The 115,343-nt window shown below is 69.1% G+C and carries 88 protein-coding genes, 2 pseudogenes and 1 riboswitch (1 of these 91 only partly in view); of the genes and pseudogenes, 42 read left to right on the top strand and 48 right to left on the bottom strand.

The annotated features are described in order from the left end of the window. From BU28_RS0106785 to BU28_RS0106775, 3 genes are all read right to left on the bottom strand, one after another. Positions 1-557 carry the 5' portion of a phytoene desaturase gene (locus BU28_RS0106785; RefSeq protein WP_028718804.1) on the bottom strand. It extends 925 nt beyond the left edge of the window, so the window shows 557 of its 1,482 coding nt (coding positions 1-557); it begins with the start codon at positions 555-557; its stop codon lies off the left edge, out of view. After that, entirely contained in the window at positions 554-1,699 is a 1,146-nt protein-coding gene (gene crtY, locus BU28_RS22240) for a lycopene beta-cyclase CrtY (RefSeq protein WP_036762201.1), read from the bottom strand. Before crtY ends, BU28_RS0106785 begins: the two co-directional genes overlap by 4 nt. A gap of 119 nt (positions 1,700-1,818) precedes the next feature. Then, positions 1,819-3,021 (bottom strand): glycosyltransferase, encoded by a 1,203-nt coding sequence (locus tag BU28_RS0106775; protein WP_028718803.1) that lies wholly within the window; start codon positions 3,019-3,021, stop codon positions 1,819-1,821. Positions 3,022-3,153: 132 nt separating this feature from the next. Between BU28_RS0106775 and BU28_RS0106770 the strand changes: the two genes are divergently transcribed. Together BU28_RS0106770 and proA are read left to right on the top strand one after the other, a co-directional pair. Then, positions 3,154-3,630 (top strand): DUF1236 domain-containing protein, encoded by a 477-nt coding sequence (locus BU28_RS0106770; protein WP_028718802.1) that lies wholly within the window; start codon positions 3,154-3,156, stop codon positions 3,628-3,630. 297 nt (positions 3,631-3,927) lie between these two features. Beyond that, positions 3,928-9,807, top strand: a complete 5,880-nt coding sequence (proA, locus tag BU28_RS26585; RefSeq protein WP_081791290.1) for an anti-phage protein ProA — start codon at positions 3,928-3,930, stop codon at positions 9,805-9,807. Here proA and BU28_RS0106760 read toward each other — a convergent pair. From BU28_RS0106760 to BU28_RS0106740, 5 genes are all read right to left on the bottom strand, one after another. Continuing rightward, complete coding sequence (locus BU28_RS0106760; RefSeq protein WP_028718801.1) at positions 9,779-10,042, bottom strand: WGR domain-containing protein; 264 nt, start codon at positions 10,040-10,042, stop codon at positions 9,779-9,781. The two genes, proA and BU28_RS0106760, sit on opposite strands and share 29 nt — an antisense overlap. A gap of 66 nt (positions 10,043-10,108) precedes the next feature. Beyond that, positions 10,109-10,861, bottom strand: coding sequence for an ABC transporter ATP-binding protein (locus BU28_RS0106755; RefSeq protein ID WP_028718800.1), 753 nt, complete (start codon positions 10,859-10,861; stop codon positions 10,109-10,111). Further along, positions 10,858-11,850 carry a FecCD family ABC transporter permease gene (locus BU28_RS0106750; protein ID WP_028718799.1) on the bottom strand — a complete coding sequence of 331 codons (993 nt, stop codon included), beginning with the start codon at positions 11,848-11,850 and terminating at the stop codon, positions 10,858-10,860. Before BU28_RS0106750 ends, BU28_RS0106755 begins: the two co-directional genes overlap by 4 nt. Positions 11,851-11,908: 58 nt before the next feature. Continuing rightward, complete coding sequence (locus tag BU28_RS0106745; RefSeq protein ID WP_036762198.1) at positions 11,909-13,831, bottom strand: TonB-dependent receptor plug domain-containing protein; 1,923 nt, start codon at positions 13,829-13,831, stop codon at positions 11,909-11,911. Between the two features lie 135 nt (positions 13,832-13,966). After that, positions 13,967-14,167, bottom strand: a riboswitch (cobalamin riboswitch). Positions 14,168-14,248: 81 nt separating this feature from the next. Further along, positions 14,249-14,539 (bottom strand): hypothetical protein, encoded by a 291-nt coding sequence (locus BU28_RS0106740; RefSeq protein ID WP_233145058.1) that lies wholly within the window; start codon positions 14,537-14,539, stop codon positions 14,249-14,251. 152 nt (positions 14,540-14,691) lie between these two features. On the opposite strand from BU28_RS0106740, the gene BU28_RS0106735 reads away from it, so the two are divergent. Then, positions 14,692-15,462 (top strand): SDR family NAD(P)-dependent oxidoreductase, encoded by a 771-nt coding sequence (locus BU28_RS0106735; protein WP_028718796.1) that lies wholly within the window; start codon positions 14,692-14,694, stop codon positions 15,460-15,462. A gap of 93 nt (positions 15,463-15,555) precedes the next feature. On the opposite strand, the gene BU28_RS22230 is transcribed toward BU28_RS0106735, so the two are convergent. Then, positions 15,556-16,596: an AraC family transcriptional regulator gene (locus tag BU28_RS22230; protein ID WP_036762195.1), complete on the bottom strand. Its 1,041-nt coding sequence runs from the start codon at positions 16,594-16,596 to the stop codon at positions 15,556-15,558. 171 nt (positions 16,597-16,767) lie between these two features. Between BU28_RS22230 and BU28_RS0106725 the strand changes: the two genes are divergently transcribed. Genes BU28_RS0106725 through BU28_RS0106700 form a run of 6 tightly spaced genes read left to right on the top strand, consistent with a single transcriptional unit; the run spans position 16,768 to position 24,829 of the window. Further along, on the top strand, positions 16,768-17,931 hold the full coding sequence (locus BU28_RS0106725) for an isovaleryl-CoA dehydrogenase (protein WP_028718795.1): 1,164 nt from the start codon (positions 16,768-16,770) through the stop codon (positions 17,929-17,931). Between the two features lie 3 nt (positions 17,932-17,934). After that, positions 17,935-19,542 carry a carboxyl transferase domain-containing protein gene (locus BU28_RS0106720; protein WP_028718794.1) on the top strand — a complete coding sequence of 536 codons (1,608 nt, stop codon included), beginning with the start codon at positions 17,935-17,937 and terminating at the stop codon, positions 19,540-19,542. 10 nt (positions 19,543-19,552) lie between these two features. After that, positions 19,553-21,505 (top strand): acetyl/propionyl/methylcrotonyl-CoA carboxylase subunit alpha, encoded by a 1,953-nt coding sequence (locus tag BU28_RS0106715; RefSeq protein ID WP_051577909.1) that lies wholly within the window; start codon positions 19,553-19,555, stop codon positions 21,503-21,505. Then, positions 21,498-22,358, top strand: a complete 861-nt coding sequence (locus BU28_RS0106710; RefSeq protein WP_028718792.1) for a hydroxymethylglutaryl-CoA lyase — start codon at positions 21,498-21,500, stop codon at positions 22,356-22,358. Before BU28_RS0106715 ends, BU28_RS0106710 begins: the two co-directional genes overlap by 8 nt. Next, positions 22,355-23,116 carry an enoyl-CoA hydratase-related protein gene (locus BU28_RS0106705; RefSeq protein WP_028718791.1) on the top strand — a complete coding sequence of 254 codons (762 nt, stop codon included), beginning with the start codon at positions 22,355-22,357 and terminating at the stop codon, positions 23,114-23,116. The genes BU28_RS0106710 and BU28_RS0106705 overlap by 4 nt, the downstream gene beginning before the upstream one ends. 24 nt (positions 23,117-23,140) lie before the next feature. Then, positions 23,141-24,829, top strand: coding sequence for an AMP-binding protein (locus tag BU28_RS0106700; RefSeq protein ID WP_028718790.1), 1,689 nt, complete (start codon positions 23,141-23,143; stop codon positions 24,827-24,829). On the opposite strand, the gene BU28_RS22225 is transcribed toward BU28_RS0106700, so the two are convergent. From BU28_RS22225 to BU28_RS0106670, 6 genes are all read right to left on the bottom strand, one after another. Continuing rightward, positions 24,774-25,664 (bottom strand): sugar phosphate isomerase/epimerase family protein, encoded by an 891-nt coding sequence (locus tag BU28_RS22225; protein ID WP_198945003.1) that lies wholly within the window; start codon positions 25,662-25,664, stop codon positions 24,774-24,776. The genes BU28_RS0106700 and BU28_RS22225 overlap by 56 nt on opposite strands. Further along, entirely contained in the window at positions 25,664-26,860 is a 1,197-nt protein-coding gene (locus BU28_RS0106690) for an NAD(P)/FAD-dependent oxidoreductase (RefSeq protein ID WP_028718789.1), read from the bottom strand. Before BU28_RS0106690 ends, BU28_RS22225 begins: the two co-directional genes overlap by 1 nt. Before the next feature lie 16 nt (positions 26,861-26,876). Then, complete coding sequence (locus BU28_RS0106685) at positions 26,877-27,824, bottom strand: substrate-binding domain-containing protein (RefSeq protein ID WP_028718788.1); 948 nt, start codon at positions 27,822-27,824, stop codon at positions 26,877-26,879. 99 nt (positions 27,825-27,923) lie between these two features. Beyond that, entirely contained in the window at positions 27,924-28,244 is a 321-nt protein-coding gene (locus BU28_RS0106680) for a MocE family 2Fe-2S type ferredoxin (RefSeq protein ID WP_198945002.1), read from the bottom strand. Next, positions 28,241-29,275, bottom strand: a complete 1,035-nt coding sequence (locus tag BU28_RS0106675; protein ID WP_028718786.1) for a sterol desaturase family protein — start codon at positions 29,273-29,275, stop codon at positions 28,241-28,243. Before BU28_RS0106675 ends, BU28_RS0106680 begins: the two co-directional genes overlap by 4 nt. 101 nt (positions 29,276-29,376) lie before the next feature. Next, complete coding sequence (locus BU28_RS0106670) at positions 29,377-30,378, bottom strand: LacI family DNA-binding transcriptional regulator (protein ID WP_028718785.1); 1,002 nt, start codon at positions 30,376-30,378, stop codon at positions 29,377-29,379. A gap of 144 nt (positions 30,379-30,522) precedes the next feature. Here BU28_RS0106670 and BU28_RS0106665 point away from each other — a divergent pair, with 144 nt between their 5' ends. Beyond that, positions 30,523-31,551, top strand: a complete 1,029-nt coding sequence (locus tag BU28_RS0106665; RefSeq protein WP_081791296.1) for a DNA topoisomerase IB — start codon at positions 30,523-30,525, stop codon at positions 31,549-31,551. 3 nt (positions 31,552-31,554) lie between these two features. Here BU28_RS0106665 and BU28_RS0106660 read toward each other — a convergent pair whose 3' ends face one another. Together BU28_RS0106660 and BU28_RS22220 are read right to left on the bottom strand one after the other, a co-directional pair. Next, positions 31,555-31,821, bottom strand: a complete 267-nt coding sequence (locus BU28_RS0106660) for a hypothetical protein (protein ID WP_028718783.1) — start codon at positions 31,819-31,821, stop codon at positions 31,555-31,557. Between the two features lie 72 nt (positions 31,822-31,893). Then, entirely contained in the window at positions 31,894-32,985 is a 1,092-nt protein-coding gene (locus BU28_RS22220) for a YihY/virulence factor BrkB family protein (protein ID WP_051577907.1), read from the bottom strand. Positions 32,986-33,353: 368 nt separating this feature from the next. Between BU28_RS22220 and BU28_RS22215 the strand changes: the two genes are divergently transcribed. Together BU28_RS22215 and BU28_RS0106645 are read left to right on the top strand one after the other, a co-directional pair. Further along, positions 33,354-36,638: a transporter substrate-binding domain-containing protein gene (locus BU28_RS22215; RefSeq protein ID WP_051577904.1), complete on the top strand. Its 3,285-nt coding sequence runs from the start codon at positions 33,354-33,356 to the stop codon at positions 36,636-36,638. A 37-nt stretch (positions 36,639-36,675) separates the two neighbouring features. After that, entirely contained in the window at positions 36,676-42,045 is a 5,370-nt protein-coding gene (locus BU28_RS0106645; protein WP_028718782.1) for a CHAT domain-containing protein, read from the top strand. Here BU28_RS0106645 and BU28_RS22210 read toward each other — a convergent pair. The 7 genes from BU28_RS22210 to BU28_RS0106610 form a co-directional block, all read right to left on the bottom strand. Beyond that, positions 42,042-43,412, bottom strand: a complete 1,371-nt coding sequence (locus tag BU28_RS22210; protein WP_036762193.1) for an FGGY-family carbohydrate kinase — start codon at positions 43,410-43,412, stop codon at positions 42,042-42,044. The genes BU28_RS0106645 and BU28_RS22210 overlap by 4 nt on opposite strands. After that, positions 43,409-43,723 (bottom strand): L-rhamnose mutarotase, encoded by a 315-nt coding sequence (rhaM, locus tag BU28_RS0106635; RefSeq protein ID WP_028718781.1) that lies wholly within the window; start codon positions 43,721-43,723, stop codon positions 43,409-43,411. The genes BU28_RS22210 and rhaM overlap by 4 nt, the downstream gene beginning before the upstream one ends. Continuing rightward, positions 43,723-44,721: an ABC transporter permease gene (locus BU28_RS0106630; RefSeq protein WP_028718780.1), complete on the bottom strand. Its 999-nt coding sequence runs from the start codon at positions 44,719-44,721 to the stop codon at positions 43,723-43,725. Before BU28_RS0106630 ends, rhaM begins: the two co-directional genes overlap by 1 nt. Beyond that, positions 44,718-45,689 carry an ABC transporter permease gene (locus BU28_RS0106625; protein ID WP_028718779.1) on the bottom strand — a complete coding sequence of 324 codons (972 nt, stop codon included), beginning with the start codon at positions 45,687-45,689 and terminating at the stop codon, positions 44,718-44,720. Before BU28_RS0106625 ends, BU28_RS0106630 begins: the two co-directional genes overlap by 4 nt. Further along, positions 45,686-47,224 (bottom strand): sugar ABC transporter ATP-binding protein, encoded by a 1,539-nt coding sequence (locus BU28_RS0106620; RefSeq protein WP_036762191.1) that lies wholly within the window; start codon positions 47,222-47,224, stop codon positions 45,686-45,688. The genes BU28_RS0106625 and BU28_RS0106620 overlap by 4 nt, the downstream gene beginning before the upstream one ends. Positions 47,225-47,291: 67 nt before the next feature. Next, complete coding sequence (gene rhaS, locus BU28_RS0106615) at positions 47,292-48,284, bottom strand: rhamnose ABC transporter substrate-binding protein (protein ID WP_028718777.1); 993 nt, start codon at positions 48,282-48,284, stop codon at positions 47,292-47,294. 34 nt (positions 48,285-48,318) lie between these two features. Then, on the bottom strand, positions 48,319-49,122 hold the full coding sequence (locus BU28_RS0106610) for a DeoR/GlpR family DNA-binding transcription regulator (protein ID WP_036762188.1): 804 nt from the start codon (positions 49,120-49,122) through the stop codon (positions 48,319-48,321). Between the two features lie 188 nt (positions 49,123-49,310). Between BU28_RS0106610 and BU28_RS0106605 the strand changes: the two genes are divergently transcribed. Together BU28_RS0106605 and rhaI are read left to right on the top strand one after the other, a co-directional pair. Then, positions 49,311-51,413, top strand: coding sequence for a bifunctional rhamnulose-1-phosphate aldolase/short-chain dehydrogenase (locus BU28_RS0106605; RefSeq protein WP_028718775.1), 2,103 nt, complete (start codon positions 49,311-49,313; stop codon positions 51,411-51,413). Between the two features lie 5 nt (positions 51,414-51,418). Next, complete coding sequence (rhaI, locus tag BU28_RS0106600; protein ID WP_051577902.1) at positions 51,419-52,687, top strand: L-rhamnose catabolism isomerase; 1,269 nt, start codon at positions 51,419-51,421, stop codon at positions 52,685-52,687. Here the strand turns inward: rhaI and BU28_RS0106595 are convergent. Then, positions 52,684-53,640 (bottom strand): sugar-binding transcriptional regulator, encoded by a 957-nt coding sequence (locus BU28_RS0106595; RefSeq protein WP_028718773.1) that lies wholly within the window; start codon positions 53,638-53,640, stop codon positions 52,684-52,686. The genes rhaI and BU28_RS0106595 overlap by 4 nt on opposite strands. A 223-nt stretch (positions 53,641-53,863) precedes the next feature. Between BU28_RS0106595 and BU28_RS0106590 the strand changes: the two genes are divergently transcribed. The 7 genes from BU28_RS0106590 (at position 53,864) to BU28_RS0106560 (ending at position 60,091) form a co-directional block, all read left to right on the top strand. Continuing rightward, positions 53,864-55,300: an extracellular solute-binding protein gene (locus BU28_RS0106590; RefSeq protein WP_028718772.1), complete on the top strand. Its 1,437-nt coding sequence runs from the start codon at positions 53,864-53,866 to the stop codon at positions 55,298-55,300. A gap of 73 nt (positions 55,301-55,373) precedes the next feature. After that, a complete protein-coding gene (locus BU28_RS0106585) occupies positions 55,374-56,249 on the top strand; it encodes a carbohydrate ABC transporter permease (protein ID WP_028718771.1) in 876 nt (291 codons plus the stop codon). 5 nt (positions 56,250-56,254) lie between these two features. Next, entirely contained in the window at positions 56,255-57,094 is an 840-nt protein-coding gene (locus BU28_RS0106580; RefSeq protein ID WP_028718770.1) for a carbohydrate ABC transporter permease, read from the top strand. A gap of 3 nt (positions 57,095-57,097) precedes the next feature. After that, the gene (locus BU28_RS0106575) at positions 57,098-57,286 is read left to right on the top strand and encodes a DUF2160 family membrane protein (RefSeq protein WP_028718769.1); all 189 of its coding nucleotides are present in this window, start codon (positions 57,098-57,100) and stop codon (positions 57,284-57,286) included. A gap of 3 nt (positions 57,287-57,289) precedes the next feature. Further along, positions 57,290-58,348, top strand: a complete 1,059-nt coding sequence (locus BU28_RS0106570; protein ID WP_028718768.1) for an NAD(P)-dependent alcohol dehydrogenase — start codon at positions 57,290-57,292, stop codon at positions 58,346-58,348. A 4-nt stretch (positions 58,349-58,352) separates the two neighbouring features. After that, positions 58,353-59,414 (top strand): ABC transporter ATP-binding protein, encoded by a 1,062-nt coding sequence (locus BU28_RS0106565; RefSeq protein ID WP_028718767.1) that lies wholly within the window; start codon positions 58,353-58,355, stop codon positions 59,412-59,414. Further along, positions 59,414-60,091 (top strand): HAD family hydrolase, encoded by a 678-nt coding sequence (locus BU28_RS0106560; RefSeq protein WP_036762185.1) that lies wholly within the window; start codon positions 59,414-59,416, stop codon positions 60,089-60,091. The genes BU28_RS0106565 and BU28_RS0106560 overlap by 1 nt, the downstream gene beginning before the upstream one ends. Here BU28_RS0106560 and BU28_RS0106555 read toward each other — a convergent pair. The 3 genes from BU28_RS0106555 to BU28_RS0106545 form a co-directional block, all read right to left on the bottom strand. Continuing rightward, positions 60,078-60,800: an SDR family oxidoreductase gene (locus BU28_RS0106555; RefSeq protein ID WP_036762183.1), complete on the bottom strand. Its 723-nt coding sequence runs from the start codon at positions 60,798-60,800 to the stop codon at positions 60,078-60,080. The genes BU28_RS0106560 and BU28_RS0106555 overlap by 14 nt on opposite strands. Positions 60,801-60,809: 9 nt before the next feature. Continuing rightward, the gene (locus BU28_RS0106550; protein ID WP_028718764.1) at positions 60,810-61,538 is read right to left on the bottom strand and encodes an SDR family oxidoreductase; all 729 of its coding nucleotides are present in this window, start codon (positions 61,536-61,538) and stop codon (positions 60,810-60,812) included. A 126-nt stretch (positions 61,539-61,664) separates the two neighbouring features. Further along, the gene (locus BU28_RS0106545) at positions 61,665-62,684 is read right to left on the bottom strand and encodes a replication initiation protein (RefSeq protein ID WP_028718763.1); all 1,020 of its coding nucleotides are present in this window, start codon (positions 62,682-62,684) and stop codon (positions 61,665-61,667) included. A 593-nt stretch (positions 62,685-63,277) separates the two neighbouring features. Here BU28_RS0106545 and BU28_RS0106540 point away from each other — a divergent pair. Further along, complete coding sequence (locus tag BU28_RS0106540) at positions 63,278-64,477, top strand: AAA family ATPase (protein ID WP_028718762.1); 1,200 nt, start codon at positions 63,278-63,280, stop codon at positions 64,475-64,477. Continuing rightward, positions 64,474-65,430 carry a ParB/RepB/Spo0J family partition protein gene (locus tag BU28_RS0106535; protein WP_028718761.1) on the top strand — a complete coding sequence of 319 codons (957 nt, stop codon included), beginning with the start codon at positions 64,474-64,476 and terminating at the stop codon, positions 65,428-65,430. Before BU28_RS0106540 ends, BU28_RS0106535 begins: the two co-directional genes overlap by 4 nt. Positions 65,431-65,470: 40 nt before the next feature. Here the strand turns inward: BU28_RS0106535 and BU28_RS0106530 are convergent, their stop codons facing one another. Further along, positions 65,471-66,391, bottom strand: coding sequence for a GlxA family transcriptional regulator (locus BU28_RS0106530; protein ID WP_028718760.1), 921 nt, complete (start codon positions 66,389-66,391; stop codon positions 65,471-65,473). Positions 66,392-66,487: 96 nt separating this feature from the next. On the opposite strand from BU28_RS0106530, the gene bcoG reads away from it, so the two are divergent. The 3 genes from bcoG (at position 66,488) to BU28_RS0106515 (ending at position 69,919) form a co-directional block, all read left to right on the top strand. Continuing rightward, a complete protein-coding gene (bcoG, locus tag BU28_RS0106525; protein WP_028718759.1) occupies positions 66,488-67,411 on the top strand; it encodes a 3-dehydrocarnitine:acetyl-CoA trimethylamine transferase BcoG in 924 nt (307 codons plus the stop codon). Continuing rightward, a complete protein-coding gene (locus BU28_RS0106520; RefSeq protein WP_028718758.1) occupies positions 67,408-68,838 on the top strand; it encodes a carnitine 3-dehydrogenase in 1,431 nt (476 codons plus the stop codon). The genes bcoG and BU28_RS0106520 overlap by 4 nt, the downstream gene beginning before the upstream one ends. A 112-nt stretch (positions 68,839-68,950) precedes the next feature. Beyond that, on the top strand, positions 68,951-69,919 hold the full coding sequence (locus tag BU28_RS0106515; RefSeq protein WP_028718757.1) for a GlxA family transcriptional regulator: 969 nt from the start codon (positions 68,951-68,953) through the stop codon (positions 69,917-69,919). Here the strand turns inward: BU28_RS0106515 and choX are convergent. From choX to BU28_RS26030, 5 genes are all read right to left on the bottom strand, one after another. Beyond that, the gene (gene choX, locus BU28_RS0106510; protein WP_028718756.1) at positions 69,908-70,852 is read right to left on the bottom strand and encodes a choline ABC transporter substrate-binding protein; all 945 of its coding nucleotides are present in this window, start codon (positions 70,850-70,852) and stop codon (positions 69,908-69,910) included. The genes BU28_RS0106515 and choX overlap by 12 nt on opposite strands. A gap of 113 nt (positions 70,853-70,965) precedes the next feature. Next, on the bottom strand, positions 70,966-71,937 hold the full coding sequence (locus tag BU28_RS0106505) for a c-type cytochrome (RefSeq protein WP_143809763.1): 972 nt from the start codon (positions 71,935-71,937) through the stop codon (positions 70,966-70,968). Further along, positions 71,934-72,521: an SCO family protein gene (locus BU28_RS24125; RefSeq protein ID WP_028718754.1), complete on the bottom strand. Its 588-nt coding sequence runs from the start codon at positions 72,519-72,521 to the stop codon at positions 71,934-71,936. Before BU28_RS24125 ends, BU28_RS0106505 begins: the two co-directional genes overlap by 4 nt. After that, positions 72,518-74,314 (bottom strand): hypothetical protein, encoded by a 1,797-nt coding sequence (locus tag BU28_RS0106495; RefSeq protein WP_028718753.1) that lies wholly within the window; start codon positions 74,312-74,314, stop codon positions 72,518-72,520. Before BU28_RS0106495 ends, BU28_RS24125 begins: the two co-directional genes overlap by 4 nt. After that, positions 74,315-81,469 carry a cupredoxin domain-containing protein gene (locus BU28_RS26030; protein WP_028718752.1) on the bottom strand — a complete coding sequence of 2,385 codons (7,155 nt, stop codon included), beginning with the start codon at positions 81,467-81,469 and terminating at the stop codon, positions 74,315-74,317. A gap of 169 nt (positions 81,470-81,638) precedes the next feature. Here BU28_RS26030 and BU28_RS0106485 point away from each other — a divergent pair, with 169 nt between their 5' ends. After that, positions 81,639-82,541: a S1 family peptidase gene (locus tag BU28_RS0106485; RefSeq protein ID WP_028718751.1), complete on the top strand. Its 903-nt coding sequence runs from the start codon at positions 81,639-81,641 to the stop codon at positions 82,539-82,541. Here BU28_RS0106485 and BU28_RS25280 read toward each other — a convergent pair. Then, a complete protein-coding gene (locus BU28_RS25280; RefSeq protein ID WP_155992519.1) occupies positions 82,538-82,705 on the bottom strand; it encodes a hypothetical protein in 168 nt (55 codons plus the stop codon). The genes BU28_RS0106485 and BU28_RS25280 overlap by 4 nt on opposite strands. Positions 82,706-82,935: 230 nt before the next feature. Continuing rightward, positions 82,936-83,466, bottom strand: coding sequence for a hypothetical protein (locus BU28_RS0106475; RefSeq protein WP_028718750.1), 531 nt, complete (start codon positions 83,464-83,466; stop codon positions 82,936-82,938). A 162-nt stretch (positions 83,467-83,628) separates the two neighbouring features. Here BU28_RS0106475 and ku (BU28_RS0106470) point away from each other — a divergent pair, with 162 nt between their 5' ends. Further along, complete coding sequence (gene ku, locus BU28_RS0106470; RefSeq protein ID WP_028718749.1) at positions 83,629-84,441, top strand: non-homologous end joining protein Ku; 813 nt, start codon at positions 83,629-83,631, stop codon at positions 84,439-84,441. Here the strand turns inward: ku (BU28_RS0106470) and ligD are convergent. The 10 genes from ligD to BU28_RS0106420 form a co-directional block, all read right to left on the bottom strand. Then, a complete protein-coding gene (gene ligD, locus BU28_RS0106465) occupies positions 84,438-86,945 on the bottom strand; it encodes a DNA ligase D (RefSeq protein ID WP_028718748.1) in 2,508 nt (835 codons plus the stop codon). The two genes, ku (BU28_RS0106470) and ligD, sit on opposite strands and share 4 nt — an antisense overlap. A 3-nt stretch (positions 86,946-86,948) precedes the next feature. Next, positions 86,949-87,794, bottom strand: coding sequence for a non-homologous end joining protein Ku (gene ku / locus BU28_RS0106460; protein WP_028718747.1), 846 nt, complete (start codon positions 87,792-87,794; stop codon positions 86,949-86,951). Positions 87,795-87,857: 63 nt separating this feature from the next. After that, positions 87,858-88,808, bottom strand: a complete 951-nt coding sequence (locus BU28_RS0106455; RefSeq protein WP_028718746.1) for a TIGR03885 family FMN-dependent LLM class oxidoreductase — start codon at positions 88,806-88,808, stop codon at positions 87,858-87,860. A 68-nt stretch (positions 88,809-88,876) separates the two neighbouring features. Next, complete coding sequence (locus BU28_RS0106450) at positions 88,877-89,812, bottom strand: DMT family transporter (protein WP_028718745.1); 936 nt, start codon at positions 89,810-89,812, stop codon at positions 88,877-88,879. Next, entirely contained in the window at positions 89,809-90,393 is a 585-nt protein-coding gene (locus BU28_RS0106445) for a TetR/AcrR family transcriptional regulator (protein WP_028718744.1), read from the bottom strand. Before BU28_RS0106445 ends, BU28_RS0106450 begins: the two co-directional genes overlap by 4 nt. A gap of 79 nt (positions 90,394-90,472) precedes the next feature. Beyond that, on the bottom strand, positions 90,473-91,288 hold the full coding sequence (locus tag BU28_RS0106440; protein ID WP_081791287.1) for a DUF2243 domain-containing protein: 816 nt from the start codon (positions 91,286-91,288) through the stop codon (positions 90,473-90,475). Between the two features lie 93 nt (positions 91,289-91,381). Continuing rightward, positions 91,382-92,128, bottom strand: coding sequence for a prephenate dehydrogenase (locus BU28_RS22200; protein WP_036762179.1), 747 nt, complete (start codon positions 92,126-92,128; stop codon positions 91,382-91,384). Between the two features lie 285 nt (positions 92,129-92,413). Then, positions 92,414-93,352, bottom strand: a complete 939-nt coding sequence (locus BU28_RS0106430) for a glycosyl hydrolase 53 family protein (protein ID WP_028718742.1) — start codon at positions 93,350-93,352, stop codon at positions 92,414-92,416. 87 nt (positions 93,353-93,439) lie between these two features. Continuing rightward, positions 93,440-93,769 carry a DUF3140 domain-containing protein gene (locus BU28_RS0106425; protein ID WP_028718741.1) on the bottom strand — a complete coding sequence of 110 codons (330 nt, stop codon included), beginning with the start codon at positions 93,767-93,769 and terminating at the stop codon, positions 93,440-93,442. Between the two features lie 74 nt (positions 93,770-93,843). Next, positions 93,844-94,251 carry a DUF983 domain-containing protein gene (locus BU28_RS0106420; RefSeq protein WP_028718740.1) on the bottom strand — a complete coding sequence of 136 codons (408 nt, stop codon included), beginning with the start codon at positions 94,249-94,251 and terminating at the stop codon, positions 93,844-93,846. A gap of 201 nt (positions 94,252-94,452) precedes the next feature. Between BU28_RS0106420 and BU28_RS0106415 the strand changes: the two genes are divergently transcribed. The 5 genes from BU28_RS0106415 (at position 94,453) to BU28_RS0106395 (ending at position 100,556) form a co-directional block, all read left to right on the top strand. Further along, positions 94,453-94,659, top strand: coding sequence for a hypothetical protein (locus BU28_RS0106415; RefSeq protein ID WP_028718739.1), 207 nt, complete (start codon positions 94,453-94,455; stop codon positions 94,657-94,659). Between the two features lie 1,168 nt (positions 94,660-95,827). Continuing rightward, entirely contained in the window at positions 95,828-97,378 is a 1,551-nt protein-coding gene (locus BU28_RS24120; RefSeq protein WP_051577897.1) for a calcium-binding protein, read from the top strand. A gap of 278 nt (positions 97,379-97,656) precedes the next feature. Further along, on the top strand, positions 97,657-98,091 hold the full coding sequence (locus tag BU28_RS0106405; protein WP_028718738.1) for a DUF2231 domain-containing protein: 435 nt from the start codon (positions 97,657-97,659) through the stop codon (positions 98,089-98,091). 209 nt (positions 98,092-98,300) lie between these two features. Then, a complete protein-coding gene (locus BU28_RS0106400) occupies positions 98,301-99,233 on the top strand; it encodes an IS110 family transposase (protein ID WP_028718737.1) in 933 nt (310 codons plus the stop codon). A gap of 18 nt (positions 99,234-99,251) precedes the next feature. Then, entirely contained in the window at positions 99,252-100,556 is a 1,305-nt protein-coding gene (locus tag BU28_RS0106395; protein WP_036762176.1) for a PQQ-dependent sugar dehydrogenase, read from the top strand. 34 nt (positions 100,557-100,590) lie between these two features. On the opposite strand, the gene BU28_RS0106390 is transcribed toward BU28_RS0106395, so the two are convergent. Continuing rightward, positions 100,591-101,136: a cytochrome b gene (locus tag BU28_RS0106390; protein ID WP_028718735.1), complete on the bottom strand. Its 546-nt coding sequence runs from the start codon at positions 101,134-101,136 to the stop codon at positions 100,591-100,593. Positions 101,137-101,228: 92 nt separating this feature from the next. On the opposite strand from BU28_RS0106390, the gene BU28_RS0106385 reads away from it, so the two are divergent. From BU28_RS0106385 to BU28_RS22185, 9 genes and pseudogenes are all read left to right on the top strand, one after another. Then, on the top strand, positions 101,229-101,966 hold the full coding sequence (locus BU28_RS0106385) for a CDP-alcohol phosphatidyltransferase family protein (protein WP_233145047.1): 738 nt from the start codon (positions 101,229-101,231) through the stop codon (positions 101,964-101,966). Continuing rightward, the gene (locus tag BU28_RS0106380) at positions 101,963-103,522 is read left to right on the top strand and encodes a sulfatase-like hydrolase/transferase (RefSeq protein ID WP_028718733.1); all 1,560 of its coding nucleotides are present in this window, start codon (positions 101,963-101,965) and stop codon (positions 103,520-103,522) included. Before BU28_RS0106385 ends, BU28_RS0106380 begins: the two co-directional genes overlap by 4 nt. Before the next feature lie 54 nt (positions 103,523-103,576). Next, a complete protein-coding gene (locus tag BU28_RS0106375) occupies positions 103,577-104,563 on the top strand; it encodes an ABC transporter substrate-binding protein (protein ID WP_028718732.1) in 987 nt (328 codons plus the stop codon). Beyond that, positions 104,553-105,344 carry an ABC transporter ATP-binding protein gene (locus BU28_RS0106370; RefSeq protein ID WP_028718731.1) on the top strand — a complete coding sequence of 264 codons (792 nt, stop codon included), beginning with the start codon at positions 104,553-104,555 and terminating at the stop codon, positions 105,342-105,344. The genes BU28_RS0106375 and BU28_RS0106370 overlap by 11 nt, the downstream gene beginning before the upstream one ends. Beyond that, positions 105,341-106,876: an ABC transporter permease gene (locus tag BU28_RS0106365; RefSeq protein WP_028718730.1), complete on the top strand. Its 1,536-nt coding sequence runs from the start codon at positions 105,341-105,343 to the stop codon at positions 106,874-106,876. Before BU28_RS0106370 ends, BU28_RS0106365 begins: the two co-directional genes overlap by 4 nt. Next, positions 106,873-107,919, top strand: a complete 1,047-nt coding sequence (locus BU28_RS0106360) for a glycosyltransferase family 4 protein (protein WP_028718729.1) — start codon at positions 106,873-106,875, stop codon at positions 107,917-107,919. Before BU28_RS0106365 ends, BU28_RS0106360 begins: the two co-directional genes overlap by 4 nt. A gap of 143 nt (positions 107,920-108,062) precedes the next feature. After that, the gene (locus tag BU28_RS22190) at positions 108,063-110,909 is read left to right on the top strand and encodes a PAS domain-containing protein (protein ID WP_088239228.1); all 2,847 of its coding nucleotides are present in this window, start codon (positions 108,063-108,065) and stop codon (positions 110,907-110,909) included. Between the two features lie 118 nt (positions 110,910-111,027). Next, positions 111,028-114,429, top strand: coding sequence for a hybrid sensor histidine kinase/response regulator (locus BU28_RS0106350; RefSeq protein ID WP_198944987.1), 3,402 nt, complete (start codon positions 111,028-111,030; stop codon positions 114,427-114,429). A gap of 182 nt (positions 114,430-114,611) precedes the next feature. Further along, positions 114,612-115,154 (top strand): annotated as a pseudogene (locus BU28_RS22185) (IS30 family transposase); the annotation flags it as partial. A 35-nt stretch (positions 115,155-115,189) separates the two neighbouring features. Here the strand turns inward: BU28_RS22185 and BU28_RS26235 are convergent. Beyond that, positions 115,190-115,343: pseudogene (locus BU28_RS26235) on the bottom strand (IS256 family transposase); the annotation flags it as partial.

Here is a 115,343-nt window from a genome sequence, read left to right as displayed (position 1 = left end):
TGACGCAGCCGTTCGTCGCGGATGTGGCGCGCGACCATGGCATGGACCGAGCGCCACGCCTGCAGCCGCGCCAGTTGCGGCGCCGCGCGGATCATGTCGCTGAAATGCAGGAACGGCACCGCGCCCAGCTTTTCGTATCCTTCGCGATAGACCGCGCGGGAATAGGCCAGGAAACGGCGATAGCCCGCCACGTCGCCCGGGCTGATCGCGGCGATCTGGCGCTCGATGCCGTCCTGGTCGTCGGCATAGTCAAAGACGGTGCCGTCCTCCCAGCACAGGCGATAGAAGGGATCGACCGGCAGCAGCGTCACGTCGCGGTCGATGTCGTGGCCGGTCAGGCGCCACAGCTTGCGCAGGCAGTCGGGGTCGGTGATGACCGTGGGGCCCGCGTCGAAGGTAAAGCCCGCGTCGTGATAGACATAGGCCCGCCCGCCGGGCTTGTCGCGCGCCTCGAACAGCGTGGTGGCGACGCCCGCCGCCTGCAGCCGGATCGCCAGCGCAAGCCCGCCGAAGCCCGCCCCGATGACGCCCGCGCTGCGGGTCCCGCCCGCGGTCACAGCGACGCCCCCAGCCGCTCGGGCAGGCACGGCAGCGCGCGGCGGATCGGCACCGGAGGCTTGCCCATCAGGATGCGGGCCTTGTCGGGCAGCGTGCTGCGCCCGGCATAGAACCGCTCGATCAACCCCTCGGGCAGGCGGTAGAACCGCGCCATGACCGCGCGGCGCCCCTCGGGCTCGGCCGCCAGAAACAGCATCCGGGCCAGCATCCGGTAGAACCCCTGCGCCCGTGCCAGGTCCAGCGAGTCGCGGCGCAGCGCCTGGGCCAGGGCGCGCGGGCCTTGCCGCCAGCGGTCGTGGACGATTTCGGCGCTGCGCACGGCGCAAGGCAGGCTATAGCCGGTCAGCGGGTGAAAGCGCCCCGCCCGCAGCCCGATCACGGGCAGATCCGGGTCACGGTCCCGCCAGAAGGCGGGGGCGTCGAACCGCAATGCAATGGGCAGAACGCCGGTCTCCTCGCGCAGCACCTGCGCGACGGTCCAGCCCTGCGCCGCCACATAGGCCGCGATGCCCTGGCGCAGGGTCTCGGCGCGCAGGGCGTCGGCGTCGGCGTAATGCGTCGCCTCGACCAGCAGGCGGTCGGGGGCAAAGGGCAACAGATAGAAAAAGCGATAGCCGTCCTGCTGCGGCACGGTCGCGTCCATGATGACGGGCCGCGCCAGGCCGTGCGGGGCGGCCAGCCGCAACTCCTGGCCCAGGAACTTCTGGAACCGGATCTCCAGCGCGGGATGGGGCGCAAAGCCGCGCGCGTCGAGGGCGACCCGCGCCGCGATCCGCCGCCCGCAGGCCAGGGTGACGCCGTCAGGGTCGACACGAGCGACTTCGCCCCGGACATGGGGCACGTCCGCCACCGCCTGCCCAAGGCTCTGGCTGTCAAGGCTGGCATAGCCCGCGCGCAGGCGGCGCCCGTAGCCGGGAAAGCGCACCTCCTGCCCCGGCCAGCGACAGCGCAGGGCCGGAGCCAGCCAGGCCTGCGCATCGGCCGGGATGTCGCCCGCGTGAAAGGACCAGGTGTGCGCCGCGCGGGGGTCGGGCTTGCGGTCCACCAGCACCACCCGCGCCGTGCGCCCCAGCCGCAGCGCCGTCAGGGCGGCGGACAGGCCCGCCCCGGCGATGACGATATCGGCCTGATGATCCGGCATGTCCCTCCGCGCCCTCGGGCCCTTGTCGCGCCTGCGCGCGTCCTTGCCATGCCCAACGATAGCCGGCCTTTCCCGTTCCCGGCCCTGCGCCAATTCCTTTGCTGCCGGCCGGCGAAGGGTCAGGGGGATCCCGCGACCAGCGCCTCGACCAGGGGCACCGCGCCGGCGGCGCCGGGCGCCGTGGCTGCACGGGCGGCAAAGGGGCGCAGCCGCGTGCGCGGGCCGGGGTCGGCCAGCAGCGCCGCGACCGCCTGCGCGACAGGGCGGCGGCCGCGCTGCAACGGGCCCAGCACCGACCCGAGCCCGTGGTGGCGGATGCGCGCCGCGACCCCGGGCTGGTCGTAGGCCAGCGGCAGCGCCAGCATCGGGAGGCCGGCGCCCAGGCATTCCAGCACCGTGTTCAGCCCGGCATGGGTCACGCACAGGTCGGCGCGTGCCAGGACGGCCCGCTGCGGCACGAAATCGCGCACCCAGTCGGCCGGGATCGCCGCCGCCTGCGCGCCGTCCAGGCAGCCGCCATGCGACACCAGCACCTGCGCCCCGCACTCCCGGCAGGCTCCGGCGATCCGCGCCAGCACCCCCGCGCGCCGCCCCATGATCGTCCCCAGCGAGACATAGACCAGAGGCCGGCCCGGGTCGGGGCGAATGTCGGGCGGAAAACCCTGCGCGGGGTCCGGCGGGGCGAAGGGACCAAGCTCTGCGATGCGCCAGCCCCCCGCGGGGCGGGGATAGTCAAAGCCCGGAATCATCTGCGCCAGCGTCAGGCGGGGCGACAGGCAGTCGGCCAGGCTGCGCAGGTCGCCCAGCCCCCATTCCCGGCTGATCCGGGCAACGACGCGATCCTGCGGGGCCATCAGCAGGCCCGCCACCGCCCCGGCCGCGCGCTGGCGTTTCAGCCCGCGCGCCGAAGGATCGTACGGCCAGGACAGGAAGGGAAGCGGCACGCCGGGTTCAGGGTCCATCGGCACCGCGCAGGCGACCGAGGCCAGCGGCACCCCCAGCGCCCGTGCGATCAGGCCCGAGGCGGGCTCCATCTGGTCGCCCAGCACCACGTCGACGCCCAGGGATCGCGCCATCGGCAGGCCGTCGCGGCACAGCCGTTCGGTCTGGCGTGCGCCGTGCCGGGCCAGTGCCAGCACGTTCCCCGGCGGCGGCGCCGCCGAAGGGCCGGGCAGGGTCAACGCATCAAACCCCGGCATGGGCGGGCCTCCGGGCAGGACCAGAAAACTGGCCCGGTGCCCCCGGTCCGTCCAGGCACGGGCCAGCGCCTGAAAGCCGCGCAGGTGGCTGTAAAGCGGCAGGGTGACGAACAGCGCGTGCATCCGCCCCAACCCGCGCCGCGGCACAAGGGTTGCAGCGCGGCCGATGCGGCGCGGCGCCTGTCTAAATCGGCAGGTCCGGAACCGGCGCCGCGCGCTCGGGGTTCTCTCGCCAGTTTGGAATGGAGACAAGCCATGCAGAACGCCTTCCTGTTTTCGGCCACGGCCGTCCTTCTGTCGGTGGGCGCGGCGACCGCGCAGACCACCACGGTCGTGACCCCGGGCCAGCCGGTCGTCGTCACCCAACCCCAGGTCACCCATGTCGAAACGACCGATCCCGCCACGACGGGCGGCGGCGCCATGGGCGGTGCGACCACGGGCGCCGTGGCCGGGGCCGTTGTCGGCGGCCCGGTCGGTGCGGCGGTGGGCGGCATCGCGGGCGCCATCGTCGGCGACGCGACCGAGGATGCCGTGACCCCCGAAACCCGCACCTATGTCCTGGAAAACAAGGTGCAATCCGTTACGCTGAGCGATGTCGCGGTGGGCAGTGCCCTGCCCGAGACGGTGCCGGTCCAGCCGATCCCGAATTCGCAGTATCAGTACGTCTATGTCGACGACCAGCCGGTGATCGTCGAGCCGCAGACCCGCAAGGTGCTGTACATCGTGAAATAGGCCGACGCAGGTTTCCTGCGACACGGGGCAGGTCGGGCGCAGTGCCGGCCTGCCCTTTTTCCTGGCGCTGCGTCGTCACGGAATTGAGAAAGATTAGTCATAATAGTCCCTTGCCGGCCGAATCCTCCTGCCCGATAATTGCGCGGAACCCCTTGCAGGTGTGCACCGCCTTGACCTTTCGCCTTGTCCATAAGGCCGCCCGTCACAGGGCGGCCGCTTTTGCGTCCGCCGGCGGCTTCCGCGACGGCGCCATGCCGCTGGGCCGGCCCTCTGCCTTTACGTCCGAAAGACCCGACCATGCTGGATGAAGACGCCCCCGTCACTCCGCCCGACGCCGTGGGGGTGCTGACCCTGCATGCGGTCCTGGCAGCCAAGGTGAACTTCGCCAGCGCCCAGAACGGCGTCGCCATCGTCAAGCAGCTCGGCATCGAAAATCCAGGGCCCGACCCGATAAGGGACGTGCGGCTGACGCTCTCGGCCAGTCCCGGCCTGCTGCGCGACAAGACCTGGGCCATCGACCGCATCGCCCCCGGCACCACGGTGCAGCTGGCCGATCTGGACACGCCCCTGGACACCGCCCTTCTGGGGGGCCTGGACGAGGCCGAATTCGGCCAGCTGGAATTCCGCCTGACCGCGCAGGACCTGCCCGAGACCACCTCGGCCCACCGAGTCGAGATGCTGGCCCGCGACGAATGGGGCGGTCTGGCCGAAATGGACAACATCCTGGCGGCCTTCGTGTCGCCCAACCATCCCGCCGTCGCCCAGATCCTGAAAGAGGCGTCGCGCCTGCTTGAAGCCGGGGGCTATTCCGGCGCGCTGGACGGTTATCAGTCGGGCGATCCGCTGCGTGCGTGGATGCTGGCAGGCGCCATCTGGTCGGCGGCGACGGGCCTGGGCCTGTCCTATGCGGTGCCCCCCGCCTCGTTCGAGCAGGCGGGCCAGAAGATCCGCGACCCAGGCCGCGTCCTGGCCGAGGGGCTGGCGACCTGCCTGGACAGCACGCTGCTGCTGGCCGCCGCCTTCGAGGCCGCGGGGCTGAACACCGCCGTCCTGTTTTCCCAGGGCCATGCCTGGGCCGGGGTCTGGCTGCAGCGCAAGGACTTTGGCCGCCTGGTCGAACCCGACGTGGTGGCCGTGCGCAAGGCCGCAGCGGCACGCGAATTCGTGCCGATGGAAACCACGCTGCTGACGCGCCGCCCCGCCGTGGGCTTCGAGGAGGCCGTCGATGCCGGCCGCGACCGCCTGTCCGAGGCGCGCGAGGCCGAGTTCATCCAGGCCGTGGACATCAACCGCGCCCGCGCCGCCCGCATCCGTCCGCTGGCCAGCCACCGCCCGCAGGACGAGGGGCCGGACGAGCCGGGCACCGCCACCCCCGCCGCCCTGCCCCGCCCGCTGGACCTGGGCCTCCTGCCGGGCGAGCTGGTGGACGAGACGCCCACCACCGCCATCGGCCGGATCGAGCGCTGGCAGCGCAAGCTGCTGGACCTGTCGCTGGCCAACCGGCTGCTGAACTTTCGCGAAACCCGCGGCGCGGTGCCGCTGATCTGCCCCGACATCTCGGGGACCGAGGACCGGCTGGCCCATGGCGAGGTCTTTCGCCTGCTCGCGCTCAAGGACGAACAGGCCGTGGCCGGCCGCGACCTGACCCCCGAGGACGCGCGGCGGATCGAACTGGACCTGGCCCGCGACGCCCTGTCGCGCGGCCAGATCGCGGTGCCGCTGACCGCGCGGGACATGGTCGACCGGCTGACCGAGCTTTACCGCAAGGCCCGCAGCGACCTGGCCGAGGGCGGCACCAACACGCTGTTCCTGGCCGTGGGTTTCCTGCGCTGGAAACGCCCCGGTGACGACAGCCGGACGCATCGCGCGCCCCTGCTGCTGCTGCCCGCCCGGCTGGAGCGGCGCTCGGCCCAGTCCGAGTTCCGGCTGAGCCAGCTCGAGGACGAGGTGCGCATCAACGCCACCCTGCTGGAGATGCTCAAGCGCGACTTCGAACTGCGCATCCCCGAACTCGAGGGAGAGCTGCCGCGCGACGACAGCGGGCTCGACATCGCGCGCCTGCTGGACATCCTGCGCCATAGGGTGCGCGACGTACCCGGGTTCGAGGTGGTCGAGGACTGCGCCCTGTCCACCTTTTCCTTTGCCAAATACCTGATGTGGAAAGACCTGGTGGACCGCACCGACAGCCTGCGCGAAAGCCGGCTGGTGGCCCATCTGGTCGACAGCCCGACCGAGGTGTTCGCGGGCGCGGCCGTGCCGATGCCGCACCCCCGCGACGTCGACCGCAAGCATGCGCCGGGCGACCTGCTGGCGCCCTTGCCGGCCGACAGCTCGCAGCTTGCGGCGGTGCTGGCCGCGGCCGAGGGGCGCGACTTCGTGCTGATCGGCCCGCCGGGCACCGGCAAAAGCCAGACCATCACCAACATCATCGCCGACCAGCTTGGCCGCGGCCGCACCGTGCTGTTCGTGGCCGAGAAATCGGCGGCGCTGGACGTGGTCCACCGTCGGCTGGAGCGCCACGGCCTGGGCCATGCGGTGCTGGAACTGCATTCCAGCAAGGCTGACCGCAAAAGCGTCCTGGCCCAGCTTGGCCGGTCCTGGGACCGCGCCAGCGCGGCCGATGCGCAGGACTGGGTCCGTGTGGCCGAGGATCTGCGCCTGACCCGGGACCAGCTGAACGCCTATGTCGATGCGCTGCACCGTCCCGGCACCCAGGGCTTCAGCGTCTATCAAGCGATCGGCCGGGTCGCGGGCGGCACGCCGGGCTTTGCGCTGCGCTTCGACAACAAGGACTGCCACGATCAGGCCGGATTCCAGCGCCTGCGAACCCTGGCGGCCGATCTGGGCGCGCGCCACCGCATCGTGGCGGGACTTGACCCGCAGGGGCCGCTGTCGCTGCTGGACCGGGGCGAATGGTCCTTTGGCTGGCAGGACCGATACCTGGACAGCGCCCGCGCCCTGCGGCGGGCCCGCGCCGCCGCGTCCGAGGCGGGGCAGGCGCTGGCCGCCCGCCTTGGCCTGACCGGGGCGGACGCCGCCCATCCCGACATTGCCGCGGCCCTGGTCTGGCTTGCCGCCCAGCGGCTGGACCAGCCCGCCGTCGCGCCCGAGGCGCTGGCCCTGGCCGAGGCCGGCACCGGGGCCGACACCGCCCTGGCAGCGCTGGCCGAGGCGCTGTCGCGCGCGGCCCAGGCCCGGGCGGCGCTGGCCGCCGACTACCCCGACGAAGGGCTGGCCGACATGCCGCTCGACGCGCTGGACCTGCAATGGCGCGAGGCGCAGGGCAAGTCCTGGCCCTTTGCCGGCATGGCGCAGAAAAAGCTGCGCCGGATCCTGCAAAGCTACGCCCGCTCGGGCGAGGCGGACCCGGCGCGCGACCTGCCCGCGCTGCGCCAGCTTCAGCGCGCCAGACGCGACATCGACGGGTCGGACCTGCGCGGGGTGCCGGGCTTTGCGCAGGAACGCTCAGACCCAGCCCGCATCCGGCAAGAGCTTGAGGCCGCGCAAGGCTTTCTGGATCTGGAGCGCCACCTGCGGGCGGCCGGACTGCCGGCGTCGGTCCTGGGCGCGCAGCGGGCGGAACTGGCCCGCGCCTCGGGCGGAGAGATGGCGAGCCTGCTGCGGGCGCTGCGCGACGCCGACCGCGCGGCCGAAACGGCGCGCGCGGATTTCGCCGAGCTGGGCGGCGCCCTGCCCCCGCAGGCCGAGGCGCTGCTGGCCGATCTGGAACCCCTGCAGCACCATTTCAGCGACTGGCTGAAATGGCGCGCGTGTCGCGCCGAGGCCATCGCCGCCGGGCTGGAGCCGCTGGTCCGCGCCATCGAGGACGGCGCCGCGCTTGCAGACACCGCCTGCGCCTTCGAACAGGCCTACATGGCCTGGTGGCTGCGCCTGGCGATGGACGCCGAGCCCTGCCTGCGCGGCTTTGCCCATTGGGAGCACGACGCCCTGATCCGCCGGTTCCGCGACCTGGACGACGCCCTGGCCAACCTTGCCTCGGCCGAGGTGATGCGCCGCCTGGGCAACGACCTGCCCGCGCGCGACAGCGTCCCGCGCAATTCGGAACTGGGCATCCTGCGCCAGCAACTGGGGCTGCAGCGCCCCTCGCGCGCGATCCGCAGCCTGATCGCCGACATGCCGACGACCTTTGCCCGGCTTGCGCCCTGCGTGCTGATGTCGCCCCTGTCGGTCGCGCAATACCTGCCCGCGGGCCAGGCGCAGTTCGACCTGGTCATCTTTGACGAGGCCTCGCAGATCTCGACCTGGGATGCCATCGGCGCCATCGCCCGCGGCCGGCAGGCGATCATCGTGGGCGACCCCAGGCAGTTGCCGCCCACGAACTTCTTCGGGCGCAGCGACGAGGGCGTCGAGGAGGGTGCGGCCCTGGCCGACCATGAAAGGGACATGCCCTCGATCCTGGACGAGGCGGCGGCGGCGGGCATCCCGACGCACCGCCTGAACTGGCACTATCGCAGCCGGGACGAGGCGCTGATCGCCTTTTCCAACCACTTCTACTATGACGGGGGGCTTGTCACCTTCCCCTCGCCCGGCGGCGCGGGCGACGCGGTGCGGCTGCACAGGATCGCCGGCACCTATCAGCGCAGCAAGGGTGCGACCAACCCAGACGAGGCCCGCGCCATCGCGGCCTTCATCCGCAACCGCCTGACGGGCTGGCTGGCCCTGCCCGAAGCGGCGCGCCCGACGCTGGGGGTCATCACCTTCAACGCCCAGCAGCAGGGGCTGATCCTTGACCTGCTGGACGCCGAGCGCAAGGCCGACCCGGCCCTGGAATGGTTCTTCGCCGACGAGCGCGAGGAGCCCGTGATCGTCAAGAACCTGGAAAACATCCAGGGCGACGAACGCGACGTGATGCTGTTTTCCGTCACCTTCGGCCCCGACCAGGCCGGCAAGTTCACCATGAACTTCGGTGCGATGAACAAGGACGGGGGCGAGCGGCGGCTGAACGTGGCGGTGACGCGCGCCCGGGCGGAACTGCATGTCTTCGCCTCCTTCGGCGCCGACCAGATCGACCTGGGCCGCACCCGCGCGCGGGGCGTGGCCGATCTCAAGGCCTTCCTGGACTTTGCCGAACGCGGGCCGGTGGCGCTGGCCGCACAGGACAGCGGCTCGGCCGGCCCCGCCGAGTCCCCGTTCGAGGAGGCGGTCCGCGATGCCCTGGCCGCAAAGGGCTGGCAGGTGCAGACCCAGATCGGCGTCTCGGGCTTTCGCATCGACCTGGGCGTGCGCCATCCCGACCATGCCGGCGTCTGGCTGGCCGGGGTGGAATGCGATGGGGCGCGCTATCATTCATCGGCCACGGCGCGCGACCGCGACCGCATCCGTCAGGCCGTGCTGGAGGGATTGGGCTGGTCCATCCTGCGCGTCTGGTCCACCGACTGGTTCCGCACCCCGCAGGCCACGGCAGACCGCATCGACGCCAGGCTGCACGAGATCCTGGAGGCCGACCGCGCCCGCCGGGCCGAGGCGGCGCCCGAGGTCGCGGTCGACCTGCCCGCCCAGCCCGACCTGCCAGACCTGCCAGACCTGCCCGGCACGGATGAGGGCCCGGCCGACAGCGTGCCCGGATCGGACGCAGGCCGCCCCGCGCCGCCCGCCGACGACGCGTTGCCCGCGACCGATGCCCCCCCTTTGTCCACGCCTCGGCCCGACCCCGAGCGGTTCTTCGACGCGGATTACACGGCGGACCTGCGGGCGATGATGCGGGACATCGTCGCGGCCGACGGACCCATGCCCGACGCGGCCCTGGCCCGCAGGATCGCCCAGGCGCATGGCTGGCAGCGGACGGGCGCGCGCATCCAGTCCCGCATCGCGGCGCTGCATGGCGACTTCGACCGGACCGAGGAAGCCGGGGTCCGCTTTCTGTGGACCCGCGGCGCCGTTCGCGACCGGCTGCCGTTTCGCGGTCTTGGCGAACGGGCGCTGCGCGAGGTGTCGCGGGCCGAGATCGCCGAGGTGGTGGACCGGAATGCCGACCGGATCGCCGCCGCCCCGGATCCCGACCTGGAGCTGGCGCGGCTGCTGGGCATCGCCCGGCTCAGCAAGGACGCGCGGGACTATCTGCGGGACTGCCGCGCCTGGCGCGACGAAACCACCCTGCCCCGGCCGGGCGGCACGTCCGAGGCGGGGATCAGCCCTGATAGCCTCGGCGGCGCTTGACGCGGGCCAGGCGCAACAGGGCGGTGATCGCCTCGCCCTCGTCGCGGTGGGGTTCGATCAGCATGTGGCCCCGGGTGCCGATGCGGCCCCATTCGCGGATCAGGCTGGTGCCGCCGAACAGGTCGCGCTCGACCCTCATGCGGTAATAGCGGTTCATGTTGCGTTCCGCGTCGCAGCGGCGCAACCGAAGCTGGCGGGGAAAGACCTCGGCCTGGGGATCGTCGCAGTCTGACATGAGGATGCTGCCTGTTCCGCCGGCCATCCTAGCAGCGAACCGCCCGGGACCAAGCGAAAACCGCGCTCAGGGCGCCTCGATCCGGTCCAGAAGCTGCACGGACAGGCCGTGCGGCCCATCGGCCACCTGCGCCGTCACGCCAAAGCAGCGCGCCAGGTTTGCGAGCGTCAGAACCTGGCGGGGCGGGCCGTCCGCCATGATCCGGCCCCGGTCCAGCAGCACCAGCCGCGTGCAGTGCCGCCCCGCCAGGCCCAGGTCGTGAAGCGAGGCAAGGACCGTCCTGCCCGCGTCCGCCAGGCCCCGGAACAGGCGCATGACGCCGATCTGCGCGGCGGGGTCCAGCCCGGCGGTGGGCTCGTCCGCGATCAGCAGGGGCGTTTCCTGCGCCAGCGCCCGGGCCAGCAGCACGCGCGCCTGTTCGCCCCCCGACAGCGCGGTGGCAGGGCGATGGCGCAGCGCGCCGATCGACAGCGCCTCCAGCGCACGGTCGACCGCCGCCCGATCCGCCGCCCCGGCGCTGCCCGGATGGGCGATGCGGCCCAGCGAGACCAGCGCCTCGACCGTCATCGGCCAGGCGATGTCACGCGACTGCGGCATGAAGGCGGCGGCGCGGGCCCGGTCGCGGGGCGGCAGCGCCGCCAGCGAACTGTGCCCGGTCGCCGGCAAAAGCCCCAGCGCGGCGCGCAGAAGCGTCGTCTTGCCCGCCCCGTTCGGGCCCAACAGGCCGACGAATTCGCCCGGCCGCAGCACCAGCCCGATGTCCTCGATCACCGCGCGGGGGCCGCGCCGGCAGGTCAGTCCCGACAGCACCAGCGTCATGGCGCCCGCCCCCGGGTGGCCAGCACCAGATGCAGGAAAAAGGGCGCGCCCACCAGCGCCGTCAGCACCCCAAGCTTGAGGTCGCGCCCCGGCAGGACCAGCCGCACCGCGATATCGGCGGCCAGCACCATGGCCGCGCCCCCCAGGGCCGAGGCCGCCAGCAGCCGCCCCGGCCGCGCGCCGACGGCGCGACGCAGCACATGCGGGACGACCAGGCCGACAAAGCCGATGGCGCCCGCCACCGCCGTCGCGCCCCCGACCAGCGCAGCGCTGCCCAGGACCAGGCGCAGCCGCAGCCGGCGCATGTCGATCCCCAGCGCGGCGGCCCCGTCCTCGCCCAGGGTCAGCGCGTCCAGGCCCCGGCCGCAGGGCAGGACCAGCGCCGCGCCCAGCCCAATCAGCGGCGCCGCGATCCAGACATGCAGCATCGAACGGTCCGCCAGCGAGCCCATCATCCAGAACAGGATCTCGCTGACGGCAAAGGGGTTCGGCGACAGGTTCAGCACCAGCGAGGTCGCGGCCCCCGCCAGCGCCGCAATGGCGATCCCCGCCAGGATCAGCGCCAGCGTGCCGCCGCGCGGCCCGGCCAGCACCAGCACCAGCCCGACCGACAGCATCGCGCCCGCCAGCGCCATCAGCGGCAGCGCCAGCGGAAAGGCGGCGGCGATCCCCAGGTGGATCGCCAGCACCGCCCCCAGCGCCGCCGAGGCCGAGGTGCCGATCAGCCCCGGCTCGGCCAGGGGGTTGCGCAACAGCCCCTGCATCGCCGCCCCCGACAGCCCCAGCGCCGCCCCGACCATCAGGCCAAGGGCGGCGCGGGGCAGCCGGATCTCGCGCAGGACCAGCCCCAGCATCGCGTCGCCCCGTCCGGTCAGGGCGGCGAACGAGGGGCCGATCCCCAGGGGACCGATCAGCAGCGAGGCCAGAAACAGCGCCGCAACCAGCCCGCCCAGGCCCGCCAGAAACAGGGGATAGCCGCGCCCCGTCATGACCGGGCGGCGCGGCGACGGCAGCCCAGGCCGCGGGCGGGCGTGCAGGGCCCCCCGCCTACCATCGGGCCTGCAATCCGGCATAGGCGGTGCGGCCCTGCGTGGCATAGCCCCAGACCTCGGAGTAATCGCGGTCGAACAGGTTCACCACCCGGCCCGTCAGGCGGATGTTGTCGGTCAGGTCATAGCCGGCGGCAAGGTTCACCACGGTAAAGGACGGCATCTCGCGCGTCTGGTCGTTCCAGAACTGCGTGTCGAAATTGCCCGAGACATGGCGCAGGTCGGCGGTCAGCGATCCGCGCCCGTCCAGCACGGCCAGCGTGGCCGACAGGCCCAGTTCGTGCCGGGGCCGGCGGATCTCGACCGCGCCATCGGGGTCCTTGGCGTCGAGGTAGGTATAGTTCAGCGCCAGGTCCAGGTTCCGGGTGGCATTGACGCGGGCGGCCAGTTCGACGCCTTCGCGCGGGCTTTCGCCGGGCTGGTTGACATAGGTGCCGCGCCAGTCCGGCGCCGTGCCGCCGACATAGGTGATCTCGTCCTCGAGCGTTTCGCGGAAATAGGTCAGATCGACGCTGCCGCGCCCGTCCGGCAGGGACAGTTCGACCCCGAGGTCGAAACCGCGGTTCTTTTCGGGCCGCAGATAGGGATTGCCCCGCGTATAGCCGTCATCGGCGTAAAGCTCGTAATAGGACGGGTTGACCAGCCCGGTCCCGGCCGAGGCGTGCAGCCGGAAGGGCCGGTCCGGCACCTGCCAGGACAGCGCCAGGGTCCAGCTGGTGAAATCGTCGAAGACGCGGTTGTCGTCGTGGCGAACGCCGGCCTGCAGGTTCAGTCCGTTGTCCAGGAAGCCGCGATATTCCAGCGCCAGCGAGGTCATCTCGCGGCGATAATCCGGCGCGGCGGTGGAGCTGTCCTCCTGCCGCTCGGCCAGCAGGCCCAGGATATGGGCCGCATCCTCGACCGGCCGGCCGTCCAGTCCCAGGCTGCCCCGGTACTTCAGCTTGCGCGTCTTGCCGGTGGTCCAGCCGGCGCCCTCGTTGTTCTGTTTGAAGACCGAGTCCTGATAGTCCAGCCGATGGGTCAGCCAGCCGTCCAGGCTGGCGAATTCGGCCCATAGCGCGCCCTGGCGCTCGTCGCGCTTGCCAAACAGCGCGGGGTCGTCGTTCACATAGCCTTCGGGGCCGGTGACGGGGTTGCCCCCGGCATCGACATAGCCGCCGGTCAGGACGTCGTAGGTGGCAAGCGCGTCGCTGTCGTACCGCTCCCACGACCGACGCAGGGTGGCGCCCAGGCGCAGCGCCTCGGTCGCCTGGACCCAGCCCGAAAGGCCCAGCGTCTTGCGATGGATGCCGTCCTTTTCGCCGCCGTCGCCCGACAGGTCGAAACCGTGGTCGTCGCGCGCCGACAGGTTCAGCGCCAGGCCGCCCCGCTCACCGTTGCGGCTGACATGGGCCGAGGCGGCCGCGCCGTTGCCAAGCTCGATCCCGCCGCCGTAATGCAGGCCCGGCTCGCCCCCGCGGGTGATGATGTTGATGACCCCGGCCGAGGCGTTCGAGCCGTAATAGACCGACTGCGGGCCGCGCAGCACCTCGATGCGGTCGATGTTGGCGGTTTCCAGCCCGGTCAGGACGTATTCGTCGCCGCCGCCCGCCACTTCGATCCCGTCGATCAGGATCAGGCTGTGGCTGGCCTCGGCCCCGCGGATGCGGACCTGGGTGAAGCTTGTCCCCGCGCTCGAGACCGAGACGCCGGGCACGGCGCGCAGCGCGTCCTGGACGGTCGCGATGCCGCGGGCTTCGATCTCGGCGGCGGTCAGCACGGTCGCCGCGCGGCCATAGGCGTCGGCGGCCTGGGGCGCAAAGCCGGCCGACAGGATCACGGGGTCCAGCGTCACCGCGTCCTGCGCGGAACCGGCGGCGGGCAGCAGGGCGGCGGCCGACAGGGTGGCCAGCGCGATCAGCGGGGTTCGTTTGGGGTGCATGTCCAAGGGCCTTCCGGGTGGCAGGCAGGGCCTGCCGGTTGCAGAAATGTCCTGGAACCGGGGACAGGCGGGCCCCCGCAGGACGGCTCCTCACCTCTGCGGATAGGCCGCTATCCGGGCGCGCCCCGCGGCCCGGAATGGGTGATCGCCCTGGCAGGTCTCCTGGCTTGCGGATCATCGCTCGGGCCGGCCTTCCCGGGACGGATCCCAGTGGCGTCGTCGGCCGTCGCTCTCCGCCCACAGTTGCGGGGGCAGCCCCGGATTGGCCGCAGGCGGCCCGCCGGGTTCCCTTTTCATCCGGCCTAGCGGGCCGGAACCAAAGCGCGCACCTGTTCGCGCAACTGCCCCCGGCCTGTCAAGCGCCAAGCGCAAGCCCGGGGCGGGCGGTTGCGGGACCGGGGCAAAAAGGCCCCGGTGTCAGGGCTGGCGGGACAGCCGCTCGACCGCCTCGGCGGTGCGGCGGGTGTTGTTGTAGATGCCCAGGCCCAGATAGACCATGCCGCCCATCAGAAGCAGATAGATCGCGCCCATGATCCAGGCCAGAAGCCCCTGCAGGACACCTCCCGTCGGAGACAGCATCACCACGATGCCCCCGGCGAAGACGCCGATCGCGCCCAGGACGATCACCACATTGATGATCCGTTCCATCCACAGAATGAAGAAGTCGCGCATGATCGCCCCCATGCCGTTGCCGGCCGATGCTGGCACGGGCTCCGGCGGCGCGCAACCGCAGGATGCAGCCCCGGGCCGCCGCGCCCCGTCCCTTCACCGCTATGATGCATGGCATTCCTGGTCGAACTCCTGAATGGTGTGGTTCGGCGGCCAGGATGGCGCCGGACGCAAAGAAGGGGGAAACGGCCATGTGGGAACAGATCAGGATCGGCGATCTCGACGGCAAGCGGGTGCTGGTGACGGGCGGCTCGACCGGGATCGGGGCGGCGGTGGCGGCGGCGCTGGCCGCGCAGGGCGCCCGCGTCGCGGTCCATTACAACGAAAGCGGCACGGCCGCGCAGGCGGTTCAGGCCCAGGCGCCCGGGCGCATCGTGCTGGTGCAGGGCGACATGGGCAGCGGCGGCACCGCGCAGCGCGTGGTCGATGAGGCGGCGGAGGCCCTGGGCGGGCTGGACGGGCTGATCAACAACGCGGGCGGCATGCTGGGCCGGGTGCCCACCACCGAGGCCACGCCCGAGCATTTCGACCGCGTGCTGGACCTGAACGCCAAGTCCGTCTGGCAGGCGACCGCAGCCGCCCACCCGCATCTGAAGGCGGCGGGTGGCGGCTTCGTCATCAACACGACCTCGGTCGCGGCGCGCAACGGCGGCGGAGGCGGCGCGGTGCTTTACGCCGCCGCCAAGGGCTTCGTCAGCACGCTGACGCGCGGCCAGGCCAAGGAATTCGTGGCCGACGGCATCCGGGTCAACGCCGTGGCCCCCGGCCTGATCCAGACCCCGTTCCACGACCGCTATACCTCGCCGCAGGCGATGGCCGCGCAGCGCGCCACCATCCCGATGGGCCGCGAAGGCACGGCCGAGGAATGCGTCGGCGCCTTCCTGTTCCTCGCCTCGGGGATTCTGTCGGGCTATGTAACCGGCCAGGTGATCGAGGTGAACGGCGGCCAGTTGATGCCGTAAGCCCGAGGGCGCCGTGAAACACCGTTTCTTCGGCGCCGCGCGCGCTTCATCCTGACCGCGTCGCGCCGCATGCGGACAAACAGCCGTCCGCCTTCACACCCCCGCCGCTGCCGCTGCCGGGGCGTGGCCGCGCCGGTATTCGGCGGGGCTTTGTCCCGACCAGCGGCGAAAGGCGCGGCTGAAGCTCGTTTCGTCGCGATAGCCCGCCAGATGGGCGATGCGCTTGATGGGCAGCGTCCCCCGCACCAGCAGGCCCGCCGCCCGTTCAAGCCGGGCCCGGGTTTTCAGCGCGGCAAGCGACGTGCCTTCGTCGCGCAGGTGCCGCTGCAGGCTGCGCAGCGATATGCCCAGGGACGCCGCGATGGTCTCGGCGTCGGGCTGGGCGGCAGGGGGTGCCGACGCCAGCAGCGCCGTGATCCGGTGCGACAGCAGCCGGTCCTGGCGATAGACGCGCGCCATCAGCGGGATCGGCTGGCGCAGCAGCGTGCGCAAGTCGCGGTCGTCGCGCACGACGGGCAGCTCCAGATAGGCCGCATCCATGACCAGCCCCGCCGTATCCGCGCCAAAGCGCACAGGCCCGGGAAACATCCGGCGCAGCGCCTCGGCCCAGGGCGGGGCGTCGAAGGGGAAATGCGCCTCGCGCAGAGGGATGCGGCTGTCGGCCAGCCAGCAGCCGACGCCGTGCAGGTTGCGCAGCAGGCTGACCAGGCAGAACCGTCGCAGGGGTCCCGGCGCGCGCGCCTCGGCCACGCGGACCCGGGCGGCATCGCCGTCGCGGGCAAGGGTCAGGCGGACGTCCTCGGTCAGCAGGTTGTGGTGCCGGCACCAGCGCCCCAGCGCCACCCCCAGATCGGGCGATGGCAGCGACGCGCGCAGCACCATCCCGTAGCTGCCCCAAGGCAGGCGGCGCGAAAACCAGCCGAGCGCCTCGTCGTCGAGTTCGCGCATGGCATGGGCGGACAGCGCCTCGAACCGCTCGAGCGCGACCAGCCCCTGCGGATCGGCCAGATCGGCCGGACCCAGCCCCGCCGCCGCCAGCGCAGGCCCCGCGTCCATGCCCCGGTCCGCATAGGCGCGCAGGATCGCCTGGACAAAGGCGACCGGGGTCTGGCGGCGCGACAGCGACTTGCGCATGAACGGGTCCTTTCGTGGCGCATCCTGCACAGGATCTGGCGCCGAATGCAATCCGGCCGCCGCTAAGCTGCCCGTGGGGAGAGAGAGGGACAGCACGGCCGCCTTTGGCGGTCTGCCGGCCCATCCCCGCAAGGCACAGGCAGGACCCGCCCGGCGGATGGAGGAAAGAACATGTTCAATGCGGTGATGAACTTCGGTCTGGGCGCGGACATCGAGGCGCTGCGCGACACCGTGCGCCGCTTTGCCGCAGCCGAGATCGCGCCCCGCGCCGCCCGGATCGACGCCGAGAACGAGTTCCCGCAGGACCTGTGGCGCAAGCTGGGCGACCTGGGGCTGCTGGGCATCACCGTGCCCGAGGAGGACGGCGGCGCCGGCATGGGCTATCTCGCGCATTGCATCGCGATCGAGGAGATCAGCCGCGCCTCGGCCTCGGTGGGGCTGTCCTATGGCGCGCATTCGAACCTGTGTGTGAACCAGATGCGGCGCTGGGGCACGGCGGACCAGAAGGCGCGCTACCTGCCCGGGCTGATCTCGGGTGCGCAGGTCGGCGCGCTGGCCATGTCCGAGCCCGGCGCGGGGTCCGACGTGGTCGGCATGAAGCTGCGCGCGACCCGCGACGGCGACGCCTATGTGCTGAACGGCAACAAAATGTGGATCACCAACGGCCCCGACGCCAGCACCCTGATCGTCTATGCCAAGACCGACCCCGAGGCCGGGCCGCGCGGCATCACCGCCTTCATCGTCGAACGCGGGATGGCAGGTTTTTCGACCGCGCAAAAGCTGGACAAGCTGGGGATGCGGGGCTCGAACACCTGCGAGCTGGTGTTCCAGGACTGCCGCGTCCCGGCGGAAAACGTGCTGGGCCAGGTCGGCCAGGGCGTCAAGGTGCTGATGTCGGGGCTGGATTACGAACGCGTCGTGCTGGCCGCCGGCCCGCTGGGCATCATGGCGGCCGCGCTGGATATCGTCGTGCCCTATGTCCACCAGCGCGAACAGTTCGGCCAGCCCATCGGCAGCTTCCAGCTGATGCAGGGCAAGATCGCGGACATGTATACCACGATGAACGCCTGCCGGGCCTATGTCTATGCCGTGGCCGCCGCCTGCGACCGGGGCGAGACCACGCGCCAGGACAGCGCCGGCTGCATCCTCTATGCCGCCGAAAAGGCGACGCAGGTGGCGCTGGAGGCGATCCAGTGCCTGGGCGGCAACGGCTATATCAACGAGTTCGCCACCGGCCGCCTGCTGCGCGACGCCAAGCTTTACGAGATCGGCGCCGGCACCTCGGAAATCCGGCGGATGCTGATCGGCCGCGAAATCTTTGCGCAGACGGCCTGAGCCATGGCCCGCATCGCCAGCCAGATCGCCCCCGGATCGCCCGAATTCGCCGCCAATGCGGCGCGGATGCAGGCGCTGATCGCCGAAACCGCAGCGCTTGCCGAACAGACCATGCGGGGCGGCGACGCAAAGTCGCGCGACCGCCATGTCGCGCGCGGCAAGCTGCTGCCCCGGGACCGGGTGGCGCGGCTGCTGGACCCGGGCAGCCCCTTTCTGGAAATCGGCCTGTTCGCCGCGCATGGCGTCTATGACAGCGTCATTCCGGCTGCGGGCGTGGTCGCGGGCATCGGAAGGGTGTCGGGGCGAGACTGCATGATCCTGTCGAACGACGCCACCGTCAAGGGCGGCACCTATTACCCGCTGACGGTCAAGAAGCACCTGCGCGCGCAGGAGATCGCCCAGGAAAACCGCCTGCCCTGCATCTATCTGGTGGATTCGGGTGGCGCCAACCTGCCCAACCAGGACGAGGTCTTTCCCGACCGCGACCATTTCGGCCGCATCTTCTACAACCAGGCCAGGATGAGCGCGCAGGGCATCGCCCAGATCGCCGTCGTCATGGGCTCCTGCACCGCCGGCGGCGCCTATGTCCCGGCGATGAGCGACCAGACCATCATCGTGCGCGATCAGGGCACGATCTTTCTGGCCGGCCCGCCGCTGGTCAAGGCCGCCACCGGAGAGGTGGTCGATGCCGAGACGCTGGGCGGCGGCGACACCCACACCCGGCTGTCCGGCGTCGCCGACTACCTGGCCGAGGACGACGCCCATGCCATCGCCCTGGCCCGGCAGGCGGTGGCGAACCTCGGCCTCGCGCCCACGCCGTCCATCCCGCTGCGGGCGTCCGTCGCCCCGGTGCTGGACCCCGCCCAGATCCCCGGCGTCATCCCCGTCGACGCCAAGACCCCCTATGACATCCGCGAGATCATCGGCCGCATCGTCGACGGCTCGGATTTCGAGGAGTTCAAGGAGCGCTTCGGCACCACGCTGGTCTGCGGCTTTGCCCATGTCGACGGCATCCCCATAGGCATCATCGCCAACAACGGCGTGCTGTTTTCCGAAAGCGCGCAAAAGGGCGCGCATTTCATCGAGCTTTGCTGCCAGCGGAAAATCCCGCTGCTGTTCTTGCAAAACATCACCGGCTTCATGGTCGGCCAGAAATACGAAGCCGGCGGGATCGCCCGCGACGGCGCGAAGCTGGTGCAGGCGGTCTCTACCGCAGCGGTGCCCAAGGTGACGGTGATCGTCGGCGGCTCGTTCGGGGCGGGGAACTATGGCATGTGCGGGCGCGCCTTCGGCCCGCGCTTCCTGTGGATGTGGCCCAACGCCCGCATCGCCGTCATGGGGGGCGAGCAGGCCGCCGGGGTGCTGGCCACCGTGCGCCGCGCCGCCGTCGAGGCACGCGGCGGCAGCGTCTCGGACGCCGAGGAAGCGGCGCTGAAGCAGCCCGTCCTGGACCAGTTCGAAACGCAGTCGCATCCGCTTTATGCCTCGGCCCGGCTGTGGGACGACGGCATCATCGACCCGCGCACGACCCGCGACGTGGTGGCGCTGTCCCTGCGCGCCTGCCTGAACGCGCCGGTCGAGGACACGCGCTTTGGCGTCTTTCGCATGTAAGGGGGCAGGCATGTTCACGAAAATCCTGATCGCCAACCGGGGCGAAATCGCCTGCCGCGTCATCGACACCGCCCGCCGCATGGGCATCGCCACGGTCGCGGTCTATTCCGATGCCGACGCCGATGCCCGCCACCGCGACCTGGCGGACGAGGCGATCCACATCGGCCCCGCCTCCGCCGCCGACAGCTATCTGCGCGGCGACTGCATCATCGCGGCGGCCCTGGAAACCGGGGCGCAGGCGATCCATCCGGGCTATGGCTTCCTGTCGGAAAATCCGGGCTTCGTGCAGGCCGTGCAGGACGCGGGGCTGGTCTTCATCGGCCCTTCGGCCGCTTCGATCCGGGCCATGGGGCTCAAGGACGCGGCCAAGGCGCTGATGGAGGCCGCCGGCGTCCCGGTCGTGCCGGGCTATCACGGCGAAAACCAGGACGCGGCCTTCCTGGCCGAGCAGGCGGCGCGCATCGGCTATCCGGTCCTCATCAAGGCCCGCGCCGGCGGCGGCGGCAAGGGGATGCGGCGGGTCGCCGACCCCGCCGATTTCGCCGCCGCCCTGGAAGGCGCGCAGCGCGAGGGGCAGTCCAGTTTCGGCGACCCCGCCGTGCTGATCGAGAAATACATCACCACCCCCCGCCACATCGAGGTGCAGGTCTTTGGCGACAGCCACGGCACCATCGTCCACCTCTATGAACGCGACTGTTCGCTGCAGCGCCGCCACCAGAAGGTGATCGAGGAGGCCCCCGCCCCCGACATGCCGCCCGAGGTCCGCACCGCGATGACCCAGGCCGCCGTCCAGGCCGCCCGCGCGGTGGATTACCGGAACGCCGGCACCGTCGAGTTCATCGCCGACGGCTCGGGCCCGCTGCGCGCCGACGGGTTCTGGTTCATGGAGATGAACACCCGGCTTCAGGTCGAACATCCCGTGACCGAGGCGATCACCGGCCTCGACCTGGTCGAATGGCAGCTGCGCGTGGCCGCGGGCGAACCTCTGCCCCTGACGCAGGACCGGATCGGGCTGACCGGCCACGCCTTCGAGGCCCGGATCTATGCCGAAGACCCCGCCCGCGACTTCCTGCCCGCGCCGGGGCCGCTGTTGCACGTGGCCTTCCCCGAAGGCGCGCGCATCGACACCGGCGTGCGCGGCGGCGACCGGATCAGCCCGCATTACGACCCGATGATCGCCAAGCTGACCACCCATGCCGCGACGCGGCAGCAGGCGCTGTCGGCGCTGCACCGCGCGCTTGGGCAGACCCATATCGCGGGCACGGCGACGAACCTGGGCTTTCTGCAGGCGCTGTGCCGCGACCCCGATTTCGCCGCAGGGCGCATGGACACCGGGCTGATCGGCCGCAAGCAGGAGGCGCTGACCCATGTGCCGGACCCCGACGACGCGGCCTTCCTGTTCGCGGCGCTGGCGGCGCTGGATCTGGACCCCGCGGCACCGCAGGCCGGGTTCCGGCTGTGGGGGCCGGCCAGCCTGCATGTCGACCTTGCCCACGGCAAGGAGCGGATCGCCCGCGATCTGCACCTGCTGGGCCCGGGCCATGTCGCGGTGGGCGACAGCGCCTTCACCGCCGTTGCCCTGGGCGCGGACGGCACCGCCCGCGCGCGCCGGAATGGGCGCAACCTGACGGCGCGCGTGGCGCGGCGGGGCGACGCCGTCTCGGTCCTGCTGGACGGGCGGATCACCGATTTCGCGCGGATCGACCCGCTGGCCGTGGAACGCGCGGGCGGCGCGGGCGACGGCCGGATCGCCGCGCCGATGACCGGGCTCGTGCGCGCGGTTCCCGCCATGGCCGGCGCCCGGGTCGCGCCAGGCGACATCCTGGTGGTGATCGAGGCGATGAAGATGGAACACAGCCTGCGCGCCGCGGGCGCCGGCACCGTCCAGGCCATCCATTGCGCGGTCGGCGACACCGTGGCCGACGGTGCCCTGCTGGTGGAACTGGAGCCCGCCGATGCCTGAGCCGGTCACGATATACGAGGTCGGCCCCCGCGACGGCCTGCAGAACGAACCCGGTTTCGTTGCCACCGAAACCAAGGTCGCGCTGATCGACCTGCTTTCGGACACCGGCCTGACCCGGATCGAGGCCGCAAGCTTCGTGTCCCCGAGATGGGTGCCGCAGATGGCCGACGCGGCCGAGGTGATGGCCGCCATCCACCGCCGCCCCGGCATCCGCTATGCCGCCCTGACCCCGAACATGCAGGGGTTTCAGGCGGCGCAGGCGGCCCGCGCGGACGAGGTCGCGATCTTCGCCTCGGCCTCGGAAGGATTCAGCCGGCGCAACATCAACTGCTCGATCGCCGAAAGCCTTGCACGCTTCGAGCCCGTGGCGCAGGCGGCGCGAGCGGCGGGCATTCCCCTGCGCGGCTATGTGTCCTGCGTGGTGGAATGCCCCTATGACGGCGCGGTCGCGCCCGAGGCGGTGCGCCGCGTGACCCAGGCGCTGCTGGACATGGGCTGCTATCAGGTTTCGCTGGGCGATACCATCGGGCGGGCCGGGCCCGACGACATCGACCGGCTGCTGGCCCACCTGGGCGCCGCCATCGACCCGGTGCGGCTGGCCGGGCATTTCCACGACACCGGCGGCCGCGCGCTTGAAAACGTCGCCGTGGCGCTGGACCACGGGCTGCGCACCTTCGACAGCGCCATCGGCGGGCTTGGCGGCTGCCCCTATGCACCGGGCGCGCGGGGCAACGTCTCGACCCTGCCGCTGGCGCGGATGCTGGCGGACGCCGGCTGGGACACGGGGCTGGACCTCGGCCTGCTGGCGCGGGCCGAGGCGTTCATGGCCACCCTCAAGGCGGAAAGCGCATGATGCGGACGATCCTGATCCAGCGCGATGCACAGGGCATCGCCACCCTGACCCTGAACCGCCCGGACAAGCATCACGCGATGGATGCCCGGATGATCGGCGAACTGACCGAGGCGGCGGCCCTGCTGGGCGAGGACGCCGATGTGCGCGCGGTGGTGCTGGCCTCGACCGGGCCGACGTTCTGCGCCGGGGGCGACCTGGAATGGATGCGGGCCCAGCAGGCGGCCGACCGCGCCGGCAAGATGGCCGAGGCGGGGCGGCTGTCGGCGATGCTGGCGGCGCTGAACGCGCTGCCCAAGCCCCTGATCGTGCGGGTCCAGGGCCATGCCTATGGCGGCGGGCTGGGGCTGATCGCGGTCAGCGACATCGCCATCGCGGCGACCGACGTGCGGCTGGCGCTGACCGAGACGCGGCTGGGCCTGATCCCCGCGACCATCGGCCCCTTCGTCGTCGCCCGCATGGGCCAGGGCATGGCGCGGCAGGTGTTCTTTACCGGCCAGGCCTTCGGCACCGATTTCGCCCTGCGCGCAGGGCTGATCCACGACGCCTGCCCGCCGGAGGCGCTGGAGGAGCGCGTCGCGGCCACGGCGGCGGCGGTGCTGAAGACGGCACCGGGGGCGGTGGCGCGGGCCAAGGCGCTGTGCCTGCGGCTGGGACGCGATCAGGCGGACGACATCGCGGCCTCGATCACCGCGCTGGCCGATTGCTGGGAAAGCCCCGAGGCGCAGGACCGCATCCGCGCCTTTCTGGGGCAGCGATGACAGGAAAAGGGGAGGGAGGATTTCATGGGGGAACCAAGCTATGTGTCCGGGGTCTCGGACCAGCCGCTGCTGGGCATGACCATCGGCCAGGCTCTGGACCGGGCGGCGCGGGAATGGCCGGGGCAGCAGGCGCTGGTCGCCCCCGCCCAGGGCATCCGCTGGACCTGGGCCGAACTGCGCGAACGCGCCGAGGCGCTGGCCGCCGGCCTGCTGGCGCTTGGCCTGCGGCGCGGCGACCGCATCGGGATCTGGTCGCTCAACCGCGCGGAATGGGCGCTGGTGCAATTCGCCGCCGCCCGCGCGGGACTGGTGCTGGTCACGATCAACCCCGCCTACCGCCTGACCGAGCTGGAATACGCGCTGAACAAGGTCGGCTGCGTGGCGCTGGTCACGGCGACCGCGTTCAAGTCCAGCGACTACATGGGGATGCTGGAAACGCTGGCACCGGAACTGGCCGCGTCCGATCCCGGGCGGCTGTCCTGCGCCCGGCTGCCGAACCTGCGCACGGTGATCCAGATCGGCGGCCCGGCGCGGGATGGCTGCATCGGCTTTGACGCGGTGGCGGACCTGGGCGGCCCCGCCGAACAGGGCGAGCTGGTCCGGCTGGCCGGCGCGTTGCAGTTCGATGACCCGATCAACATCCAGTTCACCAGCGGCACCACGGGCTCGCCCAAGGGCGTGACGCTGACCCACCACAACATCCTGAACAACGGCTATTTCGTCGGCCGCGCGCTGAAGCTGTCGCCCGAGGACCGGATCTGCATCCCGGTGCCGCTGTATCACTGCTTCGGCATGGTCATGGGCAACCTGGCGGCCGTCACCCATGGCGCGGCGATGGTCTATCCGGGCGAGGGCTTCGACCCGCTGGCCACGCTGGAAACGGTCCAGGCCGAACGCTGCACCGCGCTTTACGGCGTGCCGACGATGTTCATTGCCGAACTCGAACATCCCGAATTCGACCGCTTCGACCTGTCGTCGCTGCGCACCGGGATCATGGCGGGATCGCCCTGCCCCATCGAGGTGATGAAGAAGGTGGTCCAGCGCATGCACATGCGCGACGTGACGATCGCCTATGGCATGACCGAAACCAGCCCGGTCAGCTTTCAAAGCGCGACCGACGACCCGCTGGACCGGCGCGTTTCGACCGTGGGCCGCATCCATCCGCATCTTGAGGTCAAGGTGGTGGACGCCGATGGCCGCATCGTGCCGCGCGGCGAACCGGGCGAATTGTGCACCCGCGGCTATTCGGTGATGCTGGGCTATTGGGACGATCCGGAAAAGACCGCCGAGGTCATCGACGCGGGCGGCTGGATGCACACGGGCGACCTGGCCCGGATCGACGATCAGGGCTATTGCAACATCGTCGGCCGCATCAAGGACATGGTGATCCGGGGCGGCGAGAACCTGTATCCGACCGAGATCGAGGAGTTCCTGTTCACCCATCCCAAGATCCACTCGGTCCAGGTCTTTGGCGTCGCCGACCACCGCTTTGGCGAAGAGCTTTGCGCCTGGATCGTGCTGCGCGACGGCGAGGCGATGACCGGTGACGAGGTCCGCGATTTCTGCCGCGGCCAGATCGCGCACCAGAAGATCCCACGCTATGTCGAATTCGTCGAAAGCTTCCCGATGACCGTGACCGGCAAGGTGCAGAAATTCATCATGCGCCGCGAGGTCGAGGCGCGGCTGGGCCTGGTGGCCGAGGAGACGGCATAGGCTCGGCCGCGACCTCGGCCCAAAGCGCGCGCAGCATCTTGGCCAGCGCCTGCGATTCCGCCCAGCGGTCGGACAGATCGTTGCCGTCGGGCCCGGCAATGGCATAGGGCTGCGGGCCCAGCTCGCAGGTGCAGACCAGCGTGGCACCCGGCGCCGCCCGCGCGCGCCAGTCGCGAAAGCCCTGGCCCCACCAGCCCATGAACAGGTCAAGCAAGGGGCGATGGTGGGGAAAGGAAATCTCGACCTGGACCTGTTCGCGCGAGGCGACGCGGGCGTGAAAGGCCCAGGCGTTTTGCAGGATGCGACCGATCATGGCGTGGTTTTCGGCATCGACCGGCATGGCGAATTCGCGCCCGACCAGGACATGCGACAGGTCGGCCAGCAGCGGCAGGTCGGGACGCGCCTCCAGCAGGTCCAGGGTAAAGAACAGGTCGGTGGTCATACGGTCGCGATGCGTCTCGATCAGCACGGGGACGCCGGCGGCCTCGGCCAGCGCCATCCAGCCGTCCAGCAGCGGCAGGCAATCCTCGACCCGGCGCAGGCGCACGTCGGGTTGCAGGTTGATGTGGCGCACCGGATAGTCGCGCGCCAGTTCCAGCGGCAGGCGCAGGTCCTCGACCGTCCTGGGAAAGCAGACGCCCTCGATCCCCAGCCCCGTGCCGGCCAATGCCCGGTCCAGCGCCGCGACCTGGGCGCGGTCGGTGTAATGGGCGCTGACACCGTCGAACCCCGCGCCCGCGATCAGGGCAATGTTCTCGGGCAGCGCGCGCTCAATCCCGTCGGTCTGGCGCCGCTCCATCGCCCAAAGCGACTGGAACACCTGAAAGCCGTGCATCACGCCGCCCGCGCGGTTTTCAGCAGCGACTTCAGCGCGACGGCGGGGTCCGCCAAGGCGTCGGGGTCGGGGGACAGGCCGGCGGCGATCAGCATCTCGGCCAGCTTGATGTCGCGCGCGATGCTGGCGCCGGGACCCAGGCCCGCCGCAGCGACCAGCCGCCCGGCGTTTAGATAAAAGACGATCTCTGCGTCGCCCTGCTGGCGCAGCACCGTGGCGTGTTCAGGGCACGGCAGGCCCGCGACCTGCAGGCCCAGATCGTATTGATCCGACCAGAACCATGGCAGGCCGGCGAACGCCTGCCCCTGGCCCAGCATGGTGCGCGCCGCCGCCTCGGCCTGGGCGCGGGCATTGCGCCAGCTTTCCTGGCGCAGGTGGCCGCCGCCCGGCAGCGCCACGGCGGCGCAATCCCCCGCCGCCAGGATATGCGGGTCCGAGGTGACAAGCCGCCCGTCCGTCAGGATGCCGTCGCCGGTCGCAAGCCCTGCCGCCCGCGCCAGCACGATGTCGGGCGCGACGCCGATGGCGCTGACGACCAGCCCCGCCGGAACCCGCCCGCCCGAGGCGAGCAGCACCCCGTCCGCGTCGATCCCGGCCACGGTCTCGCCCAGGCGAAAGCAGACGCCTTCGGCCAGGTGCCGCTGGTAAAGCGCGGCGGCAAAGCGGGGCGGCACGGCGCGCGCCAGGGGGGCGGGGCCGGCCTCGATCACCGTCACCGGCAGGCCCATGCCGCGCAGGACGGCGGCAAGCTCCATCCCGATCAGCCCGGCGCCGATGATGGCGACGGGACCGCGCGCAGCGGCAAAGACCGCCTCGGCATCGGCGTGGCTGCGGAAGTCCCGCGCCAGATCCGCGCCCGGACAGGACAGCCGCCGGGGCCGCGCGCCGGTCGCCAGCAGCAGCCGGTCATAGCCAAGGCTGCCCCCCGCCAGCATCACCCGGCGCGCGGCGGGGTCGATCCCCTGCACCACGGTGCCGGGGCGATAGTCGATACCGGCCCCCGCCAGCGCCGCCGCGTCGCAGATCGGCTTGCGGCGGACGCCAGCCTCGCCAGGTTTGGACAGCGGCGGGCGTTCATAGGGCAGGCCGGGTTCCGCCCCGATCAGGGTGACGGGACCGGCCCAGCCCGCCTCGCGCAGAGCAAAGGCCGCGCGGGTGCCGCATTCGCCGGCGCCGATGATGACCATGCCGTCCATGGCGTTCCCCTTGCGATCAGTTCCGGCCGGCATAGGCGGCCATGGTCTGCGGGCTGACCAGTTCGAACGGCACCATCATCTGGCGTTCCACCGTTTGCCCGCGCGCCAGGGCCAGGGCCGCGTCCATCGCGCTGGCGGCCTGGCCGGCGGCATTCTGGAACACGGTCACGTCCAGATCGCCCGCCTGCATCGCGGCCAGCCCGTCGGCGGTGGCGTCGATGCCCACGACCACCACATCCTGCATGGGCGTGCCCGCCGCCTTCAGCGCCTGGATCGCGCCGATGGCCATTTCGTCGTTGTTGGCCAGGATCGCGTCGATCGGCCGGCCCGAGGTGATCCAGTTCGTCGTCAGGTCCAGCGCATTGGTGCGCTGCCAGGCGGCAGGCTGTTCGTCGGCGATGGTCACGCCCTTGCAATCGCCCGCCGCCAGCGTGTCCTTGGCCGACTGGGTGCGTTCGCGCGTCGCCTCATGCGCCAGATCGCCCATCAGGATATAGACCTGCGCGCTGTCGGCCTTGCCCTGCGCCTTCAGCAGATCGCAGGCGGCCTTCGCCCCCAGCGCGCCCGATTCCGCCTCGCGCGAGCCGACATAGGCCTGGGTTTCGGGCAGGCTGTCGATATTGGCCGGCTGCAGGTTCAGATAGACCAGTGGGATGCCCGCCGATTCCGCCGCGGCCGAGATGCCGGGCGCGGCCGAGGTGTCGGCCAGCGTCAGAATGATCGCATCGACTCCCAGCGCGATGAAGTTGTTCACCTGGTTCAGCTGCTTGGCCACGTCGGTCTGGGCGTCCTCGATCTGCAGCGCGACGCCGCCGACCTCGTCCGCGCGCTTTTGCAGGCCTTGGCGCAGCAATGTCTGGAAATTGTTGTCGAAGCTTTGCATCGAGACGGCGATGGTTTCCGCCCGCGCTGCGCCAGCCGCCATCAGTGCCGCGACCGAGGCCGCTGCCAGTATCGTTTTCATGCCATCCTCCCTGTCGGGGTGCCGGTTCACCCCTGTGCGTGCCGGGGCCCGTGACAGTGCTTGGTTCGTGCCGGGCCTTGGTTCGTGGCGCGGCCCGCCTTAAAGGGCCACGCGGATCTCGCCATTCACGACCTGGACCGGATAGGTCTTGAGGTTCGCGCAGGCCGGCAGGCGCAGCGCCTCGCCCGTGCGATAGTCGAAGGCGCCCGAGTGCTTGGGGCATTCGACCTCGTAATCCATCACCAGCCCGTCGGCGAGGTGGATCGCCTCGTGCGTGCACAGGCCCGCGGTGCAGTAAACGCTGTCGTCGGGCGCGCGAAAGATCGCGTAGGTGCGGCCGGCGTGGTCGAAACGGATGGCGCCTTCCTGTTCGATGTCGTCGAGCGTGGCGGCGGTGATCCAGGTCATTGTGTCGGTCATTCGGTGGCTCCTTTCGCTTCCGTGCGGGCCTGACGGGCCGCGAGTTTTTCCTTGCGTTTCCGGTAACGCGCCTGCATCCGGGCCTCGCCCTCGGCCGAGCCGTCGTGCCAGGTGCCGAACCATTTATCCAAGGGGATCAGGGCGTCGCCGTAGTTCACCTCGAAATACTTGTGGTGCAGGTAATGGGCATAGGCGTGGCTATCGACCAGCTTGTCCTCGCCCACCTCGATCTTGTCGAAGCCGACATGGCCGGGGATCGCGCCGAAGCCCGCGAAGTTCATCTGATAGATCATGATGATCGGGTTCGACGGCAGGATCAGGTGCCAGAAGGCGGTGCCGAAATACAGCAGGTGTTCGACCGGATGCATCGCCAGCGACGACCAGGGCGACGGGTTGACCGAATTGTGGTGGACCGAGTGCACCCATTTATAAAGCCAGGGCGTGTGGATCAGCCGGTGCACGCAGAAGAAATGCACCTCGTGGATGATCGGCACGGCCAGGGCCACCAGCGCCAGCGTCCAGGGCCGTTCGGCGAACGACAGCCAGGGGGCGTAGCCGTTGGCATAGGCCCACAGCATCACCGCCTCGACCGCCGTCCAGATCGTGACGCCGGACAGGAAGGTGCGCAGCATGCTGTCGATCACCTGGCTTTCGAACCAGAACGCCTTGCTTTTCTGCTCGGACGGGAACTTGGCGTTGTACTTGAAGCGGTTGCCCTGGCGGCGCAGAACGTAAAGGTGCAGTTCGAACGCGCCATAGAACAGGAACACGCAGACCGCGTTCACCGCGTAAAGCCAAAGCACCCAGCCGAAGCCGATGGTTCGCAGCGTTTCGACCGGCGGGATCACCCAAGCCCAATAGGCCACGGCCGAAAGCGCGAACAGGATGTTCCAGGGAAAGAAGTAATGCGGCAGCCAGTGCAGGATGGCTTTCAGGTCAAAGGGCAGGTGCCAGATCGGGGCAGGCTGGACGGTATCGTTCGGCGTCCAGTCGCCGCGCTTGTTTCGTTTGCCGAATTGCAGATCGTCCATGACGCGCTCCGAAAGGGGGTGGCGGGACGGGGGCCGTCCTTCTGCGGCAAGATGTAGCAGCGGCGAAGGGACGCGGCGAAAGGTTCGTTGATCAGATCAGATCAAAGGCTTTCGGCGGTGACGGTGACGAACCGGATCGGGCTTTGGTCGGGTTCAAGCTGCGTCAGGCCGGCGCGGCGCAGGATCAGGTCCAGCGCGCGGCGGGCCTGCGCCTCGGGCGCCTGGTCCAGCACCACGTCCATGATCCCGTCCGACAGCGCGGCGCGGGTGTAGTCGGTCAGCTCGTGCCCGACAAAGAACAGCTCGCGCCCGCGCGGGTGGCGGCGCAGCACGTCGATCAGCGCGGCATTGGCGCCGCCGGCGTTATAGAGCCCCGCCAGGTCCGGCATCCGCTGCAGGGCGCGATACAGGATGTCGGCGGACAGATCCTCGCGATCCTCGCCAAAGCCGATCAGGTCCAGCGTCAGCCCCGAGGGATGGGCCTGCATATAGTCCGACAGCCCCCGGATGCGGTCGCGATGGACGCCATAGATCGGATGGCAGATCGCCAGGACCGAGCCCCGGCGTGGCGCCATGCGCGACAGGAACAGCCCCGCCGTGCGTCCCGCCGCCTGGTTGTCGATGCCCACGAATTCGCCCACCCGATCCGATGCGCGCGTCACCACATGCACGATGGGCAGGCCTTGGCCCGCGACCTGTTCGACCGCCGCGCGCACCACCGGATGGTCAGGCACGGCCAGGATCAGCCCCGCCCGCCGCATCTCGGCCGACAGGATGCGGTCGGCCACCTCGCGCGGGTTCATCTCGGGGGCAAAGCTGCGGTGGACGACGATCAGCGGGTCAAGCGTCGCCGCGATCCGCTCGAAGGCGCGCGAGAGCCTGCGATAGAAGGTCGTCTCGGGGCGCACCATCAGGACCTCGATCCGCATCAGGCCGCGATGCGCCTCGGGCAGGATGCGGGCATAGCCCAGGGCGCGGGCGGCCAGCACGACCTTTTCCATCGTCTCGGGGCGCACCCCGCCGCGCCCGTTCAGCACGCGCTCGACCGTCGCCGTGCCGACGCCGGCCTTGCGGGCGATGTCGCCGAAGGTGGGCCTTGCCATCTGTTTCCCCCCGCTGTCCCGGCCTGTTCTAGCGCCTTTCGCAGGCGCTGCCAGCGCCATGAAGCGATTGGCCCGCCCCGCCCTGACGCGGCCACGGAACCCGCCCCCCGCCTTGGCCGTTCGATGCGACAGCAGATGCGGCACATGATGGGCAAACCCGAAAAAGACGATCCTGCGGCGGGTGCCCTGGTTTATGTCTCGGACAGCGAGCCGGGCATCACGCGGCGCCGCGCGGGCAAGGGCTTCAGCTATCGCGGGCCGGACGGCCGGCCCCTGGATCGCGCCGAACTGGCGCGGGTGCGCAGCCTGGGGATCCCGCCCGCCTATACCGACGTCTGGATCTGCCCGCTGCCGAACGGCCATCTGCAGGCAACCGGCCGCGATGCGCGCGGGCGCAAGCAATACCGCTATCACCCTGACTGGCAGGCATCGCAGTCGCAGACGAAATATACCCAGCTTGCCGCCTTCGGCCAGGCGCTGCCCGGACTGCGCCGCCGCCTGCGGCGCGACCTGCAGGGCGAGGTCGGCGACCGCGCCTTCAGCCTGGCGGCGCTGGTCCTGCTGCTGGACCGCACCTGCCTGCGCGTCGGCAACGAAACCTATACGGCGCAGAACCGGACCTTCGGCGCCTCGACCCTGCAGACGCGGCACCTGCGGCTTAGCGAGGATGGCTTCCTGCAACTGCGGTTCCGGGCCAAGGGCGGCAAGCTGTGCCGCCAGACGCTGCGGGACAAGCGGCTGAACCGGATCCTGCAGGACATTGGCGACCTGCCGGGGCGCAACATCTTCACCTATATCGACGACAGCGGTGCGGTTCGACGCCTTCATTCGCAGGATGTGAACGACTATGTCGCCGATGTGGTCGGCCAGGGGTTCACCGCCAAGACCTTCCGCACCTGGGGGGGAACGCTTGCGGCCTTCGAACTGGCCAGCGGCCTTGCGCCCGACCAGAAGCTGACGATCCGCATGATGGCCGATGCAGCGGCCGAGCGGCTGTTCAACACGCCGCTGATCTGCCGCAAATCCTATATCCACCCCGCCGTTCTGGGTCTTGCCGAACTGGCGCCCGAGGCGCGCGTGGACTTGCTTGGCAGCCTTCCCCGCCCCGATCTGGCCGAGCTGCGCAGTTCCGAACGCAGCCTGCTCGGGTTCCTCACCAATCAGATGGGCTGAGGATCAAGGCGCGCGGCCTTCAAGCCGCTCGGCAATCTGGCGAAAGGTTTCGGCGATGCGCAATTCGGTCGCAAGCCCGTCATCCATGACGGCGCCGGGGTCCTCTTGCCCGTCGGAAAAGACCTTGCGGTCCTCCAGCCAGTCCAGGACGGCGCGCAGGCTTTGCTCATCCAGCAGGTCCGGCAGGGCGGCGACCAGCTTGCCATAGGCGATCAGCTGGCCCTCGGTTGCATGCGGGGGAAGGGGCGGGGTCGCGGGGGGCTTGTCCATGATCCTCTCGAACGGTTGGCGTCGTGTCTGCAAAACCCGGCCTACCGGGGTGGCGTTCCCGCGACAGCAGGCTCAGGGCCGTTCCGGCGGACCGGGGCGGCGCAGGCGCCCGACCAGCAGCAGTGCCAGCGCGCCGACCAGCACCAGCCCGTGACCGGGCGCGGCCGGCTGGGCAGCCTGGGCAGGGGCAGGCGCGGCGGGCATCGGCGCGGGGTCCTTCGGCGGCGTGGAGGCGGGGGCGGCCTGATCAAAGACCGAACTGTGCGCGTCTCCGGCGGCGCCGGAATCCTGCCGCTCGATTTCGGAATTCAGCTCTGCCCCCATCAGCATGGCATAGGCCGAAACCCACAGCCAGGTCAGCAGGATGACCACGCCGCCCAAGGCGCCATAGGTTTCCGTGTAGCTGCCGAAGTAGCGCGCATAAAGCGAAAAGCCCACGGTGCCCGCGATCCACAGTGCCGTGCCCAGCACCGCCCCCGGGCTGATCCAGCGCCAGCCGGCCGAGCGCTTGGCCGGCCCGATCCGATAGACCAGCGCAAATCCCAGCACCGCGATCCCGGCCAGGATCGGCCAGCGCAGCCACAGCAGACCCGAACCTGCCGCCTGCGTGTCGCCCAGTGCCGGCAGGACCGGCAGCAGCACGACCACGCCGATGGCCAGCGCCATGCCCACGATCAGCCCCAGCGTCAGGGCGAAGGCCGTCGCGTAAAGCCGGACGATGCCACGGGTTTCCTGTTCGCCATAGGCGATGTTGAGCCCCTCGATCAGGGTCAGGATGCTTTTCATCGCGCCATAGACGGCGATGGCAAAGCCCGCCAGCGCGACGAACCCGGTCGCGGTGTTCTCGCCGCCCGCGACCTTCGTCACCTGGTCGCCGATGATCGCCCCGGCGCTTTCGGGCAGGACGGCGACCAGGTCCGACACCTCGCCCGCGACCTCGGCCGGGTCCAGGATCAGCCCCGCGACCGAGATGAAGGCCGCGATCGCCGGAAAGATCGACAGCAGCGTATAGAAGGCGATGCCCGCCGCCACGACCCCGATGTGATCCTGCGAGATCTGCTCGCGCAGGCGCGACAGGATCGCCTTCCACCCGGCCAGATCCCGGTGCCAGGCATTGCCGCCCCCGGCTTTCGATTGCGTTCCCGCCGTGCGTGTCGTTGCCATCGCCTGTCCCCCGCTTCTGGTCCGCCCGGGCAAGGGGCGCGCGGAATTCAACGTCCACGCCACCGCCGGAAGTTCCCCGGACCACGCAAGATCCGGTGGAGCCGGGGAAAACCGGCAACAGCCCCCCGTCATCGCTGTTTTCAGCAACGGTTTTTCGTGCTATGCTGGTGGGGTTGTTAGGAGGTGCGAATGAAACCCCTGGTTCTTTTCCTGACGTTGACCTTTTCCCTGATTGGTGCCCTGGACAGCGGCCCGGCCCACGCCGGACCTTGCAATCCCAACGTCCAACGCTGCTGAACGACTCCGGCGCCGACCCCTGGGGCCGGCGCCCGGTTTTCCGTATTTGTTAATCGGTATTCGGAGGCCCCATGGCAGACCCATGGCCGGCCGAGGTGCCCGCGTCCCTGTGGACCTTCAACCAGCTTTCCGCCGAAGAGGTGGTGCAGGTCCCCATGATGGGCGTCAAATTCGCCTCGGGCTTCTTGTACGCCTTTGCCTTTGGCTGCATTTTCATCGCGGTTTTCGCCTGGCAAAGATTTCGCATCAAGACGGTGGTGAAATCCCCGTCGCGCGCCCTGACCCAGCTTGGGCCCAATGACCTTGGCGGCCAGGCTGCCCTGATCCGGGCCTATTTCATCTATGCGGGCTCGATCCTGCTGCTTTATGTCTCGTTGACGTTCTTTGGCAAGCTGCTGGTGCAGATGGCCCGCCTGGTGCCTGCCATCGGCATCGACGCCTATGCAGACAAGCTGCGCTTCGACAGCCCGCAATGGCCGCTGATGCTGGCATTCGGCTTTGCAGGCCTGGCGCAGATGCTGCCCCCGGTCGCCGCGATCGAAGGCTGGCTGCGGCTGCGCGCCTATCGCGCGGTGGGCATCCCGGTGCGGCTGGAACAGACCATGCGCAACCTGATCGTGACCCTGGAGCGCGCGGGGCCGAAAGGCGACCTAGAGGAATCCCCGCTGGGCAAGGCGCTGTCATGCTATCGCGCGCAATGGGACGGGATAATCAAAGGCCACGCCTGGGCGGGCGCCTGGGCGCGGCGGCGCGCGAGCCGCGCGCAGGACCTGGTTTCGCTGTTGTCGCAGCTTGAACTGCTGGTGTCCTGGTCCAAAAGCAAGCGCGGCAGCTGGCCGGGACACGAGGTGTCCCAGACCGTGCGCGACCTTGAGGAAACCTATGTCCGCGAAAGCGGAGACCTGCTGAACGAATTCCAGCAGCGCATGAGCGAACCGCCCGAGATCGACGACAGGCGCCTGTCCGGCACCCGCGAGGCCCGGTTGGACGATTATCTTAACACGACGTTCAGCAAAGCCGAAGGCTTGCGCCATGACTTGGTGGGAATCCTTGCGATCTTTCTGGAACGCGACATCGACAGCCCCGACCGCACTGATGACTTCAAGGATCACAGCTATACGGACCCTGCCCTGCACGCGATTCTGATCAAGACCGCGCGGGCGGACAGCGCGGGGACAGGCCCGGAATCGGGGCTGTTCGCCGCCCTGATCGCCGTCTTCGTCCTGTGCGCCGCCGCGGCTTGGCGGGGACTGCAGGATCCGGTGGGGCAATATGTCGAGCGGACGAACCTTTACGGGATGCTGATCTCGGCGCTGGTGGAAACGCTGCGCCTGGCTTCCCTGACCTGGCTGCCGCTTCTTGCCGCATTTTCGCTGCGCCAATACCTGTGGGACAACGGCGACTGGGCCCGCGCGCGCTACAGCACCAAGCCCGATCACTATGCCGGGCAGATCCTGGTCTGCACGTCGCTTGGCGTTGCGACAGGTGTGCTGGGACTGGTTCTGGTGGCTGCGCTGAAGGCGTTCTTCATTGCCACAAACCGCGAGTATTTTGCCGAATTGCTGGCGGGGGGCCCCGCGCCGTTCCTGCTTTACTATCCGACGCAGGCGATCATCCTGCCCGCGCTGATCCCCCTGGCCATCTATTCCGCCGATCTAAGCAAGACCCCGCACCGCCGGCTGATCTGGGGTGTCGTGGCGGCCCTGGTGATCGGGACGCTATGGCTTGCCCATGCAACCTACTGGAACGGGACCGTCCTGATCCGCGACTGCGTGTGCGCGACCGCCATTCTGACCGAGGCCTGCGTCCGCCGGATGGACCTGATAAGCCATCTGGCCCTGATGACACTGACCTTTCTGGCGGTCGGCATCTTTGGCGACCTGCCCGAGCGGCGCCGCGCGAATGTTCGTGAACGCGACCGGACCGGGACAGGCGTCGAAAGCGCCGCCGGTCTGGCATTGCTGGCGATGCTGTTCCCGATGCTGGTCTTGGCGCCAACGCCAGCCCGCGCCGAGCCCGAGCCGGTTCGCATCGGGTTTCGCGTCGACATCGCGCCATTTTCCTATCGGAATGAAGCAAGCGGCCCGCGCCAGTTCCACGGCTATCTGGCCGATATGTGCTTTGACATCTTCGACGGCTATCCCGCCTACAAGGTCGAGGCCGTGCCCGTCGGGGCAAAAGACCGCTTCGACATGTTCAACGCGGGTGACGTGGATCTCTTGTGCGACGCCGTTACCATGCGGTTTTCCGAACGCGACCGATCCGAAAAGGGGATCTATTCACCCATCGTCTTCGTGTCGGGCGTGTCCTATCTGGAAACGGGCAACCGCAATGTCGGCGCGGTCGCCCTGGGCTTCGTGCTGAACGCGACGGCGCGGGACGTTGCGCTCAAGACCTGCCATGTGGACCAGTTTCGGGTCTTCATGCCGGATACGCGGGCGCTGCTGGTGGAACGCTGCAACCTGCGCTGGCAGGCGGCATTGCTGGCCCAGCGTTTGCTGAACGAACCAAGCATCGTGCAAAGCCCCGCAAGCCAGATCGCGGTCACGCAGGTCGATCCACGCCGGCGCGCATCCTTTGATGCTGTCATGGAGTCTTGGCGTCGCCTGCACGAGGACTGGGAAACGCTTCACCAAAGGGCCGAAAATCTGAACACGATGGTCCAGGACCAGAACATCACGCGGTTGAGCACCGCCACCACGGCACTGATCGAAACCGTGCTGAGTGACGGGGACGGTATCCAGACCTGCCTGGACAGCCTAGGGAGGAACGCTGCGGTCTGCGCCGAGGCCAGCAAAGCCCTGTCCGACCCGCGTTGCGGCGGGATCGCCGACAAGAACGCCTCTGCTAAGGCACCGGCCGATGCGAACATCCCCTTCGAGCAGCGCATATGGGACGATTACAGTTTTTGCCCCATGTCCGATCACGGCGCGCTGATCAAGTGGTTCTGCACATCCGGCAAGGACCTGCGCCGGGTGTATCTGGGCGACCGCGAGCTGATCGTCGCCAAGCGCGACGCCTGGGCGCGCGACATCGGTTCGTGCCCGGTGCAGCGGGCCGAGGGGGCCGAGTTCCTGTCCTATGAGCCTTATGCATTTCTGGTTCAAAGGAAAAAGCCCGCCCTGGCGGCCTTCGTCCAGCAGCGGGTCTATGAGCTGTTTTCGAACCGCGCCCAGATGATCGCGCGCTTCAACGCCAGCTTTTCCAGGAAGGACGCCTCCGGCACCGGCCAGCCAGATGTTCGCATGTCCGTGCCTCTGGCCTATCTGTTCCTGCTGAACGCCGTCGAGAACGACACGCTGTTCCTGCCGAACGCCGATCTGTCGCCGGAAGCGGCGGCGGGGAACCACCCTTAGCCGACCCATCCGCAACCCTTGCAGGCAGGAGCCGCCCATGAAGCTGCAGATCCACGGTCAAAAGCAGGTCCCGGTCGACGAGACGCCGGCAGCAAACGGGGCCGTTACCGTCGAGGTCAAGGACAAGGTTGCCGTGACCGGCCTGCGCGGCGATGCCCTGCCGGTGCTGATCGACCTGCCGCCGGACCATGTGCTGGAACTGCAGATGGAGGGCGAGGGCGCCCCCCGCCTGCTGCTGCGCGGGGACGAGGCGCAGGCCCTGCTGGCGAGTGGCGCGGCGATGACCCGCGACGGCGCGGGCGACGATCTGCTGGTGCTGCCGACCCATCTTCAGCTTGACCCGCCCGCGCGCGGTCGCCGCGGTCTGGACCGGGGACTGCTGGCCTGGGCGGTCAAGACCGTCCAGGTGCTCAAGGTCGATGGCAAGCCCGCCGAGGCAGCCCGCCAGCTTGAGGATCAGAACCCCGCGCTGGGGCTGAACCGCTGGCTGCCCGACGGCACGCTGGAGCCCCTTGCCCCCGGCACCGCAGCCGAGGGCAAGACCTGGCTTTTGTTCCTGCACGGCACGGCCTCCTCGACGCTGGAGGGCTTTGGCAAGCTGATCGGGGCGCAGCCGGCGATCTGGCGCCAGTTGCATGCGACCTATCCCGGGCGGGTGCTGGCCTTCGACCACCGCACCCTGACCGAGGACCCGATCCAGAACGCCACGACGCTGCTGGCGGCGCTGCCCCCGGACATCACGCTGCACCTTGTCAGCCACAGCCGCGGCGGGCTGGTGGGCGAATTGCTGGCCCGGCCGCAACTGGTCGCGCCGGGCACCGACACGGTGTTCGACCCGGCCGAGGTGCAGGAACTGGCCGAACGGGACCGCCCTGCGGCCAAGGAACTGGGCCAGGCGCTGGTCGCTAGCGGGGTGCGGGTCACGCGCTTTGTCCGGGTGGCCTGCCCGGCGCGCGGCACCGACCTGGCCGGTGGCCGGCTGGACCGCTGGCTGAACCTGCTGTTCAACCTGGTGCAGCAGACGATCGACCCCCTGGCCATCGACGATGCTGTGCAGCGCAAGGTCGAGGGGCTGCGGCGGCTGGCCTTGGCGGCCTCGGCCGGGAAAGACAACCCCGACGCCCTGCCCGGCATCGCGGCCATGGCGCCGGACGCGTCCCCGCTGCTGGCCATCCTGAACCGCGGGCCCGCCAACCCCGCCCCGCCCCAGGACGAAGCCCCCGCCCAGGACGGGCTGGTCGTCATCGGCGGCGACGCCGAGCCGGCGGGCGTCGTCAAGCGCCTGCTGGTCTGGCTGGCCGACGCGCTGCTCCAGGGCGAGAACGACCTGGTGGTGGAAACCGGCTCGGTCGGGGGCGGGTCGCCCCGCGCCGTGGCCCCGCCCCTGGTGCTGGATCGCGGGCCGCAGGTCGATCATTCGCGCTTCTTCGCCAACGACCCGACCGCGCAGGCGATGCTGCTGGGATTGCGCGACCCTGCCCTGCTGAGAGAGGGATCGGTCCCCTCGCTGCCCGAGCAGATGCGCGAGGCCGAGGCCAGGCTGCGCGGCACGATCCGCTCGGCCGATGCCGCGCCTTTTCTGTCGCGGGGCCGGGGCACGCCGCTGGCCGTCATCCTGCCTGGGATCACCGGCAGCCACCTTGCCGTGGGGAAGAATCGCGTCTGGGTCAGCCCTTTCGGCATCTGCACGCGGGGCGTGAAGTCCCTGGCGCTCGGCAGGACGCAGATCACGGAAGACGGGGTGGTCGGGCTTTACTACGGCGCGCTTTGCGATCATCTGGCGCGCAGCCATGAGGTCGTGGCCATGCCTTATGACTGGCGCCTGTCCCTGCAGGACCTGGGCGCCCGCCTGGCGGCCAGGCTGACGGCCCTGCTGGCCCAGGACGACAGCCGCCCGCTTCACATCGTCGGCCATTCGATGGGCGGGCTGGTCGCGCGCATGGCGCTGGCCCAGTCGCCCGAGCTGATGCGCGGCTTTATGGCCCATCCCGAATCGCGCTTTCTGATGCTGGGAACGCCGAACGGCGGGTCCTGGCAGATGGGGCTGGCGCTGTTGGGACGGACCCGGACGGTCAAGGCGCTGGCCCTGCTCAGCCCGCATGACGACATCGGCGACATCACCGCCATCCTGCGCGAATGGCCCGGCGCGGTGCAGCTTTTGCCGCCCGAGCTGCTGGTCCCGGAACCCTGGGCGGGATTTGACGCCGAAGCGCCCTCGGCCCAGGCTTTGGCCTTGGCGGCGCAGGCCCAGGTCCTGCTGCGGGACAAGGCGGGCATTCCGAAAGGCCGCAGCCTTTACGTCGCCGGGATGGGCGATACCTGCGCCGAGCTTCTTGTCGTCGATGGCGCGTTGCGCATGCGGGTTTCGCCCGAGGGCGACGGCACCGTCTTGTGGCGCACCGGCATCCCCGACGGGGTCCCGGTCTGGTATGCGCCGTCGGAACACGGCGACCTGTGCAAGGACGCCTATCTGCATCCGGCAATCGCCGACCTGCTGCTGCGGGGAACGACCACCCTGCTGTCGGACCGGCCGGGCCGGCGCGGGGCGACGGCCGCGGTGGCGGCCACGCAGGTCGTCCCGGCCACGGAGGTTCTGCCCCTGATCCCTTCGGGCCCGCAGTTGCTGGCGATGGCCATGGGGGCCAGCCCGCCCGCGCTGCTGGACCGCTCGGCCCCCAGCCCCGAGGTCCGCGTGACCGTGGTCCACGGCAACCTGGAGTTCGCGCGCCACCCGATTCTGGTCGGCCACAACCTGGGCGATCCGATCATGGGGGCCGAGGCGGCGCTGGACCGCAGCCTGAACGGCAGGCTCAGCCGGCGCAATGCGCGCGGCCTGCACCCCGGCATCATCGAAAGTTGGGATGTGCATGTGGAACCCGCCACCACGACCGATGCGGGCGGCGCGGCGGGCACGGGCCTGCGGGGCGGCATCGTGGTGGGGCTGGGCGTCGCCTCGGCCCTGACCACGGGCAGCCTGATGCGGACCATCCGCTGCGGTCTGCTGGCCTATGCCGACGCCGTCCAGCAGACCGACACGGACCGGCGCGCCCTGGCCGTCTCGGTGGTGTTGCTGGGCAGCGGCAGCGGCATGATCGCGGTCGCCGACAGCGTCAACGCCATCCTGAACGCGGTCGACCAGGCCAACCGCCTGCTGGAAACCGAGCCTGCCGGCGCGGTCCCGGGCGACGAGCCGCTGCGCTTTACCGAGATCGAGATCATCGAGTCGGTCGAACAGATCGCCGTCACCGCCTGGCATTCGGCGCGCGGCCGCATCACCCGCCTGCCCGGCCGCTTCGCCCTGGCCGGCCGGCTGGAGCAGGGGCGTGGCGGCTGGCGCCGGACCGGCCCCGAAACCGCGCCCGACTGGTGGATGGAGGTGTCGATCACCTCGGACCCGCCCGAGCCGGCCGCGCCCGGCCAGCCCGCCCGCGAAGGCCCGCTCCGCTATCTGCTGGTGGACGGGCGCGCCCGGGTCGAGGCCAAGGTGGTCGCCACCAGCCGCCGGCTGGTCGGGCACTATGTCTCGATGATCCCGGACAGCGCGGGCATGGCGGACCCGCGGGGCCTGTCGCCCGGGCGGACGCTGTTCGAACTGCTGTGGCCCGCAGAGCTGAAGCAGCACAGCATCGAGGACCGCAACCTGCGCCTGGTTCTGGACCGCGAGACGGCCGCGATCCCGTGGGAGATGCTGGACGACCGCCGCCCCGCGCGCGACGGCTTCGGCGAAGAGGTCCTGATGGCGACCAAGCCCCCGTCCGTGCGCTACGGGGTGCTGCGCCAGCTGTTGGCGCAACGCGAGCGTCCGCTTCGGCCTCTGGGCGGCGGCAACCGGCAGGCGCTGGTCATCGGCGACCCGCGCGGGGGCGGCAGTACGCTGCCCGCCCTGCCCGGCGCCCGGGCCGAGGCCGAAGCGGTCGCAGGTCTGCTGGAGGCGGCAGGCTATGGCGTGACACGCATGATCGGCGACACCGCCACACCGGATCAGGTGATCGCCGCGCTGTTCTCGCGCGTGTGGGACGTGATCCATGTGGCCAGCCACGGCGTCCTTGACTGGCAGCCCACCCCCGACCAGCCGCCGCGCACCGGGATCGTGCTGGGCGCGCCGCCGCTGGACGTGATCGAATCCGGCATCCTGGCGCAACTGCCCGAGCCGCCGGCGCTGGCCTTCCTGAACTGCTGCCACCTGGGCAGCATCCCCGAAAGCGACCGTCACCTGCGCCGCGACCGGCCGGCCCTGGCCGCAAGCCTGGCGGTCGAACTGATCGAGGCGGGCTGCCCCGCCGTGGTCGCCTGCGGCTGGGCCGTCGACGATGGCTCCGCCATGCGCTTTGCCCGCACGCTTTACACCGATCTTTGCGGCGGCCAGAACTTTGGCGCCGCCGTGCGCCATGCGCGCGAGGTGGCCCATGATGGCGCCACCACCGACAACACCTGGGGCGCCTATCAGTGCTATGGGCATCCGGGCTTTGCGCTGTCGCTTGCGCCCAGGGGCTGGACCGAGGCCACGCCGGACGCCGCCTCTCCGTCCGAGGCGGTGGCGGTTCTGCAGCGCCTGAGCACCTGCGCCGCCGCCCCGCCTGCGCCGCTGTCCGGCGATCCCGCCGGAACCCAGCGCCTGCGCCAGGATTTCCTGGCCACGCGCGAGGCCGATTTGATCCGCCTGGGCAAGTTCGAGGAGGACATCCGCAGGAACGGCTGGGCCGACCGCTCGGATGTGGCAAGCGCGCTTGGCGATGCCTATGCCGCCTGCGGCGACATCACCAGCGCCGTCGACGCCTATCGCCGCGCGGCCATGGCCGAGACGCTGACCCTGCCGGTGCGCGCGCTGCAGGACCGCTTTGCGCTGCCTTTGCGCCTGCCGAAGGATGACGCCAACGAACTGCGCGCCGCAGTCCAGGCGATGGGCCTGCTGAACACCGCCTGCGGCCCCAGCCCGCAGCGGCTGGAACTGATCGCGGGCCTGCACCTGCGCCTGGCCGCCCTGGAAAGCCAGGCCAAGCCCCGGAACGCCGCGCTGGACCAGGCCCTGGACGCGCTGAACGAGGCGCATGATCTGGCCACCCAACGCGGCAGCGTTGCCGCGGCCGGGCGTATCGCGCTGCGGCGGCTGCTGGCGGCCATCCTGCGCGGAAAGAATGCGGCCGACACGGCAACGGCCGCCGTGGCGGCGCTGGCGGCCTTGCCACGGGACGACCCGCAGCGCCCGCTGGCGCTGTTCCTGCAGGCGCTGGCGCAGGGCGACACGAATGCAATCGCCGCCCTGCCCCGGGACGACGCCCTTCAAGCCCTGGACTCCGACACGCTGTGGACCCTGGCCGAGGCGGCGCGGCTGGCCGGGGACTGCCTGACCGGACCCTTGGGCAAGGCGGCCGAGGCCTGCGCCCGCGACCTGTCGATGCTGATCTAGGAGGGCGCGCTGTCGCCCAGGCGATCGTACCAGCGCCGGGCATGAAGGCGCAGCGCGTCGGCCTGCGCGGGCACCGGCCAGGTCCGGGTGGCGGGTGCGGTGCGGGGCGGCAGGCACAGCAGCGCCGCCCCGACCGAGGTCCCCGTGGCCGAGGTCGCGGTTTCCACCCCCTCGCCGCGCAGCGCGGCCAGCATGTCGAGGAAATCGCCATTGCGGGCGAAGGGCCCCTCGACGATGACCCGGCCCTGCGCGCCGACCAGGCGCAGGCAGCTGTCGGTCATCAGCGCCAGATACCAGGACAGGGCGGCCATGCGCTGGCCGTCGCCCGCAGGCGGTCGGGTCCACGCCATTGTGCGGCCACGGAATGGGCCGGACCCCGGCTCGACCGCCGGCAGGATCATCAGCCCGGCGTCCAGCGCGGCCGCGCGGTCGCGGTCAGACGGCTCGGCCGCGCTGCCGGCGCGAATGATCTCGAACTCGCGCCCGCCCATGAACCGGGCCGAGGGCGTGGGCGCCCCCAGCGCATTCACATTGACCAGCACGTCGCGGCCTGGGTCCAGCGCGCCGGGCCGGCCGCCCACCGCCATCGCCACCACCCAGGTGCCGGTCGAGACCACCGAGAACGCCCCCTGCCGCCCCAGCACATGCGCGAAAAGCGAGGCGTTGCTGTCATGGATGCCGACCGCGACCGGCGTGCCGGCCGGGATGCCGGTGGCCTGCGCGACATCGGGCAGCAGGCCGCCCAGCACCTCGTTCGCGCGGCGCGCCGGGGCGATGCGGCCGGTCAGGTCCAGCCGTTCGACCAGATCCGAGAACCGTCCCGACCAGGGGTTCCAAAGATCGGTGTGGCAGCCCAGCGAGGTCACGTCGCTGGCGCGTTCCCCCGTCAGCCGCCAGCCCCAGTATTGCGGATAGGTCACGACATCGGCGACGCGCCCCGCAACATCGGGGTCCGACAGCAGCCAATGCAGTTGCGCGCCCAGGTTCAGCCCCATGGGCAGCCGGGGCGAGCCGGTCTGCGCGAAATCGGGCCGGATCGCGTCATAGGCAGCGGCCAGAGTGTCGGGGCCGGGGTGTTCGTAGTCCAGCATCGGCAGCGCCCGCCCCTGCCCCTCCAGCAGCACGGCCGAGGCGCCATGCGTCGTCACCGAGATCGCATCGACGCCGTGCCGGGCATGGAAATCGGCCAGGTGGTGCAGAAAGAACTGCCAATGCCCCTCAAGGTCGAAATGCGGCCAGGGGGGGCCGGGCAGGACGCGGTTCGGGCGGGTGACGACGGCGATCTCGGCCAAGGTCTCGGCCTCGACCAGCGCCAGCTTGGCGTTGGTCTTGCCGATGTCGATGACGGCGATGCGGGCGGGGGTCATGGCAGGTGGAACATCGGGACCAGGGGGACGGCGACCGGGGCGCCGTCCGGCTGGGTCGCCATGATGTCGGCCATATGCGCCCACCAGCGCCGCATCACCGGATGGGCGGGCAGGTCGTCCATGCGGTGGTCGTCGGTCCGCCACAGCACGGCGAACAGGGCGTCGGTTTCCGGGTCCAGGTGGATCGAATAGTCCCGCACGCCCGCGTCCCGCAGCAGCGCGACGAGTTCCGGCCAGATCGCGTCGTGGCGGCGGCGGTATTCATTGGCCATGCCGGGGTTCAGCTGCATGCGAAAGGCGTGTTTCTGCATCATGCCCTCCGCCGCATGGACCACAAGCGCGGGAGCGCGATCACCGCGATCAGCAGGGCGCCGACGACGATGGACATGACGATGCCCGGCACGTTCAGAAGCCCCAGCCCGAAGGTCACCAGCCCCATGACCACGGCCGCCAGCACCACGCCCAGGATGCTGCCAGAGCCGCCCAGGATGCTGACGCCGCCCAGGACGACGATGGTCACGACCTCAAGCTCGAACCCCGAGGCGATCGAGGGGCGGGTGGATCCCAGGCGCGAGGTCAGGCAGACGGCGGCGATCCCGCTCATCAGCCCGGTCAGCAGGAACAGGATGAAGCGCACACGCTCGACCCGGATGCCGGAAAACCGTGCGGCGGTGGCGTTGTTGCCGATGGCCTGGACCATGCGGCCAAAGCTGGTGCGGTGCAGAAGCACGCCAAAGACCAGGGCGGCCAGCGCAAAGATCACCAGTTCGACCGTGATGACCCAGAAGACATAGCCCTGCCCGAACCAGGCAAAGCTGTCGGGATAGCCGGTGAAGGCGCCGTCGCCCAGCACGATGTAACTGATGCCGCGAAACAGGCTCATGGTGCCGATGGTCACGACGATGGAGGGCAGGCCGAAGCGCGCGACCAGCAGCCCGTTGAACGCGCCGCACAAAACCCCCGTGCCCAGGCCCAGGGCCACCAGCACCGGGGTCGAGGCGCCCGCCGCCATCGCCAGCCCCATGACCGTCGAGGCCAGCGCGATGATCGCGCCGACGGACAGGTCGATCTCGCCCGCGACAATCAGCATGGCCATGGCGAAGGCGATCATCGCCTTTTCGGTGAAGTTGAAGCTGGCGTCCGAAAGGTTCCACGGGTCCAGGAAATAGGGCGAGGCGAAGGCGTTCAGGGCAAAGATCGCGACCGCGACCAGGGCCAGCAGGGCCTCCCAGCTTTTCAGGGCGCGGGACGCGGGGCTGGTCAGGCGGTCGGGGATCTGACGGGCAGCGTTGTTTGGAACGGCGGTCATCGGGCGGCCTCGGCTTTCTTCAGGATGATGCGGCCCGGCTCGCGCCGGCTCATGGCGTTGAAGGCGATGGCCAGCAGGATCGCGCTGCCCGAAATCGCCATCTGCCAGAAGGGCGAGATGCCGACGACCGGCAGGGCGTTCTTGATGATGCCCAGAAACAGCGCCCCCATGACCGCGCCGGCGACGGTGCCCGACCCGCCCGCGATGGCAATGCCGCCGATCACGCAGGCCGCGACCACGTCCAGCTCAAAACCCCCGGCGATGTCCACATAGGCCACGGCATAGCGCGCCACCCAGAGGTATCCGGTCAGCCCGGCCAGCGCGCCCGACAGCACGAATGCCGCGAACTGCGTGCGCCCGACCGAGATGCCGGTATAGACCGCCGCATGGGGGTTGCCGCCGACCGCGTAAAGCGCGCGGCCAAGCGCGGTGCGGGTCAGCAGGATGGCGACGGCGGCAATCGCGGCCAGCGCGATCCAGGCCATGACCGGCAGGCCCAGCACGACATGGCGCGGCAGCGCCTTGAAGCCCGCGCCCATCTGGTGGGCGTTGATCCAGGCCCCGCCGGTCATCAGGAAGATGCTGCCGCGATAGATCGTCATGGTGCCCAGCGTCACCACGATGGACGGGATGCCCAGCTTCCAGACCAGCAACCCGTTCACCGCCCCAAGCGCCGCGCCAAGCGCCACCACCGCCAGCAGGATCAGCGGCAGGGGCACACCCGCGCCGTTCATCAGCGCCGCGACCATGCCGCAGAGCGCCAGGTTCGCGGCCACCGACAGGTCGATGCATTTCGTCAGGATGACCGCCATCTGCCCCAGAGCCAGCAGGATCAGGGGCGCGGTGTCGGTGAAGACGCGGGCCAGGTTCGCCGGCGCGACAAAGCCCGGGAAGCGGCTGGCGATCAGCGCCAGCAGCGCCAGGATCGCAAGGCCAAGGATGATCTCGCGCGATTTCAGCAGGCTCATGCGGCTTTCCCCTGCGGTTGACCGATGCCCGCGGCGGCGCGGACCAGGTTTTCGGGTGTCATCGCCTCGCCCGCGAATTCGCCGGCAATGCGGCCTTCGCGCATGACGATGACGCGGTCGGACATGCCCAGCACCTCGGGGATCTCGCTGCTGACCATGATGACCGCCAGCCCCTCGGCGGCCAGTTCGGACATGAAGTCGTGGACGGCGGCCTTGGACCCGATGTCGATGCCCTTGGTCGGCTCGTCCAGGATGATGACGCGGGGCCTGGTCGCCAGCCATTTGGCGATGACCACCTTCTGCTGGTTGCCGCCCGACAGCAGCCCCACGTCCTGATCGAGGCTTGCCGCGCGCAGGTCCAGCCGGCGGGTGTATTCGCGGGCCAGCGCGAATTCCTGCGCCAGCCGCAGGAAGCCGTGGCGGCTGGTGCGGGAAAGCGACGGCAGCGTGACGTTCTGATAGATCGGCAGGCCCTTGATCGCGCCCTGCCGGCCCCGATCCTCGGGGACATAGACGATGCCCGCCTGAACCGCCCGCGCGGTCGAGCGGATGACCCGCACCTGATCGTCGATGCGGCAGGCCCCGCGCGATGGCCGGGTGATGCCGAACAGCGCCTGCATCAGTTCCGACCGGCCGGCGCCGACCAGGCCGTAAAAGCCCAGGATCTCGCCCCGGTGCAGGGTAAAGTCGATACCCTCGAATTCGGTCGGATGGGCATAGCCCGCGACGGTCAGGACCGGCGGGCCGATCCGGGCCGGGCGCTTGGGATAGATCTGGTCGACCGAGCGGCCGACCATCATCCGCACCAGATCGCCCTCGGTCACGTCGGCCATCAGACCCTGGCCCACGAATTGCCCGTCGCGGAACACGGTCCAGCGGTCGGCGATGCGGAAGATCTCGTCGAACTTGTGGCTGATGAACAGGATCGCCTTGCCCTGGCGCTTGAGCGTGTCGACCAGGTCGTAAAGCTCGGCGATTTCCTTGTGGGAGAGCGCGGCGGTCGGTTCGTCCATGATGACCACGCGCGCGTCGATGGACAGCGCCCGGGCGATGGCGACCAGGTGCTTGCTGGCTATCCCCAGGTCGCGCAGGCGCGTGCCGGGGTCCAGATCGGACCCGATGCCCTGCAGGATGGCGCGGGCGCGGGTGCGCATGGCGGCGCGGTCGATCAGGCCCAGGCGGGTGCGGGGCGCGTGGCCGATGAAGATGTTCTCGGCCACCGTCAGTTCGTCGAACAGCACCGTTTCCTGGTGGATCGCCGTCACCCCCGCCTGCCCCGCCGCCTGGGCGGTCGGGAAATGCGCGGGGCGGCCATCGACCAGGATCTGCCCCTCGTCCGGCTGGTAGATGCCGGTCAGGACCTTGACGATGGTGGACTTGCCGGCGCCGTTCTCGCCCACCAGCGCCGTGACCTGGCCGGGGTAAAGGTCCAGTTCGACCCCGCCAAGGGCGCGGACACCGGGGAATGTCTTGACGATGCCGCGCAGCGACAGCACCGGCGCGGTGCCGTCCAGCGGCCGGGGTTCAGCCTGCATGATCCGGTTCCTTGATATGTCCCGGCACGGGCAGCCGCCCATGCCGGAGGCCGACGGTCGCGACGGATCAGAAGATCGCGGCGAACTGGTCGATGTTGGAGGCGTCATAGACGAAGGGATCGGCCATTGCCGCCTCGGTCTTGTCGTCCAGCGTGATCTGGCCCATGCGGCCGATCGGGATGGTCGCGCCGGGCTCGGCCTTCACCTCGCGCTTGGCCAGGTGATAGGCGGCCATGGTCGCCGAATAGCCCAGGTCGATGGGGTTCCAGATCGCGAAGGACTTCGAGGCGCCCGATTTCACATGCCCCGCCATTTCCGACGGCAGCCCCAGCCCGGTCACGTTCACCTGGCCGATCTTGCCCGCGTCCGTCACCGCCTGGGCGGCCGCGACGATGCCCACGCTGGTCGGCGCGATGATGGCCTTGAGGTTCGGATAGGTCTGCATCAGGCCCTGCGCCTCGCGATAGGACTTGTCGGCCAGGTCGTCGCCATAGACCGTGCCCACGACCTTCACGTTCGGATAGTTGCCCGCGACCTTGTTCATCTCTTCGATCCAGGTGTTCTGGTTGGTCGAGGTGGTGGTGGCCGACAGGACCGCGACCTCGCCGCCCTCGGGCAGATGGTCGGCGGCCAGCTTGATGATCGTGTTGCCGATCAGCGCGGGCGAGGACGGGTTCAGCTGCATCTGGCGCCCTTCGGGCGCGACGCCGCTGTCCCAGCTGATGACGGTGATGCCGCGCTGCATGGCCTTTTTCAGCGTCGGCACCAGCGCGTCGGTGTCATTGGCGCTGATCGCGATGGCGTCGACCTTTTGCGCGATCAGGCTGTTGATGACCTCGATCTGGCCCTCGGCGGTGGTGTCGGTCGGGCCGGTATAGATGATCTCGACGTCGCCCAGTTCCTTGGCAGCTTCCTGCGCGCCCTTGTTCGCGGCCTCGAAAAAGCCGATGCCAAGCGCCTTGGCGACCAGCGCGATGCGCACGGGCTCGGCCTGCGCCGCGCTCGCCATCAGCGCGCTGGCGACGGCGGCCGTGGTCAGTGCCTTTCGGATGATGCTCATGTGTCTTCCCCTCCCATTGAGCGTTTCGCGCCGCCTACTCCTCGGCGCGTTTTCGGTTGTCCGGCGCGGCCTCGGCCACGATCAGACGGATTTCGGCCGCCTCCAGCATGCGGGCGGCGCGGTCGTCGATGCCTTCGTCGGTGATGACGGTGTGGATGCGCGCCAGCGGGCAGAGCAGCAGGCTGGAGCGCTGATCGAATTTCGAGCTGTCGGCCAGCACGATCAGTTCGTCCGCCTGGCCGATCAGCTTCTGTTCGGCCTGGATCAGCAGCGGGTCGCCCTCCATCAGCCCCAGCGGCCCGAGGCCCCGGCAGCCGATGAACATGCGCCGGGCATAGAAATGGCTGCTGCCGTCCTGGTCGAAGGGCGACAGGATGATGTTCTGTTCGCGATAGATCGCCCCCGCCGGAAGCAGCACCGTGTTCTTGCTGTGCTTGAGCAGGTGTTCGGCGATCGGGAAGCTGTTGGTGAACACCTGCATCCGCCGCGCGCTGAGCGGGTGGACCATCTGGAAGGTGGTGGTGCCGCCGTTGATGATGATGGCGTCGCCGTCCTGGCACAGGTCCACCGCCGCCTGGGCGATGGCGCGCTTTTCGGCCATGCGGATGGTCTGGTTCACGGCAAAGGGGCGGGCGTTGATGCCGACGAACTGCGGCGGCGCGATGGCCTCGGCCCCGCCGCGCACGCGGCGCAGCTTTTTGGCGACGTGCAACTGGGCGATGTCGCGCCGTACCGTGGCCTCGGACACGCCGGTCAGGGCGCAAAGGTCCGCGACCGTGACCACGGGCCGGTCCTGCACGGCCGACAGGATGATGCGATGGCGTTCCGTTTCCAGCATGGATTTCCCTTCCCTGTTCGCCACTCTCTCGCATCTTCGATCAATGTCAATCATTTTCACGCGCAAAACGGCTTTCTGCGTATGAATAATGATCGGTTATGATCGAAACTGATTGACAACCGGGTATGTCCACCCCCTATTTGCCGCAGGGGAAAGGCGGCCGGGCCGCCGCATCAGGGGGGAAATCCATGACGCAGACCATGACCGCCAACCGGCTGGAAAACCTGTGGGACGATGCCCGCGCCGCCGGGATGAGCGAATCGGAAAAGCTGCTTTACCGCTCGAACCTGCTGGGCTCGGACAAGCGGGTGACGAACTATGGCGGCGGCAACACCAGCGCCAAGGTGCTTGAGACCGACCCCCTGACCGGCGAACAGGTCGAGGTGCTGTGGGTCAAGGGGTCGGGCGGCGACATCGGCTCGATGGGCATGGACGGGTTTTCGACGCTGTACATGGACAAGCTGCGCGCGCTGAAGGGCAAGTATCGCGGCGTCGCGCATGAGGACGAGATGGTGGGTTACCTGCCCCATTGCACCTTTGCGCTAAACCCCCGGGCGGCCAGCATCGACACGCCGCTGCACGCCTATGTGCCGAAAAGACACGTCGATCACGTCCATTCCGACGCGATCATCGCCATCGCGGCCTCGGTCAATTCGCGCGAGCTGACGGCCGAGATCTTTGGCGACGAAATCGGCTGGCTGCCGTGGAAGAAGCCCGGCTATGAACTGGGCCTGTGGCTGGAAAAGCTTGCGACCGAAAACCCGCAGATGCGCGGCGCGGTGCTGGAAAGCCACGGCCTGTTCACCTGGGCGGACGACGCCAAGGACTGCTACCTGACCACGTTGGAGATCATCAACAAGGCCGCCGCCTGGCTTGAGGCGCGTAGCGCAGGCAAGCCGGCATTCGGCGGCCAGACCCGCCCGACGCTGGAGCCGGCCGAACGCCGCGCCATTGCGGCCCGGCTGATGCCGGTGATCCGGGGACTGATTTCCCGGGACCGCCACAAGGTGGGGCATTTCGACGACCAGCCGGCGGTGCTGGATTTCGTGGGCTCGGCCATGCTGCAGACGCTGGCGCCGCTCGGCACCTCGTGCCCGGACCATTTCCTGCGCACCAAGATCCGGCCGCTGGTGGTGGATTTCGACCCCGCGAACCCCGACCTGGATGCGACCATCGCCGGGCTGGAACAGGCCGTGGCCGATTACCGCGACGATTACGCGGCCTATTACGACCGCTGCAAGCATCCCGACAGCCCCGCCCTGCGCGACCCGAACGCGGTCGTCTATCTGGTGCCCGGTGTGGGGATGCTGACATTCGCGCTGGACAAGGCGACAGCGCGCATCTCGGGCGAATTCTATGTGAACGCGATCAACGTGATGCGCGGCGCCAGCGCCGTCAGCACCTACCAGGGCCTGCCCGAACAGGAGGCCTTCGACATCGAATACTGGCTGCTTGAGGAAGCCAAGCTGCAACGGATGCCCAAGCCGAAATCGCTGGCCGGACGGGTGGCGCTGGTCACCGGCGGCGCGGGCGGGATCGGCGCCGCGACCGCCGCGCGTTTCCTGCGCGAGGGCGCCTGCGTCATGCTGGCCGACATCGACGCCGCCGCGCTGAAAACCGCGCAGGATGGGCTGGCCGGGCAGTTCGGGCGCGACATGGTGCGATCGGTGCAGATGAACGTCACCGACGAGGCCCAGGTGGTGCGCGCCTATGCCGAAATGGCGGTCGAGTTCGGCGGCATCGACATCCTGGTGTCGAACGCGGGCATCGCCTCGTCCGCACCTATCGAGGACACCTCGCTGGCGCTGTGGAACCGCAACATGGACATCCTGTCCACCGGTTATTTCCTGGTCTCGCGCGAGGGATTCCGAATGCTGCGCACGCAGGGGATCGGCGGCGCGGTAGTGTTCGTCGCCTCGAAGAACGGGTTGGCGGCCAGCCCCAACGCCTCGGCCTATTGCACCGCCAAGGCGGCCGAGATCCATCTGGCGCGCTGCCTGGCGCTGGAAGGGGCCGAGGCCGGCATCCGCGTCAACGTCATCAATCCCGACGCCGTGCTGCGCGGATCCCGCATCTGGGAAGGCGAATGGCTGGACCAGCGCGCATCCACCTATGGCACCGACAAGGAGGGGCTTGAGGAGATGTATCGCAAGCGGTCGCTGCTGAAACGCTCGGTCCTGCCCGAGGATATTGCCGAGGGAGTCTATTTCCTGGCCAGCGATCTGTCGGCCAAGTCGACCGGAAACATCCTGAACGTGGACGCGGGCAACGTCCAGTCCTTTACCCGGTAAGCGCCATGAAGGATGTGATCGAACAGGACAATGCCGCGCGCGAAGCCGACCTGCGCGCCGACTATGACGCGCTTGGCGCAAAGCTGGCCCGGCGCGGCGTCGATATCGAGGCGCTGACCGACCGCGCCATGGGTTTCGGCGTCGCGGTGCCCAGCTGGGGCACCGGCACCGGCGGCACCCGCTTTGCCCGCTTCCCGGGCGAGGGCGAGCCGCGCGGCATCATGGACAAGCTGGACGATTGCGGCGTGATCCATGCCCTGACCGGGGCCACGCCGCGCGTCAGCCTGCACATTCCCTGGGACAAGGAAGACCCGGCGCTGTTGCGCGAAAAGGCCGAGGCGGTCGGGCTGGGGTTCGACGCCATGAACTCGAACACCTTCCAGGACCAGGCGGGACAGCGGCTCAGCTACAAGTTCGGCTCGCTGTCCCACACCGACGCGGCGGTGCGGGCGCAGGCGGTCGAGCACAACCTGGAATGCATCGAGATCGGCCGCGCCATCGGCTCGCGCGCACTGACGGTCTGGATCGGGGATGGCTCGAACTTTCCCGGCCAGACCAGCCTCTCGCGCCAGTTCGAGCGGTATCTGGACGCGATGAAGCAGGTCTATGCCGGCCTGCCCGAGGACTGGCGGATCTTTTCCGAACACAAGATCTATGAACCGGCGTTCTATTCGACGGTGGTGCAGGACTGGGGCACCAGCCTGATGACCGCGCAGGAGCTGGGCCCCAAGGCGCAATGCCTGGTGGACCTGGGCCATCACGCGCCCAACGTGAACATCGAGATGATCGTCTCGCGCCTGATCCGTGCGGGCAAGCTGGGCGGTTTCCACTTCAACGACAGCAAATACGGCGACGACGACCTGGACAGCGGCACCATCGACCCGTTCCGTCTGTTCCTGGTCTGGAACGAGCTGGTCGAGCTTGAGGATACGCCCAGCCTGGACCTGGCGCATATGATCGACCAAAGCCACAATGTCACCGACCCCATCGAAAGCCTGATCGTCAGCGCGGTGGAAATCCAGCGCGCCTATGTCCAGGCATCGCTGGTCGACCGTAGGGCGCTGGACGGATACCGGCAGGACAACGACGCGCTGATGGCGGCAGCGACCCTGCGTGCGGCGTTCCGCACCGATGTCGAGCCGATCCTGCAGATGGCGCGGCTGCGCAAGGGTGCGGCCGTCGAGCCGGTGGCGGCCTTCCGCGCCAGCGGTTACCGCGCGCGGGTCGCAGCGAGTCGGCCGAAATCGGCGGCGGGCGGCGGCGGGATCGTCTAGGGCTGATCCAGCAGCAGGCGGGCGGTCACGTCATCCGTGACCAGGACCGTGGCCAGCCCCGCCTGCAGCACGGCGCGCAGAATCGCCACCTTGTGCGGACCGGCAGCCGCCAGCACGCGTTCCGGAGCCTGGCGCAGCACCTCGAGTTCGATCCCGATGGTGCTGTCGTTCAGACGGGTCGCGACCACCTGCCCCGACGCGTCCAGGAACCGCCCCACCACGTCGCCCACGGCACCGGCCCGTGTCAGGTCCTGCGCCGAGATGCCGGCGGGCAGGCCGGTGCGGATCAGGTAGCTGGCCTGGGAAATGTCGCTGGCCGTCATGATCGCGGCGTCCAGCCGGCCCATCTTGTCGTAATGTTCCGCAAAGATGTCCTGGGACAGGAACACGCTGCGGTCGACCTGCGGGGCCAGGAACACCGGCGCGGCCAGCAGCGAATAGCGCGCGCCCAACCGGCCCGCCAGGGTCGATGCAATGCCGAAGGCATTGAAGGACTCGCCCCGGCTGGTGCCGCCGATCATCGAGATGATTTCCAGGTCGGGATGACTTTCCTGGACCAGCCGGTCGATGGCCGATTGCAGGGTCATGCCCCAGGACACGCCCAGCCGGTGCCAGGCCCCCGTACGCAGCCGCTCGGCCATGAAGGCCGCCAAGGCCGCGCCGACGGGTCCGTGATAGTCGTAATGGTCGGGGTCGGCGGGTGCCACGCAGGCACGCTTCAGGCCGAACCGCTGCATCAGCCCGTCCTGCAAGGCCAGGCGCGGCACGAAGGGCGAGTCGATCTCGATCTTGACCATGCCTTGGCTGCGGGCGCGCTGGATGGCCTGGTTGACGCGCAGGCGGGTCACGCCCAGGTGCCGGGCAATTTCGGCCTGGGTCATCTCGTTAACGAAATAGTGCCAGCACACTTCGGCGACGAAGGGCTCGGCCTCGGGCAAGGGGTCGACGGGCATGGCGGTTCTCATCCACGGCGGGGCGGGGAACGTCAAGATGCCGGGTGCCCCGTCAGACATATCTTTCCCTTCCGGGCGCACGCATTACAACTGTATTCATTGCGATACATTTGAAATTTTTCTTGCCAAGCCGCCAGGGCATTTGCCAAGATCATCCCAAGGCGACAGACCGCGCGCGAGGGAGGATCACCGCGCCAGGCAACGCCGGTTAGGGGAGGAAGCAATGCAACAGTTTTTCAGGCTGGGCGCCTCGGCGCTGGCCCTGTCGTTGATGGCCGGCGGCGCGCTGGCGCTGGACGCGGATTTCTACAAGAAGGCGGGCGAGCCGTTCCAGGGCGTGACGCTGCGCGGGGTGACGGAATCGACGCCGGCGTCGAACTATGTGCGCGAAGTCCTGGCGCCCCGGTTCGAGGAGATGACCGGCATCAAGGTCGAGATCGAGACGACCTCCTGGGACCAGATGTATGACAAGGCCATCAAGGACATGGAGGCCAAGACCGGCATCTACGACATGGTCTATATCGAACAGGACATCGTCTATGCCTATCTGGCGCGCGATTTCCTGGTGGACATGACCGCCGCCCTTGAAGCCAAGCCGAACCTGAAGCTGCCCGATTTCGACGAGGGCCGGCTGACCAGCTTTGCCGACAACTTCCGCGGCAAGAACGGGCATCTTTACGGCATGCCGATGGAGGCTTTCGTCAAGCCCTATGTCTATCGGACCGATCTGTTCGAGAACCCCGAGATCAAGGCCGCCTTCAAGGAAAAGACGGGCCGCGACCTGGCCCCCGCCAAGACACATGAGGACTATACCCAGATCGCCGAGTTCTTTACCCAATGGGGCAAGGACCACAACGAAGAGCTGTGGGGCACGACCGCGCAGGCCCATACCGGCCATGCGGCGTCCTGGTACGAATTCTTCGAATCCGTCGCCCCGACCTTCGGGGTCTATGACTGGGGGATCGACGCCAACAACAATTATGCAGCCACGGTCGAACACGGCGGGCGCATGAACTCGCCCGAGGCCAAGGAGGCGCTGAAATACTGGCTGCACCTGCGCGACATCGCGCCGCCGGAATCGGTGCAGTCCACCTGGTCCGAGGTGGCGACGACGATGGCGGCCGGCCGCGCGGCCCAGGGCCTGGTCTATGGCGAAAACGTCGCCTGGATTGCCTCGGATCCGAACCAGTCGCGCGTGGTGGGCAAGATCGGCGTCGCCCTGCCCCCGGTGTCCGAGGGCGTGATGGAAGCCGCCGAAAAGGGCGAAGGCTATATCGGGTACTATGACGGCGGCGCCTTTGGCCTGCCGGTCACCTCCAAGAACCAGGACCCGACGCTGCTGTTCATGCAGTTCCTGGCCGAGGAGGAGATCCAGCCCGACTGGACACTGGCCGGATCGCGCATCACCACCACCGCGACCTATGACGATCCCAAGGTCAAGGAACTGGACGCCAAGCTGAGCGGCTATTTCACCATGATGAAGGACCAGGGCAAGCTGTTCAAGGGCGCGCCCCCCTATCCGTTCCACGCCCAGGTGCGCGAGGCGACCGCGCCGATCTTCTATGAGATCCTGACCGGCACCATCGACCCGGATGCCGGTCTGGACCAGATGGCGGCCAAGGCCGAACAGGAACTGACCGACCTGGGCTATCGCCAGTGACGAACCCCGGGCCGCCGCCCTGCCCTGCGGCGGCGGCCCGTCCCGATCCGCACCGCCCGACGGGAGCAAACCGATGCAATCCAGATACCTTGGATGGGTCCTGCTGGCCCCCACGCTGCTGATCCTGTTCCTGTTCGGCGTGGTTCCCTTCCTTTACGTCGTCTTCGTGTCCTTTCACCAATGGAACCCGTTCGGCGCCAGTCCCGACATGGTGTTCAACTGGGCCGCGAACTATCGGCGCGTGGTCTTTGATGCGCAGTTCATCGCCTCGCTGGGGGTGACGGCGGCCTTCGTCTTCTTCGCCGTCCTGTCCGAACTGATCCTGGGCTATGTGCTGGCCCAGGCCTTCATGAAGGAGTTTCCCGGCAAGGCGTTCTTTCGCACCATCCACACCCTGCCGCTGATCATGGCGCCGATCATCGTGGGTTCGGTCTGGAAGCTGATGACCACGCCCTCGATCGGGATCATCCCGGACTTCCTGGCGAACTGGCTGGGATACGATCTGAACATCGGCCAGAACGCCATCCAGGCCTTCGTGACCACGGTTGTCATGGACGTGTGGCACTGGACGCCCTTGGTCACGCTGACCTTGATCGCGGCGCTGGTGTCGCTGCCCGCCGACCCGTTCGAGCAGGCCCAGATCGACGGCGCGAACCGGCGCCAGATCTTTTGGCACATCACCTTGCCGATGATCCGGCCGGCGATCCTGGCCACCGTCTTCATCCGCATGATGGACGCCATGCGGACCGTGGACGAGGTCCTGATGCTGACCGGGGGCGGGCCGGGATCGGCCACGCGCTATGTCGGCGTCCATATCTTCAAGGAAGTCTTTCCGCGCACGAACTACGGCTATGGCTCGGCCATCTCGGTCGTGGTGCTGTACCTGACCATCGTGGTCTGCTGGCTGATGTATGTGGGCCTGATCGCGCCCCGCAACAAGAAGGGCTGAGACCGATGCGCCGCAAGGGAAACCCCTGGCTTGCCGTCCTGTTCTGGACGCTGCTGAGCTTTCTGACGCTGTTCCCGATCTACTGGCTGTTCGTCATTTCGGTGAAACCCGCGGTCGAGCTGTTCTCGACCCCCTCGCTCTGGCTGACGGACCTGTACTGGAAGAACTATGCGGATGTGCTGAACAACAGCACGCTGCGCGGCTATATGCTGAACTCGCTGATCATCTCGTCCGGCAATGCTGTGCTGTGCACGACGCTGGGGTTCCTGGCCTGCTATGCGCTGACGCGGTTCGACCTGGGCGGCAAGGAAAGCATCTTCTTCTGGACCATCACCAACCGGATGGCGCCGCCCGCGGTGTTCCTGCTGCCGCTGTTCCTGCTGATGACCCAGGTCTATCGGATCGGCGATTTCAGCCTGACGGATACGCGGATCGGGATGATCCTGGTCTATTGCACCTTCAACCTGCCCTTCGCGATCTGGACCCTGCGCCCCACGCTGGACGGCATTCCGAAGGAGCTGGACGAGGCCGCCTATGTCGACGGCGCCAGCCCCTGGCGCGTCATCGGCGAGGTGGTGTTTCCGCTGGCGCGTCCGGGCCTGGCCGTCACGCTGATCCTGACCTGGGTGTTCGCCTGGAACGAATATCTGCTGGCGGCCACGCTGACCAACTTCAACGCGCGCACCCTGACCACGGGCCTGTCGGAATATGTCACCACGACCGGCACCAACTGGGGGATCATGGCCGCCATCTCGGTCTTTACGCTGATCCCGGCGCTGATCGTCTTTGCCCTGGTCCAGCGCCATATCGTGGCCGGCCTGACCTTTGGCGCGGTGAAAGGATAGATCATGGCCGACAAGCGTCCGGGCTTTCTGCCCATCGAAACGAACTGGTTCGACCGGCTGTTCATCAGCGTGGTGCTGTGGGTCGCGCTGTCGCTGCTGTGGCTGCGCTTTCTGGAACCGCTGGGCCTGTCCATCTGGATCTGCGTCGCGATCTCGGTGGTGCTGGCCGTCGTCATCATCCGCAGGGGGTAGCCGATGGAAGCCCTGGTCCTGGAACGCAAGGACGAACTTTCGCTGCGCGATTTCCCCGCCATCGACCAGGCCGAGGAGCGCCTGGGCCCCCGCGACGTGCGCATCCGCCTGCATACGGTGGGGATCTGCGGGTCGGATGTGCATTACTATACCCACGGCCGGATCGGACCCTTCGTGGTCAAGGCACCGATGATCCTGGGCCACGAGGCGTCCGGTACGGTGATCGAGACCGGGCCCGAAGTCACCACGCTGAAGCCCGGCGACCGCGTCTGCATGGAGCCGGGAATCCCCGACCCGAACAGCCGCGCCACCCGGCTGGGGATGTACAACATCGACCCCGCGGTGCGGTTCTGGGCCACGCCGCCGGTCCACGGCATCCTGCGCCCGACCTGCGTGCACCCCGAGGCCTTTACCTTCAAGCTGCCCGACACCGTGTCATTTGCCGAGGCCGCGATGGTCGAGCCCCTGGCCGTGGGCATCCATGCGGCGACCAAGGCGCGCATTCGTCCGGGCGATACGGCGGTCGTCCTGGGCGCCGGGCCCATCGGCCTTGTCACGGCGCTCTCTGCCTTGGCCGGGGGCTGCGCACGGGTCTTTGTCAGCGATATCGCCCAACCCAAGCTTGAGATCGCGGCGGCCCTGTCGCCCGCCATCATCCCGATCAACGCCGAGGTTGAGGACCTGCCCCGCCGCGTCCTGGCCGACACGGACGGCTGGGGCGCCGAGATCGTCTTCGAGGCGACCGGCTCGCCCCGCGCGGCGGCGGGGGTCTTCGCGCCGCTCGCGCCCGGCGGCTGCGTGGTGATGATCGGCGGCCAGCCCGATCCCATCGCCTATGACGCGGGCGCGGCCATGGTGCGCGAGGCGCGGGTGGAAAACATCTTTCGCTATGCCCACGCCTTCCCGCGCTGCGTCGCCATGATCGCCTCGGGTGCCATCGACGTGAAGCCGCTGATTACCCGCACCTTCGACTTCAAGGACAGCGTGCAGGCGTTCCGCATCGCCGCCTCGGCGCCGCCGGGGGATGTCAAGATGCAGATCGTCCTGCCGCAGCAAGGATAACACCATGGCAAACGTCAAGATCGACAAGGTATTCAAGCGCTATGGCGCGGTGCAGGTCATGCACGGCGTCAGCGTCGATATCGAGGATGGGGAATTCGTCGTGCTGGTCGGCCCCTCGGGCTGCGGCAAGTCCACCCTGCTGCGGATGCTGGCCGGGCTAGAGGAGATCAGCGAAGGCACGATTTCCATCGGCAACCGGGTGGTCAATGACGTGCCGCCCAAGGAGCGCGATATCTCGATGGTGTTCCAGTCCTATGCGCTTTACCCGCACAAGACGGTTGCCGAAAACATCGGCTTCCCGCTGAAGATGGCCAAGCGCCCCAGGGCCGAAATCGACCAGAAGGTGCGGCAGGCTGCGGGCATCCTGGATCTGGCGCATCTTCTGGACCGCTATCCCAAGCAGCTGTCGGGCGGCCAGCGCCAGCGCGTCGCCATGGGCCGCGCCATCGTGCGCGACCCGCAGGTGTTCCTGTTCGACGAGCCGCTGTCGAACCTTGACGCGAAGCTGCGCGTCACCATGCGGGTCGAAATCAAGGAGCTGCACAACCGTCTGAAGACCACCATCGTCTATGTCACCCACGACCAGATCGAGGCGATGACCATGGCCGACAAGATCGTGGTCATGCGCGACGGCCGCGTCGAACAGATCGGCGCGCCGCTGGACCTGTACGACCGACCCGAAAGCGTTTTCGTTGCAGGCTTCATCGGCAGCCCGGCGATGAATTTCCTGCACGGGCGGATTGGGACCAGGGATGGACGGCGGGTGTTCCTGACCGACAGCGGCCTGCCGCTGCCCCTGCCCGCGACGGACCTGCCCGACGGCCACGCCGTCACCTATGGCATCCGGCCAGAACATATCGGCATCGCCGACGACGGCATTCCCGTCGCGGTCGTCGTGACCGAACCCACGGGGTCCGAGACCCAGATCTTCGCCCGGGTCGGCGAGGATCTGATCGATGCGGTGGTCAAGGACCGCATCCGGGCAGAACCGGGGTCGCGCATCGGCTTTGTCATCGACCCCGCCCGCGTCCACCTGTTCGACCGCGAAACCCAGCGGCGAGTCTGATGATCCGGGCCGTCATTTTCGATCTCGACGGGTGCCTGGTCGACAGCGAGCCGATGGCCCTGGAGGTCCTGGGCGAGGAAATGGCGGCCGAAGGCGCGCCGACCTCGGCCGAGGAGCTGCGCAAACGGTTCCTGGGCGTCTCGATCCAATCGGTCGTCGACCATATCACACGCTTTACCCGCCGCGCCGTTCTGCCCGATTTTCCCCGGCGGTTCGAGGATCGGCTGCTGGCCCGCTATGATACCGAATTGCGGCTGATTCCGGGGGCGACGGCATTGCTGGACGCCTTGCAGGCGCAAGGCATCGGCATGGCCATTGCCACGGGCGGATCGCTGCGCCGGCTGGAGGTGACGCTGCGCGTGTCGGGGCTGGAGCGGTATTTCACCGGCCGTGCCTTCAGCGCCGATCAGGTGCGCCAGGGCAAGCCTGCGCCCGACCTGTTCCTGTTCGCGGCCCGGAACCTGGGTATCGATCCGTCCCGCTGCGCGGTGATGGAGGACAGCCCGCACGGCATCGCCGGCGCCCGCGCCGCAGGCATGCGCGCGGTGGGCTTTGTCGGCGGCAGCCATTTGGCCGGGATGCGGGAGGACCACGCCGCCCGCCTGCGCAAGGCCGGCGCGGCGGAGGTGCTTAAGGACCTGACGAGGATGCGGGACGCGCTGCTCAGCGGATGCTGAACCCGCCATCCGCCATCAGAACCGCGCCGTTCACGATTCCCGCCTGATCCGAGGCGAGGTATCGCGCAGCGGCCGCAATTTCGGCCGGCTGGGCGAAGCGGCCGACAGGGATCTCGGCCTTGGCCCTTTCGCCCTTTTCGCCGGCCCAGCCCACCAGCGCCATCGGGGTTTCCACCACGGTCGGCGCAATCGCGTTCACGGTGATGCCGAACCGCGCCCATTCCACCGCCAGGACCTTCGTCACAAGGTTCAGCCCCGCTTTGCTGGCACCATAGGCCAGATGTTCGTCGATCGCGATGACCCCGGCTTGGGACGAGATGTTGATCACCCTGCCCCGCCCCGAGTGTTTCAACCAGGGCAGCGCCGCCGCAGCCATCAGCCAGGGCGCGCGCAGGTTGATGGCGATGGTCGCGTCGAAGTCCTGGATGCGCGTCTGCTCGGCCGGAAAGACAATGCCCAGACCGGCGTTGTTCACCAGTACGTCGATGCCCATCGCCTCGCCGATCCGAGGGACGGTTCCGGCGATGGCCTCGGGATCGGCCAGGTCCAGTTGCCACGCGCGATGGTCGGGACCAAGCGAGGCGGCGAAACTTGTAGCGTCCTGCACGTCCACCAAGGCGAGCCGCGCACCTTCGGCCGCGAATGTCTCGCACAGCGCCCGCCCGATACCGCCCGCGGCACCCGTCACAAGGACCGTCAGCCCGTTCATCCGCAGCCTCTATATGTCGAAATTCGTCGGCAGGACGATCACGTCCCGAACGGTCACGTTGCGCGGCCGCGTCAGCATGAAGAGGATCGCCTCGGACACCTCGTCCGGCTCGATCAGGCTGCCAGACTCCTTGGCCTTGCGCAGGTTCTCCTCGGGCCAGTCGGCCAGAAGCGCGCTGATGACGGGACCCGGCGAAACCTGGCCCACACGGATGCCTTTCTTGTTCAACTGCCGCCGCATGGTCTGGACAAAGCAGGTGATCGCCCATTTCGAGGCAGAATAAACCGGCTCCCATGGCACGGGGAAATGGCCAGCGACCGAACAGGTGACGATGATGTCGCCGCCGCCCTGTTCCGTCATGTGAGGGATGACGGCATGGACATTCTTCATCACCGCGTTGACGTTCAGATTCAGCATCCGGTCGATGGTTGCGGCGTCGGTTTCCGTCAGATCCCCGCCGATATAGGTGCCAGCGTTGCAATGCAGGATGTCGATGCGACCAGCTTTCGCCAGCGCCTCTGGCACCATCGCATCGCAGCTGTCGGCATCCAGCAGGTCGGTCACCTGCGGCGTGGCGGCCTCTCCCAGCTCGCCAGCCAGTCTGTCCAGCGCAGCGCCATCGCGGTCCGCCATGACAACTCGCACCCCCTGCCCTATCAGGGCGCGAGTCGTCGCAAGACCGATTCCCGACGCCGCCCCGGTGACAAGGGCCACCTTGCCCTGCAGGCTTTGCGCCATGCCCGTCCCCCTATCCTGTTGCGGCGCCGCCTTTATTCGGCCACTGCCGCGTCCTCTCCCATGGTCAGATTACAAGTGCATATCTTCTGATACAAATGATTCCTTGTGGAGATTGCCAATTGGCAATCACAACGGATTCTTCTCCGCGTAGCTTCGAAAGAAGGCCAGAAACGCGCGATCCGGGTCTCGGGCCGGCTCCTTGCCCGCGGTCCAGTTGCGCCATTCGCTTTCGACGAAATAGATGTCGTAGCCCGGATGCCGCAGCCGTGCCGTTTCATAGGTCGCGGTCTGCAACGCCGCGCCTCGACCTTCCAGCCATGCCGGACGCGGGCGCGGGACGGGTACCGGGGTGACCTGTTCCACCCGACCTTCGGCGCGCGCGCGGCGACCGATCTTGGAGAATTGCAGGGCACGGTCCGCAGCCCCACCCGCATCGCCATCCTTCCGCCACCAGCGCATTTCTACATGGGTGACAGCCCGCCCGGTCTTGAACGGCAAAATCTCGACCATGTAATCCGAGAGGGCATTGACCTCGGCAACCGCGGGATCGATCGCGCGCAGCTTGAGGTTCGACCATGATGATAGCTTACCTTTCGGGACACCCATGATCCCGCGCAGGCCATCCAGGGTAAATCGTTCGGAGGCCTTCCAACGCAGGTTGCCGCGTTTCTGCACCATCTCGTAAAGCGTCAGTGCGTATTTCGATGACAGGGCAAACATCACCTCGCGCTGCAACCGGGCAAAGACCTGGCTGTTGCGGATGATCTTGCGCAGGCGCGCCGGGATTTCATATTCCAGCAAGCCGTCGCCGCGCGAACTCTCCAGGTTTCCGCCCAGCAACTGGACACGCTCGATGGCAGGCTCGCCATCCCAGATCACCGCCACCTTGACGATGGCCGACATCAACCGCTCAAGACTTTCACCCACGCGATCGTTCGAATTGTGGCTGCCGCGCAGCGACGATTTCGCAATGAGATGGGTGACGGGTTTGTCGATGGCGTCCCAGGCATTTTCCAGAAGCTGATTATAGATGCGCCGGTCGTTCAGCGTCAGCGGCGTGACCTCGATCAGGTCAACCAACTCACCCGGCTTGATCAGGCTGTCGGCGTTCGGACGCGCCTCGACCGTTCGCATCGCTTCTGCCATGTCCCATACCCCTCTATTCTTACTTTTGTATTGGACATCGGGTAATATTTCAACATTCGATCCCGGTCTGGATGAGGTTATCACCCGAAAAGTAAGTCACCGCACCTGGAAAGTACCAAGCAGGGAGATCATACGATTGTTTTAAATGAGGAAATTGTGAACCAGAGACACCGGGTAGGGGCAAACCCGAAGTGTAAGCGATTGCCGCTCTCCCGACTCGTAAGAGCAAGGCACCCGAGTCGTAAGCCTTTCCATCCCAAGATGTAACGGCTCCCCTCCCAAAGAGTAAGACATGGCGATATTTTCTCTTTTGCATCAGACAAGTAACTCCACCGAATCATGAATCAACGAATCTGAACAAAGGGTTGTCGTATGTTATCAACAAGGGAAGGAAGGCTTCCGAGCCAGGTTTGGCACAAGGCTTACAAAATGGGACGACCTATCGCTGATCTGTCCTCGATCACGAGCAACTATCGGTCTGGGGCGCCATAAGAAGCCAAGTTCGCTTTCCTCAGGGGGAAGGTGGGAAAGTTGGAACTTTACCCGAGCCCTGTGCTCCGACATAGTACGCCAAAACAGAGCGGTCATTCTTCATGAACTCAGCGGTCCCCCCTGTCACCCTCGAGGAACTCGCCGTCCTCAGCCAACGTGCCTCTACTGTGATCGAACGGTTGCGAGAACGGGTATTCGCCCCCGGCACGCGCAAAGAACTCGACCTTCTGTTCAATGTGCGGACAGCAGCCGAAATGGTCGGGCGCACCGAGAAGGCCATTCGCGACGCCGAAACTTCAGGCCGCCTCCCCGAACCGGTCAAGGATGCCACCACCAACAGGCGCAATGGCTATACCCTGGCCGATGTCAACAGGATGCGAGAGGTGTTCGGCACCCTGCCCCACCGCGCGCCCGAGGATCCGCCGCTTGTCACGGCGGTTCAGAACTTCAAGGGTGGTGTCGGCAAATCGACGCTTGTGGTCCACCTGGCGCAATATTTTGCCCTGCGAGGGTACCGGGTCTGTGTCATCGATTGCGACTCGCAGGCTTCGACCACGGCCGTTTTCGGGTTGAATCCGGATGTCGACGTCGACGAAGAGGAAGACACGCTATACCCGTTCCTCCGTCACGGCGGTCCGAAGTCGTTGCACTATGCCCTTCGCGCAACTTACTGGCCCGGGATTGCCCTGATTCCCGCGAACCTTGGTCTTTACGATGCGGAGTATGAGTTCGCCGCCCGTATGGCTCGGGATCCGACCTTCATCCTGGATCGTCTGCGTGAGGGCGTGGAAACGATTGCGGACCAGTTCGACATCATTCTGCTGGACCCACCGCCGGCCTTGGGCATGCTGTCATTGTCCGTGCTGCGAGCGGCCAATGCGTTGCTGATACCGGCGCCTCCGAACAACATCGACTTTGCCTCCACTGCGCATTTCCTCAAGATGATGGAGTCCACCCTGGCCGAGCTTGCTCGGCACGGCGGTGCACGCGAGTACAGCTTCGTCAAGATCCTGACGTCCAAGATGAACGACCAGAAATCGGCCCATCAGGCCATCAAGCGCATGATGGATGCAGTCTTTCCCCAGGACATGCTGCAGGCTTCGCTGAAGGATTCGGCCGAGATCGACAATGCCTCGGCCAACCTGATGACGGTTTATGAACTGACGGGTCCGGCGACCCGCACCGAAACCCACAAGCGCTGTCGCGCCTATCTGGACGCGGTCGGGCGTGAAGTCGAACTGCTGGCCCGCAAGACCTGGCCCAGCCATCACCGTCTGCTGCGCAAGGAGGGCCTGCTGTGAGCAAGCGTCACGATGCGATTTTCAACGACGTGCTGAAGGATCTGTCCGCGCCCGCTGCGCCGGATCGGGGTGGCGCGCGCTTTCTGAAGCGGCAGAATGCGCTGTCCGATACCGGCGAACGCGAGGAAAAGGTCCTGCGCTGGGTGGACCCCGCAAGCTGTGTCATGTGGGCTCGTCATAACCGGGCCTATGAGCTTCTAAGCGAGGAAAATTGCCGCGATCTGATCGACAGCATTCGGGCACAGGGCCAGCAGGAGTTTCCTGCCATCGTCCGCCGATTGCCCGCGGGGCAGGGCGCGGAATACGAGGTCATCTGCGGCGCCCGTCGCCATTTCGCGATCTCGTGGCTGCGGGCAAACAACTATCCCCAGTTCCGCTACCTGATCGAAGTGCGCGATCTGACGGATGAGGAAGCCTTCCGGCTGGCCGATATCGAGAACCGCGACCGTGCCGACCTGAGCGATTATGAGCGCGCCCGCGACTATCTGAGTGCGCTTGATCTGTATTACGGGGGTAAGCAAAAGTCGATGGCGGCCCGGCTGGAAGTCTCGGAAGCCTGGCTCTCGCGCTATCTATATCTCGCCCGGTTGCCCCCCGTCATTGTCGAGGCTTGGCCCCAGATCACCGAGATCAAGGAACTGCATGCCCGCAGTGTGCGGCCGCTTCTGAACGATGCCGAGGACAAGGTGCTGGCCGAGGCCAAGGCTATCGCTGCGGAACAGGACCGAGCCCGGAAGGGGCAGGGTGGTTATGTGCCCGTCCCCAAGGTGCTTGCTCGCCTCAAAGCCGCGGCCTATGGCACAGAGATGGCGGCGGGTGCTTCTCAGGCAAGCGAGGGCGTTTCGGTGTCACGACGCGGCGGCAAGATTCGTCTGGAGTTTCCACAGGAGATGTCCCGAGAAGAGCTTGGACAGGCTCTGGACGATTTCTTGCGCAGCTATAGGCCTCGGTAATTGCCAACTGGCAATTAAGAACATTTTGGGAACGCCGCAGTCATTTCCGCCGCATTGCCTGGCGGACCGGCTTGCCGTAGGCACGGCGGAAGGCCTTGCTTAGCGAGGACGCATCAGCATAACCGGCGCGAAGCGCGATCTCGCGCAGATCGAAATCGGTCGCTGCCGCCAGTTCTCGGGCATGAGACAAGCGCAGCATCTGGTAGTACCGCCCCGGCGCCAGTCCCAATTCGTCGCGAAAAATCCGGTCCAGCTTGCGCAGTGAAATTCCTGCCTGCGCTGCCACCTGATCCAGGGGCAAGGGATGTTCAATCGTCGAAGCCATAAGGGTCACGACCTGCCGCAACCGCGTCGATCCAGGAAGCGGCAGCGGTCCCTGGGGGGAGTCCTGGGGCCCTGCATCATGCAGGAACATTGCCGAGGCGGTGAAGGCATGCCCTGGCCCGAAGCGCTCTCTGATGATGGCAAGCGTCAAATCCAGCGCGCTTGCCGCGCCGCCGCAGGTCCAGATCCGTCCTTCCTTGATGTGGCGATCCGAGGCGACCGAAACATGTGGAAAGGTTTCCGCGAAATCTGCCAGCAAGGACCAGTGCAGAGTGGCCCGCTGCTGGCCATCGAAAAGTCCCGCGGCGGCGATCAGCCAGGCACCCGCATCGGCCCCGACCAGCACCCGTGCCTGCCGGGCGAGAGCGGCGATGCGCCGGGGGCCCGATCCCAAGGCATGATCGCGAAAGCCGTATCCGGCAACGACGGCCAGAATGTCCAGCGGCCCTGTGTCCGCGCAGTTCATGTCCGGCGCAATCGTCAGTCCGCTCGACGAACGCACAGGCTGGTCGTCCGGGGTCAGCACCCGCCAACTGATATCCTGTGCCGACTGGTCGCGGACAGCGCGCAACGGTTCCAGCAGGCAGGACAAGACCATGTTGGAAAAGCCGTCGAACAGCAGAAAAGCGACATGCATGAAAGACGGGCCTGTTCGGACAATCTCGCGTCAGAATAGGACATTGGACACGCACCGCAACCCTTTAGCATGAACATGGCCCAACCGGAGATTGCCATGCCTCTTGCCATGAATCGCGAAGTCTTCATCACCTGTGCCGTCACCGGATCAGGGGTGACCCAGGACCGGTCGCCGCATGTGCCACGCAGCCCGCGGCAGATTGCCGACAGTGCGATTGCCGCGGCCAAGGCCGGGGCTGCCGTCGTCCATTGCCATGTCCGCGACCCCGACACCGGCGCGCCCTCGCGCAAGCTTGACCACTATCGCGAAGTGACCGACCGCATCCGCGATGCCGAGGTCGACGTGGTCCTGAACCTGACTGCCGGCATGGGCGGGGACATCGTCTTCGGTTCGACCGAGGCGCCCTTTCCGATCAATCCCGTCGGCACCGACATGGTGGGGGCGACGGAACGCATCGCGCATGTCGCCGAATGCCTGCCCGAGATCTGCACCCTCGATTGCGGGACCATGAACTTTGCCGAGGCCGATTATGTGATGACCAACACCCCTGGCATGCTGCGGGCGATGGGGGGCATGATGACGGCCTTGGGCGTCAAGCCCGAGATCGAGGCCTTCGACACGGGTCACCTGTGGTTTGCCAAGCAGCTGGTGGCCGAGGGCACGCTGGCTGGCCCGGCACTGGTGCAACTGTGCATGGGCGTTCCCTGGGGCGCGCCCAACGACCTGAATACCTTCATGGCGATGGTGAATGCGGTGCCTTCGGACTGGTGCTGGTCCGCCTTCAGCCTGGGTCGCGACCAGATGCCCTACGTGGCCGCCGCGGTTCTGGCCGGCGGCAATGTGCGCGTCGGTCTGGAGGACAACCTGTGGCTTGGAAAGGGTGAACTGGCCACCAACGCGCAGCTGGTCGAACGCGCCGTGACCATCATCGAAAACATGGGCGCGCGAGTCGTCGGCCCGCAGGCCGTGCGCGACCGACTGGGCCTGGTCAAGCGCGCGCCGCAGGGGGTGACGGCATGAGCCGCGCGGCGATCATCGGGGGCGGCGTCATCGGGGGCGGCTGGGCCGCCCGGTTCCTGCTGAACGGCTGGGACGTTGCGGTCCATGACCCCGATCCTCAGGCCGAACGCAAGATCACCGAGGTGCTGGAAAACGCCCGCCGCGCGCTGCCCGCGCTTTACGACCGGGCCTTGCCACCCGAAGGGCGCCTGACCTTTCACGCCGATCTGGCCGAGGCGGTCGCTGGCGCCGACTGGGTGCAGGAAAGCGTCCCCGAAACCCTGGCGCTGAAGCATCGGATCCTGCCCGCCATCGCGGCAGCTGCCGGGGATGCGATCATCGGCAGCTCCACCTCGGGCTTCAAGCCGTCCGAACTGAACGCCGGCGGCGGCAGGGCCATCGTGGCCCATCCCTTCAACCCGGTCTATCTGCTGCCGCTGGTCGAACTGGTGGGCGATGCGACGACGTGCACCCGGGCGGCGCAGATCCTGCGCGGCATCGGCATGTTTCCCCTGACGGTCCGCAAGGAAATCGACGCCCATATCGCCGATCGCCTGCTGGAAGCCGTCTGGCGCGAAGCGCTGTGGCTGGTCAAGGACGGCATCGCCACCACCGAGGAGATCGACGAATCGATCCGCATGGGCTTTGGCATCCGCTGGGCGCAGATGGGCCTGTTCGAGACTTATCGCATTGCCGGCGGCGAAGCCGGGATGAAGCATTTCATGGCCCAGTTCGGCCCCGCTCTTGCCTGGCCCTGGACCAAGCTGACCGATGTGCCCGAATTCAACGACGAACTGGTGGACCTGATTGCCAGCCAGTCCGACGCGCAATCGGGCCATCGGTCGATCCGCGAGTTGGAGCGGTTGCGCGACGACAATATCGTCGGCATGATCCGCGCCCTTCGCCGCACCGGCAGCGGGGCGGGCGGCGTCGTGCGCGCGCATGAGGCAGCCTTGCCCGAGCCGTCGGAGCGGGACGGCCTGCCCGTCACCGCCGCGCGGCAGGTGCCGACCAGCTGGACCGACTACAACGGCCACATGAATGAAACCCATTACCTCGAGGCGGCGTCGCTGGCGACCGATCGCTTCATGGAACTGATCGGCGCCGGCCCGGACTATATCGCCCAGGGCCGCAGCTATTTCACGGTGGAAAGCCATGTCCGCTATCTGGATGAAGTCCGGGCAGGCCAGACCTTGACCATCACGACCCAGGTGCTGGCCGGGCAGGACAAGCGGCTGCACCTGTTTCACAGGCTATGGCGCGGTGAGGCGCTGGCCGCGACGGTCGAGACCATGCTGCTGCACACCGACCTGACCACCCGCCGCAGCAGCCTGCCCGATCTCGCCGTCGCCGACGCCCTGGGGGTCTGGGCCAGCCGCCACGCGGGCCTGCCGGCCGAGGGGGCAGGGCGCTTCGTCGGCGCGCCCCTGTCCTCGGTCCCGGCCTGATCCCGGCCGTCGCGGCAGGGCGCCACCACCCCTGCCGCGGCGCTTTTCCTTGACGGGACCACGCTCGCGCGGCCTATCCTGATGCGCAGGCGACTTGGCGATTTGCGCAGGCATGATCTTTCAACCCTCTGACCGGCCGCTGCAGGTGACGATCCTGATCCTGCCCGAGGCATCGCTGATGAGCCTTGCGGCGACCCTGGATCCGATGCGGGCGGCAAACCGCATCTCGGGGGCTGAGGCCTATCGCTGGCGGGTGCTGTCGCTGGACGGTCGGCCCGTGGCGACCAGTTGCGGCCTGCCGGTGGGTGTGGACGGCGCTCTGGACGCCGCCGAGGATTGCGACCTGCTGGTGGTCGTCGCGGCCTTCAACGTGGCCCGCCACGCGACGCCCGCCGTCCTGTCCCAGGTTCGCCGCGCCGCGCGCCGCGCCCGCATGGTTGCCGGGGTCGAGGCGGGTAGCTGGGTCCTGGCGCTCGCGGGGCTTCTGGACCGGCGCAAGGCGACCACCCACTGGGAGGATCTCGAGGATTTCGCGACGCGCTTTCCCCATGTCCAGGTGATCCCCGACCGTTGGGTGGTGGACGGCCCGGTCCTGACCACAGGGGGTGCCGCGCCTGCGCTTGACGTGATGCTGGCGCTGATCCGTGCGCGCCAGGGCTTCGGCACGGCGCTGAACGTCGCCAGCCTCTATGTCTACGAAGAGGTTCGCCTGCCCTCGGATGCGCAGCCGCTGGTGTCGCTCGGGCGGGTGGGGCGAATGGAACGGCGCGTTGCCGCGGCCATCCGCATCATGGAGGCACATCTGGACGCGCCCCAGCCGATCCGCGCCATCGCGGCCCGGGTGAACTGTTCGACTCGCACGCTGGAAGGCCTGTTTCGCGACGCGGTCCAGGCCTCGCCCGGGGCCTATTACCAGTCGCTGCGCCTTCAGGCGGCGCGGCGACTGGTGATGGACACCGACCTGTCGATGGCCGAAATCGCCGTGCGGACGGGGTTTTCGTCCGTCGCCGGCCTGTCGCGGGCGTTCAGGCGACAGTTCGGGCAGGCGCCCTCGGCCGCGCGGCGGGGATCAAAGCCCTAGGGCCTCCTTGGCGGCGGGCAAGGCGGGTTCGCCCGAGACCGTCGTCACGCCGTCCAGCCAGCCCTCCAGGACGCCCGGATTGTCCTTGAGCCAGCGTTCGGCGGCGGCCTTGGGCTCCATCCCGTCATCCAGGATATAGGACATCATCAGGTCCTCGGCCTCGACGGTGAAGGCCAGGTTCGACAGGAACTTGCCCAGGTTCGGGCAGTCCTTGGAAAACCCGGCGCGCGTGTTGGTCATCACCGTGGCGGCCCCGTCGTTCGGGCCGAACACGTCGTTGCCGTCGGTGAGGTATTCGATGTCGTAGCGCACGTTCATGGGATGCGGCCGCCATCCGAAAAAGACGATGTCGCCGCCGGACTGGACCGCCCGCTGCACCTGCGCCAGCATGCCCTGTTCGCTGGATTCCACCAGTTCGAACCCGCCCAGGCCGAAGCTGTCCTCCGAGATCATCTTCAGGATCGTCGTGTTCGCGCTGCTGCCGGCCTCGATGCCATAGATCTTGCCGCCCAGCTGATCCTTGAACTTGGCGATGTCGGCATAGGTCTTCAGTCCCGCCTGATAGGATGTCTCGGGGACCGCAAAGCCGATCAGCGCGCCGTCCAGATTGGCGCGCACGACCTCGATGGCGCCCGCCTCGACCAGCGGTTTCTGGATCGGTTCCTGCAGTGGCATCCAGTTGCCCAGGAAGATGTCGGTGTCGCCCTGCTTGAGCGATTCAAAGGTGACGGCGACGGACAGGATCTGGATGTCCGGCTTGTATCCCAGGGCCTGCAGCACCAGCGCCGAGGTTGCCGTGGTGGCCGAGATGTCGGTCCAGCCCACGTCCGAAAACCGCGGGGCCTGGCAGGCCTCCGGTTCGACCGCAAGCGCCGGCGCCTGCGGGCCCAAGGTGGCGAGGACAAGGATTCCGGCTGCGATCTTGCGCTTCATTGGCGTTTCCTCCGTTGCTGGCGGGCCACGGGGACCCGCAGGATCAAGGATAGCCCAAGGTTCCGGTGCCGCCGCTGCGGGTTGCGCAGCATTCTTTGCGATATGCGCAGGGGTCAGGGCGTTTCGGGATAGACCTCGACGGCGCCCGACAGGTCGGCGTCCTCGATCCGGTCCAGCAGGCGGCTGCGCTGGGGCTGGCGGCCTTCGTCGCGCAGCAACGCCAGCGCCAGCACGACCGCGGCATGGACATGGGCCGCGCTGGCGTCCTGCCCCGCCGCCAGCGCCCAGTCGAGCGATGCGGCGGCGGGACCCACCAGGGTGATCCGCGTGCCGGGCCGCGCGAGGATCGCGGGCAGGCGCGGCCCGGCTGCGTCCAGCGTCGCGGCCAGCCGCAGGGTTTCGGGCGGCGCGGGCAGGGCATCGGGCAGGGGGTGCAGCGCGTCGTCCTCGCGCAGCAGCATGGCCAGCCGGTCCTGTTCGGCGTGCCGCAACCGGGGGGCAAGGTCACGGGCGACCATCCCCAGATCCAGGAAGGCGGGGGCGCCGGGCATCACATTGCGGCCATAGGCGCCGCCCTCGGCGTTGAAGGCGGCGATGGCGGCCAGCGCCGCCGCGCGCTCGGCCGGCGCATCGGGCAGGGCGACGGCGATGGTCGTCGCACCGATCCCCTGCGTCTCGGCCTGGCCCAGGGCTTGCAGATGCGCGACCAGCGCCGCCAGACGGTCGGGCGGCACGTCATAGCGCGGCATCACCGCCCCGATCTGCCGGCCCGAAGGCGTCACGCCCTGCGCCAGAAACCGCGCCAGGGCCTGCGCATCATAGGCCGGGCGGTCGTCGGTGGGCGCGGCAAGCACCGGCCAGCGGACGGCGGGGGCCCGGCCCTCGGTCCCGCCGCCGCCGTCCACGCCATGGCAACCCGCGCAGGTCAACCGTCCCGGCGGCAGCGCTGGTCCCTCCAGGCTGCCCAGATGCGCGACCAGCCCGGCGCCGTTGCGGTAGGTCTCGGCCCCCGGCAGTGCCTTGTCGGGGTCGGCAGGCGTCCCGCCCAGCAGGAACAGCACCGTCAACACGGACCGCATCGTCATGGCGGATGGGCGGTGCCATAGCGGCGCGCCATCGCGATCAGCTCGTGCGGCTGGGCATCGCCGGGCAGGCGCCAGAACATCCCGCGGCGCAGGTCGCCCAGCACATAAAGCGCGCCGTGCTTTTCGGGCGGGCCGGGCTCAAGCCCGAAGGCCGAAAGCAGCAAGGGCGTTGCCTGCGGCGTGGCCACCACCCAGTCCCAGCCGGGACTGGCCTGCACCATCTCGGCCACCTCGTCCAGCACCGCCGGGGTGTCGCGCCAGGGATCGACCGAGACCGAGACCAACCGCAAGTCCGGCGCCTCCGTCGTCTGCAGGTCCATATCCACCAGCCCCATGACGGAAATCGTCAGCCCGCAGCTTTCCGTGCAGTTGGTGTAAATGAAGCCGTAAAGCACCAGTCCCGCGTCCTCATAGCGCGACACCAGGCCCTGGGTCCCGCCATGCCGGTCGGTCAAGGCCACATCGGGCAAAAGCAGCCGCTCGTCCAGCCCGGAGGGCGCCATCGCCGCGGCGGGGGTCTCGGCGGCCTGGGACGGGCAGGCCAACAGCAGGGCCGCAAGGGCGCAGGGCAGGCGGTTCTTCATGGCATGGCCTCGATCACCAGGAGCTGGAACGCGCCGGGGCCGGGGCGGGGGGTCACCACCACCGGCAGATGCGCCCTCAGGTCATAGCTTTCCAGCGTGATCCCGCTTTGGTCGGTCGCAAAGGGGCGGCGCATCCGCCAGTTGCCGGTCAGGGTCGCGAAATCCACCACCCCCCTGACGCCCGAGGCCGGTTCCCCGCCCGCACGGGTAAAGACCAGCCGCAGCCCCTTTGTCCCTTCGGGCCTGGGTTGGATCAGGCCCGGGGCGGATACGGCTTGCGACGGGGCAGGGGGCGCGGGGACGACGGCGCAAAAGGCGCCCTGGCCGATGCCGGTGCTGACCACCAGTTCCCAGTCGCCCGGCGCGGGCAGGCTGGCCGAGACCTGGAAACGGTCGCCCGCCACCCGCCGCAACCCGCGATCCAGCGGCTGGACCAGCATGGGCGTGCCGCCGCGCAGGCGCAGCGCCTCCATCGGGGGCTTGCCGCTGACGGCATTGCGGCGGTCGACGACAAAGCCGGTATAGCTTTCGGCATGGATCGCCAGCATGGCGGGCTCTGGCGTCAGGGGAACCAGCAGGCGGGCACCCGCGGTCTCGGCCGCCGGGCGGGGCGGGCCCAGGGCGACGCGGCCGACGATGGCCTCGGTCCCCGGCGCGACGGTGCGCAGGTCCATCACGCCGACCGCCGACTGGTCGGCCAGGCGCAGGACGGCGGTGTCGGACAGAAAGGCCACCTCGGCCACGGGGCTTTCGGTGCCGGCGCCCTGCACCACCCGTCCCCGCGCAAGGTCGAGGACCGCGAACCCCGTCCGGCCCGCGGCGAACAGATAGACCATGCGCCCGTCGGGGCCGACCGCCAGCCGGTCGAACTGTCCCGGCAGGGCCAGCACGGCAGGTGCGGCGGGCGCGTCCAGCCACAGGACATTCAGGCCCCCGGGCGACAGCCACAGCGCCGCATCGGGCGTCAGTCCCACGGCCAAGGCTTCGGGCGCCGCGACCTGCGCCAGCACCGCGCCGTCCGGCTCCAGCACCGACATGAGCGTGCCGTGCAGCACCGCCACGCGCCGCGCCGGCAGGGCCTCGCCCCCGCCGTCGCCCGCAATGGCCCGCGCCCCCAGCGGCAGGCGCCGCAGGTCGCCCGCGCCGCCAAGGCGCAGCAGATCGCCCGTCCCGCGCTCGATCAGCCAGGCGCCGCCGCTGCGCGCCGCGACCAGCGCCCCAGGCCGGTCCAGCCCATCCGCCAGCACCCGCGCCGCACCATGGGCCGAGATCGCCACCACCTCGCCCCGCTTCGCCCCGCTTCCGGGCAGGGACAGCAGGAATTCCGCCCGGCGCGGGTCGGCGCCGATGGACGTGGGCGCCGGCTGGAAGCGCCGCGCCGCCAGCAGGTTGGCGCTGCCCAGCGACCGCTGCGGATCAAGGATGGTGAAGGCGCCGTCCCGCGCCACGACGCCCAGCACGGTCCCGTTCAGATCGACGCTGCCAAGCGCGGCCCGTCCCGCCGCGCGATAGGCGGCGGCACTTTCGGCGCAGGGCAGGTCGGTGTCGTCGCGCTGCCGCACCCAGGCCAGCGGGGCAAGGTCAGCAGGGACGCTGCCCACCTCGGCGCGAAAGGCCAGTTCGACGGCAAAGGGCACGCCCGGCGTCACCTGCGCCAAGGGCGCGCCCGTCAGCGCATCGGCAAAGCGCACCTCGGCCGTCAGGGGCGCGCGCAGGGCCGGCTGGGCACCAGCCGCCCCGGCTGCCAGCAGCAGCGCCAGCGCAAGAACCGATGCTCGCCGGCGCCGCGCCATTCACGGCCCCCTTGGGCAGTCTTCGAAATCGACATGGCCCCAGGTTCCGCCCGCCATCATCATGCTGACTCCGTCGTGCCACAGCACCCGTCCCCGGACCGGCACCCGGGCGCCATCCGGTCCCAGAACCTGTGGCGGATGCAGCCAGGCCGAGACGCTTTTGCCCGGCGCGACCAGGGCCGAGTTCGGGAAGCCGAAGCCCGGGAACAGGTCGTCATAGCCCAGCCCGTTCATGACGAAGGACCGCTGCCGCGCCCGGCCGCCCGGATGGACCACCCGGATCACCACCTGTTCGCCCGTGCAGGCCCGCAGGGTCAGGGGCGCCATGTCTCCGGTCAGCATCTCCTCGGTCGTGCGGTTGCCGGAAAGGGTCTTTTGCCCCGCCAGGAAGCGCGGCGGGAAGGTGACGGCGTTCAGGTCGTCGCTGGCCTCGATCCGGCCATTGCCGTCGATGTCGCCAAACCGCAGCAGGCTGGCAAAGGGCCGGCTGCGATAGCTGACGCCCTGTTCGCCCCGGTCGTAGCTGTCATCGCAGATCGGGCAGTCGGGCGTGAGGGCGGGGATCGGTCCGGTCCCGGTGCCCGGCTTCCAGGACCAGCGGATCCGGGAGCGGTCGTCGCGGTGGTTCAGCCCGTCCTGGAAAAAGATCACGAATTCGCGCAGCCGGGTGGTGGCGTCGCTGCCGGGATCGAGCCTTGCGGTCGGAAACACCGCCGGTGCGCCGAAATCGCGGGGAACCGCGCCGGTCCGCCAGCCGCCGTGATAGGGGCCGCCGCCCATCGCGGCCTGCGCCTGCCTGTCCAGCGCGGGTTGCGTCATGGCCGGGCCGATCGCATCGTCGATGGGCCAGCCCTGGGGGAGCACGTCGATCACCCCGAACAGCCCGTGCACGGTCTGCGTGATCACGTCTCCCGTCACCCGGACCGGGACGGGGCCATAGGCATAGGGGATGAAATGGATGTGCTTCTGCAACCGGGCCGAGGCCTGGGCCTGCATCCGCAGCTTGGTGTCCGCGTCGAAGGGCGCGCAGTTTTCGCTCGTCTCGCACACCGCATAGCGGCGGCCCAGCACCCGGAAATGGTGATCGCCCGGACCGGTCTGGCGCAGGGTCGGGATTGTGCCGCCCAGGTTCCATGCCTTGACCGCGTCGTCGATGTCATCGTCGATCGAGGTCGTGAACACGACCCGCGTCCGCCCGGCGTAAAAGCGGAAGACCTTCGAGACCGTCATCCCCGGCTCCATCCCGACCGCGTTGACGCCGTAGCCCAGGGGCAGGTTGCGGATCAGATCGCCCCCGGGCAGGCCGACGCTCAGCCCGACCCGGGCCGAGGGCCGCAATCCTTCGACCGGCCGGGTGGTCGGCTGCAACTCGCCCCGCACCTCGGTCATGCCGGCGGTTCGCGTGCGGCCCGCCGCAGGGATCGGGTCCAGGCTCAGGGGCGTGATCCGGGGGGCCAGCGCATCGCCCAAGGCGGGGCGAAGGTCGGCCTCGGACAGCGCATTGACAAAGCGCAGCACCACGCAGTCGCCGGCATGGACGCGCAGGACGAAGGGCTCGGGCCGGGCATAGGCGCGCAGGACGGCCGCGGTCAGATCCTCGCGCCGCAGCGGCTGGCGCCAGTCGTCGTCGCGCAGGAAGTCGCGCTGGCCCCCCAGCGCATCGGGCGCAAGCAGCGCCAGCATCATCCCGCCGGGGTCCCGGCGGTGGCCGCCGTAATCGGTGCCCCGGGGCCAGACATCGGCCGTCCGCAGCGCGACGACAAGGGCCGCGCGCTGCATGCTGCCGGGGTGCAGGGGACAGGTGCCGCCCATGCTGGCCAGGTATTCCCGCAGCGGCCGGTCGGGATCTGTTTTCGGCGGGGGTGCGATCTCGAGCTTCCGCCCCGTCCCTGCCTCGGTTTCCGGTGCCGTCTTGCGGTTAACGGGGACAAGCGGCCTGTCGGTTCCTGGCAGGGCAGCCGCGCGGCCCGATGGATCGGCATAGACCCTGATCAGCCCCCAGGCGCCGTTCCAGAAAGCGTCGAGCGTGCCGAAATTCCACAGATAGTCCGACATGCCGCCATGGCCGGTTTCCGGGCTGGGGGCATCGTCCACCCCCACCCTTTCTGCCATAAGTACCGTCTGCGGAGGTTGCAGGCTTTCGGTGCTGGAGATGTCCGACCGCAGGCGCGAGCGAAACTCGAAATGCTCCGAGATGCCGACCTCCTGTCCGAAGGTATAGCCCTCGGGGTTGTCGCAGCCGGCCAGCAGGCTTTCGAAGCCCTTGAACGCGGGATCGGTCGCGCCGGCGGGATTGTCCAGCCAGCGGTCGTAGCGGGTCGGAAAGCCCTGGCGCATCTTGTCGAAACAGGCCGCGCGCGCCGGCGGGGCGCTGACGGCCAGCGCCCGCATGCCTTGCGAAAACCGCTGGTCCATGTTGCGCGGCCCCGCAAGCCCCGCCACGTTGAAGACATGCTGCACCTCTTGCGCGCCCTGCACCAGGCGCAGCATCAGCCGCTCTCCGGCATAGGCCTCAAGCTGCGGCGTCTCGGGGTCGCGGGTGGGGCGGCCCGACGCGTCCCAGGAACTCAGCGCGCGGCCGACGTCGCCCGCAAGGCCGGCAAGCTGGACCCCATAGCTGCACCGGGGCAGCGCGCCCGCCAACAGGTCCGAGACGATGTCGCTGCCGCTGTCGGCGCGCGCCGTGCCGGGACCCTCGGTCAGGCCGGCAAAACGCATCCCGCGCGGGCGGCAATCGTCCGATGGCCGGCCGTCGTCGCTGGCCAGCCGCAGGGGCAGGGGCGCATGGCGATAGTTGACCAGATACGGGTCGTGATGATCGACCGAGATCGACTCGGGCCGCGACGGCGCCGCGACCGGCCGGGCCAGCCGTTTTTCCAGGGCCACCCCGTCGGGGGATGCGGCGCGGCCGCGATAGGCCAGCAGATGGTCGCGCAGGCCCCGGGTGTCGGCCGTGGACAAAAGCCCGTCCGACAGCGCCGCCCATGCGGCGGGCGAGGCGTCGGCCTCGGGCTCGGCAGGGTCGGGTTCGCCGCAGATCGCGGCGATCTCGGCCCTGCGGCCGGTCGCGGCCAGCGCCATCTCGCAATGCAGATGGTCCATCCCTTCGCGCGCGCGGCCTGTGCCGGTCAGGGCCTCATCCTCGTCCTCGCGGTCGCGGGGGGAATAGAGCAGCGCAAAATCGGCGATGGCCAGGGCGAATTCGCGGTAATCGGGGTCCGCGGGAATTTGCGTCGTGGCCGGGAACAGCAGGCGCTTGTGCCCGCCGACCAGAAGCGGCTCGCCGTGCTGCAGGACAAAGCGCTGCGCGGATGTCGGGGCGACAAGGCAGTCGTCGCTGCGCCCGTCGCAGACCTGGGTGCCCTTGTTAGCGCCGCCGGGGTCGGGCGCCTCGTTCGGTTCGACCAGCAGCGCGGTATAGAACCCGTGCTGCTGGACCGAGGACGGGCCGAAATGGTCATGGCTGAACACCGTGCGCATGGTCCGGTCGTGGTCGTCTCCATCCGTCCGGGTCAGCATCGGGTCGGCGAACCAGCGCTGCACGGTGGTCTGGAACAGCGTCCGGTTGTCCAGCCAGGTGCCGCCCGGCGTCTGCGTCTGGCCGTGCAGCGGCAGGCGCCAGATCTGCGCCAGAGGCGTGGAGCCCTGTTCGATCGCCGCGCACAGCGCGGCATCGGGCGGGTCGGCAAAGCCCCAGGCCGGGTTGCCGGCCAGCGTCTCGCGGGCGGCGCAGCGCCGGGCCATCAGTTCGTCGGGGGCAAAGGTCCCGTCCTCATAGTTCCAGCCGTTGCCCGAACCGTCCGACGCGGTCACGTCGAACTTCACCAGATGGATGTGCTGGCCCAGCGTGTCGGTGGGCGTACGGACCTGGAAATCGTCCAGGTCCAGTTCCTTGGGCAGTTCGTTGGTATGGCGAAACTCGATGCACTCGCCCGAGAAGGCGCGAAAGAAGAACGGCTCCTGATCGTCGCGCACGGTCGGAGAGATGCGCCCGCGCGTGGCGTCTCCGGCCCGGGCGGCTGCTTCGCGGTCCGCATCGCTGGGTGTGGCGTCATGGGGCAGGGGTGGGGTGCCGCCGTCCTTGAACTGCCAGGAACTGGCGGTCAGCACGTCGATGCGGGCCTGCGGGTCGTGCCATCCCGCCTGGTTCACCACCAGGTCCAGTTGCACGGCCGAAACCTCGTAGCGGCGAAAGGCGGTCAGCGCGGGGTCGATGACATAGTTGTCGCGGCCGGTCAGCGGGTCGGTGCCCATGACCGGGCCGTCGCGGTCCCGGACCCCGCCGCAGGGGTCGGCAAAGGGCGCGCCGGGCGCGGGCGGCGCGCCGTTCACCAGAAATATCCCCCGGGCCGCCGAGACCGCCGCGCCGGGCCGGGGGGCCAGCGGGGTCTCATAGCCGCCCCGGGCGGGGACCACGGCCTCGCCCAGGGCGGTGAACAGCGCGGGGCCCCTTTCGGCGGCGTGGAACTGCTGGGCCGCGCGCTCCAGGGCGGTGCCTTCGGGGTCGAGCGGCTGGATCGTCGTGTCGGTCAGATGCGCGGTCATGTCGCCCATGGCCAGGGCCTTGGCGACGATCCGGCTGCGCAGCCGTTCCAGATCGCGGCGCGCGGCCCGGTCGGTCTGTGCCAGCGGATCGTCGGCAAGCCGGGCCTGCAGGTCGCGGTCCATCGCCTCGACCTGCGGGGACAGGGCGATGCCGGGCTTGCGGCCGGACGACAGGACGACATGCCGGCCCAATCCCCCGGACAGCAGCCCGCCCCTGTCCGGGTCGCCCAGCAAGCGGGGGTCCGGCGCGCGGGCGATGTCCTTGGCCGCTTGCGGCGGGCGGTGCCCGGGCTGGCCCGCGATGTAGAACGGATACCCCGGCATCGAGGCCGCCGGCGCGGTTTCGGGTGCCGTTTCTGGCGCTGCGTCAGGGGCCGCTTTGCCGGCGGTCACGGGTTCGAGGGCGGCTGGCGGCGGGGGCGGGGCGGCCTGGACGCGCAGGACCCGTTCCGGTCCCCCGGCCGCCGATCCCGCCGCGCCCCTGGCCGCGCCCCGGCGCGGGGCGTTTTCCAGCGTGCGGGGCGGCTGGGCCTTGGCATCGCGTTCGCCGTTATAGGTCGGCAGCGGCGGCAGCGGATCGCCAGGCAGGGGAACCAGCGCGGGAATGGGCGTGCCCGTGCCGCCCCTGATCCAGGCGCCGCTGTCGGGATCGACGCTGCCGGGGCGATGGCGGGTCAGGTCGGTGGTCGAGCGGATCTCGGCCGAGATGCCGGGTTCCGCCTGCCCGTCGGGCAGCTTGCGGGTGCCGTCCTCAAGCACGTCGTGGACGCGCCACAGCGCCCACATGCCCTGCGCGAAATGCGGGTAAAGATGGCAGTGAAAGATCGAATCCCCCACCGTCCGGTTGCGGTTGCCCGAGCCGCCCACATACCACTTGCCCTGCCCGTCGCGCCGCCCGCCGTGATAGATGTTGTAGGTAAAGCCCTGACCTGGCGCGACCGTCTGGCTGTCCAGATAACTGCCGCGTCCGGGATCGTTTCCGGCGAACCACTGGTGCGCGTGCAGGTGAAAGACATGGGTCTCCTTGGGGCCCGCGTGGAAATTGCGAAACACCACCGGATCGTTCAAATAGGAATGGTGCACATTCGACGGATCATCGGCATACCATTCCAGCAGCGCCGGGTCGCCATTCGCCCATGAGGTCAGAAAGAATTCCTCATACAGGCACTCCATGCAATTCGCGGCCGGACCTATTCCCTTGCGATTGGCCAGCAGCATCGTGCCCATGCCGCTGGCGCCGTAATTGATGGCAAATCCATCGCGCACCCCGGCAAGCTGGCCGAACCGCGCGAGCTCCTGGAAATTGCGGGTATAAAAGGATTTCAGCTCGTCATGGAAAAAGACCGAGAATTCGCGAAAGGCGGCATAGGTCGGCTCGGTCGTGGTCAGGCTGTCGTCCGGCTCGGTCTGGCAGGACAGGGCCGGGCTGTAGGCGGGCGCGGCTGCATCGCAATAGACGATGGCGTTCAGGTCGCCGTGGACGATCTCGACCGCGCGGGCCTGCCAGAAGGCCGAGGCATCGCCGCCGGCGTCCAGGGGCAGGGCACGGGCCATCGCCAGGACCGGCACGGTTCCCTTCCGGGCTTCGTAGTCCAGCGTTCCCAGCCGGGTGTGGCGGGGCTTGCCCGTCGCATCGCCGCGCGTCCAGGCCAGGTCCAGCGCGGCGGGCGAAACCTGGCTGCGATACCAGCGCGTGCCCGGCCGCTCGGCCATCACCGCGCCGAACAGCCCGTGCGTGATGCTGCCGCCGTCGCCCTCGCCGCCGGCGGGCGCGGCGCGGCTGGCCATGAAATGCGTGCCTTCCTGGACCACCTCGTAAAGGCAGGTGAAATCGTCGCCCGGCTTGACCGCGTCGAGCCCCAGACAGGCGCCGTGCGGCGCGCCGCCATCGGCCAATGCCAGGGGCATCAGCCCTTCGATCACCAGGTTCAGCCCACGGGTGCGCGGCCAGTCGGCCTCGGCCAGCACGGTCGAGGCGGCATCCCGCGGCCCGGTCTTGCACAGCACCTCGCCCGCTTCACGCTGCGCTTCGGTGCCGCGTCCGACATGGGGGGCGACCTCGGCCCGGTTGCGGTCGTCGGTGGGTTTCAGGCCGCGGTCGTCGGACAGGCCGCAAAAATCGCGCGACAGTTCGGTCGCCGGGGGACCGGCCGCGACCTCGGGAGCAAGCAGGTTGCGGACGTGGATGTAAAGCAGATCGCCCACGTTGGCGCGCAGCACCAGGGGGCGCGGGCGGTGGCAGTCGCGCAGCCTGACAGAGCCGGGTGACAGCGTTCCCTGGGCCGGGGCGGTCGCGGTGTCCCCGCTGCAATCGGTCCGGGCAGGATCGCCGTCGTCCTCCATCGGCACGACGTCGCGCCGCAAAGCCAGGATCATGCCAAAGGGGTTGAACGAGCCGAAGCGGTTATAGACCAGCATCTGGTCCAGGGCCACGACATCGGCGCAGACGACCCGCCGGCCGCGACTGCCGCCGACCCCCTGGCATCGGTCCTGAAATTGCCGCGCGTCGGGCGCGTCCCGGGTGTCCTGGGCACGGGCGGGTGCGCCAAGGGCAAGACAGGCCAAAACGGCATAAGCCGGCAAAAGCCGGAATATGGGCATCCGAAACATGGCAACTCCGCAATTCAATTACGTCACGACAATAACGTGGCGGATCTGGCTGCAGGAACGATTGGAAAATGGGATGCGGTTATCAATCCACGTTGCCACGAATCGCCTATTGTCGCAATCATGAATCAGGTGCGGGTCTGGGGGATGCCTTTTTCGGAAAGGTGCCGTCATGAATGACAAACCGAAACCCGCCACCCGGGCCCGATCGCGGCGGCAAACCAATCTGTCCCGTTCGGTCATCAATGATGCGCTGCCGGTTTATTCATGCGCCGATCCCGACCAGGATTTCATTCCGCCCTGGCTGGGGTCCGTGGTGCGCGACCTGGCGCCCCGCGTGGGCCAGATCAGGGGGATCGTGCAGGGCAAGACAAGGGGGCTGGGAACAGTATGGCCCATCGCCCGGCGCGGGCAGGATACGCTGTTCATCACCGCCGGCCATGTGCTGCAGCTGCTGGTCCCGCAGGGAACGGTGCTGATGAAGGCGGCCGATGTCGCCCGGATCAATCCGCCCTGCTCGGTGATCCTGCCCGATGGCCGCATGCTAAGGCTCAGGCGCTGGGTCTGCTCTGCCCCGCAGGACCTTGCACTGTTCCTGGTCGAGGGTGCGGTCGAGCCCCTGCCGCTGGCCGACCACGCCCGTGACAATGCCGAAATCTGCGTGCTGGGCTATCCGGTGGCGCGGCACCCGCGCTATGACGGGCTCGGCTGGGAGTATCTGGACCGGCTTTGCGTCGCGCCGGGACTGACCAGCCTGGCCAGGATCTATCCGACGACCTATCCCGTCGCCGATTATCTGATGCACCACGCATCGACCCTGGCAGGGTTTTCGGGCGGGCCGGTGGTCGATGCCCAGGGGCAGGCCGTCGGGCTGCATGTCTGGGGCCAGGGTCAGATCGATGACCGGGACCGGAACGATGCCGTGCGGATCGAATCCATCCTGAACACGGACTGGCTGGCCGCGATCCTGAACGGGCAAAGCGAAACGGCCCCCGAAGGGGCCGTCTGCCATCCGTTCCAGGGCGCGGGCGATCCCGGGATCGGCCCCACCGAAGGCGACGACCTGCGCGGCTAAAGCTGTTCCTGCGCGTCGTCGTCCTTGCCGGGCTTTTGCCGGGCCGGGTTCATCACGTCGAATTCCTCGGGCGAATGAGGGGCGCCCTCGTGTTCGCCCTGTCCGTGTTCGCGGCGCAGCCGAGGGTCGTCAGGCTCGTATTCGCGCTTCATGCGGTCATCCATGGCACGTCCTCCTGCCGATCAAGCCGCAGGGACGGAATTTGTTCCGTCACGAATTTGCGCCTGATCAAGAAGCGCGCTGACGCAGGGAGGCCGAGGGCCCGCATGGCCCACGTCGTCCGTCCTTTTGGCTGTTCTGACCCGTCTGTGCTGCTGGGATCGTCCCGACCCTGCTGGTGCCGGTTCCGCGCGTGGCGGCGGCCTGAGCGGGATGGCCGCGGGACCCGGAGCCCCTACATGGCGGCCGCTTCCTCAAGTGCCTTGCGGCAGGCGTCCTCGTCATTGGCGGCCAGGGCCTCGTGTGCGCGCTTGATCGCGGCGGCGCGCATGTCGCTGCCCCCACCAGTCGCCTGTTCGGCGGCCGTGGGCGCCCCTTCCTGCTGGGCCTGGGCATCGTCGCCAGACATCGCGACGTTGTCCTGGGACCCGCCGGCCTGGCCTTCAAGCGGCGTGTGCGAGCCGTCCTTGGCAATGCCGCCGCCCTCGCCGCTGCCCGCCGCTGCGGTGTCCGAGCCGGCCGCCGCGGGGGCCGACGTGGCGCCGGTCGCGGCGGGGCCCGTCGTCTCTCCGCCCGAGGTGGTGCCGGTCTGCGTGCCCTCGGCCCCTTCCAGCGGGGCGGTCGTCCCGTCCTTGGCGATGCCGCCCCCCTGGGCCCCGCCGGACCCGGCCTCGAGCGCAGCCAGATCGGCGGCGCAATCGGCATGGGCCGCCGGAGCGGCCAGCGCAAGCGCCGCCCCCGCCGCCAACAGTCGCAAATAGCTCATGTCATCCTCCCTACCTTGATCTTTTCCCGCCCCGGGCCGTGCCGGGACGGGGAAGGAACCCCGCGCCTGCCGGAATGTTCCGGGATGTTCTGCGCGGACTCTCGCGCCGGAACCCCTGCGCTCCGCGGGCGTTCCGCTGGACCTGTCGAGGGGTGGGGGGTCATGGCGCCACGGTCGTTCTGGAAAGGCTATCTCAAGCTGTCGCTGGTCACCTGTCCGGTGGCGATGATGCCGGCCACCAGTGAAAACGAAAAGGTGCGCTTCCACACCCTGAACGCCCGCACCGGGCACCGTGTCGTCACCCGCTATGTGGACGGGGCGACCGGCAAGCCCGTGGACGACGACGATCTGGCCAAGGGCTATCCCAGGGGCGACGACGATTACATCATCCTGGAGGATGACGAGCTTGAGGCGGTTGCCCTGGAAAGCACCCGCACGATCGACATCGAGATGTTCGTTCCCGACGATTCCATCGGCTGGATCTGGCAGGACAAGCCGCATTACCTGGTCCCGAACGACGAGGTGGGCGAGGAAGCCTTCAGCGTCATCCGCGACGCCATGGCCGCGACGGGGACCGTGGGCATCTCGCGCGTGGTGCTGTATCGGCGGGAACGCGCGGTGATGCTGCAGCCTCATGACAGGGGCATCGTGCTGTGGACCCTGCGCTATGGCGACGAAGTCCGGCCCGAGGAGGATTACTTCGGCCGGATCGGCTCGGCCAAGCCCGAACCCGACCTGATGAAGTTGGTGACGCGGCTGATCGACGACCGAACCCGGCCCTGGACACCGGACATGGCGAGCGACCCGGTGCAGGAACGCCTGCATGAAATCATCGCCGCCAAGCAGAAAAAGGGCCGCAAGCGCCCTGCCCGCGCCAAGTCCGCCCAGCCGGCCGAGGACGAGGGCAATGTCGTCAACATCATGGACGCGCTGAAGAAAAGCATCGCGGCCGAGACCCGCGGCCGGAAACGCTAGCGCTTGCGGGTGGGCAGCGGGACGGCTGCGGCGCGGAACCCGCCCCACGGATCGTCTGTCAGTGCGGCCAGCCGGGCGGGCAGATTCGCTACCGTGAAATGCGCCGGTCCGATATCGGGACCGAGTTCGTCCCAATCCAGCGGCGTCGAGACCGGCGCGCCGGGCCGCGCCCGTGTCGAATAGGCCGCAACGGCCGTCGCCCCGCGCTGGTTGCGCAGATAATCGATCAGGATCTTGCCCTGCCGCTTGGACTTGGCGACGGTCGCGACATAGCGGTCGGGGTCGTCCTTGGCCATGCTGTCGGCCAGGGCCTTGGTAAAGCTCTTGACCGTGGGCCAGGTCGCCTGCGGCTTCAGCGGCGCCACCACATGCAGCCCCTTGCCCCCCGAGGTCTTGACGAAGGATGCCAGTCCCGCATCCTTCAATCGCTGGCGGATTTCAAGCGCGGCCTCGATCACCCGGGTCCAGGGCACGCCCTCGCCCGGGTCCAGGTCCATGACGATCTGGTCCGGCTTTTCCCAACTGGCCAGCGTCGAACCCCAGGGATGGATTTCCAGCGCGGCGGCCTGGACCAGCCCCATCAGCCCGTCCAGGTCCTCGATGGCGATCAGGGGCTCGCCCGCCTTGTCCTTGGGGTCCCTGACCTGCACGATCCTGGGGTTCAGCCCCTTCCAGGCGTGCTTCTGAAAGAACTTCTGCCCGTCGATCCCGCCCGGGCAGCGCAGCAGCGCCAGCGGGCGGCCGACGACATGGGGGGCGATGTGGCGCCAGACCTCGGCATAGTAATCGGCCAGCCCCTCTTTGGTGACGCCGGCGTCGGGCCAGTAGATGCGATCGGGATGGCTCAGGCGCACCGTGCGGCGTGGGGGTGCCGCGGGTTTTGCGCCCGCTCTCGGTTCCTCGCGCACGATCTCGGCCGCGGGCTTGTCCTCGCGCAGCCCGCGAAAGGCGGCGTGGCGCAGGTGGCCGTCGGCGGTCCAGGCTCGGAACTCGACCTCGGCCACCAGTTCGGGTTCGACATAGCGGACCTGCCGGGCCTCGGTCGCGGTCAGCTTGCCGTCAAAGGGGCTGGTCTTGCGCGTCATGGGTTCCAGCCGCCGGAACAGGTCCGCGGCCACGGCGGCGGAAAAGCCCGTGCCGACGCGGCCCACATGGCGCAACGTGCCGCCCTGATGCACGCCCAGCACCAGCGATCCGATCAGCTTGGGCGACACCGTCGAGGGGACATAGCCGCCGATCACGAATTCCTGCCGGGCCGAGCATTTCGATTTGACCCAGGCCTTGCCCCGTCCCGCGCGATACGGGCTGTCGGCCAGCTTCGAGACGATCCCTTCCAGGCTCAGCCGGCAGGCATGTTGCAGCACCATGTCGCCGCTTTCGGCGAAATGGTCGCTGTAGCGCAGCGTATCCGGGGCCTCGGCCAGCAGCGGCTGCAGCAGGGCCTTGCGTTCGGCCAGCGCGGCGCCGCGCAGATCCATCCCGTCCAGATGCATCAGGTCGAAGGCGTAGAACACAAAGCGGTCGCTGCGCCCCTCGCTCAGATCCGCCTGCAGCGCCGAAAAGTCCGAGGCGCCGGTGCCGGCTTCGACCACCAGCTCGCCGTCGATCAGCGCCGTCTCGACCGGCAGGGCGGCCAGGGCCTTCAGCACGCCGTCCCCGAAGCGTTCCGACCAGTCGAGTCCGCTGCGCGTCAGCAGGCGGACCGCGCCATCCTCGACCCTCGCCTGAAGGCGATAGCCGTCGAACTTGATCTCGTGCAGCCATTCCTTTCCCGAAGGGGCCGAGGAAACCAGCGTGGCCAGCATCGGTGGCACGAAATCGGGCAGCGCGCCGCGCTTGGCGCCCTTGACGGCGGGCGTGCCTGCGTCTTTTGCCGCAGCCTTGCGCGGGGCAGGCTTGTGTACGGCGGCCTTGCGGGTGGCAGGCTTGCGCGCGGGCTTTTCGACGCCCTCGGCCACCTCGGCGATCTGGCGGCCGGTCTTGACGGATTCCGGGCGTTCCTCAAGGATGTCGCCTTCGGTCCGGGCCTGGTCGTCGTCGCCCTTGATCAGCAGCCAGTTGTCGCGCTTCTCGCCGGACTTGCCGCGCATCCTGACCAGATGCCAGCGCCCGGACAGCTTTTCGCCATGCAGCTCGAATTCCATATGGCCCTTGGCATAGGCCTTCTCAGCGTCGCCGATGGGCGACCAGGTGCCGCGGTCCCAGACGATCACGGTGCCGCCGCCATATTGGCCCTTGGGAATCGTGCCCTCGAAATCGCCATAGTCCAGCGGGTGGTCCTCGACATGGACGGCCAGCCGCTTTTCGCCGGGGTCGAGCGATGGTCCCTTGGTCACGGCCCAGCTTTTCAGCACCCCGTCCATCTCCAGCCGGAAATCGTAATGCAGCCGGGTCGCATCGTGCTTCTGGATGACGAAGCTGCGGCCGCCGGTCTTGCCCGCGCGGCCCTCGGGCTCGGGGGTCGCGGAAAAATTGCGCTTCTTGCGATAGGTCTCTAGCGCCATCACCTAGCCCGCCTTCTTGCTGGGCGCCGGGGCCGGCTTCTTGCGGGTGGCAGGCTTGCGCGCGCGCGGCTTCTTGTCGATGCCGGCGCTTTCGCGCAGGGCGTCCAGCAGATCCACGACCTTCTCGCGCCGCGCGGCTTTCGGCGGGCGGATCCTGCGGCCCTCGGCCTTGGCCTTGACCAGCTCGGCCAGCGCGGATTCGTAACGATCGTCAAAGGCGGTGACGTCGAATTCGCCCGCCTTGGTCCTGATGATGTGTTCGGCCAGTTCCAGCATCTCGCCCTTGATGCGCATGCTGGGAATGTCCTTGAACGCCTCGCTGGCCGAGCGAACCTCGTAGTCGAAATTCAGCGTGGTCGCGATCATCCCCTCGTCATGGGCGCGGATCAGCACGGTGCGGACGCGGCGGAACAGCACCGTGCGGGCGATGGCCGCGACACCCTTCTTGCGCATGCCTTCGCGGATCAGGGCAAAGGCTTCCTCGGCGGCCTTGTCGGCAGGGGCCAGGTAATACGGCTTGTCGAAATAGACCTGGTCGATTTCCCCGCAGCGCAGAAAGGCCGAAACCTCCAGCGTCTTGTCGCTGTCGGGGACGGCGGCGGCGACCTCCTCGGGTTCAAGGATGACATAGTCGCCCTGCGCGACCTCGTAGCCCTTGACCTGGTCGTCGCGCTCGACCGGGCGGCCGGTTTCGGCATCGACGAATTCGCGCCGGACCCGGTGGCCCGTCGCGCGGTTCACGGTGTGAAAGGCGATGCGCTCGGATGTCGAGGCGGCAGTATAAAGGGCGACCGCGCAGCTGACTTCGCCGATCCGCAGAAAGCCTTTCCAGTTCGCCCTGGGTGCCACGTCTTGTCCGCCCGCTGCTGTCCTGGGCCCGAACGCCCCAGGCCTGCGATATGTTCCAAGGCGTTAGTCCGACAGCAGGTGCCGCGCCGCCATGTCCAGGAAGGCCTGCTGGTTCCGACCCACGTTGTGCAGAAAGACGGTATCGACGCCCAGGTCGCGGAAGGCGTCCAGATCGGCGCGCAACACGCCCGGATCGGCCGAGACGCGGACCGCCTGCCGGATGTGGTCGGGGCCGACAAGCGCGCCCAGCCGGTCAAAGTCGGCCGGCCGTCGCAGGTCCCAGTTGACCTCTCCACCGACGGCGGCGGGCGCCCACTGGTCCAGCGCCTGGGCCAGGGCCTCGCCTTCGGTCGGCGCCCAGGACAGGGCGTGCTGGACATGGACGGGCTTGCCGGCGCCGCCGGCCTCGGCAAAGGCCGCGAGGGTCCGCCGCAGCTGGTCGCGGTCGCCCCCCACGGTCAGCAGCCCGTCGGCCCAGGGCGCCACGAAGCGCGCGGTTTCCGGGGTGACTGCTGCGGCCAGCAGGGGCGGGGGCCGGTCGGGCAGCGACCACAGCCGCGCCTCGACCACGGTGACGCGGCCGCGATGGGTCACCTCCTGGCCCGAGAGCAGGGCGCGGATGATGTCGTGGCATTCGCGCAGCCGATCGTTGCGTTCGGCCTTGTCGGGCCAGGGCAGTCCGGTCATCGCCTCGTTCACCGCCTCGCCGCTGCCGAGCGCCAGCCAGAACCGACCCGGAAACATCTGCGCCAGCGTGGCGGCCGCCTGGGCCATGACGGCCGGGTGATAACGATAGCCGGGCGCCGCGATATTGCCGAAGGGCAGGGTGGTGGCCTGCATCGCCGCGCCGAGCCAGGCCCAGGCATGGCCGGACTGACCCTGCCGCGCGCTCCAGGGCTGGAAGTGGTCCGAGCACTTGATGGCCTGGAACCCCGCCGCCTGCGCCGCGACCGCCAGGTCGCGCAGCGCCGAGGGGGCGAACTGTTCGTGCGAAGTGTGATAGCCGATCTTCATGCGCCGCCCCTTTTCCCGTCGCCTGAGGTCAAAGCGGCGCGGGCCCGCGAAGGTTCCGGGCCGCGCGCTCAGGTCCCGAGCAGCGGCTGCGCCCTGCGCGCGGGCGAGCCCATGGGCAGCGTAACGATGGCCAGGCAGGACACGATCAGCGCGACCCCCAGCCAGCCCGCCGGCGTCAGACGCTCGCCCACCACGGCCATGGCCAGCATCGCGGCCACCACCGGCTCGGTCAGGGTCAGCGTGGTGGCGGTGCTGGCGGGGGTGCGCGCCAGGCCATAGCCGAAGCTCAGATAGCCCAAGAACATCGGCACCACGGCCATGTAAAGCCCCACCGCCGCATTGCCCCAGGACGCCAGGAACGGCCCCCCGGTGGCGACCAGCAGGGGCAGCAGCAACAGCCCCCCGATGCCGAAGGTCGCGCCCATCGCGACGGGCGGGCGCACGCCCCCCAGCATCACGCGCCGCGCGGTCCAGGAATACAGCGCGTAGGTCAGCCCGCCCAGCAGCCCCAGCGCGATGCCGGGCAGGGCGGCGTCGCCGCCCGCGGTCCCGGGATGGGCGCCGCCCTTGGCCAGGCACAGCAGCACCATGCCCGACACCCCGACCAGCGCCCCGAGAAGCCAGCGGCGTGACAGCCGGCTGCGATCCAGCGCGACCTCGAGCAGCGTCGACAGCAGCGGGGCCGAGCCTATCGTCACCACCGTCCCGACCGTCACCCCCGCCAGCCGCATCGAGCCGTAGAAGGCCAGCGGATAAATGGCCACCGCCAGACCGCCCGCCAGCAGCAGCAGCCAGTGCCGGGCCAGAGCCGGCAGGCTGGCGCGGATGCCGCGGCCGGCCAGCGCGGCCTGCATCAACCCGCCAAGGCCCATGGCGCAGGCGCCGATGGCGGCGGGGCCGACGCTTGGGGCCAGCGTCGCGATCGTGCCCGTGGTGCCCCAGACCAGCGCCGCGAACAGCACCGCCGCCACGCCCAACCCGTGCTCGCCCAACCGCGCGCTCATAGCGAATCCAGCAGGTCGCAGGCCAGGGCGCGCGCCTCGAGGACGCAGGCGCTGCCGCCCTCCAGCCCGGCGCGCGTCATCGCCCCCTCCAGCAGAAAGGCCAGTTGCCGGGCCAGCCGCGCGGCGCGCGCGGGGTCCTGCGGCAGAAGCTCGGCCAGGGGGGCGGCCAGCAGGGCCTCGACCTCTTCCTTGTGGCGGCGCACGGCCTGGCGGCCCGGGTCGCCCGTAGGCAGTTCGGCCGCCGCGTTCAGCAGGCCGCAGCCGCGAAACCCCTGCTCGTAGGCGTTCTCGGCGTGGTCGCGATAGGCGTCGAAGACGGCCAGCACCCGGTCCCGAGGCAGCACGGCCCCGTCCGCCCGGGCGCGGTACAGCTCCAGCCAATCGGCATGGCGCATCACCAGGTATTGCGCCACCAGATCGGCCTTCGAGGCGAAATTGTTGTACAGGCTTTTCTTGGCGACGCCCGCGTGCTGCACGATGGCGTCGATGCCGGTCGCGCTGATGCCTTGGGCATAGAACAGCCGGCCGGCAGCGTTCAGCAGCCGGGCGCGCGCGCTGTCGGGATGGGGAAGGGTGTGCATGGCGGTCCTCGGGGGTTAGGTAGACCGATCTACCTACTTCGCGGGATCACGTCAAGCCTTGGCGCCCTGAAGGCGCGGATCAGGCCCGCGACCAGTTCAGGCAGCCGGCCGGTACGCCCGCGCCGCTGACCAGGATCGCGCCGTGCCGGTACAGCCGCCATGCGCTGTCACCGTCGCCCAACCGCAGGACGGCGACGCCCGAAGGATCGCTCCAGACCCGTTCGACCTGCCCCAGGCCGGCGGCGCGCAATGCGGCCTCGGCGTCGGTCCCCGGGGCAAAGACCACGGTGGTGAAGGGCTGGTCCGGCGGCGGGCGCGCGGCCCAGGCGCTCGTGCCCAGGACGGCCAGCGCCAGCATCGCCAGCGCGGGCCCGGACGGCGGAGGGCCCCCCTGCGGTCGGCGCCACAGCCACCAGCCAAGCGCCATCGGCAGCAGGCCGAAGCCCACCATCCAGCCCAGGTCCCAGGCCAGCGGCCGGGCGGTGTCCAGCCGGATGCGGTGCAGGCCCAGCAGCCAGTGCGACAGCACCGCATCGACCACATGCCAGGCGCCGAAGCCGCAGGCCAGCAGGCCCAGCATGGCCCAGGTTCCGCCCCGGACTGGCGCGCGCCACAGGCCCCACAGCGCGACCGCCGCCAGCAGATACATCAGCGCGTGGAAATAGCCGTCCCACAGCACCTGCAGGCGCAGGTCCGCCATGCCGGGTACCAGGCTCAGCAGATGGTGCCATTGCAGGATCTGGTGCAGCAGGATGCCGTCGAAGAACCCGCCCAGGGCAAAGCCCAGCAGCGCTGTCCACAGCGGCCAGCCCCGCCGGTGCCGGGCCGCCTTTTCCGGCGCGCGGGATACCGCCCGTTCGGGCAAGGGCGTGGACGTGCCGGGGATGCGGGTCATCGGAACGGTCCGGTTGCAGGGCTGTTGTGGTTCCCTTGCAACCTGCGGCGGGCGCGGTTGTTCCGCCCAGGGGCTGGCGCAGCCCCCGATTTCTTATCCCCGGGCCAGGTCGCTGCCCGCCCCGGCGACCAGAAGCCGCGCAAAGCGGTCGCACAGCGGTGCGACATGGGGATTGCCCCGTGTCACCGCGCCGAACACCTCGGGCGCATCGGCGCCAACCATGTCCAGCGCCTCGGCCAGCAGGTCGAAGCTGCGGGTGCGGATCAGCGGGTGGGGCTGAAAGGCCGCCATCGCGTGGGCCAGCAGATGCGTCAGGCCCTGGGTCAGGGCGGCGTGGCGGTCGTGCTCCTCGGCCGAGGCCAGGATCACCCGCAGACCCAGCCCGCCGCGCAGAAAGGCCGCGATCCGGCGCCAGCGCCCGCCCCGGACCGGGCACAGCACGATGCGGCCGCCCGCCAGGCTGCCCGGCATGCTGTGCGGACCGAACATCGGGTGCGAGGCCAGGATCTCGACCCCCGCCGGCAGGATCTGGGCCATCAGCCCGGCCGGGCCCTGCTTGACCGAACAGACGTCCATCACGACCTGCCCCGGTCGCAGATGGGGTGCGATGCGGTGCAGGCAGTCGCCCAGGGCGGGCACCGGCACGGCCAGCACGACGATGTCGAAGGCGCCGGCCTGCCCGGTCTCTGCCAGCGCCAGTCCCGCCGCGCGCGCCTGGGCCTGCGCGGCGGGGTCCGGGTCGCAGACGGCGACGGGCAGGTGCGGTGCCAGGTGACGGGCGACCATCCGGCCGAAGGCGCCGAAGCCAAGGATCAGGATGCGGGGGGCGGCGGTGGACATGGCGATCTTCCTTTGCGGGGGAACGAGGGCCAGAGGTCAGGGCTGTCGTCATGCTGAACCGCTGGCGGTGCAGCGGTGGCATGGCAAGGCGCTCCGCTGCTCAGGGCAGCGGGTAATAAAGGGCCGAAAGGGACGCCATGCGGTTCATGCCCAGGGGTCTATGCCCGGGGCCGGGTCGCGTCAAGCCGGTGTCGGCCGACCGTCCGGGGACGGGAAGGGGTGTGGCACCGCAATCGCACGGGCCGCGGCCGCCTGCGCGCGGTGTGCCGCCCCAACCGTGCGGACCTATCCCCGCAGCCGCGCCAGCTCGGCCGAAAGCGCCGGATCGACCGACAGGTCGCGGCGGATCAGCCCATGGCTCCAGCGGTTGCGCGACCGGGGATGGGGCCAGGGCGGGCAGTCGATGACCGGATACCAGCAGACCCCCACGACCCGGGCGCCCCGCCCGCGCGCGATCGCTACCTCGTCCAGGACGTGGTGCAGCCAGGCGCCCTTGTGAAAGCCGGGATGGCGGCGGTGGTGGACCGGGTGGCCGTCGTGCCAGCTGGTTTCCGACACCATGACGGGCTTGCCATAGCGCCGCCAGGTCTTGACCAACACCTTGGACAGCGCCGTGCGCGCGGTGTGGGGGTAATAGTTCACCCCCACCACGTCTACCGCCACCGCCGAGACGATGGCATCGGTCGGCTCGAACTGGCGCTCGCCGATACCGGTGATCGGGTCGTTGGTCAGGATGCCCACGTCGGGGTGGTGGTCGCGGGCCACCCGCGCCATGGTGATGGCCATGTCCACGGCCTCGTGCCGGGGCATGCCGGCGATCAGAGGGTAAAGCGCGGGTTCGTTCACCGGGCACAGCCACAGCCGCTCTGGCCCCAGGACCGACAGCGCGGCCTGCGCCACGATCCGGGCGCAGCGCACCGGATCGCGGTTGCGGTGGTAATGCGACAGGTCCCAGATGCCCTGCACGCCCGCCGCCTGCGCCGCGCGCAGCCGCTCGACCGCATTGTGGCCGGGCACCAGACCGTCGCGGACCGTGCGCATCCCGTGGTCGCGCGCGATGGCTAGATGCTGGCCCATCCGGTCCTGCGGCAGATGCCGCGTCGTCGCCAGCAGGTCGTGGCTGCCGCCATGAACCAGCCCGCATTCGAACCCGGCGATCAATTCGCTGCGGAACGGCGCGCTTTCGGCCAGGACGGGGTCGGGCCCGATAAGATCAAGGGACATGCGCGGCACCGGCTTTGGCGTTCGGGCCCGAGCCCTAGCAGCCGCCGCCCCGGATGTCCCGGGGCCGTCACGCGCGATTGCGAAAGATCAGGCCAGGGGATCGTGGCCCCAGTTCATCAGGGAATAGCGCCAGCGGCTGTGTTCGCGGTTCCGGCGCGGCCCGCCCTGGGCGGTGTGGCGTTTGATGTAGCCCACGACGCGGGCCATGTGCGCCCAGTCGTGGTCGTCCAGCTCGGCCCTGTGCTTTTCCAGGATGGTCACGATCTGGCGCCCGGACTTGTGCCCGATGCTTTCGCCGCCCTGCGGCGCCTGGCCTACCGAGTGGCTTTCCTTGGTCTCGAGCCAGTCGCGCAGCGCGGACGGCGTCAGGTTCACCAGCGCCTTCCATTCGGTCCAGATCTGGTCCTGCGATTTCATGGCGTTGCGCCCCCTTGTCCAGGCGGGTGAACACGGCGCCCGGAGAAAGGTTCCGGGCCCGGACCCCCCGGGGATCAGCCCCGGGCGGCGGTGCGGGCCGGGTCGAAGCCGTGCATGCCCTTGACCCATTGCAGGGCGACGAACATGCCCTTGACCGGCGGCAGCAGCGCCAGAGACAGCAGGATCGCCGCCAGGCCCAGCACCAGCGCCACCAGCGCCGGCCGGTCCCCCATCACGCCGAACAGGGGCGCCAGGGCAAAGGCCACCAGATGCGCGACCAGCAGGATCACGACATAGGCCGGGCCGTCGTCGGCGCGCTGCGGCGTCAGGTCCAGCCCGCAGGCATTGCATTCCTCGGCGACCCGCAGATAGCCCCGGAACAGCTTGCCCTGCCCGCAGCGGGGGCATTTCAGGCAGGCGCCGCGCTTGAGCGCCGGCTTCAGGTTGCCGGGGTCCTGCGCCAGAAGGTTCGAAACGGTCATGGCCTTCCTTGTCCAAAACAAAGCCGCGCGCCGCATCCGCTGCGGCGCGCCCTGCCCCCGATATAGGGAACCCGGCGCCCGGGACAAACCCCCCTGCGACATGCTGTCCATGGCCCACCCCGCCGGCCGGAACGAATCCCTCCTGGCCTTCGTTTTTCCCTGCTGCCCCCGCCCAAGGGGGCAAGGGAAACGGAGGAGCCCATGGCCCAGAACCCGAAGCCTGACGACATCCCGCCGGACGCGGTCCTGAAGGACGAGGCGCAGGATACGCCAAGCAACCCCCCTGACGACCGCGGCGGCCTGCCCGAAGGGGTCCGCGGCACCACGCGGGACGTGGATCATACGGTGCCGGCCGAGGAACACGCCGGCTATCCCGATCCCAACAAGCCCGATCTGCGCAAGCCCTGACGGATCATCGGTTCTGCCGCTGCAGCAGGTCCACGAGGTGGGTCTGAGCACGGGTTGGAAACTGACGCTCTCGTCTCCGCTCCTGTGAGCCGATAGGCGGCGCCTGCAAAGGCGCTGCCTTGGCGTACAGCCGTCCTCGCCGCAGCGCGAGTGCAGTACGGCTGGCGAAGGGGCCGTGAGGACATGGCTGGAACCTCAGCCTCGACATCCAATACATGATGCATGACATGCGCGGGGCCGGCAGACAAGTGGCTTCTGCCGGCCCCGCGCATGTCCCTCTGGGGGTCGGGGGAGAGCCTGCTGTTCGGGACGCGCCCGCGTCGGCGGCGGTCTAATCGGGCAAATGGGGGCGGACCACCGTCCCTTTTTTTCGTCATAAACACGCGGCGCATCTGCCTGCTCGCGCAGCCTTGGATGGGCAGGGATATCTCTCTTGTTGCAACGACAAATCCAACCGACGGCCCGGTCATTCCGGGGCGGCGGCTCTGCCTTGTCGTGCAACCACAGGGTTAAGGAAAAATCAAATCGTTTGTTGTCTTTATAAATAATAACTAACAAACGTCATGCCTCGTTATTCCATGCAGCGGCGCGCGCTAATCCCGCAACTGGACTGCGACTTGCCGCATTGCGCGTCCGATATACTCGAAGAAAATTGCCGCGCAAAATGCCCGCCAGCGCCCCGACGAATCCTGCGGGAGCCGGCACACGCAAGGGTAATATATCTTAATTGTATGCACGCAGCGCGGAACCGCGGCGGCGGAAATCCCGTTCATGGCCCAGTACGTCAGCGATTTCAGCGTGCCTGGAGCCCAACAACAAGAACATGTATTCGCTCGATTAGACGGTAGAATGTTGCCCCCCGAAGGTTGGACCTTTGGTCCCGCCTTCATGCCGGAGCCAGTCGCCATTTATCCCGACGAGACACCGTGACAGGCGCGAAGGCCTGTGGCGCGAGGCCTCTTGTCCATTCGGATTGCGGGACAGTCCGTATCATTTGCCGTGTCGAGTATCGCCGTTTCCCCCGATGTCATTCAACATGGCTGGAGACGCTATGAATACGCATTCCAATGCAGGTCATTCTGCGGCCGGGGCCGCCGCAGGCAAAACCATCACCATCGACTCCAGAAACGGTGGCCCGACGCATGCGAATGGCACGTCAGGCAATGACGTGATTCGCGCAACCACCGATGGAGCGACCGAAAACCAGATCCATATCCATGCCGGGTCCGGAAACGATTCCATCGTCATGGACCTGGGCGTCGCCGGAACCAGGACCATCCAGCACGGCTATCACGCCTTCGGCCACCAGGGATGGGACACGTTCTCATTCTCGAACGTGGCGGCGATGCGCGGGACCGTGGTCGGCAGGATCGACGATTTCAACAGTCTCGAGGACCGGATCGTGATCGCGGGCCAGGTCCTGGATCCGCTGCGGCCGGGCCAGATCGCGGGGGCTGATGTCTCGATCGTCCTCTATCAGGGCCAGCAATGGCTGCAGATCGTCAATGCCGCCGGGGGCCGGGCGCTGTTCACGCTGGAAGGCGCCCGCCAGGTCCGCCAGCCGGACGGAAGCTGGGCCGACGAAAGCCATTTCCTGAAGTGGAACCATCCGCTTCCCAAGCAGCTGCCGTCCGTGGCGTTCGAGAACCCGTACAATGCGCTGCCCCAGGGGCTTTTGCAGCACGCCCTGCCGGCAGAGCGTACCAGCATGCACAACCCGACCCCGAACAGCGCCGGTGTGATCCAGGGCTCGGCCGCGCATGACGTGATCGTCACCGGCCGCGGGGACGAGCATATCCAGGGTGGGGCCGGGCGGGACTATATCCGTGCCGACATCGGCTCGGACACGCTGAACGGCGGCACGGGCGACGACATTCTCGAGGGCGGCAAGGGCTTCGACCTGATCTATGGCGGCCCCGGCAACGACACCATCGCGGGTGGGTCCGACGCGGACACCGTCTATGGCGGTCAGGGCAACGACCTGATCTTTGGCGGCACGGAAAACGACGCGCTGCATGGCAATGCCGGCAACGACATCATCCACGGCGGCCGCGGCGCCGATATCCTGTGGGGTGAGGACGGCCACGACCGGCTGTCGGGTGGCGGCGGAAACGACCGCCTTCTGGGCGGGACCGGGAACGACTGGCTGGCCGGGGGCACGGGAAACGACACCCTGTATGGCGGCTCCGGCAACGATACGCTGATCGGCGGGGCCGGCAACGACGTGCTGCATGTCGAGGCGCAGAACAACATCCTTTCCGGCGGCGCGGGCAATGACCGGCTGTACGGCGGTTCGGGCCGCGATAGCCTGCTGGGCGATGTGGGCAGCGACCAGCTTCGCGGCGGCGGCGGCAACGACCGCCTGAACGGCGGCGCCGGCAAGGATGCGCTGTGGGGCGGCGCCGGTGCGGACCAGTTCGTCTTCCTGGCGCCCGGCCATTCGTCGACGACCGACCCCGACGTGATCGCGGATTTCGCCCGCGCGCAGGGCGACCGGATCGACCTGTCGCCGATGGATGCCATGGTCACGCGCGCAGGAAACCAGGACTTTGACTTCATCGGTCGCGCGGCCTTCGGCGGCGACGCCGGAGAGCTGAGGTATCAGGTCGCGCAGGGCAAGGCTTATGTCTACGGCGACGTGAACGGCGACGGCAGGGCCGATTTCTGCATCCAGGTGAATGGCGTCACAGCCTTGTCGGGGAACGACTTTATCCTGTGAGCAGGCCGCTTTTGGGGGCCACCACCACATCGCCTGCCCTGGGGGACATTACAGTGCCCCGTCCCCCTCCGGCAAGGCGATGGCCCCCGCTGCCAGGGTGCGGGGCACGCCGCTGCGACCGGGGCTCGACCTCGCTGCAACGGCGATCCCGCGCCCTGGTCCTACGGCCCCGGCCCCGCCCTGCCCGGGATTTTTTGCAACCTGCGCGATTGCCAAGCGTTGCCCTGCCAGATGAAACGGCCGGACCTTGCCGGCCCTGACGCCAAGGAGGCTGATCCGTGGTTCCTGTCGCCACCCCAGGTCCGGTCCGGCCGATCCATCCGCTGCACGCGGTTCTGCTGGCTTTCCCGTTTCCGCTGTTTCTGGGCGCGCTGGTCAGCGACATCGCCTATTGGCGCAGCCATGAAATCCAGTGGTCGAACTTTGCCCAATGGCTGAACGCCGGCGGGCTGCTGGTCGGGGCCTTTGCGCTGCTTTGGGCACTGGTCCATGCGGTTCGCAGCCGCAGGTTCGCCAGCCGGCGACCGCTGTGGTATTTCCTGACCCTGCTTGCCGCCTGGATCGTGGGGCTGGTCAACGCTCTCGCCCATTCCCAGGACGCCTGGGCGATCATGCCCGAGGCGCTGTGGTGGTCGGGCCTGTCCACCCTGCTGGCCCTGATCGCCTCGCTGCTGGGATATGCCGGGGTCCAGACCGTGGAGGACTTGTCTTAAGATTTCCCCCGGTTCCCGTGCGATACGGGAGCCGCTGTCCGGCACCTCAAATATGCCGGACAGCGGCGGGGGACGGATCGTTGTGGAGATGGTCGGAGAGGGCCGGTCAGTAGTGTGATCGCCCCCGCCTTTTCGAATGTCCTGAACGGATACATGGGGAAGACCTCGCGTCCTTGCCCCGAATGACAAGGCCAGGAGGCGAAAAGACCATGACCGACACTATCGGGATCGACATCTCGAAGACCACACTCGACATCTACCGTATCTCGGACGGCAAACGAGCCCGCTTCGGCAACGACGCGTCCGGCTTGAAGGCCATGCGCAAGTGGCTCGGGGCGGCACCGCTCCGCGTCGTCTACGAGGCGACCGGGCGCTATCACCGCGATCTGGAGGCCGCGCTTGCGGCTTTCGGCCATCACAACGTCAAGGTGAACCCCGCACGGGCGCGACGCTTCGCGCAGGCTACCGGACAGGGAGCGAAGACCGACCGCGTCGATGCGGAGATGCTTGCACGGATGGGTACCGTGCTCGGCCTCGAGGCGACCCCGGTCAAAACTGACGAACTGCACGAAATCAAGGAGCTGCATGTCGCTCGGGTTGCTCTGATCAAGGATCGGACGGCCTGCCGAAACCGGATCGGCATGGCGCGCAACAAGATCGTCCTGGCGCAGCTGCGCGCGCGCCTTCGCCAGATCGACACCCAGATCGCGCAGATCGACAGGGAACTGCGCTCCCGGATCAAAGCCGATCCCGGGCTCGCCAGGCGCTACGAGATCCTGACGTCGATCCCCGGCGTCGGGCCCGTCGCCGCCATCGCCCTGATCATCGAGATGCCGGAGCTCGGGGCGATGAGTTCGAAGGAAGCTGCGAGCCTCGCAGGCCTCGCACCTATCACGCGGCAGTCGGGAACGTGGAAGGGCAAGGCCCGTATCGGCGGAGGCCGCACTGCTCTCCGTTGCATGCTGTTCATGCCCGCTGTGATCGCGACCCGCTTCAACGCCCCGCTCCAGCAAGTCCACCGGACGCTCATCGCTGCCGGAAAGCCCTGGAAAGTCGCCATCACGGCGGTGATGCGAAAGCTCATCGTCCTCGCCAACGCCCTGATCCGGGACGACCGGAAATGGGCCGAAATCAACCCTTGATCAAAACGGATACTACTGATGCGCGCCCTGATCCTGATCGGCCTTGCCGCGGCCATGCCGGCTGCCGCCCTGCCTGTCGCCGTCCTGGCGCAGGGAGCGCCCGCAACATCCTATGGCGCCGATCCCGAGCTGCCGGCACCGCAGCGCGGCCTGCTGCCCGACATGACGATCCCGCGGCCCGCCCTGTGGGGGGACGACCTGCCCACGGTGCCGGAGGGGTATGCGATCTCGGCCATCGCGACCGGACTCAAGATTCCGCGTCAGACCCTGATCCTGCCCAATGGCGATATCCTGGTGGCCGAAGGCAAGGGTGCCAGCGCCCCGGCGATGCGGCCCAAGGACATCATCGCGGGCTTCATCAAAAGCCTTGGCAAAAGCTCTGAACCCGGTGGCAACCGCCTGACCCTGCTGCGCGACGCGGATGGCGATGGCGTCTATGAAATGCAGACGGTCTTTGCCGAAGGGCTGAACTCGCCCTATGGCCTGGCCTATATCGACGGCGCAATCTATGTGGCGAACCAGGACGCCGTGGTGCGCTTTGCCTACGCTGACGGCCAGACCCAGGCCGGCGGCCCGCCCGAGACGCTGGCCCGCCTGCCCTCGGCGCTGAACCACCACTGGACCAAGGCGATGACGGCAAGCCCTGACGGGCGCTTCCTGTATGTGGGCATCGGGTCGAACAGCAACATCACCGAGCGCGGCATCGAAGCCGAGGAGAACCGCGCGATGATCTGGCAGATCGACGTGGCGACCGGCGCCCATCGGCCCTATGCCACCGGCCTGCGCAACCCGACCGCCCTGACCATCCAGCCGGGCACCGGGCAGCTTTGGGCCGTGGTGAACGAGCGCGACGAGATCGGCCCCGATCTGGTGCCGGACTACCTGACCTCGGTGCAGGAAGGCGAGTTCTATGGCTGGCCCTACAGCTACTGGGGGCAGAACGTGGACAGCCGGGTCAAGCCGCAGGACCCGGACAAGGTCGCCTCGGCCATCGCGCCCGATTATGCGCTTGGCGCCCATGTGGCGGCTTTGGGCGTGGCCTTTTCCAACGATGCGATGGGGCCGCAGTTTGCCCAGGGCGCCTTCGTCGGCGAGCATGGCAGCTGGAACCGGGCCGAGCCGGTGGGCTACAAGGTGGTGTTCGTGCCCTTCGAAAACGGCCGCCCCTCGGGTGATCCGGTCGATGTGGTGACAGGGTTCCTGCAGGACGGGGACAAGACGCGCGGCCGCCCGGTGGGGGTCAGCGTCGACCCGCGCGGCGCCCTGATCGTGGCGGACGACCTGTCGAACACGATCTGGCGCATCGCACCCGCGCAGCCCTGACGACGTGGGGCCTGGCCAGCAGGGCCAGTCCCCGTCATGCGCCCCGAATGGGCCACATGCGCGACCAGACGCCGTCGCGGCGGATCAGCGCGTGATGGCAGGCGGCGGCGATATGGACTGCCAGCACCCCAATCAGCACGAAGGCCGCCGTGGCATGGACGTTTTCCGCGAACCCGGCCAGCGCAGGGGACTTGCCGATCCACGGCCCCAGCCCCAGCCGGTCCAGCAGTTCGATCGGAAAGCCGCCCGCCCGGACCCGGACGAACCCGCTTAGCGGCATGATGACCAGCAACAGATACAACAGGACATGCGAAACGGCTGCCGCCTGCCGTTGCCAGGCCGGCACCGTATCGGGCAGGGGCGACGGGGGATGGATCAGGCGATAGGCGATCCGCACCAGGATCACGGGGATCAGCAGCGCGCCCAGGTTCTTGTGAAACAGGAACAGCGCGTCCTGAAGCGGGCGTGGAATACCCTCGCGCGTCATCACCAGCCCTGCAGGGATCATCGAAAGCACCGCCAGCGCGACAAGCCAGTGCAGCGCGCGGGCAGGGGGGCGGTAACCGGGCGGCTTGGGCATGGCGCGGCTCCTTTGCGGAAAGTCTAGCAGAAGCGTCGCGTTCCGAACAGCCGGCGCTTGACGCAGGGCATGGCTTGGCAGGAGGCTTGGACATGCGCGACATCCACCCCGCCAGACCGACGCCGCCCCGGCAGCACCGGGCCGGGAACGCCATCGCGCGCGAGGTCGGCGCGGCGGCGCTGGCGGGGGTCGGCGTGATCGCGCTGGCGCAGGCGGTTCTGGCGGGCCGGGGGTCTGCGCTGATGGGCGCGACCTGCGTCTTTCTGCTGGCAAGCCTTGCGGTGGCGATGCTGATGCGGCGCGCCTATCCCCACGACCGGATCGGGGCCTGCAATGTCGTGACGCTGGGCCGCGCGGCGCTGGTCTGCGCGCTGCTGGCGCCCCTGCTGGCGGGGCACGCGGCGGGCTGGGCGGTCGCCGGCGTGGCGGGCCTTGCCCTGGCGCTGGACGGGTTGGACGGCCGCCTGGCCCGGCAAAGCCGCCTGGTGTCCCGCTTTGGCGCGCGCTTCGACATCGAGGTCGATGCCGCCCTGGCGCTTGTCCTGTCCTTGCACCTGCTGGCCGGAACCGCGGCCGGGCCCGAGATCCTTGTGCTGGGGTTGACGCGCTATGCCTTCGTACTGGCGGGGCTGCGCTGGCCCTGGCTGCAGGCCGACCTGCCCGAGCGGCGCTGGCGCAAGGCCATCTGCGTGATGCAGCTGTCGGTGCTGATCCTGCTGCAGACGCCCCTGCCCGGACCAGCCCAGGCCGAGGCGCTGGGGTGGCTGGCGGCGCTGGCGCTGGTCTGTTCCTTCGCGGCGGATGTGCTTTGGCTGTGGCGGCAAGCATGAACGGCCCGGCCCGCCTCCTGGTCGCGGCCGCCATCCTGCATCTGGTGCTGGTCCTGCCGGCAGCGCCCATGCCCCTGTCCCAGGCGCTGCTGCGCCTTGCGCCCGAGCTGCCGCTGATCCTGCTGGCGCTGGCCCTTGCCCGACTTCGCCTGCTTGTCGCCCTGGCGCTGCTGGTGCTGACGGTCCAGAAGCTGGCCGATCTGGCGACGATGCTGGCGCTGGGGCGGGGGTTCAACCCGCTGACCGACCTGCCGCTGGTCGATGCGGGGCTGCGGTGGGCCGGGGGCACCCTCGGTCTTTTCGGCCTTGGTCTGGCGCTGGCGGTGGCCTTGGCCGCGCTGGTCGCGGGCGCGGCGGCGGTCTGGTGGGCGGCGGGCGTCTGGGCCCGCGCCCCCCGGCGACTGGCCCCTGCGATTGCGGTCCTTGCCGCTGTCCTGCTGGCGGTCCCGGGCTGGGGCGGAAACGGCCCCTATGCTCTGTCGCGGATCGCCCTGGTCCGGCAGACCGCGCAGGACCTGCGCCAGCTGCGCCTGCTTGCCGCGCAGGACCCCTTGGCCACGGCCTCCGGTCTGCTGGCCGGGATCGACCGGGATGTGCTGGTGGTCTTTGTCGAAAGCTATGGCCGCGCCAGCCTCGATGTGCCGTTCTATGCCGGCAGGCACCGGGCGACGCTGCGCGAGGCGCAGGACAGGCTGGCGCAAGCGGGACTGGCGATGCGCTCGGGCTTTCTGGCTGCGCCGACGCGCGGGGGGCAAAGCTGGCTGTCGCACGCGACCTTCGCCAACGGGCTCTGGATCGCCGATCAGGCGCGCTACGATGCGGCGCGAGCCCTGGGGCGGCAGGGGCTGTTCCATCACGCCCGCCGTGCCGGGTTCCGAACGGCGGCGGTGATGCCCGCGATCACCCGGCCCTGGCCCGAAGGCGCGGCGATGGGCTTTGACCGCATCCTGGCGCGGGACGACCTGGGTTATCGCGGCCTGTCCTTCGGCTGGGTGACGATGCCGGACCAGTTCACCCTGGCCGCGACCGACCGGCTGCTGCGCGGGGCCGCAGGCGGGCCGCATCTGTTCGCGCAGGTCGTGCTGATCTCGTCCCACGCGCCCTGGGTGCCGGTGCCCCGGCTGCTGCCCTGGGCCGAACTGGACGATGGCGCGGCGTTCGACGCCATGGCCCGCGCGGGCGATCCGCCCAAGGAGGTCTGGCGCGACCCCGACCGGGTGCGCAAGGCCTATCGCGAGGCGCTCGACTATAGCCTGCGGACGGTGGCGGATTACGCGCTGTCCCACGCCCGGGATCCGCCGCTGATGATCGTGCTGGGCGACCACCAGGCCGCCCCCTGGGTCGCGATGGACGAGCGGCCCGACGTGCCCATCCACCTGATCGGCCCCGCGCCCCTGGTCGAGCGCGCGGCGGCCTGGGGCTTTGCCCCCGGCCTGGTCCCACCCGCCGGGCAGCCCGTCCTGCCCATGGACCGGATGCGCGACCTGATCCTGGGCGGCTTTGAACCGGATGCCGCGCCCGGGGGTTGCGGATCGGGCTGCTTGGCGGTCAAATGACAGGGGGTCCGGCCGCCTGGCGGGCCGGGACGATGGGCCGGGACGGAGGTGCCGATGTCATCCATTGCCTTTTCGCGGCGAACCCTGCTGGGCGCCGGCCTGGTGCTGGGCGCCTCGGGGCTGGTGCGCCCGGCCCGTGCGCAGACCCCGGTGGGCCTGCAACTGTCCTGGCTGCATTCGGTCCAGTTCGCCGGCAGCTATATCGCGCAGCAGAACGGCTGGTGGTCCGACGCGGGGCTGCAGGTGCAGTTGATGCAGGGCGGGCCCAATGCCCCGGTCGAGCCGCCGGTGGTCGCCGGAACGGCGCTGGTCGGGATCTCGGCCGCGGACTACGCCGCCGCCGCCGTGGCGCAGGGCGCGCCGTTCCGCATCATCGGCGTGGCGATGCAGAAGAACCCCTTCGTGATCGCCTCGCTGGCCGACAAGCCCATCCGTGCGCCCGCCGACCTGCCCGGCAAGCGGATCGGCATGGCGGTCGCCAATACCCCGGTCCTTCAGGCGCTGTGCGCGCTGAACGGGATCGACCCGGCCAGCGTCCAGATCGTCCCGACCCAGTATTCCGCCCAGCCCCTGATCGCGGGCGAGGTCGACGGGCTGTTGTGCTGGGAAACCGACCTGCCGGTCGCCATGGCGATCCACGGGATCAAGGCGCATACCATGCTGCTGGCCGATCACGGCTATGCCGTGCATTCGCAGACCTACATCGCGACCGAAGACAGCCTTGCCAACCGCCGCGCCGACCTGGTGGCCCTGATGGCGGGCGAGTTGCGCGGCTGGGACGCCTATCGCAAGGACACGCGGGCGGCGGCGGAACTGACCGTGCGGATGTTCCCCGACGCGGGGCTCGACCTGCCGACGCAGATCATGCAGGCCCAACGGCAGGTGCCGCTGATGTTTTCCGAACTGACCGACGCCAAGGGCTTTGGCTGGTGGGCCGAGGATACGGTCCAAGCCAACATCCGCACCCTGGCGCTGCTGGGGCGCAAGGTGGGCCCCGAACTGTGGGACCGCTCGGTCCTTGAAGAAGTCCATGCCCTTTGAGCCCCCCGCCGGCATCGTCTGCAGCGGGCTTGGCAAGGTCTATGACGGCGGGCTTGAGGCGGTCGCGGGCATCGACCTGACGCTGGCGGGGGGGAAGACGACGGCGCTGCTGGGCCCCTCGGGCTGCGGCAAGTCCACGCTGCTGCGGCTGATCGCGGGGCTGGAGCAGCCGACCGCCGGGCAGGTCCGCATCGCAGGCGATCCGCCTGGCCTGCTGGGCCAGCAGGGCGGTCTGGCGATCGCCTTTCAGGACCCCTGCCTGCTGCCCTGGCTGGACGTGGCGCAGAACGTGGCGCTGGGTCGCAAGCTCGCGCGCCAGCCCGCCGACCCGGCGCGCGTCGCGGAACTGATCGAACTGGTGGGCCTGGGCGGCTTTCAGCGGGCGCGCCCGGCCGCGCTGTCGGGCGGGATGCGGCAGCGCGCGGCCATCGCGCGCGCCCTGGTCACGCAGCCGCGCGTCCTGCTGCTGGACGAACCCTTCGGCGCGCTCGATGCGCTGACGCGCCAGCAACTGGCCCAGGACCTGCCGCCGCTGTGGCAGGCGCAGGGCACCACGGCGATGCTTGTCACCCATTCCGTGGACGAGGCCGTGATGCTTTCCGACCGCATCGTCGTGCTGTCCCCGCGTCCCGCCCGGATCGTCGCCGATATCGAGGTGCCGCTAGCGCATCCGCGTTCGCCGGGCGTCTCGGAAACGCCTTCCTTCCGCCGGCTGGTCACCCGGGCGCTGGCGGCGCTGGCCCAGGGCGGCGGGCCGGCGCAGGTCCTGGCCGCGCAATGACGGGCCGCTGGGCGGGACCGGCCCTTCTGCTGGGGCTGTGGCAGGGCGCGGCACTGGCCACGGGCGGCCACCTGCTGGCCGGACCGCTGGAGATTGCCGGCTGGCTGGGGGCGAACGCCGGGCTGGCGGGCCGCGCCACGGCGGCGACGCTGGGCAATGCAGCCTGGGGGCTGGCCGCCGGGAACCTTGCCGCCATCCTGCTGGCCGCCGTGCCGGCGCTATGGCCCCGGACGCTGGGCCTGGTGGCGGGGCTGGCGCTGGCGGTCTTTTGCCTGCCCTTGGTCGCCACCGGGCCGATCCTGCGGGTGCTGATGGGTCCGGGCAACGGGCCGCAGATCGTGCTGGCGGCGCTGGCGGTCTATTACACCACGCTGATCCCGCTGCTGGCGGGGTTGCGGGCGGCGCCAGCGGCCTGGTTCGACCTGGTGCGCAGTTATGGCCGCGGCCGGTGGGCCGAACTGGTCCATGTCCGCCTGCGCGCCGCGCTGCCCTATCTGGTTGCGGGGCTTCAGATCTCGGCCCCTGCCGCGATCCTGGGCGCCATGGTCGGAGAGTTCACCGGGGCCGAGCGCGGCCTGGGCGTCCTGACCATCCGCTTTACCCGCGACCTCGACATTCCGGCGCTGTGGGCGGTGGCGGCGGTGGCGGCGGCATCCTCGTATCTGGCCTATGCCGCCGTCGGCTGGCTGAGCCGCAGGCTGTTGCCGGACCCGCCGCCGGTCATCCTTGCGCCCGCCCGGGCGGGGGGGCCTTCGGCCGCGCAGAGGCTGGCGCAGGCGGCGCTGCTGGTCGCCGTGCTGCTGGCGGTCTGGTGGGCGGGGATGGAGTCCTTGGGCCTGAACCGCTTTTTCGCCAAGCGCCCGCCCGATGTTCTGGCCGCAGTCCTGTGGGCGCCGGATGCCCCGGCGACCCGCGCGACGCTGCTTGCGGCAGCCTGGGAAAGCGTCGCGCTGGTCCTGCCCGGCTATGCCGCGGGGCTGGTGCTGGGGGCGGGGCTGGCGGTCCTGCTGGCGCTGCGCCCGGCGCTTGCGGCGCTGGCCGCGCCGCTGGCCGTGGCGCTGCGGTCCGTGCCGATCCTGACGACGGCGCCCCTGGTCGTCCTGCTGCTGGGGCGCGGCGCCCTGGGCACCATCGTCCTGGTCGCGCTGATGGTGTTCTTTCCCACATTCGTCGCCTGCCAGCACGGGCTGCGTCAGGCGCCGGGCCCGATCCTGGACCTGTTTCGCAGCTATGCCGCCGGCCCGCTGCGGCAGATGTGGCATGTCCGCATTCCCGCGATGCTGCCCGCGCTGTTCGCCTCGGCCCGGATGAGCGTGCCTGCCGCCGTCCTGGCCGTCACGGTGATCGAGTGGCTGGCGACGGGCCGGGGACTGGGTCACCTGATGGCGCTGTCGGCCTCGGTTTCGGGCTACGGCATGCTGTGGCTGACGGTGGTTGCGGTGACGCTGCTGTCGGGGCTGTTCCACGCCCTGGTCGCCGCGGTCGAACGTCGGGTGCTGGCCCGCTTTGCGCCCGAACAGGGGGCCGCGTGATCCGCCGCTCGCTGGCCTTCGCGGTGCCGGGCGACATCGCCACGCTGACGGGCGGCTATGTCTATGAACGCCGCCTGCTCGAAGGGCTGCGCGCGCTTGGCCATGACGTCTGGCATCTGGAACTGCCCGCGGGCTTTCCCGACCCGGACCCGGCCGAGATGGCGGCGGCGCTTGCCGCCTTGGCGCGGGTGCCGCAGGATCGGCCGCTGATCCTGGACGGGCTGGCCTTTGGCGCGCTGGACACGCAGGGCCTGTCGCGCCTGCGCGCGCCTCTGGTCGCGATGATCCATCATCCGCTGGCGCTGGAAAGCGGGCTTGCGCCGGCACGCCGCGACCACCTGTTCAGGACCGAACGCGACAATCTGCGGTTGGTCCGGCACGTCCTGGTCCCCAGCCCGCACACCCGTCGCATCCTGATCGACCGCTACGCCGTCGCCCCGCAGGCGATCAGCGTGGTCCGGCCGGGGACCGACCGGCCGCGCCTGCCCTCGGCGCCGCAGTCCCCCCCGCTGATCCTGTCGGTCGGCATCCTGCATCCCCGCAAGGGCCACGACATCCTGATCGAGGCGCTGTCGCAACTGGGCGACCTGGACTGGCGCGCCGTCATCGCGGGCCGCCCTTGGGATGCGGATCACGCGGCGGCGCTGGAGCGCCAGCGCGCGGCCAGTCCGGTGGCCGCGCGGATCGACCTGGCGGGCCAGGTTCCCGCCGCCCGGCTCGAGGCGCTTTACGCGGGGGCCTCGGTCTTTGCGCTGGCGACGCGCTACGAAGGATACGGGATCGTCTTTGACGAGGCGCTGGCCCATGGCCTGCCGATCATCAGCTGCCGCACCGGCGCGGTGCCCCAGACCGTGCCGCCCGGTGCCGGGCTGCTGGTCCCGCCCGAGGATCCGGTCCGCCTGGCCGAGGCGCTGCGCCGCGTGATCGCGGACGGCGCTTTGCGCGACGCCCTGTCCCGGACCGCCCGGGCCGCCGGCGCCCTCCTTCCCGGCTGGCTGGACACCGCCGAACGGGCCAGCCGCGGCCTGTCCGAAATCCTGTGACAGGCCGGGCGCAACCCAAGGGGCTCTCGACAGATGGATGTTGTCCGACCCCGAAGAAGGCGATACTAGAAGGGCCTGAACGCGCAGCGCCTGATCCGACCGGCAGAGCGGGCCTTGGAACACGGACCTGACTTGGGAACGCCATGCCCCACACGCTGAACGCAACCTCTCTGGGCACCCTGACGGATGGCGACCGGCTGCGCCTGGCGCTTGCCGCCGGGGCCATCGTCGGCACCTGGTTCTGGGATGTGACCGCCGACCGCTTCACGGTCGACGAGCAGTTCGCGGCAGCCTTCGGGCTTGATCCGGCGCTGGGGCGCGCGGGCCTGAGCCTGGCGCAGGTGATCGCCACCGTCCATCCCGACGACAAGGCCGGGCTGACCGCGGCGATCAAGCAGGCCATCGCCCGGGGCGGCCCCTATGCCCACCAGTACCGGGTGCGGCGGCTGAACGGCAGCTATCACTGGATCGAGGCGAACGGCCGCGTGGATCGGGACGCCGCCGGCACGATCACCTTTCCGGGCGTTCTTCTGGACGTGGACGAACGCCGCGTGCTGGCCGCGGAACGCGACCGCGCCAAGCGCCTGCTCGAGGCCTTCATCGAGGCCGTGCCGGGCGTGGTCTATGCCAAGGACCGCAACGGCCGGATGTTGGTCGCCAATCGCGGGACCCTGGAGCTGGTCGGCAAGCCCCTGGCCGAGATCCTGGGCAGGACCGATGCGGAGTTCCTGAGCGATCCGGCCGAGGCCGAGGCGATCATGCGCCTTGACGCCGCCGTCATGGCCTCGGGCCAGACCCTGGTCGCCGAAGAGGCCGTGCGCCGCCCGGACGGGACGCCCGCCGTCTGGCTGTCCACGAAATCGGCGTTCCGGGGCGAGGACGGGCAGGTGATCGGCCTGATCGGCTCGTCCGTGGACATCACCGACCGGCGCTGCGTCGAAGCCTCGTTGCGCGAAACCGAGGAACGCTATCGCCTGGCCGCGCAGGCGACCAACGACGCCATCTGGGACTGGCGGCTGGCCGACGGGCACGTCATCTGGAACAACGCGCTTGAGGACCGCCTGGGCCACGCCCTGCGCGAAACCAGCGCGGCCTGGTGGATCGAGCACATCCATCCCGACGACCGCGACCGGGTCGACCAGTCCATCCATGCCGTCATCGACGGATCGGGGACCGGCTGGACCGAGGAATACCGCTTCCGTCGGGCGGACGGGTCCTATGCCGCCATTCTGGACCGCGGCTTCGTGCTGCGCGACGACGGCGGCCGCGCCACCCGGATGATCGGCGCCATGCAGGACCTGACCGATCGCCGCGCCGCCGAGGCCGCCGTGCGCGAAAGCGAGGAACGCGCCCGGCTTGCGGCCGAGGCCGCCTCGATGGGCACCTGGGATCTGGACCTGCGCAGCCGGGACCTGCGCTGGGATGCCCGCACCAAGGCGCTGTTCGGCTTGGCCCTGGATGCCCGGGTCACGTTCGAGGACTCGTTCCTGGGCGGCGCCCATCCCGAGGACCGGGACCGGGTGCGCAGCGCGGTCGAGGCCGCCGTCACGCGCCACGGCACCGGAACCTTCGCCGTCGAGTTCCGCACCGCCGCCGGGACCGACGGGGCCGGGCGCTGGGTCGCCGCCCGGGGGCGCACCCTGTTTTCCGACGATGGCGAGCCCCTGCGGTTCATCGGCACCATGGTCGACATCACCGAGCTGAAGACCGCCGAGGCCCGGCTGCGCGAACTGAACGAGACGCTGGAAAGCCGCGTCGCCCAGGAAATCGCCGAGCGCGAGCAGGCCGAGGAGGCGCTGCGTCAAAGCCAGAAGATGGAGGCCCTGGGCCAGCTGACCGGCGGCATCGCGCATGACTTCAACAACCTGCTGCAAGGCATCACCGGCAGCCTCAGCGTCATTCAGCGCCGCATCGGCCAGGGCCGGACCGACGATCTGGACCGCTTCATCGAGGGTGCCGCCGGGGCGGCGGCCCGCGCCGCCGCGCTGACGCATCGCCTGCTGGCCTTTTCCCGGCGCCAGCCGCTGGACCCCCGGCCCGTGCGCGCCAATGCGCTGATCGCCTCGATGGAGGACCTGTTCCGCCGCACCATGGGCGAGAATGTCGCGGTCGAGTTCGCGCTGGCCGAGGACCTCTGGGTCACGCTGTGCGACCCCAACCAGCTTGAGAACGCCGTGCTGAACCTCGCCATCAACGCCCGCGACGCGATGCCCGGCGGCGGGCGGCTGCGGATCGAGACCCGCAACGTCGATGCAGACGATCTGGACATGCCGCACGACCGGAGCCTTCGGCACAGCGACTACATTCGCATTGCGGTCTCGGACACCGGAATCGGCATGGATGCGGCCACGATGGCCAAGGCGTTCGAGCCGTTCTTCACCACCAAGCCGCTGGGGCAGGGCACGGGCCTTGGGCTGTCCATGATCTACGGCTTTGCCCGCCAGTCCGAGGGGCACGCCCGCATCGAAAGCGATCCGGGCGCCGGCACCACCGTCAGCATCTTCCTGCCGCGCCACCGCGCGGCGCTGGCCGAGGAGGGGGCCCAGCCTGCGGGCGCGGCGCCGGGGACGACGACCTCGGGCGAAACCGTCCTGGTGGTCGAGGACGAGACGCTGGTGCGAAACCTTGTCGTCGGGGAACTGGCCGATCTGGGCTATCGGGTGCTCGAAGCCGCGGAAAGCGCCGAAGCCCTGGCGATCCTGCGGTCGGGCCGACGGATCGACCTGATGCTGACCGACATCGGCCTGCCGGGCCTGAACGGCCGGCAACTGGCCGCGGCCGCCCGCGAACTGCGGCCCGCGCTGAAGGTGCTGCTCATGACCGGATATGCGCAGGATGCCTCGCGCGCCAGCGGGTTTCTGGACCATGGCATGGAACTGATCACCAAGCCCTTCGAGATGGCGGCCCTGGTGTCCCGGCTGCGCGCCATGCTGGAGGGCGAGGCCTTGCCGGCCGGGACGGCGGCGGACGCCCCCGGCGGTCAAGGCTAGGCGGGCCGGGACCGCCGGCCTTTGGCCGATGCGGACGCGACGGCGGGGTTGCGGCTGACCCGCGATATCGCGCACAAGACGGACGATGCCCCCGGCGGGGCGGCGTGGAGGACGGACCGTGACTGACCTGACCCTGTCGAACCGGAGCCGAATTTTCCTCGGCGACGGCGAAATGGCCGCGCTCATGCGCGCCAAGGACTGGGGCAGCACCGCGCTTGGCGATCCCGAACAGTGGCCGCAATCGCTGAAGGTCGCGGTCGGCATCCTGCTGACCTCGCGGTTCGAGATGTGGCTGGGCTGGGGGCCGGACGTCAATTTCCTGTACAACGACGCCTATCGCCCGACCCTGGGCATGAAGCACCCCAATTCGCTGGGCATGCCCACGAAGGAACTGTGGTCCGAAATCTGGGACGATGTCGAACCAAGGATCCGCAGCGTCTATGAGCGCGGCGAGGCGACCTGGGACCGCGCGCTGCGGCTGATCGTCGAGCGCAACGGCTACCCCGAGGAAACCTATCACACCTTTTCCTACAGCCCGCTTCTGGACGACGCGGACAAGCCTGCCGGATTGCTGTGCGCGGTGTCCGAGGAAACGACGCGCGTCATTACCGAACGGCGCATGGAAACCCTGCGGGTGCTGTCCTCGGAACTGGCGGGCGCGACGGACCGGCTCTCGGTCCTGCGGGCGGCGCAGAGGGCGCTGGAGGCGAACCTGCACGACCTGCCCTTTACCCTGACCTATCTGGCCGAAGCGGGTACCCCCGCGCTGGCCTTCGCCACGGGCATCCCGGCCGGGTTCGATCCCGCGGCCATCGGCGGGGCCATCGCGCTGGACGCCGACGGGCCCCAGCGTCTTGACGGCGTCGCGGACCTGCCGTCCGGGGCCTGGGACCGCCCGCCTGTCTCGGCCATCGCCGTTCCGCTGACCGGGCACGGCATGGGTGCCGATTTCGGGACGATGGTGGTCGGGCTGAACCCGCTGCGGCCCTTTGACAGCGACTATGCCGATTTCCTAAGACTGGTGGCGGGGCAGGTCGCGGCGGGGCTGTCGGGCGCTGCCGCCCACGAAACCGAACGCCGCCGGGCCGAGGCGCTGGCCGACGCGCTGCACATGCGCCAGGCCGCCGCCACCGCGCTGGAAAGGGCGAACGTCTCGCTCAGTTCCGAGATCGACAAGCGCACGGCCGAACGCGACCGGTTGCGCGCCCTGTTCCAGCACGCGCCCAGCTTCATGTGCGTGCTGAACGGTCCCGAGCATGTCTTCGAATTCATGAACGAGGCCTATCTGCAACTGGCCGGCCACCGTGACCTGATCGGCAAGCCCGTCCGCGAGGCCCTGCCCGATATCGAGGGCCAGGGCTATTTCGAGCTTCTGGATCAGGTCTATCGCACGGCCGAGCCGTTCATCGGCCGGGACATGGCGGTGACACTCCAACGCACCCCGGGCGGGCCGGGCGAACGGCGCTTCGTCAACCTGGTCTATCAGCCGATCCTGGACGAGGCGGGTCGGGTCACGGGGATCTTTGCCGAAGGCCATGACGTCACCCACCGCAAGAGGGCCGAGGAGGCGTTGCGCGCGCTGAACGACACCCTGGCCGCGCAGGTCGAGGCGCGGACCCACGAACGCGACATGACCTGGCGCATCAGCGAGGACCTGTTCCTGATCTGCACGATGGATGGCGCGTTCAAAAGCGTCAATCCGGCCTGGAGCGCGGCGCTTGGCTATGCCGAGCATGACCTGGTGGGCACGCGGCTGGACGCGCTGGTCCATCCCGACGACCTGGTCGCGGTCGTCGAACGGGGCAGGGCGCTGGCCCAGGGCGCGGTGCTGCGCGACTTCGACCTGCGGCTGCGCGCCCGGTCGGGTGAGTATCGCTGGTATTCCTGGACCTGCGTCCCCGAGGGCGGCCAGTTCTATGGCGCCGGGCGCGACGTCACCACCCGCAAATCGCTTGAGGACCAGCTGCGCCGGTCGCAGAAGATGGAGGCCCTGGGGCAGCTGACGGGCGGGGTGGCGCATGATTTCAACAATCTCTTGCAGGTGATAAGCGGCAATCTTCATCTGCTTTCCAAGGATATCGCCGGCAACGAGCGCGCCGAGATGCGCGTGCAGAATGCCCTGGCCGGCGTCACCCGCGGGTCGAAGCTCGCCTCGCAACTGCTGTCCTTTGGCCGGCGCCAGCCGCTGGAGCCCAAGGTGGTCAATGTCGGCCGCTTCCTGCAGGGCATGGACGACATGCTGCGTCGCACCCTGGGCGAGGAGATCCAGCTGGAGACGGTCGTCGCCGGGGGCCTGTGGAACACCCTGGTCGATCCCAACCAGATCGAGAACGCCGTGCTGAACCTGGCCATCAACGCGCGCGATGCCATGGCCGGACACGGCCGGCTGACGATCGAGGCGACCAATGCCTCGCTCGACGACGCCTATGCTGCCGACAATGACGCCCAGCCCGGCCAGTATGTGCTGATCGCCGTGACCGACACTGGGTCGGGCATGCCGCCCGAGATCCTCGACAAGGTCTTCGAGCCGTTCTTCTCCACCAAGCCCGAGGGCAAGGGCACCGGCCTGGGGCTGTCCATGGTCTATGGCCTGGTCAAGCAGTCGAACGGCCACATCAAGATCTACAGCGAGCTTGGGCACGGCACCACGGTCAAGATCTACCTGCCCCGGAACATGGCGCAGGAGGACATGCTGACCGACCTGCGCACCCAGCCCGTGCAGGGCGGGACCGAGACGGTTCTGGTCGTCGAGTATGACGACGAGGTGCGCGAAACCACCGTGGCGCTGCTGACCGATCTTGGCTATCGCACCTTGCGCGCGCGCGACGCGGCATCGGCGCTGACGGTGGTCGAAAGCGGCGCGCCCATCGACCTGGTCTTTACCGATGTCGTCATGCCCGGCCCGGTGCGCAGCACGGATCTGGCGCGCAAGGCCAAGGAACGGCTGCCGGGCGTCGCGGTGCTGTTCACCTCGGGTTATACCGAGAACTCGATCGTTCATGCCGGGCGCCTTGATCCGGGCGTCGAACTGCTGCCCAAGCCCTATTCCCGCGAAACGCTGGCCCGCAAGATACGCCATGTCCTGGCCAACCAGCAGCAGGCCAACGCGGTCGCCGCCCGGCGGCAGGGCATGCCCGCCCCCCGGCGCGATGCGCCGCCGGCCGTCTCCGCAAGACCCCTCAACATCCTGCTGGTCGAGGACGACGCGCTGATCCAGCTCAGCACGGCCGACATGCTGGAATCGCTGGGCCACTCCGTCACCGCCGTGGGCACGGGGTCCGAGGCGTTGGCGGCGCTGTCGCCCGGAACGGACGTGCTGATGACCGATCTGGGCCTGCCCGACATGAACGGCAGCGATCTGGCCCATGCGTGCCGACGCCGGATGCCGGAGCTGCGCGTGGTGCTGGTCACCGGCGATCCCGGCGCCGCCTGCGAGGTCGAGAACGCCATCGCCGTCATCAAGCCCTATGTCGAGACCGACCTGGAACGCGCCCTGTCTGCTGTATCCGACTGCCGCTGACTGTGTTGATGAAAGGCGGGATGGAGTTGGGGAGGGGCTAGGACACCTTGGAGTACTATTTCACGTCCAGAACGATTACATAACTTATCTTACACTTCTAATAAATATAGGGGGAGACGCGCTATCCTGAAATGCGACTTTCTGTGCTCAACAATGGGTTGAGCCATGAAAGGAGCATAGGAATGAAGGTTCGGTTTTCCCACCTTTCCCTTTTGGAACGCCGCAAGATCGAGCGCTGGCGGCAGATGAAGCTGAGCCCTGACGAGATGGCGCGCAGGCTTGGCCGACACCGGCCGACGATCTTCCGCGAGCTTCGCCGCAATCATGTCCACGACACCGAGGTCCCGAAGCTCAGCGGTTACTGGTGTATCGTGGCGCAAAGCTTCTCGGATGGACGCCGGACACGGCAGCGCAAGCTGGTGCGCGATGCCGGGCTGCGCGACCAGGTCGAGCGTTGTCTCCGCTCTGGCTGGACCCCCGAGCAGATCGCCGGCCGGATGCGTTACGAAGGTGCCCCGCGCCGGGTCTGCCAGGAGACCATCTATCGCCATGTCTACTCCGATGAAGGCCGCCGGGCTGAGTTGTGGCGCCACCTGCCCTCCGGGCGCCGACGTCGCCGGGGTTACCGGCTGCGCAAGCGCCCGCCGCCCAAGTTTGCGCCGGAACTCAGCATCCTGTTCCGCCCGGACGTCATCGCGCATCGCAAGCAGTTCGGACACTGGGAAGCGAGCTATGGCTGAATTTGGGTGACGCGGCTTGATCAGGCGGCGCGGCTTTGGCTGGCATCGTCAGCGACGACGCCATCGGTGAATCTGACGGCTTCGATGACGCGTGGCAACTGGTTTGTGCCGTTGAGCTTGCGCGACTTCTTCGATGCGGCCCGGACCAGGGTGAAGACCATCAGCTTCGCGGTC

The sequence above is a fragment of the Paracoccus yeei ATCC BAA-599 genome, assembly GCF_000622145.1.
GTDB lineage: Bacteria > Pseudomonadota > Alphaproteobacteria > Rhodobacterales > Rhodobacteraceae > Paracoccus > Paracoccus yeei.
The sequence above is the reverse complement of the archived record's forward strand: the minus strand, read 5'-3'. Positions and strand labels throughout refer to the sequence as shown.

Excerpts from the sequence above, each read along its gene's own strand:
- crtY (WP_036762201.1), bottom strand. The coding sequence starts at position 1,699 with ATGCCGGATCATCAGGCCGATATCGTCATCGCCGGGGCGGGCCTGTCC.
- BU28_RS0106775 (WP_028718803.1), bottom strand. The coding sequence starts at position 3,021 with ATGCACGCGCTGTTCGTCACCCTGCCGCTTTACAGCCACCTGCGCGGC.
- BU28_RS0106770 (WP_028718802.1), top strand. The coding sequence starts at position 3,154 with ATGCAGAACGCCTTCCTGTTTTCGGCCACGGCCGTCCTTCTGTCGGTG.
- proA (WP_081791290.1), top strand. The coding sequence starts at position 3,928 with ATGCTGGATGAAGACGCCCCCGTCACTCCGCCCGACGCCGTGGGGGTG.
- BU28_RS0106760 (WP_028718801.1), bottom strand. The coding sequence starts at position 10,042 with ATGTCAGACTGCGACGATCCCCAGGCCGAGGTCTTTCCCCGCCAGCTT.
- BU28_RS0106755 (WP_028718800.1), bottom strand. The coding sequence starts at position 10,861 with ATGACGCTGGTGCTGTCGGGACTGACCTGCCGGCGCGGCCCCCGCGCG.
- BU28_RS0106750 (WP_028718799.1), bottom strand. The coding sequence starts at position 11,850 with ATGACGGGGCGCGGCTATCCCCTGTTTCTGGCGGGCCTGGGCGGGCTG.
- BU28_RS0106745 (WP_036762198.1), bottom strand. The coding sequence starts at position 13,831 with ATGCACCCCAAACGAACCCCGCTGATCGCGCTGGCCACCCTGTCGGCC.
- BU28_RS0106735 (WP_028718796.1), top strand. The coding sequence starts at position 14,692 with ATGTGGGAACAGATCAGGATCGGCGATCTCGACGGCAAGCGGGTGCTG.
- BU28_RS22230 (WP_036762195.1), bottom strand. The coding sequence starts at position 16,596 with ATGCGCAAGTCGCTGTCGCGCCGCCAGACCCCGGTCGCCTTTGTCCAG.
- BU28_RS0106725 (WP_028718795.1), top strand. The coding sequence starts at position 16,768 with ATGTTCAATGCGGTGATGAACTTCGGTCTGGGCGCGGACATCGAGGCG.
- BU28_RS0106720 (WP_028718794.1), top strand. The coding sequence starts at position 17,935 with ATGGCCCGCATCGCCAGCCAGATCGCCCCCGGATCGCCCGAATTCGCC.
- BU28_RS0106715 (WP_051577909.1), top strand. The coding sequence starts at position 19,553 with ATGTTCACGAAAATCCTGATCGCCAACCGGGGCGAAATCGCCTGCCGC.
- BU28_RS0106710 (WP_028718792.1), top strand. The coding sequence starts at position 21,498 with ATGCCTGAGCCGGTCACGATATACGAGGTCGGCCCCCGCGACGGCCTG.
- BU28_RS0106705 (WP_028718791.1), top strand. The coding sequence starts at position 22,355 with ATGATGCGGACGATCCTGATCCAGCGCGATGCACAGGGCATCGCCACC.
- BU28_RS0106700 (WP_028718790.1), top strand. The coding sequence starts at position 23,141 with ATGGGGGAACCAAGCTATGTGTCCGGGGTCTCGGACCAGCCGCTGCTG.
- BU28_RS22225 (WP_198945003.1), bottom strand. The coding sequence starts at position 25,664 with ATGCACGGCTTTCAGGTGTTCCAGTCGCTTTGGGCGATGGAGCGGCGC.
- BU28_RS0106690 (WP_028718789.1), bottom strand. The coding sequence starts at position 26,860 with ATGGACGGCATGGTCATCATCGGCGCCGGCGAATGCGGCACCCGCGCG.
- BU28_RS0106685 (WP_028718788.1), bottom strand. The coding sequence starts at position 27,824 with ATGAAAACGATACTGGCAGCGGCCTCGGTCGCGGCACTGATGGCGGCT.
- BU28_RS0106680 (WP_198945002.1), bottom strand. The coding sequence starts at position 28,244 with ATGACCGACACAATGACCTGGATCACCGCCGCCACGCTCGACGACATC.
- BU28_RS0106675 (WP_028718786.1), bottom strand. The coding sequence starts at position 29,275 with ATGGACGATCTGCAATTCGGCAAACGAAACAAGCGCGGCGACTGGACG.
- BU28_RS0106670 (WP_028718785.1), bottom strand. The coding sequence starts at position 30,378 with ATGGCAAGGCCCACCTTCGGCGACATCGCCCGCAAGGCCGGCGTCGGC.
- BU28_RS0106665 (WP_081791296.1), top strand. The coding sequence starts at position 30,523 with ATGATGGGCAAACCCGAAAAAGACGATCCTGCGGCGGGTGCCCTGGTT.
- BU28_RS0106660 (WP_028718783.1), bottom strand. The coding sequence starts at position 31,821 with ATGGACAAGCCCCCCGCGACCCCGCCCCTTCCCCCGCATGCAACCGAG.
- BU28_RS22220 (WP_051577907.1), bottom strand. The coding sequence starts at position 32,985 with ATGGCAACGACACGCACGGCGGGAACGCAATCGAAAGCCGGGGGCGGC.
- BU28_RS22215 (WP_051577904.1), top strand. The coding sequence starts at position 33,354 with ATGGCAGACCCATGGCCGGCCGAGGTGCCCGCGTCCCTGTGGACCTTC.
- BU28_RS0106645 (WP_028718782.1), top strand. The coding sequence starts at position 36,676 with ATGAAGCTGCAGATCCACGGTCAAAAGCAGGTCCCGGTCGACGAGACG.
- BU28_RS22210 (WP_036762193.1), bottom strand. The coding sequence starts at position 43,412 with ATGACCCCCGCCCGCATCGCCGTCATCGACATCGGCAAGACCAACGCC.
- rhaM (WP_028718781.1), bottom strand. The coding sequence starts at position 43,723 with ATGCAGAAACACGCCTTTCGCATGCAGCTGAACCCCGGCATGGCCAAT.
- BU28_RS0106630 (WP_028718780.1), bottom strand. The coding sequence starts at position 44,721 with ATGACCGCCGTTCCAAACAACGCTGCCCGTCAGATCCCCGACCGCCTG.
- BU28_RS0106625 (WP_028718779.1), bottom strand. The coding sequence starts at position 45,689 with ATGAGCCTGCTGAAATCGCGCGAGATCATCCTTGGCCTTGCGATCCTG.
- BU28_RS0106620 (WP_036762191.1), bottom strand. The coding sequence starts at position 47,224 with ATGCAGGCTGAACCCCGGCCGCTGGACGGCACCGCGCCGGTGCTGTCG.
- rhaS (WP_028718777.1), bottom strand. The coding sequence starts at position 48,284 with ATGAGCATCATCCGAAAGGCACTGACCACGGCCGCCGTCGCCAGCGCG.
- BU28_RS0106610 (WP_036762188.1), bottom strand. The coding sequence starts at position 49,122 with ATGCTGGAAACGGAACGCCATCGCATCATCCTGTCGGCCGTGCAGGAC.
- BU28_RS0106605 (WP_028718775.1), top strand. The coding sequence starts at position 49,311 with ATGACGCAGACCATGACCGCCAACCGGCTGGAAAACCTGTGGGACGAT.
- rhaI (WP_051577902.1), top strand. The coding sequence starts at position 51,419 with ATGAAGGATGTGATCGAACAGGACAATGCCGCGCGCGAAGCCGACCTG.
- BU28_RS0106595 (WP_028718773.1), bottom strand. The coding sequence starts at position 53,640 with ATGCCCGTCGACCCCTTGCCCGAGGCCGAGCCCTTCGTCGCCGAAGTG.
- BU28_RS0106590 (WP_028718772.1), top strand. The coding sequence starts at position 53,864 with ATGCAACAGTTTTTCAGGCTGGGCGCCTCGGCGCTGGCCCTGTCGTTG.
- BU28_RS0106585 (WP_028718771.1), top strand. The coding sequence starts at position 55,374 with ATGCAATCCAGATACCTTGGATGGGTCCTGCTGGCCCCCACGCTGCTG.
- BU28_RS0106580 (WP_028718770.1), top strand. The coding sequence starts at position 56,255 with ATGCGCCGCAAGGGAAACCCCTGGCTTGCCGTCCTGTTCTGGACGCTG.
- BU28_RS0106575 (WP_028718769.1), top strand. The coding sequence starts at position 57,098 with ATGGCCGACAAGCGTCCGGGCTTTCTGCCCATCGAAACGAACTGGTTC.
- BU28_RS0106570 (WP_028718768.1), top strand. The coding sequence starts at position 57,290 with ATGGAAGCCCTGGTCCTGGAACGCAAGGACGAACTTTCGCTGCGCGAT.
- BU28_RS0106565 (WP_028718767.1), top strand. The coding sequence starts at position 58,353 with ATGGCAAACGTCAAGATCGACAAGGTATTCAAGCGCTATGGCGCGGTG.
- BU28_RS0106560 (WP_036762185.1), top strand. The coding sequence starts at position 59,414 with ATGATCCGGGCCGTCATTTTCGATCTCGACGGGTGCCTGGTCGACAGC.
- BU28_RS0106555 (WP_036762183.1), bottom strand. The coding sequence starts at position 60,800 with ATGAACGGGCTGACGGTCCTTGTGACGGGTGCCGCGGGCGGTATCGGG.
- BU28_RS0106550 (WP_028718764.1), bottom strand. The coding sequence starts at position 61,538 with ATGGCGCAAAGCCTGCAGGGCAAGGTGGCCCTTGTCACCGGGGCGGCG.
- BU28_RS0106545 (WP_028718763.1), bottom strand. The coding sequence starts at position 62,684 with ATGGCAGAAGCGATGCGAACGGTCGAGGCGCGTCCGAACGCCGACAGC.
- BU28_RS0106540 (WP_028718762.1), top strand. The coding sequence starts at position 63,278 with ATGAACTCAGCGGTCCCCCCTGTCACCCTCGAGGAACTCGCCGTCCTC.
- BU28_RS0106530 (WP_028718760.1), bottom strand. The coding sequence starts at position 66,391 with ATGCATGTCGCTTTTCTGCTGTTCGACGGCTTTTCCAACATGGTCTTG.
- bcoG (WP_028718759.1), top strand. The coding sequence starts at position 66,488 with ATGCCTCTTGCCATGAATCGCGAAGTCTTCATCACCTGTGCCGTCACC.
- BU28_RS0106520 (WP_028718758.1), top strand. The coding sequence starts at position 67,408 with ATGAGCCGCGCGGCGATCATCGGGGGCGGCGTCATCGGGGGCGGCTGG.
- BU28_RS0106515 (WP_028718757.1), top strand. The coding sequence starts at position 68,951 with ATGATCTTTCAACCCTCTGACCGGCCGCTGCAGGTGACGATCCTGATC.
- choX (WP_028718756.1), bottom strand. The coding sequence starts at position 70,852 with ATGAAGCGCAAGATCGCAGCCGGAATCCTTGTCCTCGCCACCTTGGGC.
- BU28_RS0106505 (WP_143809763.1), bottom strand. The coding sequence starts at position 71,937 with ATGACGATGCGGTCCGTGTTGACGGTGCTGTTCCTGCTGGGCGGGACG.
- BU28_RS24125 (WP_028718754.1), bottom strand. The coding sequence starts at position 72,521 with ATGAAGAACCGCCTGCCCTGCGCCCTTGCGGCCCTGCTGTTGGCCTGC.
- BU28_RS0106495 (WP_028718753.1), bottom strand. The coding sequence starts at position 74,314 with ATGGCGCGGCGCCGGCGAGCATCGGTTCTTGCGCTGGCGCTGCTGCTG.
- BU28_RS26030 (WP_028718752.1), bottom strand. The coding sequence starts at position 81,469 with ATGTTTCGGATGCCCATATTCCGGCTTTTGCCGGCTTATGCCGTTTTG.
- BU28_RS0106485 (WP_028718751.1), top strand. The coding sequence starts at position 81,639 with ATGAATGACAAACCGAAACCCGCCACCCGGGCCCGATCGCGGCGGCAA.
- BU28_RS25280 (WP_155992519.1), bottom strand. The coding sequence starts at position 82,705 with ATGGATGACCGCATGAAGCGCGAATACGAGCCTGACGACCCTCGGCTG.
- BU28_RS0106475 (WP_028718750.1), bottom strand. The coding sequence starts at position 83,466 with ATGAGCTATTTGCGACTGTTGGCGGCGGGGGCGGCGCTTGCGCTGGCC.
- ku (WP_028718749.1), top strand. The coding sequence starts at position 83,629 with ATGGCGCCACGGTCGTTCTGGAAAGGCTATCTCAAGCTGTCGCTGGTC.
- ligD (WP_028718748.1), bottom strand. The coding sequence starts at position 86,945 with ATGGCGCTAGAGACCTATCGCAAGAAGCGCAATTTTTCCGCGACCCCC.
- BU28_RS0106455 (WP_028718746.1), bottom strand. The coding sequence starts at position 88,808 with ATGAAGATCGGCTATCACACTTCGCACGAACAGTTCGCCCCCTCGGCG.
- BU28_RS0106450 (WP_028718745.1), bottom strand. The coding sequence starts at position 89,812 with ATGAGCGCGCGGTTGGGCGAGCACGGGTTGGGCGTGGCGGCGGTGCTG.
- BU28_RS0106445 (WP_028718744.1), bottom strand. The coding sequence starts at position 90,393 with ATGCACACCCTTCCCCATCCCGACAGCGCGCGCGCCCGGCTGCTGAAC.
- BU28_RS0106440 (WP_081791287.1), bottom strand. The coding sequence starts at position 91,288 with ATGACCCGCATCCCCGGCACGTCCACGCCCTTGCCCGAACGGGCGGTA.
- BU28_RS22200 (WP_036762179.1), bottom strand. The coding sequence starts at position 92,128 with ATGTCCACCGCCGCCCCCCGCATCCTGATCCTTGGCTTCGGCGCCTTC.
- BU28_RS0106430 (WP_028718742.1), bottom strand. The coding sequence starts at position 93,352 with ATGTCCCTTGATCTTATCGGGCCCGACCCCGTCCTGGCCGAAAGCGCG.
- BU28_RS0106425 (WP_028718741.1), bottom strand. The coding sequence starts at position 93,769 with ATGAAATCGCAGGACCAGATCTGGACCGAATGGAAGGCGCTGGTGAAC.
- BU28_RS0106420 (WP_028718740.1), bottom strand. The coding sequence starts at position 94,251 with ATGACCGTTTCGAACCTTCTGGCGCAGGACCCCGGCAACCTGAAGCCG.
- BU28_RS0106415 (WP_028718739.1), top strand. The coding sequence starts at position 94,453 with ATGGCCCAGAACCCGAAGCCTGACGACATCCCGCCGGACGCGGTCCTG.
- BU28_RS0106400 (WP_028718737.1), top strand. The coding sequence starts at position 98,301 with ATGACCGACACTATCGGGATCGACATCTCGAAGACCACACTCGACATC.
- BU28_RS0106395 (WP_036762176.1), top strand. The coding sequence starts at position 99,252 with ATGCGCGCCCTGATCCTGATCGGCCTTGCCGCGGCCATGCCGGCTGCC.
- BU28_RS0106390 (WP_028718735.1), bottom strand. The coding sequence starts at position 101,136 with ATGCCCAAGCCGCCCGGTTACCGCCCCCCTGCCCGCGCGCTGCACTGG.
- BU28_RS0106385 (WP_233145047.1), top strand. The coding sequence starts at position 101,229 with ATGCGCGACATCCACCCCGCCAGACCGACGCCGCCCCGGCAGCACCGG.
- BU28_RS0106380 (WP_028718733.1), top strand. The coding sequence starts at position 101,963 with ATGAACGGCCCGGCCCGCCTCCTGGTCGCGGCCGCCATCCTGCATCTG.
- BU28_RS0106375 (WP_028718732.1), top strand. The coding sequence starts at position 103,577 with ATGTCATCCATTGCCTTTTCGCGGCGAACCCTGCTGGGCGCCGGCCTG.
- BU28_RS0106370 (WP_028718731.1), top strand. The coding sequence starts at position 104,553 with ATGCCCTTTGAGCCCCCCGCCGGCATCGTCTGCAGCGGGCTTGGCAAG.
- BU28_RS0106365 (WP_028718730.1), top strand. The coding sequence starts at position 105,341 with ATGACGGGCCGCTGGGCGGGACCGGCCCTTCTGCTGGGGCTGTGGCAG.
- BU28_RS22190 (WP_088239228.1), top strand. The coding sequence starts at position 108,063 with ATGCCCCACACGCTGAACGCAACCTCTCTGGGCACCCTGACGGATGGC.